Origin of the sequence: Micromonospora haikouensis (assembly GCF_900091595.1) — a bacterium.
Lineage (GTDB): Bacteria > Actinomycetota > Actinomycetes > Mycobacteriales > Micromonosporaceae > Micromonospora > Micromonospora haikouensis.
The window spans coordinates 57,366-170,486 of sequence record NZ_FMCW01000011.1 but is presented as its reverse complement, the minus strand read 5'-3'; the positions used below and the strand labels follow the sequence as shown (position 1 = coordinate 170,486).

The following is a 113,121-nucleotide window of genomic DNA, read 5'->3' as shown; positions in this document are numbered from 1 at the left end:
GCCCGGATGACCCGCGCCTTGTAGAGCATGGCCATCAGGAAGAACACGCCGAAGCTGGCCACCACGGCCTGGAGCACGATGCCGTCGTAGAGCGAGTTGAACGCCTTGCTCACCATGCCGACGAAGACGCCCTCGACGACGGCGTACGCGATGACCAGCGCCGGGTTCGCCATCCGGGAGAACGAGATGATCAGGCCGAGGACCAGGCCCACGACCGCCGCGCCGATCCAGGCCACGCCGAGCAGCGCGTCCGGGACGAGCACCCAGGCCGCCGCGGCGGACGCGCCGAGGATGCCCAGCAACACGACGGTCTTGACCACCACGTCGTCGATCGACATCGGCGTCACGGTGGGCGGCGCGGCCGGGTAGCCCGTCGCGCCCGGGTACTGCTGCGGATAGCCGGGCTGCCCGTAGGGCCCGGTCGGGGCGTACCCGGTGGCCCGTTCCCGCTCGGCCGCCTGGCCGAGTCGGGCGAGCACCGGGTTCGAAGTCTTCACTGTCAGGCCTCCCTCAGGGGGTCGTCGCACGTGAACGTGCCCTTCCAGGGTAGACGCCCCGCTCGACGCCGTGGAGATCACCGACCGGCGCAGGAGCTGTGAAGAAGCTGAGAGACCCGCAGGTGACGCCCTCGCCGCCACCGACGGTCGCATTCACCGGCGCGGTCACCGTGCTGCGCGTGCCCGGGGCGGGGGTCGAACCCGCACGCCTTGCGGCAGCCGCTTTTAAGGCGGCCGTGTCTGCCGTTCCACCACCCGGGCTGGGCGGCCCCGCGCGTCGCCCACGCGCCGGTGCAGTGTCACCGTAGCGGGTCCGCCACGACCCGGCGTACCCCGCCGGCACTCCCGCACTAGGGTCGACCCGTGAGCAGCGCAGCCCCCACGGCCCCCGACGCCGCCCCCGAGCAGGCAGTCCGTTCCGACGTACCGGCCCGGGCCGCGGGCCGGTGGGTCCGGCTGCGGGCCGCCGTCGCCCGGCACCGGGCCGACCTGCTCGTCGGGCTGCTGTTCACGGCCCTGGCGGGCTGGGTCACCCACGGGCTCTGGCCCGACCCGGCCGGCCGGGTGCTGGCGCTCAACCCCGAGGACCAGACGCTGTACGAGTGGTTCCTGGCCGTCGACTCGCGCGCCCTGCTCGGCGACTTCGGGCTGCTCACCGACCGGCTCAACGCCCCGGACGGGGTCAACCTGATGGCCAACACCACGGTCATCGCGCTCGGGGTGGCCTTCGCCCCGGTCACCCTGCTGTTCGGCGCCCCGGTCACCTTCGCCCTGCTCGCCGGGCTCAACCTCGCCGGCACCGCCCTCGCCTGGCACCTGCTCTTCACCCGCGTCCTCGGGGCGCACCGGCTCGCCGCCGCGCTCGGGGCCGGGCTGTGCGGCTTCGGGCCGGGCATCGTCTCGCAGACCAACAGCCACCTGCACATGACCGCCCAGTGGCTGGTGCCGGTGATCGTCTGGCTGGTGGTCCGGCTGCTGCGCGCGGCCGACCCGCAGGGACGCGCGGGCCGCCTAGGCGGCGGCAAGGGCTCGGACGAAGCCTCCGGCGGCGGCCCGGCGCGGGTCGGCCCCGACCGCCGCCGCATGCTCACCTCCGCCGTCGGCCTCGCCGTCGTGGTCAGCGTCCAGGTGTTCGTCGGCGAGGAGGTGCTCTTCCTCTGCGCGCTGACGCTGCTGGTGATGGCCGTCGCGTACGCGCTGGCCGACCGGGCGCTGCTGCGCCGGGCGCTGCCCGGCTTCGCCGGGGGGATGCTGGTCGCCGCCGGGCTGGCCCTGCTCGTGCTGGGATACCCGCTGTGGTTCCAGTTCGCCGGCCCGCAGGGCGTCGCCGACGGCATGTTCAGCCCGCACTACTTCTCGGCCGACCTGGTCAGCTGGTGGACGCTCTCCCCGCTGTCGGCGGCCGGCAGCGACGAGGCGGCCCGGCTCACCACCGGCCCGGCCGAATACAACACCTTCCTCGGCTGGCCCCTGCTCGTGGTCACACTCGGCTGCGCGGTCTGGCTGGGCCGCCGCCCACTGGTGCTCGCCTGCGCGGCCGGGGCGCTGGTCATGGCCGCCCTGTCGCTCGGCCCGGACGTGGTCGTCCGCGGTGACCGGACCAGCATCCCCGGCCCGTACGCCCTGCTGGCGGGCCTGCCCGTGGTGGACGGGGCGCTGCCGATGCGGTTCGCCCTGGCGGTCCTGCCGCTGGCCGGCACCCTGCTGGTGCTGGCCGTGGACCGGGCGCTGCGCGGCACCGGCCGGGCCCGCCGGCTGGTGCCGGCGGCGGTCGGGCTCGCGCTGCTGCCGGTCCTGCCGGCCCCCCTGCCCACGGCCGAGCGGCCGGCGCTGCCGGAGTTCATCTCGGCCGGCCACTGGCGGGAGTGCGTCCGCCCCGGCGGCGTGCTGGTGCCGGTGCCGCTGCCCACGCCGAAGGAGCCGTGGCCGATGCGCTGGGCCACGGCCGCCGACGCCGCGTTCGGCCTGCCCGAGGGCTTCTTCATCGCCCCGTACGGCAAGGGCGGCACGGCCGCCATGGGCACCTGGAAGCGCCCCACGTCGTACCTGCTCAGCGAGGTGGCGAAGCGGGGCGGCCGGCCGGCGATCGGCGACCGGGAGCGGCGGCAGGCCGCCCGGGACGCCGACCGCTGGGGCGCGTCCTGCTTCGCGGTGGCCGACGGCACCCGCCACGCCGACGACCTGCGGGCGACCCTGGACCAGCTCTACGGGCCGGCCGAGCGGGTCGCCGACGCCTGGATCTGGCGGGTCTGAGCCCGCGCCCGCCCAGGTGTTAAGCCCGCCCAGGTGTTAAGAAGGGGCCCCTGCTATACCGAAAGCGTTAACAGGGGGCCCTTCCTTACCGAGGCTGCGACGCCTCGGCGAACTCCTCGCGCGGGTCGTGCAGCTGGCCGAGCGCGACCACCTCACGCTTGAGGAAGAACGCCAGCGACCAGTCGACCACGACCCGGACCTTGCGGTTGAACGACGGGATCCGCGACATGTGGTACGTCCGGTGCATGAACCACGCCGGCCAGCCGGTCATCTTGATGCCGTAGACCTGGGCCACGCCCTTGTGCAGGCCGAGGCTGGCCACGCTGCCCGCGTGCTTGTGCTTGTAGTCCACCGGCTGACGGCCACGGATCACGTTGGCGATGTTGTCGGCCATCCGGGCGGCCTGGCGCACCGCGTGCTGGGCGCTGGGCGAGCAGAAGTTGCCCGGCTCCTTGGTCAGGTCCGGCACCGCCGCGCAGTCGCCGGCGCTCCACGCGCCCTCGACCAGCCGGTCGCCGTCGACGACCTGGAGGGTCGGCAGGCAGGTGACGCGGCGGCGCTCGTCGCGCGGGAAGTCGGTGGCGTCCAGCATCGGCGACGGCTTGACGCCGGCCGTCCAGACGATCGTGTCGGAGCGGAAGCTGTCGCCGTCGGAGAGCTTCACCACCCCGTCGACGCAGGACTCCAGGCGGGTGTCCAGCCGGATGTCCATGTTCCGCTTGAGCAGCTGCTGCACCGTGTACGCGCCCATGTCCCGGTCGACCTCGGGCAGCACCCGCTGGGTCGCCTCGACAAGCACCCAGCGCATGTCCTCCGGCTCCAGCTCCGGGTAGTAGCGCAGCGCGTCGCGGGCCATGTCCTCCATCTCGGCCAGCGCCTCGATGCCCGCGTACCCGCCGCCGACGAAGGTGAACGTCAGGGCGCTGCGGCGCACCTGCGCGTCCTGCGTGGCCGCCGCCACGTCGAGCCGGTCCAGCACGTGGTTGCGCAGGTAGATGGCCTCGCCGATGGTCTTGAAGCCGATGCCGTGCTCGTGCAGGCCGGGGATCGGCAGCGTGCGGGAGACCGAGCCGGGGGCCACCACGACGTGGTCGTAGGGGATCTCCCGGGTCGGGCCGCTGATCGGCTGCACGGTGGCGACCTTGCGGTCGTGCTCGATCCGGGTGACCGTGCCGGCCACCACCTTGCACCGCCGCAACTCCCGCCGCAGCGGCACCACGGAGTGCCGGGGGGAGATGTTGCCGGCCGCCGCCTCCGGAAGGAACGGCTGGTACGTCATGTGCGGCTGCGGGTCGACGACGACGACCTCCGCCTCACGCGAGGAGAGCTTCTTCGACAGGCGAAGGGCGGCGTAGAGACCGACGTGCCCGGCACCGACGACAAGGATCCGCTTCGGATTCACGCCTACCATCTTTCCCCGGCCGGCTCCGCTAACCCCTTTCGAGACCCCCCTTTGTGACGGAGCACAACACCTGTGACCTGCACAACGTGCATTCCCGTTCCGTCATTTGCGACGCAGCAGCCACCCCAGCAACGCGGCCACCGCCACCGCCACCAGCAACCCGGCGACCGTCACGCCGAGGTGCCCCCGGTCGGGCCCGGCGTCGGCGACCTGGACGAGGAGCACCCCCAGCACCGCCGAGGCGAGCAGCACCCCGCCAGCCCGGGTGAGCCAGCGCACGACCAGCTCCGGGTCCACCACCGCGTCGTACGGCAGCAGCGCCGCCAGCGCCGCCAGCGAGTGGGCGAGGTAGAGGGCAGCCGCCACGGCGAGCAGCCGCCACAGCGCGACCGGGCGGTCGTATCCCTCGGTGGCCAGCAGCCAGCCGCCGACCGCGACGAGGGCGGCGAACGTCGGCCAGATCCGGCGCGGCCCGATCGCCGGCAGCAGCGCCACCAGCGCGAGGGCGGCCAGCGGCCGGCCGGTGAGGACCTGCGCCGGGTACGCCAGCAGCAGCCCCGCCAGCGCCGCGCCGAAGATCCCGGCGCGCACCAGCAGCGGGGCCGCGCTGACCCGGTTGACCGCCGAGCGGGCCGCCCGGGCGCGTTCGGTCACCACCTCGACCGGGTTCACCGGCACCGCCTTTCGTCACCCGTCGGCCGGGCTGCCCCGTTCACCGGCCGCCCTGCCCCGCTCACCTGCCGCCCACCCTCGGGGCGGTGGCGAGCCGGGCCACGTCACGCAGCACCTGGTCGAGGCTGCCCGCGCCCGCCCAGCGGACCACCGGCACGCCGTGCTCGCGGAGCTGGCCGATCATCGTGTCCCGGTCGATCCGCCACAGCCGGAACGCCACCTCGGACCAGCCCTGCCGGCCCGGCGGCGGCAGGCCGTCCGGGAGCGTGTCCACCGCCACCACGAACCGCCCGGAACGGGCCATCCGGGCCAGCATCTGCGCGGACCGCTCGTCCAGCAGCGGGGTGAGCACCACCACCAGCGCGTCCGAGGAGAGGATCTGCGGCCCGAAGACCTGGTCGTACGGCTCGTGCGGCGACGCCTCGGCGCGCACGTCGAGCAGCCACTCCAGCAGCGTGAGGTATTGCCGGCGGCCGGTGGCGGGGCGCAGCCGACGGGCCGCCGGACCGTATTCCAGCAGCGCCACCCGGTCGCCCCGGTGCAGGTAGTGCTCACCGATCGCGGCGGCGGCCCGCACGGTGGTGTCCAGCACCGACGCGGCCCCGCCGACGCCACCGGAGCGGCCCGCCTCGGCGAGCACGTCGAGCAGGACGACCACCTCGGCGTCCCGGTCCGACAGGGTGGCGGCCACGTGCAGCTGCCGGGCCCGCAGCGACACCCGCCAGTCGACGCGGCGCAGCCGGTCGCCGGGGCCGAAGACGCGCACCCCGGCCAGCTCGCCGCCCTCGCCGGGCCGGCGGGAGTGGTGCGCGCCGACCAGGCCGGCGGCGCGGGGCATCGCCTCCACCGCCTCGAACGGCTCCGTCTTCGGGTACACCCGGAACCGGACCGGCTCGGTGATCGCCGCCCGGGAGACCAGCATCCCCCCGGCGGCGGCGACCCTCGCCCCGGCCGGGCCGATCGGGTGCCGGCCCCAGCGCCGGGCCTTCCCGGCCAGCTCCAGGTCGACGGCCGTGCCCGTGTCGACGACGGTCACGAAGGGCCGGTCCACGCCGCTGCGGGACAGGTCGACCCGGGCCCCGCCGACGCCGGCCCGCTCCACCAGCAGCCACGGCGAGACGCGGGTGCGCACCACCGCCACGTCGTAGCCGACCGTGTCCGGGTTGCCGACGCTGACCGTGCCGGTGAACTCGCCGCCCTCGACGAGGTGCCCGTCGGCGGCGGTGATCCACAACTGCGGGCCCGCCGTGGGCCGGCGGCGCAGCGCGTACGCGGTGCCGAGCGCGAACGGCGCGGCCAGCACGACCAGGTCGACCCGGCCGAGCAGCACCCCGGCGATCAGAAGCAGGCCCGCCAGCAGCACCGCCCGGCCCAGCGCCCGGGTGGGCGCCCAGCCCGCCGCCTGCGGCCCCTCGGGGGTGGACACGGCCGTCAGCGCCCCGGCCGGCCGGCGGCGTAGCTCGGCAGCGCGCCGCTGGCCGGAGCCGGGGTCTGGTCGAGCACCTCCCCGACCACGAAGGACGGGTCGACGCGGCGCAGCCACATCTCCGGGCGCAGCGTGATCCGGTGCGCCAGGGCCGGCGCGGCCACCTCCTTGACGTCCTCGGGCACCACGTAGTCCCTGCCGGCGAAGACCGCCCGGGCGCGGGCCAGCAGCAGCAGCGCCAGCGAGCCGCGCGGCGACGCCCCGACCAGCACCGACGGGTGCTCCCGGGTGGCCGCGGTGAGCGCCACGATGTAGCGGCCGATGGAGTCCTCCACCACCACGTTCTCCAGGGCGACCTGCATGGCCCGCAGGGTGGCGGCGTCGACGACCGGGGCGATCTCGGCCTCCTCGCGGCGGCGGCCCATCCGCCGGCGCAGCACCTCCCACTCCTCCTCGCCGTCCGGGTAGCCGAACGACACCCGCAGCAGGAACCGGTCGAGCTGCGCCTCCGGCAGCGGGTACGTCCCCTCGTACTCGATCGGGTTGGCGGTGGCCAGGACGTGGAACGGCTCGTCGAGCCGGTACGTCACGCCCTCCACCGAGACCTGCTTCTCCTGCATCGCCTCCAGCAGCGCCGACTGGGTCTTCGGCGGCGTCCGGTTGATCTCGTCGGCGAGCAGCAGGTTCGTGAAGACCGGGCCGGCGCGGAAGGAGAAGTCGCCGCTGCGCTGGTCGTAGAGGAAGGAGCCGGTCACGTCGGCGGGGAGCAGGTCGGGGGTGAACTGGAGCCGGCGGAAGTCCAGCCCGAGCGCCTGGGCGAAGGATCGGGCGGTCAGCGTCTTGCCCAGGCCGGGCAGGTCCTCCAGCAGCACGTGGCCGCCGGCCAGGATGCCGGCGAGGACCAGCTCCAGGGCGTCCCGCTTGCCGACGACGACCGAGCCGACCGCGTCCAGCACCGCCCGGGCCAGGCGGCCGACCTCGGCGGCGGGCATGGTCCGGTCCACGTCCTTCATCAGATCTTCTCCAGTTCGGCGACGATCGCCGCGAGGTCGCGCGGCGACGGGGTGCGGCGGGGCGGGGTGTCCAGGAACGTCGAGAGCCGGTCGCCCAGCAGGGCGCGGGCCCGCGCCGGGTCGGACTCGCGGGTCACGCCGTGCCGCTGACGCAGCCGCTCGTCGGCCAGCTCGCCGAGGCGGGGCAGGATCCGCTCGGCGAACCGCTGCGGGTTGCCCGACGACCAGTCCAGCGGCCGTTCCCAGCCGTTGATCGCGGCGCGCAGCGCGTCCCGGGCGGCCCAGTGGTAGTGGCCGTCCTCCTCGCCCGCCGGGATGCGGGCCCCCGACCGGGGCGGTGGCGGCGGGGCGAGCGCGGCGGTGACCCGACGCACGGCGAGCAGGGCGAGGACCCCGGCGACGACCACCCACAGCGAGAGCTGCAACCCGACGGCCCGCAGCCCGGCCACCACCACGGCGGTCAGCGCCCCGGCGATTGCGAGGGTCTTCAGCGCGCCGCCGACCCGGCCGCCCCGGGCGGCCCGCTCCTGCGCGGGCTCCTCCTCGGCGGAGCCGAGGAGGTCGTCGATGCTGGTGCTCACGCCGGCCCCCCGGCGGCGGTGCCCGCTCCGGCAGCCCCGGCCGCCACAGCGGTCCCGGCCGCTACCGCCGTCAGCTCGCCGCGCAGCCGGCGCAGCGCGGCGCGGGCCTGGTCGCGGGTGCGCTCGTCGACCGGGCGGGTCGCGTACCGAGCCTCCCGGTAGACGTGGGCGAACTCGGCCAGCACGTCGGCGCTGACGATCGCCGGCACCCCGGCGTCGGGGTCGCCGCGCAGCAGGCGGGTCACCAGGTCGGTAGGCGTGTCTCCGGTGTGCCGGGCCACCCCGGCCGCGTCGGCGGCCTCCTCCAGCCGCACCCAGCAGGCGATCACGGCCGTGCGCGGGTCAACGTCGGCGTCGTCCAGCTCGACCAGGCCGGCGTCGAGCGCGGCCACCACCTCGCGGGCGGTGCCCTCGGCGGTGCGCCGCGCCCGGTCGGCCGGCAGCGCCCGGGTGGTGCGGCGGGCCACCCCGCGCAGCAGCGTCCAGCCGACGTAGCCGAGGGCGACGGCGATCGCCAGGCCGAGCAGCACCATCGCGACGGTGCCCAGCCACTCGGGGATGTGCGCGCGGGTGGCCTCCCCGGCGTCGCGCGGCTCCACCGGGATCGACGGCGGCGGCTGCGCCGTCGGGTACTCCGGCACGTACGGGATGTTGTCGGCGGCGGGCGGGATGCGGCTCGCGCCGAGCGACGAGTGTCCGGCGGCCACCGCGGCGGCGGCGAGCAGGGCCGTCACCGCGACGATCGGCCACCACCTGCGCAGCACGCTGAGGTCCATCGGCACCGCCCCACGCCCGTCAGTCCACTCCGGCCAGTTGCTTCGCCCGGGCGAACACGTCGTCCAGCATCCCCGGTGTCAGCCGCCCGGTGAACGTGTTCTGCTGGCTGACGTGGTAACACCCCAGCAGCGCCGGTGCGGCCGTGCCGGACCAGTGTGCCCCATGGCCGAACGCCGGTCGCGGGCTGGGCGGGCGCACGCCGTACACCTCGCGGAGCGCCGGCCACCACGCGGCCCACGCGAACGCGCCCAGCGCGACCACGACGCGCAGGGTGGGTCGGGTCAACGCGACCTCCCGGTGCAGCCACGGCGCGCAGGTGTCCCGCTCCACCGGGGTCGGCTTGTTGTCCGGCGGCGCGCAGCGCACGGCGGCGAAGATCCGGGTGTCGCGCAGCGCGAGGCCGTCGTCGGCGGCGACGCTCGTCGGCTGGTTGGCCAGGCCGGCGCGGTGCAGGGCGGCGAAGAGCACGTCGCCGGAGCGGTCGCCCGTGAAGATGCGCCCGGTGCGGTTGCCGCCGTGCGCGGCGGGGGCCAGGCCGAGGATGCCGATCCGGGCGTCGGCGGTGCCGAAGCCGGGCACCGGCCGCCCCCAGTAGGTCTGGTCGCGGAAGGCCGCCCGCCTCGTGCGGGCGACCTCCTCCCGCCAGGCGACGAGGCGCGGGCAGGCGAAGCAGTCGCTGACCGCGCCGTCGAGGTCGACCAGGTCGGTCGCCCGCGCGGCGCGGGCGACCACCTCGTCGGGGGTACGGGCCTCAGCCAAGCTTCGCCCGGAACAGTTCGAGGGTGCGGGCCCAGGCACTGGCCGAGGCCCGCTGGTCGAACGCCTCCGGCCGGTCGTCGTTGAAGAACGCGTGCCGGCTGCCCGGGTAGTCGTAGAGGGTGCAGGTGCCGCCGGCCGCCTCGATCGCGGCACGGGCCGTCTGCACGCCCGGCGCGGCCGAGGTGCCGTCCTCCTCGGAGCAGTGGATGATCGCCGACTTGCCCGCGTAGTCGGCCCACTCGGGGCGCATCTTCTCCCACGGCAGCATCGGATAGAAGCCGGCCGTGGCGACGATCCGCTCCGACAGCGTCGCCGACCACAGGGCCAGGCTGCCGCCCGCGCAGAAGCCGACGCAGCCGACCTTGCCCGCCACCTCGGGCCGCCCCGCCAGGTATTCCGCCGCGCCGGCGATGTCCTTCGCCGCCTCGTCCATCTGCAGGCCCATCAGCAGCCGCCGGGCCTCGTCCGGCTCGCCGGTCGACTCGCCGTGGTAGAAGTCCGGGGCGAGCGCCACGAAACCGGCCTCGGCGAAGCGGTCCGCCACCGACCGGATGTGGGGCACGAGACCCCACCACTCCTGGATGACGATGACCGCCGGGTTGGCCGCACCGCCGGAGGGTATCGCGAGATACCCCTCGCTCATCCCCCCGTTGCTGGCGAAGCTCACCATCTCGCCCATCGGCCCGTCCTCCTCGCGGTCAGTCATCGTTGGCTGGTCGCAGGGTGTTCCTACGTGCCGTGAGCCTGCCACGCCGCGACCGCCGCCGGAAGACGCCCGAGCAGTGGCGTTCACCTCCTGTTTCGCTGCCGGTGACTCCCGGGTCAGGCCGCCTTGCGGGTGAGGCAGAGCAGGTAGCCGGTGCTGCCCGGCTTGATGTTGTAGAAGAAGTAACCCGCCTGCCCGGGCTGGAGGAACGGCTCGCACGCCTCGCCCGTGCGCGCCTGCGCCTCGGTCTGCCCGTCGAGACGACCGACCACCGTGTACACCGCCTCCGTCGACGTGCAGGCCACCACCTCCGCGCCGCGGGCGTCCTTGCGCTCGCCCTCGGCCACGTCCGGCAGCTCGGCGAGGCAGTCGCCGGCCTTCGCCTTCGCGGTCGCGTCCTCGTCCAGGGCGGCGGCCACGGCACCGCCGAGGCCGAACTTCAGCGCCGCCACCACCCCGACGGCGAGCAGCGCGGCGACCACGCCGACCACCTTGCGGGCCACGGACCGCCTCGGCTCCGACGGCCCGCCCCCGTCCTCGCCCGGACCGTCCTGCTGCTCCGCCACCGCGCCCGAGCCCTGCTCAGCTCCGCTCCCGCCCTGCCCGGTCTCACCCTTGACCTGCGCGGCCTCGGCCGCCGCCGGCCCGTTCCCGGCCTGCTCGGACTCGGGCTGCTCGGACTCGGGCTGCTCGGACTCGGGCTGCTCGGGCTCGGACCGCTCGGGGTCCCGGGCCGCAGGCGGGTCGGCGGGGCGCGGCGCGTCCTCGGGCGGCGCGGCGGGGTGCGGGGCGACCGGCTCTGGCACGGGAGTTCCTTCCGAGGGGATGGACGAGCAGACGACACCGTAGCGACCAAGATCGGAGAACGTGGTCCCGCACGACTCGTCCGTTCAGCCATTTGTAAGGAAGGGCACCCTGTTAACGCTTTCTGTATAGGAAGGGCCCCTTCCTAACGCGTTGGCGGGCGGTCAGCGGGAGGGCGTCGAGGTGGGCGTGGCGGTCGGCAGCGGCCCGAGCGTGGCCTCGCCGGTCGGCGTCGGGGCGGGCGGTGCCGTCGTCCCGTCACCGGTCGGCGTCGGGGCCACCGGCGCGGGCGCAGCGCCGTCGGTCGGCGTCGTGGTCAGCGGCGGGTTGATGGGCGGCGCGGCGGGTGCCGGGCGCGCCCCGACCGGTCCGGCCTGGAACGGGGCGTTCTCCGGGCAGTACGGGTAGACGGGCAGAGCCGGGCCCGACTCCGGCAGCCCCGCGCGCTCGCACTCCGGGTAGCCGATCCGGATCGGGTTGCCGTTCTGGTCGAACAGCCGGGCGTTCTCGACGAGACGGCCCTCGCTGTCGTAGACGAAGACGTCGCCGACGTACGGCGCATCCACCGAGGTGGACTCGTAGCCGGACTCGTTCCAGCCCAGCCGGTCGTCCGCGTCGACGAAGCCGACGAACGCGAAGACGGCCAGGATCGCCGTGCCGGCCCACAGGGCGATCCGGGGCCAGCGGTTCAGCGCGGCGGTGCGCCTGCCCAGCCACACCGAGGCGACCACGCAGACACCGAGCAGCAGCAGCGCCGCGAGCGTGCTCCCGCCCAGCCTGGGCAGCAGCCCGAACGGCACACCCGTCGTGACGACGGTGATCAGCATGGCCGCCAGGTAGCCACGCAGCACCCACCAGGCGGGGCGGAGCAGACGCAGGTACTCGCTCGCCGAGGCGTACCCGAGGATCGGGCCGACCCGGACGTCGGCCGCGCGCAGCCGGGCGCGGACCTGGGCCACGGCGGCGGCCGCCCGCTGGTCCAGGTTGCGCGCGGCGGCCGGACCCCCCGCGCCGGCCGCCGTGCGCAGTTCCATGGCGTACGCCTCGGGCGCGCCCAGCCGGTCGACCAGCGACCCGTCCCCCTCGGCGGCGACCTCGGCGAGGTGCTCCGGAAGGTCCTCGGTCAACTCGTCGCGGACCTGGGGCGGCAGGTCCGCCAGGGCGGCCCGGACCCGGGTCACGTAGTCCGCGATCTCCTGCTCCGTGACAGTCACGCTGCCATCCCCCGATCGTCGAGCAGAGTGTCCATGGTGGTGGCGAACGAGCGCCAGAGCTTGCCGGAGCGGGTCAGCTGGTCCCGGCCGGCGGCGTTGAGCGAGTAGTACTTGCGGTGCGGGCCGGACTCGCTCGGCACGACGTACGTGGTCAGCAGGCCGGCGGCGAAGAGTCGCCGCAGCGTGCCGTAGACGGAGGCGTCGCCGACCTCGTCCAGGCCGGCCTCGCGGAGGCGGCGCAGGATGTCGTAGCCGTAGCCGTCCTCCTCCCGGAGCACGGCGAGGACCGCGAGATCCAGCACGCCTTTCAGGAGCTGCGTGGTATCCACGCATCGCACACTACTGCGCACTGCGAAGTACCGTCAAACGGCACAACGGGCGGTCGCCGACCCGAACCCGGCCAGCCGGGTTTACCAATTACTCTCGAACGGGCCGGCGGCAAGGTCTCCGGCCAGGATGTTGTCGCGCGCTGCGCCGCCACTCTCGCCGGACTCAGTCAGACGTAGAGCTTGCGCAACTCGCGGGCGACGTCCGGAACCTCCGTCATCGCCCCGCTGGCGACCGCCATGACCAGCGACTCGGCCTGATCGACGTCAACGTCTCGCACCGGCACATCGTTGAGAGCGAGGAAGACCCGGGCGGCGGCCCAGGCGAGGCGCTTGTTGCCGTCGATGAGCGCGTGGTTCATGCAGATCGAGTGCAGCAGCGCGGCGGCCTTGCCCCACAGCTCGGGATACGCCTCCTGACCGAACACCACGGTGGCCGGCCGGACGACCGCCGAGAAGAGCAGACCCGGGTCACGAACCTGCGGCACGTCACCGAGCACGACCGAGGCGATCTCCATCAGGTCGTCAACGTCGAGATAGACGATCACTCAGCGAGCCGGCGAAGCAGCTCGGCGTCGCGATCGGCGACCTCCCGGGCGAGGTCCCGGACGCGGGCACGACGGCTGTGCGCCGTGACATACTCCTCGACCGCCACGACGATCGTGGCGTTCATCGAGCGGTGCTCCTGGTCGGCGAGTTGCTTGAGTCGCTCGTGCAATGCGTCCGGCAGATTGACCGTAGTGACCATATGAGAATCATACCGGCTGCGGCCAGCACGAAAGCGTCAGCTGCGCGGGTACGGGTCTACGCAAGGCGGCGGGAGTCGATGCCGGCGCGGCGATGTCGGGCAGCCCCTGAGAAGCGGGCCGGCGCGCGGACTGTCCGACCGTGCGCCGCCCGCGTGGCAGGGGTTACCGGGTGTTCCCGGCGCGCAGCCAGGCGATGTAGTCGGCGGCGGCGGTGGCGGTGTCGTACCGGGGTTCGAACCCGGTGTCCTCGCGCAACCGGGAGATGTCGAGCCAGGTCTGCGGGCGGTCGCCGGCCGAGGGAAGCTCGCACCGGAAGCTGGGCTCGACGGACCGCAGCGCGGCGATGACCTCGGCGTTGCTGGTGGCGTGACCGGAGGCCACGTTGTAGGTCGCGTGCCGCAGCCCGTCGGTGAGCTGCAGGAGCGCGAGCGCGCGGCCGGTGTCCCTGACATAGAGCAGGTCGAGCGCGTCCTCGGCGTGCGGGGGCGCGATGAGCCCGGAGAGGTCGGGCTCGCTGCGGCGAGCTGCGGCGTGGGCGAGTGTCGGCGCGGCGAAGAACGGGTCGGGCAGGTGCCCTCCGGGCCCCCAGGTGCCGGAGATCCGGGCGTTGACGATCTGGACTCCGGTTGCGTCCGACAGGTGGCCGGCGAGCAGCTCGAAGATCTTCTTGAACGTGGGGATGGCGTGGACGTGGCCCATCGGCAGCGGCATGTCCTCGGCGAGCGCGCCCGCCTTCGCGAAGCCGTAGACGCCGATGGTGCTCGCGGCCACGATGCGGTTCACGCCCCAAGCCTGCGCGGCGCGAACGATGTTGAGGTATCCCTCCAGCGACCGCGCCGACGCGTCGATCGGGTCGGCGTCGTCGTCCGACCACGGCAGGGTGACGGCGAGGTGCACGATTCCGGTGATCGGGTGCTGCTTGCCGACTGCGAGCAGGGCGTCGAGGTCGGCGACATCGGCCTGCACGGCGTGCACGGGCAGGTCGGCGAGCGGGGCGGGCACCACGGGAGCCCGGCGCTGCAGCAGGACGCACTCCTGGCCGGCTTCGGCGAGGGCGCGGACGGTGTGGGAGCCGATGAAGCCGGCGCCTCCGGTAACAAGGATCATGACAACTCCGGTCGTTTCTCTGATCGTCAGTATTACTGACGTTCAGACTAGCCGTAACATGGGACGGTGTCCACCGACAACAGCGCCGCCGCGGATCCGCGCGACCTCCTCGGCTATCTCCTCAAGCACGCGCACCTGCGGCTCACCGCGCTGACGGACGCGGCCCTGGAGCACCTCGGGATCGACAGCAAGGACTTCGGGACGCTGCGCGTGCTGGCCCACGGCGAACCAGCGTCGCAACTACAGGTGGCACAGAAGCTCAGCGTCGACCGCACGACGATGGTCGCGGTACTCGACGACCTCGAACGCAAGGGCATCGTCGTACGACGACCGGACCCGACCGACCGACGCCGCAACATCGTCGAGCTCACCGATCAGGGCCGGCGAACCTTCGACGCCGCAGAGGCCGCATACCAGGACGCCGAGAACGCACTCCTCGCGCCCGTCAGCCCCGGTGCGGCCGATCAGCTTCGCCGCACACTTCGGGACCTGCTGGAACACTGAGGCAACGCGGCGGCGGGCAAACCGACCTTCCACCCCCGCGACCCGCATTACGCCCTCGTCGCCCGCACCGGATTCGGCAGCAGGGGTCGAAGTGCCGTCACACGACGCCCCGGGCCTCGGCCGTCCAGGCCATGAAGCGCTCGAACAACTCCTGCGGTGTGGGGGCCGGGTTCGGGTTGAGCCGGACCAGGTCGCCGGTCGCCTCGAACAACTGCCCCGCCAGGTAGACCGACAGCCCGACCCGGTCGCGGCGGTATTCCATGAGCAGCAGCAGCCGGGCCGGCTGGCAGGGCCAGGGCGCGGCACACACCCGGCACAGCCAGAGCGGACGCATCGCCGTGTGCGGCCGGACGGCCCGCCCCTGCCGGTCGTGCACGGGCGAGCGACTGGAAGTCGACATACCCAATACAGTGACCGACTCGTTGACCCGGGTCAAGGAGCCGGGTCACCTCTCTACCGTCCGTTTCATGGAGCTGGTGGGCGCGCATGAGATCCGGATCATGCTGGGCGGCATCAGCAAGCAGCGGGTCTACGTGATCACCAGCCACCGGAACTTCCCCGAACCAGTGGCGGACCTGATGCAGGGCAAGGTGTGGTTGAAGGCCGACGTGCAGGCGTGGATCAAGCAGCACCGGCCCGAGCTCGCGTCGGACTGAACGACCCCGGATCGAGCGCGATCCTGCGCGCCTTTCTTACCTGTCGATTACGCGTCGCGGCCGGGTCGATCGTGAGGAGCCGGTAGGGCCGTACCCCCGGGCGGACGGCACTTCACGGCGAAGTGCCCGGCACGACGGAGGAACCCGATGGCGGGCAGCGGAAAGCGGAGACGGGTCCGGGGCAGCCGGGTGGTGGCGGTGGTGGCGGCCGTCGGGGCGGTCGGCGCGCTCACGGTCACGTTCGTCTCCGGCGGCGGCCGGGGCAGCGCCTCGGCGGAGGCCAACCTCAACGACTTCGTCCCCATCGAGCGGGTCGCCGTCAACGTGCCGACACCGCGGCTGGGCCCGAACGCGTCCAAGGGCGTCTTCACCGTGGACTGCGGGACCAACCGCAACGGCAAGTTCAGCCCGGACAATCCCGTCGCCCAGCCCGGGATCCGCAACGGGGCGGAACACCTGCACGACTTCGTCGGCAACCTGGCGATCGACGCCAACACCCCCGACGCGGTGCTGGCCGCGTCCGGGACCACCTGCCGCAACGGGGACCGCTCGTCGTACTTCTGGCCGGTCGTGCGGATCGACAAGGCGGTGCGGGCCAACCTGGGCACGCAGGCGCTGGGCGCGGTGCAACCGACGGTCTCCTGCCCCCGGGTCGCCGACCGGCTGCCGGCGGTGCCCGCGTCCGCCCGCGACAGCGTACGGCGGGACCTGGCCGCCCTCGACCGGCAACTCGCGTCGGCCAACGCCCGGCTGGCCGCCAGCCGGGGCCGGATCGACCAGCGCCTCAACCAGTCCGTGATCGGCGCCCTGCGCGCCGAACGGGCCGAGACGATCAAGCGGATCTCCCGGACGATGAGCGGGGCCGGCAGCCGTCCCCGTGGCCTGGTGTCGCTCGTGGACTGCGAGGTCAGCTACGACGGCCTGCACGCCACGCACAGCGCGGCACCGGTAACGGCCAGCGGCGCCAGCCCCGGCGTGCGGTGCCCGAGCGTCCGCGACAAGCTGCCCGGGGTGCCGGCGTCGGCCCTCGACGAGGTCAACCGCAACCTCGACCTGCTCGACCAGCAGCTCGCGGAGGCGAACGAACGGCTGGTCACCACGAAGGGTCAGGGCGGCCCGAACTTCGCGCTGAACGCGATCGTCGGACCGTTGCAGTCCAAGCGCGTCGCCACCCTCGACCGGATCGCCATCGCGATCGGCCGCACCGCGCCCCGGCCGCAGGGGCTTGAGGCGCTCGCCCCCTGCACGCTCGACGAACGCCCCGTGGGCGGCCAGCCCGGCGGCAACAACAACGGCAACGGGAACAACGGCGGGAACGGCAACGGCAACAACAACGCCGGGGAGAAGCCGCTGCCGGAGCCGCAGGGGCCCAACCTGGAGCTGCCGAACAACACCGGCCGGATCGTGCAGCCGTCGAAGGTGCTGATCGAGTACCGGGGCAACCCGGGCGCGAAGGTCACGGCGATGCCGAGGTTCCTGCGGGCGCTGACCGGCGACGCCAAGCCCACCAGCCGGGGCCCGGCCAACGCCCGCGCCACCTGGACCTGCTCGGGCTTCGCCGACCGGCTGTCCGACCGCTACCCGATCTGCCCCGACGGCAGCCAGGTCATGCGGGTGCAGGACTTCCCCGGCTGCTGGGACGGCCGGAACACCGACAGCGAGAACCACCGCGCCCACCTGGCCTTCGCCGACCCGACGACCGGGGCCTGCCCGCAGGGCTTCGTGGCGATCCCGCAGCTGCGGATCAGCATCTCCTACGACATCCCGCGCGCCGTGCAGCTCCGGGGCCAGTACGCGCTGGACTCGTTCCCCGAGGAGAACCACAACCCGTTCTCGGACCACAACGACTTCGTCAACGTCAACTCCGAGAAGCAGATGCGCCGGATCGCGGCCTGCCTGAACGAGGGGCGTCGGTGCTCCTGACCGGATGACCGCCCGAGCGGGCCGGGCGTCAGCCCGGCCCGCCGGCCCGTTACTGCAGGCTCCAGGCGATGCCGTCGAGGATGTCGTGCTCGCTCGCCACCACCGTCGACATGCCCGCCCGCTCCATGATCGTGCGCAGCACCAGGGCCCCCGCGCCGATCACGTCGGCCCGGCCCGGGTGCATCACCGGGATCGCCAGCCGCTGCTCGCGGGTCTTCGCCAGCAGGTCGGCGGTCACCTCCGCCACCGCGCCGTACGACACCCGGGCGTGGTGGATGCGCTCCGGCTCGTACTCCGTGAGGCCCTCGGCGATGGCCACGACGGTGGTGACCGACCCGGCGAGCCCGACCAGGGTGGCGGCCTGCCGGCCCGGCACGGCCTCCAGCGCGCGGTCCACCGCGACGGTGATGTCGGCCTGCGCGGCGGCGATCTGGTCGAGGCCGGGCGGGTCGCCGAGCAGGTGCCGCTCGGTCATCCGGACGCAGCCGACGTCCATCGAGATCGCGGCCTCGACGCCGCCGGCCCGGGTGCCGACCACGAACTCGGTGGACCCGCCGCCGATGTCGATGACCAGGTACGGCTCCAGGGCGTCGGCGGGCAGGCCGCGCACCGCGCCGGTGAAGGAGAGCCGGGCCTCCTCGTCGCCGGTGACCACCTCGGGCGCGACGCCGAGGGTGCGCTCCACCATCGCCCGGAAGTCCCCGGCGTTGGAGGCGTCCCGGGACGCCGAGGTGGCGCACATCCGCACCCGGTCGACGCCGAGCGTGTCGATCTCGGCGGCGTACGAGGCCAGGGCCACCCGGGTCCGCTCGATCGCCTCGGGGGCGAGCCGGCCCGTCTTGTCGACGCCCTGACCGAGGCGGACGATCTCCATCCGGCGGCTCAGGTCGACCAGCGGCGCGTCCGGCCCGGCGGACGGGTCGGGCAGGTCGGCGACCAGCAGTCGGATCGAGTTCGTCCCGCAGTCGATGGCGGCCACACGCGTCGTCACGGCAGCAACCCTACGGCAGCGGCCCCGCCGCGCCCGCAGCGACGGGACGACGGGGGTCACCGGCGGGCCGCCCCGGGAGAGAGCCGTGGCGGGAGCGGCGGAACAGCTCGGGCAGCCAGCCGAGCGCGCCGACCAGCAGCAGCGCCGCCAGCAGGGGCAGCCGCCACCACCAGCGCACGGTGGCCGGGGGCGGGTCCGGTTGGTCGGCCACCCAGGGGCGGGCGGTCTTCGACCAGGCGAGGAACGCGTCGCCGACCGGCAGGACGCCGAACGCGTACCGGCGGGTGGTCGGGGTGTCGACGGGCAGGCCGACGAGGTCGCCGTAGTTGGCCAGCGCGCCGGCCAGCGCCGCGTCGCCCTGGGACTGGGCCGCGCCGAGGGTGACCACGGTCGCCGACAGGCTCACCCCGAGCACCAGCGGCCCGGAGTCCACGTCGGCCGGCCCGGCCAGGCCGTCCGGGTATTCGCGCACGGCCGGGCCGAGCCCCAGCGGGGACGCCACGAACCGGTCCCGGAAGGCCAGGTACTGCGCGCGGGCGAACGCCGGGTCGACGTCCACCAGGAACCGTTGGATGACGCTCTGGGAGGTGGCGCGGGCCACCTCGGCCGGCGCCCCGGTCACCGGGTCGACCCGGTGCGGCAGCAGGCCGGTGCGCGGGTCGAGGCGCTGCCGCACGCCGTCCAGCCAGCGGGCCACGGTGCCGGCGAACCGCGGCGGCGGCGGGGCGCCGGGCGGGACCTCGGTGGACGGCGTGCCGGGCGACGGCGAGCCGGGCCGCAACGGATCGGGCGGCAGCGCGCCGGAGGGCAGCAGCGCGTCGTGCAGCCGCAGCGAGGCCACCGCCACGGTCGAGTCGACCGGCCACGCCTGCCCCGGGTACGCGGCCAGGTACGGCGTGCCGGACGCGTCGAACGCCGCCCCGATCGCGGCGGACGCCTCGACGAACCGGGCCACCTCCGCCGGGTCCCGCCGGTCGGCCGGTTGCAGGGCGAGGATGCCGCCGCGCAGCCAGTTCGTCCAGCCCTGCCAGAAGATCCCGTACGCGGGGGTGAGGCCGGGATCGAACGGGGCGGTGCCGGCGGGCGACTCCAGCCGGGCCAGCGCCAAGCGGGCCTCCCGCAGCTCGCCGGCCCGCCGCCCCGCCGGCTTGCGCAGGCCCAGCTCGACGCGGGCCAGCCCGTACAGGGCGTGGGCGAAGAACCAGCCCTCCGGGAACAGCGCCTGGGCGTCCTCGCCCGCGCCGTCGTCGAGGGCGGCGCGCAGGAAGGCGAGCTGCCGGGCCACCCCGGGCGGCTCGCCGTCCGGGCCGGCGGTGGCCGGGACGACGAGGCGGGCGACCCCGAGGAGGGCGGCGGCGGTCAGCAGCACCGCGCACACGCGACGGACGATCCCCATCCCGCCAGCGTGCCCCACGTGATCAAGAGATCAGAGGCGCAGCAGCATGCGGGTGTTGCCGAGGGTGTTGGGCTTGACCCGTTCCAGGTCCAGGAACTCGGCGACACCCTCGTCGTACGAGCGCAGGAGCTGCTCGTACACCGGCTGCGGCACCGGTGCGCCGTCGATCTCGCGGAAGCCGAACGAGGCGAAGAACCGGGTCTCGAAGGTCAACACGAAGATGCGGGCCACCCCGATCTCCCGGGCCGCGTCGATCAGCTCGCCGACGATGCGGTGCCCGATCCGCCGCCCCCGGTACGCCGGGTCGACGGCCACCGTGCGGATCTCGGCCAGGTCCTCCCACATCACGTGCAGCGCGCCGCAGCCAACGACGGTGCCGGCGTCGGCCGCGACCCGGAACTCCTGCACGTCCTCGTAGAGGGTGACCGTGGCCTTGCTGAGCAGCCGCCGGTCGTCGGTGTAGGTGTCGACGAGCCGCCGGATGCCGCGCACGTCGGAGGTGCGGGCGCGGCGGACGAGAACCGTGTCGGTGGTCATCTCACCCCGCCGCCGGGACGTCCACGCACGGCCCGGCCGCCCACCACTTCTCCACCAGCGCGAGGGTCTCGTCGCCGAACGGGTTGACCCCCGGGCCCGCGCCGAGCGCGTGGCCGAGGTGCACGTGCAGGCACTTGACCCGGCCGGGCATGCCGCCGGCCGACACGCCGTCGATCTCCGGCACGTGCCCGATCGCCTCGCGGCGGGCCAGGTAGTCCTCGTGCGCCGCCCGGTAGCGGGCGGCCAGCTCCGGGTCGGCGGCCAGCCGCTCGGCCATCTCCCTCATCACCCCGGCCGACTCCAGCCGGCTGCACGCGGCCGTCGCCCGGGGGCAGGTCAGGTAGAACAACGTCGGGAAGGGCGTGCCGTCGGCCAGGCGCGGGGTCGTCTCCACCACGTCGGGCAGGCCGCAGGGGCAGCGGTGGGCCACCGCCCGGGTGCCGCGCGGCGTGCGCCCGAGCTGGGCGGCCACCGCCGCCAGGTCGGCCTCGGTGGCCGGCTCCCGCTTCGGCGGGGGTACGGAGTCCGCCGCCGGGTCGGGCGGGGGTACGACAGTCACGGTGCCCATCTTTCGTCGGTGCGCGGGAGCGTCTGCGTGCGGGAACGTCTGCGTGCGGGAAGTGGCGCGCTCACTGGCCGGGGCGGTCGGCGTTCGCGGCCCGCACGCTCGACCACAGGGTGTCGTACCAGGGATCGGGGGTCTCCGGCCGGGCGGGGGCCTTCCCGCCGCCCGCGTCCCGGGCCGCGCCCGCCGGGTCGTTGAGCACGATCACCGGGACCTCGCCCGGGTAGACCATGTAGAACCGCTCCCGGGCCTGGATGCGGATGTACTCGTCGTCGCGCCACTTGGCCGCCTCGGCGGCGCGCTCGGCGATGAGCTGCCGCTGGGCGGCCTGGGCCGCCTCCATCCGCTCGATGTCCGCCTGCTGGTCCAGATAGACCCGGACCGGATAGGTGTACGCGAGGGCGAGCGCGATGAGCACCGCGAACAGCACGGTGGCCCGGCCGGTGAAGCGTCGGGGGTGGGGTGCGGAGAGCCGCTTGACCGTGCCACCGGCGGCGGTGCGCCGCGCGGCGGCGGGACGGTTCGCGGAGCGTACCGACTCGGTGGCGCGTGCCGAGCCGGGTGACCGGCCGGCGGCGCGTGCCTCCACGCGGACGCCGTCGCGGACCGACGCCCGGGCGCGGGCCCCGCCCGGCCGGCCGGACTGACCCGGCCGGCGGACGGGACGCTGGCCACCCGGTGTGCGGCGCTGCTGCATCGTCACACCCCTCCCCCGAGGCCCACTGGGTGTCTCAGGCCGAACGGTAACGCGGGAACGCGCCCGCACCGGCGTACCGCGCCGCGTCGGCCAGCTCCTCCTCGATGCGCAGGAGCTGGTTGTACTTGGCCACCCGGTCCGAGCGGGCCGGGGCGCCGGTCTTGATCTGGCCGCAGCCGGTGGCCACCGCCAGGTCGGCGATGGTGGTGTCCTCGGTCTCACCGGAGCGGTGGCTCATCATGCACCGGAAGCCGGCCCGGTGGGCCAGCTCGACCGCGTCGAGGGTCTCGGTCAGCGAGCCGATCTGGTTGACCTTCACCAGCACGGCGTTCGCGGCCTTCTCGGCGATGCCCCGGGCGATGCGCTGCGGGTTGGTGACGAACAGGTCGTCGCCGACGATCTGGACCCGGTCGCCGATCGCCGCGGTCAGGGTGGCCCAGCCGCTCCAGTCGTCCTCGGCCAGCGGGTCCTCGATGGACACGATCGGGTAGTCGCCCGCGAGCTTGGTGTAGTAGTTGCTCATCTCCTCGGCGGACTTCGCCGCGCCCTCGAACGTGTAGGTGCCGTTGTCGAAGAACTCGGTGGCGGCCACGTCCAGGGCGAAGACGATGTCGGTGCCGAGCCGGTAGCCGGCCTTCTCGACCGCCTCGGCGATCAGGTCCAGCGCGGCGGCGTTGGTGGGCAGGTTGGGGGCGAAGCCGCCCTCGTCGCCGAGGCCGGTGGAGAGGCCCTTCTTCTTCAGCACCGACTTGAGCGCGTGGTAGACCTCCGCGCCGGAGCGCAGCGCGTCGCGGAAGGTGGGCGCGCCGATCGGCGCGATCATGAACTCCTGGACGTCGACGTTGGAGTCGGCGTGCGCCCCACCGTTGAGGATGTTCATCATCGGCACCGGGAGCAGGTGCGCGTTGGGGCCGCCCAGGTAGCGGAACAGGCTCAGCTCGGCGCTGCCGGCGGCGGCCTTGGCCACGGCCAGGGACACGCCGAGGATGGCGTTCGCGCCCAGCTCGCCCTTGTTGTCCGAGCCGTCGATGTCGATCATCTTCTGGTCGATCAGCCGCTGCTCGCTGGCCTCGTAGCCGATGAGCTGGTCGACGATCTTGTCCTCGATGTTGGCGACGGCCTTCTCGACACCCTTGCCCAGGTAGCGGTCCTTGTCACCGTCGCGCAGCTCGACCGCCTCGAACGCGCCGGTGGAGGCGCCGGACGGCACCGCGGCGCGGGCGATCGTGCCGTCGTCGAGCCCGACCTCGACCTCGACCGTGGGGTTGCCCCGCGAGTCGAGAATCTCCCGGGCGACGATTCCCTCGATGGTTGCCACTGAGTCGCTCCTCGTTTGTGTGGTTCCGGTCCGGTATGGGCCGCGACGGTGCGGCTGAGGCAGGTGTTGAACGCAGCGTATCGGGCGACAGCGCGGCGCGGCGCGTCGCCCGGCGCTTCCGGCGGGACGGTGCGGGTCGGACATTCCCGGATTCTCGGCCCTCAACCGGCAACGGGTTTGCGCGACGTGGACCCGATCGACAAGGCTGGTGGCCATGCCCGCCGCCTCGACCACGTTCCGCGCGCTCGCTCTGTCGGCCATCGCGTCACTCTCGGTCACCGGCTGTCAGGCCCTCGACGACGCCGGTCAGGCGGTCGGGCGGTCGGACCTGGTCAACGACTTCGCCGCCCGGCTGGACCGGGCGCTCGAACTCACCTACTCGGCCGAGTACCAGCTCCCCGGCGGCCGGACCGCCACCATCGCCCAGGCGCAGGACCCGGCCCGGTCGGCGTACACCTGGCCGGGCGGGAAGTTGACCGTCACCGTCGACGCCACCGCCCGCTGCGAGACCGGCACGGGGAAGGCCGTCTGCACGCTGCTCGCCCCGCCCCCGCCGAACGCCCGGCCGTCGGTCGAGCTGTTCACCGAGGCCAAGCGGCGGGGCCTGGTCACCCCGCCGGTGGTGGTCGGGCTGCTCACCGAGGCCGCGCTCGACCCGCAGGCCGTCATCGAGGAGACCGACACCACCCTCGCCGGGCACCACGCCGCCTGCGTGCAGGTCAAGCGCTCGGCCGGCGACTTCACCGCCTGCATGACCACCGAGGGCGTGCTCGGCAGCTTCACCGGCGAGGTGGACGGCACCCCGATGGAGCTGGCGCTCGACCGCTACACCGACACGGTCGACGGGGCGAGCTTCGAGCTGCCGGCCGGCGCGGGCGTCGTGGACCGCCGCACCGGCTCGTGACGGAACACCCCGCGGGCGCGTTCGTGGCGGGGGCACCGCACGACGGCCCGCCGCAGCCCGGTGACCTCGCCCTGGTGCTCGCTGGGCGGAAGCTGCTGACCGGCCCCGACGGCCACTTCCCCCGCGTCGGCGAGCTGCCCGCCGGCACCGACTGGGTGCCCCTCGGCACGCTCGACGGCGTGCCCGCCTGGGGCGCGGACGCCACCGACGACCAGCCGCCGGAGGGCAGGTGGCGCAGCTGGCGGTCGCTCGCCGCCGCGCTGCCCGCCCCGCTGGCGGACCTGGCCGGCCGGGCGCTGGCCGTGCTCACCTTCCGCCGCACCCACCGCTGGTGCGGGGCGTGCCGGGCCGAGCTGGCCGACGTGCCGGGCGAGCAGTCCCGCCGCTGCCCCGGCTGCGACCTGTACGTGCCGATCCGGCTCTCCGCCGCCGTCCTGGTCGCCATCACCCGCCCCGGGCCGACCGGCGGCCCCGACGAGCTGCTGCTGGTCCGGCACGCGTCCGGGCCGACGGCGCTGTGGGCGCTGGTCGCCGGGTTCGTGGAGGCCGGCGAGTCGCTGGAGGACGCCGCGCGCCGGGAGGTCGGCGAGGAGGTGGGGCTGGGCCTCGGGCGGCTCACCTACTTCGGCAGCCAGCCGTGGGCGCTGTCCGGGCCGGGCGTGCTGCTGGCCGGGTTCACCGCGACCGTCGCCGACACCACCGCCGAGCCGGTCGTCGACGGTCGGGAGCTGACCGAGGCCCGCTGGTTCCCGCTCGACCGGCTGCCGGCGGAGCTGCCGCCCGCGTACTCCATCTCCCGCTGGCTCGTCGACCACGTCGCCGCCCGCCTCGCGGGCTGACCGCCCCGGCGCCGGGGGCCGTCCGGCCCTGACCGCGCCGGCCCGTCCCGACGGATGCTGACCCGGGCGGCCCGCCCACGGTGTGCAATGGCGGGAGGACGAGGTGGGGGCGGTGGCGGTGCACGCGACCGGAGCGGCACAGGACGAGGGGTGGCTCGCGGCGACCGACGCGGCGGCGCTGACCGTCGCCGACGCCCTCGCCGCCCTCGACGCCGACCCGCAGGGCCTGACCCCCGACGAGGTACGCCGACGGCGCGACCGGGTCGGCCCGAACGCGGTACGCACCCACCGGGTGTCCGCGCTCGCCGTGCTGGCCCGCCAGTTCCGCTCGGCGCTGCTCGGCCTGCTGCTGGCCGCCGCGACGGTCTCGTTCTTCGTCGGCGAGCGCACCGACGCCGTGGTGATCGGGGTGATCCTCGCGGTCAGCGTCGGCCTCGGCTTCGCCAACGAGTACCGCGCGGAGCGGGCCGGGGCGGCCCTGCACGACCGGGTCCGGCACGTCGCGTCGGTGGTGCGCGCCGGCCGGGTGGAGACGGTGGACGTCGTCGACCTGGTCCCCGGCGACGTGGTGCGGATCGGGCTGGGCCAGGTCGTCCCGGCCGACCTGCGGCTGATCGAGGCCCACCGGCTGGAGTGCGACGAGTCGGCGCTCACCGGCGAGTCCACCGCCGCCGTCAAGGACACCGCGCCGGTGCCCCCCGGCACGCCGCCCGACGACCTCGCCTCCGGCGCGCTGATGGGCACCGTGGTGCGGGCCGGCTCGGGCGTCGGCCTGGTCGTCGCCACCGGCGGGCACACCGCGTTCGGCCGGATCGCCGTCGGGCTGGGCACCCGGCACGGCGAGACCGAGTTCCAGCAGGGGCTGCGCCGGTTCTCGCTGCTGCTGGCCCGGGTGGCGGGCGTGCTCACCGCGCTCATCTTCGTGATCAACCTGGTGCTGCACCGGCCGGTCATCGACGCCGTGCTGTTCAGCCTGGCCATCGCCGTCGGCATCACCCCGCAACTGCTGCCCGCGATCGTCACCGCCAGCCTGGCCGCCGGCACCCGCGCGCTGGCCGCCCGGCGGGTGCTGGTCAAGCGCCTGGTCTGCGTGGAGGACCTGGGCAACGTCGAGGTGCTGTTCACCGACAAGACCGGCACGCTGACCGACGGGCGGCTCACCCTCGCCGAGGCGCTCGGCCCGGACGGCCAGCCGGTCGGCACCCCGGCACCGCCCGGGGCCGCCGGCCCGCCGGACGCGGCCGACCCGGGCGACGCCACCCACCCGCCCGACGCCGCCGGCCCGCTCGACGCCGCCGGCCCCGGGCCGCTGCTCGCCGGGCTGCTGGCCAACGAGGCCGGGCCGGACGGCGCGGACGGCAACCCGCTGGACCGGGCGCTCTGGCAGGCCCCGGCCGCCGCCGCCCAGCCGGTCGACGCGTACCGGCGGGTGGCGGTGCTCCCCTTCGACCACCAGCGCCGCCGGGTCAGCGTGCTCGTCGACGGGCCGCACGGGCGGCTCCTCGTCACCAAGGGCGCGGCCGAGGAGTTGCTGGCGCTCTGTGTGGACGTACCGCAGCAGGCGCGGGACGCCCTCGACGCGCGACTGGCCGACGGCGGCCGGGTGGTCGCGGTGGCCAGCCGGCCCGCCCCCGACCTGGCCGGGCTCGACCCGGCCGACGAGCGGGACCTGCGCCTCGCCGGACTGCTGGTGCTGCGCGACCCGCCGAAGGCCGACGCGGCGGGCGCCGTGCGCCGGCTCGCCGCCCTCGGCGTCACCGTCAAGGTGATCACCGGCGACCACCCGGCCGTCGCGGTACGGGTCTGCGAGCAGCTCGGGCTCCCCGTGACCGGGGTGCTCACCGGGGCGGACCTGGCCCGGCTGGACGACGCGGCGCTGCCGGCGGCGATCGAACGGGCCAGCGTGTTCGCCCGGGTCTCGCCCGAGGACAAGGCCCGGCTGGTGCGGGCCCAGCGCACGGCCGGCCGGGACGTGGCGTTCCTCGGCGACGGCGTCAACGACGCGCTCGCCCTGCACGCCGCCGACGTCGGCATCTCCGTCGACACCGGCACCGACGTGGCCCGGGACGCCGCCGACGTGCTGCTGCTCGACAAGGACCTCGACGTGCTCGCCGACGGGGTCACCGAGGGCCGGCGGATCTTCGCCAACACCATCAAGTACGTGCTGATAAGCACGTCCAGCAACTTCGGCAACATGTTCAGCGCGGCCGGGGCGTCGGCGTTCCTGCCGTTCCTGCCGATGCTGCCCGGCCAGATCCTGCTCAACAACCTGATCTACGACCTGAGCCAGATCGCCATCCCCACCGACCGGGTGGACGCCGACCAGCTCGCCCGCCCCGCCCACTGGGACCTGCGGGAGATCCGCCGGTTCATGCTGACCTTCGGGCCGCTCAGCTCGCTGTTCGACTTCCTCGCGTTCGCGCTGCTGCTCGGGGTGCTGCACGCCGGACCGACGGAGTTCCGCACCGGCTGGTTCGTCGAGTCGCTGGCCACCCAGACCCTCGTCGTCTTCGCCATCCGCACTCGGGCCAGCCCGTTCTGGCGCAGCCGGCCCAGCCGGCCCAGCCGGCCGCTGCTGGCCGCTGCTGGCCGCCGTGGCGGTCGCCTGGCTCATCCCGTACCTGCCGGTCGCCGGGCCGCTCGGGTTCAGCCCGCTGCCGCCGCTGTTCGTGCCGGTGGTGGCGGCGCTGACCGTGGCGTACCTGGGGCTGGTGGAGCTGGCGAAGCGGACCCTGTTCGCCTCCTCGGACCTGCTCCGCCCGCCCGACCCGCGCCGTTCGCCGGAGGCGACCCGACGGCGACGCACCCACCGGCGGGCCGGTCGCTTCACCACCCGCTGAGCAGGGTGCGGAGGTGGCGTGGGGGCGGGCAGTCGTGGGCGAGCATCGCGTCGTGCCACTCGCGCACCGACACGCCAACCGGACGCAGGGCGGCGATCTCCGCGACCTCGCTGTAGCCCACGAAGTAGGTGGAGAGCTGCGTCGAGGTGAGCAGCGCCCGCCGCCACTTGCCGGCCGCCTCGCCCTCCTCCTGGAAGCCCCGGCCCGTCATCAGCGCCATCGCCTCGGCCTCGGACAGGTCGTCGCAGTGCACGAGCTGGTCGAGCAGGGCGTTGATGGTCATCCGCAGCTGCATCTTGAGCTGCTGCAGCTGCACCGGCAGCCCGCCGTAGCCGAGGCCGGCCATCAGCTCCTCGGTGTAGACCGCCCAGCCCTCGACGAACGGGCCGGACCTGGCCAGCGCCCGGACCCGGGTGGGGCCGACGTGCCGGCGGGCGTGGGCGAGCTGGAGGAAGTGCCCCGGCATCGCCTCGTGCACCGTCAGGTTGCGGATCATGTGGTCGTTGTATTCCCGGTAGAACGACTCGACCCGGGCCGCCGACCAGTCGGCCGGGGTCGGCGCGATGCAGTAGAACGTCGGCACGGGCGCGATCTCCAGCGGGCCGGGCGAGTCGCAGTAGGCCACCGCCACGCCCCGGGCGAACTCCGGCATCTCCTGGATCACGCACGGGTCGTCGACCAACGTCACCAGGTCGTGCGCCCGGACGAAGCCCGTCGCCTCGTCGAGGGTGACCGAGGCCAGATCCACGATCGTCTGGTCGTCGGGGTGCTCGGCGGCCAGCAGGTCGAGCGCCCGGCGCACGGTCTCGTCGTCGGCCGGGCCGCCGACCAGCTCGACGGCCGCCTCGCGCAGCTCGGCGGTGACCCGGTCGAGGTTGGCCCAGGCGCGACGCTGCACCTCGGCGGCGCCCAGCTCGGTGTCGAGGGTGTGCCACAGCCGGGCCTCCCAGCGCCGCCGACCCAGCCTCGGGTCCCGCCCCGGGCCGGCGTCGGCGGCCAGCCCGGCGCGCAGCCACGCCACGAACTCGTCCAGCGCGGCGATCGCGGCCGTGGCGGCAGGCTCCACCCGGTCGTGCAGCCCCGGCTCCTCGGCGAGCAGCCGGGGCACCTCGTCGCGGACCAGGGCCGCCGCACCGGTGAACTGCCCCACCGCCGTCTCGGCGTGCACCCGGGGCACGTCCCGCAGCGTCGCGCGCGCGGTCGCCAGCGCGTCCGGTACGGCGGCGAGCCGCCCCGCCAGGCTGGTCAGCCGCACGTCGGCCGGGGCGAACGGCCGGGCGAGCAGGGCGTGCAGCAGCGGGGCCGGGTTGTGCCGCAGCGGGTCCCACTCGTGGCTGCGGATCTCGTCGGACTCGAACAGCTCCCGGTCGACCAGGGCGGTGAGCAGCGCGTGGTCGACGCCCTCGTCGGTGTCGAGAGAGTCGGGGTCGATCTCGGAGAGCACGTCTGCCGCGTCCCGCAGCATCGCCTGGTCGGCGGCGACCGCCTCGGCGGAGAGGTCGGGCAGGCGGTCGTCGTAGCGGTGGTCCCCGGCGGAGGAGGCCAACCCGGGCCGGCTCTCCAGCAACGCCTCGACGATCCGCTCGGCGAGCGGCACGAACGCTTCCATGGCCCGAACCCTACCGACCACCCCCGACACCCGCTCCCCGACGAGATCTTGGTAGGAAACGGCCCCGCTGGGGGCACTTTCGTACCAAGATCTCGTCGCGCGGGCCGGGCCGGCCGGGCGGGTCCGCGAAGCGGGCCGCCCGGCCGGGACGGCGGCGGGTCAGGGGCGGGGGGTGGTGCGCTCGGCGGCGCGGATCGCGTCGGCGTACGCCAGGGTGGTGCGGCGCAGCGCCGCCTCCGGGTCCAGGTCGGCGGCCCGGGCCGCCGCCACCGCGGCCAGCAGCTCCGCGCCGAGCCGCGCCTCCGGATCGGCCGACGGGTCGGGCCGCGCCTCCGCGTCGACCCGAGGCCCCGAGTCGAGCCGCGCCTCCGCGTCGGCCGACGGGTCGGCCGACGGGTCGGGCCGCGCGTCGGCCGCCGGCAGCGGGACCGTCAGGCCCGCGCGCCCGGCCCGGTCGAGGATCTTGGCGGCCAGGGCGAGGGCGGGCAGGCTCGGCGCGATCCCGTCGAGCACGGAGTCGCGGGCCTTCTCCGCCCGCTTGATCCGCTCCCAGTTGGCGGTGATCTCGTCGAGCGTCGTGGCCCGGTCGTCGGCGAAGACGTGCGGGTTGCGCCGGATCATCTTGTCCACCAGGCCGCCGGCCACGTCGTCGACGGTCCACCGCGCGCCGTCGGGCAGCTCCTCGGCCATCCGCGCGTGCAGCAGCACCTGGAGCAGCACGTCGCCCAGCTCCTCGCGCAGCGCGTCGGTGTCGTCCGCGCCGATCGCGTCGTACGCCTCGTAGCACTCCTCGATCAGGTAGCCGGCGAGGCTGCGGTGCGTCTGCGCCCGCTTCCACGGGTCGCCGCCCGGCGAGGCCAGCCGGTCCATCACCTCGACCGCGTCGAGCAGCCGGGCGCCCGGCGGGTCCCACGAGCCGTACATCAGCTCCAGCTCGGCCAGGCCCGGCTCGCGGGCCAGCCGCAGGCCCAGCTCCCGGGCCAGCGACTCGTCGCCGGCCGGCCCGGCCAGCCAGACCGCCGCGCCGTGCGCCGCCGCCGCGTGCAGCAGCGCCGGCACCGCCGGGCCGTCGGACACGGTCACCTCGGCGCCCGCCGCGCGCACCGCCGCCGTCAGCTCGCTCTCCGCGCCGGCCAGCACCGGGTTGCCGCGTACGACGTCCCAGGCCGCCGCCGTCAGCAGCCCGACCGGGAGGCGGGGCGAGGTGACCAGCAGGACGATCCGGGCGGTCATGCCCCGGGCGCGACCGGGGCGCTCGACTCCGCCGGGGCCTGCGGGGTGGAGATGTCGGTCACCGGGCCGTTCTGGTTGATGTACGGCAGCGAGTAGAAGACCAGCGACTGGCCGGTGCTGACCACCGACGGGACGCCGACCGGCCGGAACCGGGGGTTGATCGACGCGCCGGCCTTCTCGGCCTCCTGCTGGAGGGCGTTGCTGAGCGCGGTGGCGGCCCGCACGAAGCCGCCCTGGCTGCCGGGGCCGCCGCTCTCCCCGAAAGCCTGCCGGACCTGCGCCACGGTCAGGCCGGGCTGGATCGCCCCGGTCTTGGCGATGGCCTCGTAGACGGCCATGACCGCCTCGTCGCTCACCTCGGCCGTAGGCAGCTTCGCGCCGAGCGCGCCGGAGATGTCCACCCACTCGCCCCAGAGCTGGACGTACTCGGTGGAGGCCGGCATCTGGAGCTGCTCCTCCAGCTGCTCCGGCTTGACCTCGTCGGCCACCGTGACGCCCTGCTCGGCCACCACCCGCTTGCCCAGCTCGATGCTGACCAGCAGGTTGAGCACGTCCTGCCGGGTGACCGTGGAGCGCAGCTGCTCCGGCGCCGGGGTGGCCCCGCCCTGCCCGGCCTGCGCCCGGATCGCGTCGGCGTACTTGGCCTGGGCTTCGTCGTAGATGTCGTCCACCCGGTCGACGGAGTACTTCGCGTCGCCGACGTACGCGGCGACGTCCGGCGCGGCCTTCCCGCACGCGGTGAGGGAGAGGACACCGAGGGCCGCGACACTGGCGGCGGCGATGAGACGGCGAGCACGCATGACCGTCACTCTCTCATGCGCCCCCACCGGCCGTGACGCCGCCCACCACGCAGTGCCGCCCCGGACCCGCCGCCCGGCCCTGCCCCCGCCCCCGCTCACCGGGCGCCCGCCCCGGCCGGCTGGGCCACCGGGGCCGGGTCGCCCAGCACGTCCTTCAACAGCTGAGCGCACCACTCCAGCAGCGCCTGGTCGCGCAGCGGCTCGCCGCCGATCCGGCGGGTGCTCGGCCGGGGCACGCTGACCTGGTCGAGCGCCGACTTGTAGACCGAGTCGGGGTGGTAGCGCTTGAGCCGCAGCTGCTTGGAGTCGGGCAGCGGCAGCGGGCCGAACCGGAGGTGCTTGCCCTGCATGCTCACGTCGGTGAGGCCGTAGCGGCGGGCCAGCAGCCGGAACCGGGCGACCGCCACCAGGTTCTGCACCGGGGCGGGCGGCTCGCCGTAGCGGTCCGTCATCTCGGCGACGACCTCGCGCAGCCGGTCGGCGTCGCGGGCCTCGGCGAGCTTGCGGTACATCTCCAGGCGCAGCCGCTCCACGCCGACGTAGTCGTGCGGCAGGTGCGCGTCCACCGGGAGGTCGATCTTGACGTCGGTCTCCTCCTCGGGGCGCTCGCCCTTGAACGCCTGCACCGCCTCGCCGACCATCCGGACGTACAGGTCGAAGCCGACGCCCTCGATGTGGCCGGACTGCTCGCCGCCGAGCAGGTTGCCCGCGCCCCGGATCTCCAGGTCCTTCATCGCCACGTACATGCCCGCGCCCAGCTCGGTGTGCTGGGCGATGGTGGCCAGCCGCTCGTGGGCGTGCTCGGTGAGCGGCTTCTCCGGCGGATAGAGGAAGTACGCGTACGCCCGCTCGCGGCCCCGGCCCACCCGGCCCCGGATCTGGTGCAGCTGGGCCAGGCCGAGCAGGTCGGCCCGCTCCACGATGAGCGTGTTGGCGTTGGGGATGTCGATGCCCGACTCCACGATCGTGGTGCAGACCAGGACGTCGAACTCCTTCTCCCAGAAGCCGACCATGACCTTCTCCAGGGCCTCCTCGCCCAGCTGGCCGTGCGCCACCGCGACCCGGGCCTCCGGCACCAGCTCCCGGATCTTCCGCGCCGCCTTCTCGATCGACTCGACCCGGTTGTGCAGGTAGAACACCTGCCCGTCGCGGAGCAGCTCGCGGTGGATGGACGCGGCCACCTGCCGCTCGTCGTGCGCGCCGACGAAGGTGAGCACCGGGTGCCGCTCCTCCGGCGGAGTGGCGATCGTCGACATCTCCCGGATGCCGGTGATCGCCATCTCCAGGGTGCGCGGGATCGGGGTGGCCGACATGCTCAGCACGTCCACGGAGGCGCGCAGCGTCTTCAGGTGCTCCTTGTGCTCGACGCCGAAGCGCTGCTCCTCGTCGACGATGACCAGGCCGAGGGACTTGAACCGGGTCGCCGTCTGGAGCAGCCGGTGGGTGCCGATGACGATGTCGACGGTGCCGTCGCCGACCATCTCCAGCGTCCGCTCGGACTCCTTCGGGGTCTGGAAGCGGGACAGCTGCCGGATCTGCACGGGGAACTGGCTCATCCGCTCGGCGAACGTGTTGTAGTGCTGCTGCACGAGCAGGGTGGTGGGCACCAGCACGGCCACCTGCTTGCCGTCCTGCACCGCCTTGAACGCCGCCCGCACCGCGATCTCGGTCTTGCCGTACCCGACGTCGCCGCAGATCAGCCGGTCCATCGGGACGGTCTGCTCCATGTCCCGCTTGACCTCCTCGATGGCGGCCAGCTGGTCCGGCGTCTCCTGCCAGGGGAACGCGTCCTCCAGCTCCCGCTGCCACGGGGAGTCCGGGGCGAACGCGTGCCCCTTGGACGCCTTGCGGGCGGCGTAGAGCTGGATGAGCTGGGCGGCGATCTCCTTGACCGCCTTGCGGGCGCGCGCCTTGGACTTCTGCCAGTCCGCGCCGCCCATCTTGTGCAGGGTGGGCTGCTCGCCGCCGACGTACCGGGAGAGCTGGTCGAGCTGGTCGGTGGGGACGAACAGCCGGTCGCCGGGCTGGCCGCGCTTGCTCGCCGCGTACTCGATGACCAGGTATTCCCGGCTCGCGCCGTTGACGGTGCGCTGCACCAGCTCGACGTACCGGCCGATGCCGTGCTGCTCGTGCACCACGTGGTCGCCGGCCTTCAGCTCCAGCGGGTCGATGGTGTTGCGCCGCCGGCTGGGCATCTTGCGCATGTCGCGGGTCGAGGTGCCCCGGCCGCCGGTGACGTCGTTGCCGGTGAGCAGCACGAACTTCGCCGCCTCGGCGACGAAGCCGCCGGTCAGGCCGCCGCAGGTGACCAGCACCTCGCCGGGGGCGGGCGCGGCCGGCACCTGCTCGACGAACCGGGCGCCGAGGCCGGCGTCGCGGATCACCTCGACGGCCCGCTGGGCGGGGCCGTGGCCCTCGAAGACCAGCGCGACCGACCAGCCGTCGCCGGCCCAACGCTTGAGGTCCTCGGCCACCCGGTCGGTCTCGCCGTGATAGAGCGGGGCCGGCTGGGCGGCCAGGGTCACCGCGATCGCGTCGTCGGGCGTGACGTCGACCTCGGCCGGCGCGTCCTCCCAGGGCTGCCGGGCGGGGGCCGCCGCGTCGGCGTCGGCCAGCCCGAACGGGGCGAGGGTCCACCAGGGCCGGCGCAGGGCGCGGGCGTGCGCGCGTACGTCGGCCAGGGTTTTGAAGGCGGCGGCCCCGAGGTCGACCGGGGCCTGGCCCCCGACGGCCGCCGCGGCCCAGCTGGCCTGGAGGAACTCCTCGGAGGTACGCACCAGGTCGTGCGCCCGGGTGCGGATGCGCTCCGGGTCGCAGAGCAGCACGTGGGTGCCGGCCGGCATGCAGTCGAGGAGCAGCTCCAGGCTCTCGCCGCCGAGCAGCGCCGGGGTCAGCGACTCCATCCCCTCCACGGGGATGCCCTCGGCCAGCTTGTCGAGGATCTCGGCCAGCTCGGGGTGCTCGGCCGCCAGGGCGGCGGCCCGCCGCCGCACGGCCGGGGTGAGCAGCAGCTCCCGGCAGGGCGGGGCCCACAGCAGCCCGGCGGCCTCGATGGTGCGCTGGTCGGCCACGGCGAAGGTGCGGATCTCCTCCACCTCGTCGCCCCAGAACTCGACCCGGGACGGGTGCTCGTCGGTAGGCGGGAAGACGTCGAGGATGCCGCCGCGCACCGCGAACTCGCCGCGCTTGGTGACCAGGTCGACCCGGGCGTACGCCATGTCGGTGAGCCGGCGGGCGACCTCCTCCAGGTCGGCCTCGTCGCCGGCTGCCAGCCGCACCGGCTCCAGGTCGCCGAGGCCCTTGAGCTGCGGCTGCAGCAGCGACCGCACCGGCGCGACGACCACCCGCAGCGGCCCGGTGCGCCCGTGCGCGTCGGCGGCGTCGGGGTGGGCGAGCCGGCGCAGCACGGCCAGCCGGCGGCCGACGGTGTCGGAGCGGGGCGAGAGCCGCTCGTGCGGCAGCGTCTCCCAGGACGGGAAGACGGCGACCTGCTCGGGCGGCAGCAGGCTGCCCAGCGCCGAGGCCAGGTCGTCGGCCTCCCGGCTGGTGGCGGTCACCGCCAGCACGGGCCGCCCCGCGCCCCCGGCGGGCTCGGCGGCGGCTCCCCGGTCGGCGGCCCCCGGGTCGGCGGCGACGGCGGCCACGGCGAACGGGCGCAGCGCCGCCGGGGCGGTCAGGTCCAGCCCGTCGACCTGCGCGGCACCGGAACGGGCCAGGTCACGCGCCCGGGCCAGCCCGGGGTCGGCCAGGGCGGCGGCGAAGAGTCCGGTGAGCAATCTGATCACTTCCCAGTGGCACGGTGACGGCACACGGCGGAGCCCCCGCGCCCGGCGGGGACGGGGGGTCGACAGCACCCCAGCCTATCCCCGCTTGACCGGCGACCCGGGCACGTGGTCGAGTCCGGGGCATGACGGGACGGCGACGGCTGGTCGAGTTGAGCCACGTGATCAGCGATGGCATGACCACGCTGCCCGGCTGGCCGGCGCCCCGGGTCACCGAGTGGCTGACCCGGGAGGCGTCCCGGGCGAACTACGCCCCGGGCACGGAGTTCCAGGTCGGGCGGATCGAGATGATCGCCAACACCGGCACGTACGTGGACACGCCCGCGCACCGGTGGGCCGACGGGGCCGACCTCACCGGCGTCGGGCTGGACCGCCTCGCCGACCTGCCGGGGATCGTGATCCGGGTGCCCACCGGCACCCGCGCCGTGGATCGTCCGCTGCTCGCCCCGCACGAGGTGGCGGGGCGGGCGGTGCTGCTGCACACCGGCTGGTCCGCGCACTTCGGCACCGACAGGTACGCCGCCCCCGACGCGCCGTACCTGACCGGGGACGGCGCGGCGTGGCTGGTCGAGGCCGGGGCGACCCTCGTCGGCATCGACTCGATCAACATCGACGACATGAGCCCGGCGGCCCGGGGCGAGCGGCCGGCGCACAGCGGCCTGCTGGCGGCCGGCGTCCCGATCGTGGAGCATCTGACCGGCTTGGACGCGCTGCCGCCGACCGGCTTCCGGTTCACCGCCGCCCCGCCGATGGTGGCGGGAATGGGCACGTTCCCGGTCCGCGCCTTCGCCGTCCTCGCAGAATAGGACGTCGTCGCCGGGCGCAGCGCCGAACGTGGGCCGGGAGATCTTGGTGCCAAACGGCCCCTCCGGGGGCCGAAATCTTCCAAGATCTGCCCGATCTCTCCCCGTCAGCGACGTCGCCACGCCGCCATCTGGCACCAGCGCGTCGCCAACGCAGACCTTGGACACTCACGGCTCCCGGGGAACCGGAACCGTCCAAGATTCACGTGGTTCCCGACGCCGCCGCTGGCAGGGCGCCGGTCAGGCGGCCCGCGTCGCCTCGGAGTCGAGGCCGGCCAGCAGCCGGCCGGACAGGTCGACCAGGGACCGGGACTGGGCCAGGTCGATCGGCCAGCGCTCGACGTCCGCCGCGGCCGAGAGTTCGAGCAGCAGACCGGACGGCGGCGTGGGGCCGGTGTCTATCCGCCACAGGCCGAGCCGCACCTGAAGGACCTCGTCGCCACGAACCGCGGCGTCGACCAGGCCGGACAGGTGCAGGCCGCCCGACACGGCGCAGTCGGGACCGCGCAGACACCAGGACGGATGGGCGGAGTTCGGTAGGTTACGCATGGGCCGGGGTCCTTTCCCGGTCAAGGCCCGGGACTGTGGAGTGCCACCTCCACCCCGGGCCGCTCTTGTCAGCATGCCCACCCGGTTGCGAGCCAGGGCCAGCATCGACAGCCTAGCTGCGATCGTCGACATTGTCGACACTGTCGCCGTTATAGACGCTGTCGATTTTCGGTGATCTACTTGGCCTTGCGAGCCAGGGAGACACCATGAACACACCCAAATACGAGCAGGTCGCCTCGGCGATCCGCGAGCAGATCCGGACCGGCCACCTCAAGCCGGGCGACCAGATTCCGACCACGCAGGGCCTGATCGAGCAGTACTCGGTTTCCTACGGTTCGATCCGGACCGCCCTGCTCATCCTGAAGGCCGAAGGACTCATCGAGGGCCGGCAAGGTGAGGGCGTCTTCGTGCGGGAGCGCGACGGTCAGTAGCGCACGCTGATCCGCTGCTCGACGGCGTCGACGACGACCTCGCCCCCGTACGGGACGATCTGCTGCGGGTCGGTGTGGCCGAGGTCGACGTCGAAGACGACCACCGCGTCCGGGGCGTACTCGGCGAGCGCCCGGGTCACCGCCGCCCGCTGCGCGTCGGCGTACGCCCGGCGCTCCTCAGGCGTGTGCGGGCGGTCGAAGTCCCACGCCTTGGCCCGGCCGACGAGCACCGCCGGGAAGCCGGCGAGCAGCCCCCGCTCCCCCAGGTTGCGCAGGATCCGGTACACCTCGGTGGCCGACGGCAGCTCCTCCGAGGTCTCGACGATCAGCACCTCGCCCGCGTGGTCGGCGACCCGGCCGACCCGGTCGGCGGCCAACAGCCAGTGCAGGATCTCCAGGTTGCCGCCCCAGGTCCGGCCCCGCACGACCCGCGCCGGCCCCTGCCAGTGCCAGCCGCCGCCGGGGAACATGGGCGGCTCGTCGGCGAGGGTGGCCGGGTCGCGCCAGTCGTTCGGCTGGTCGCCCCACTCGGGGGCCGGCGCGAGGTCGTACCAGCCGGGGGTGAACAGGGCGGCGCGCAGCGAGTCGGCGGTCACCGGGTGCAGCGCGCCGGGCCGGCCGAGGTGCACCAGCACGGACCCGCCGTGGTACGCGACGATCCCGAGCCGGTGGAGGTGGTTGAGCAGGTTGGTGTTGTCCGAGTAGCCGAAGTACGGCTTCGGGTTGGCCCGCAGCACGGCGTCGTCCAGGTGCGGGGTGACCGTGATCAGGTCGTCCCGCCGACCGTGGCGAGCACGGCGGTGACCGTCGGGTCGGCGAAGGCGGCGGTGACGTCCCGGGCCCGGTCGCGCGGGTCCGCGCCCAGTGCTCGGGTGGTCGGGTACTCGACCGGTTCCAGGCCGAACTCCTCGCGCAGCCGGCGCAGGCCCAGCTCGTACACGTGGGGGAAGACCGCCGGCAGCCCGGCGGAGGGCGACACGACCGCGACCCGGTCGCCGGGCCGGGGCTTCGGCGGATAGCGCAGCGACTCCATGATCGGACGCTACCGGCCGCCACCACCGCTTTTCGCCTCCGCGACGGCGGGGACGGCGAACCACCGCAATCCGCGCATCTTGCCCCTAGGCTGGCCGTGTGGACGAGGAGCCGGACATCCCGGTGCGCGCGTGGCTGCCCCGCGCCGCCGCGCTGCTGCTCGGCACCCTGGCCCTGGCGACGGGGTTCATCGCCGCCTACGTGGGGGCGCTGCACGACCCGACCCCGCGCGACCTGCCGGTCGGGGTGGTCCTCGGCGACGAGCGCGCCCAGGCGGTCATGGCCGCCGTGCGCCGCGAGACCGACAAGATCGAGCCCGTCGAGTACGACGACCCGGCCGCCGCCGACGACGGGCTCACCGGCCGCGAGGTGTACGGCGTGCTCACCTCCACCCCGCAGGGCGGGCTGCTCCTCACCACCGCCAGCGCCGCCGCGCCGGCCGCCACCGAGGTGGTCGACCAGGTGTTCGCCGAGGCCGCCCGGCGGGGCGACCTGCCGCTGACGGTCACCGACGAGGTGCCGGTGGAGCAGAGCGACCCGCGCGGTCTCGTCCCGTTCTACCTCGCGGTCGGGTACGTCCTCGGCGGCTACCTCGCCGCCACCGCGCTGGGCCTGCGCACCGGCACCGCGCCCCGCAGCCTCGCCCGCGCCGGGCTGCGCATCGCCGCGTTCGCGGCGTACGCGGTGGTGCTCGGCGTGGCGGGCGCGCTCGTCGTCGGCCCAGTGCTGGACGTCTGGCACCACGACGTGCCGGCGGTGGCGGCGGTCGGCGCGCTGGCCGTCTTCGCCGCCGCCATGATCGCCTCCGCCGTGCAGGGCTGGCTGGGGCTGCTCGGCACCGGGCTCGTCATCCTGCTGCTGGTGGTGCTCGGCAACCCGGGCTCCGGCGGCATCTACGCCCCCGAGTTCCTGCCCACCTGGCTGCGCGGGATGCACCGGTGGAACGTGCCCGGGCTCACCACCGACCTGATCAAGTCGGCGGTGTACTTCGACCGCCGGTCGATGGGCTGGCCGCTGGCCGGGCTCGCCCTGTGGGTGGCGGTCGGCGTCGTGGGATTGCTCACGGCCACCCTGGTCCGGGGCCGGCGCGCCGCCGCCCGCCAGCCGGCCGACACGCCTCCCACCAGCGACGATGCGCCCCCCGCCGGGTGAAGGTGTTAGCAGGGGCCCCCTGTAAGACAGAAAGCGATAACAAGGGGCCCTTCCTTCCGAAGGGGGCGGCGCGGATACGATCCAGGGAGTCGGACAGCGCTGTCCTTCGTCCCCGGCGTAAGGAGCGCACCTGTGACCGACCAGCACGACCACGACGGCCCGGACGCCGCACTGCGGGCCGACATCCGCCGCCTCGGCACGCTGCTCGGGCAGACCCTCGCCCGGCAGGAGGGCCGCCCGCTGCTCGACCTGGTCGAGGAGATCCGGGCCCAGGTCCGTTCCGACGCCCCGGCCGCCGCGCAGCGCCTCGGTGGGCTCGACGTGACCACCGGCACGAAGCTCGCCCGTGCCTTCTCCACCTACTTCCACCTGGCCAACATCACCGAGCAGGTGCACCGGGCCCGCGACCTGCGCCGTCGCCGGGCGGTCCAGGGCGGCTGGCTGGACCAGGCGGCCAAGATGATCGCCGAGCGCGGGGTGCCCGCCGAGGAGATCGCGGCGGCGGCCCGCCGGCTCGCCGTACGCCCGGTCTTCACCGCCCACCCGACCGAGGCGGCCCGCCGGTCGATCCTGTCGAAGCTGCGCGCTGTCGCCGACGAGCTGGACGCCGAGACCGCCAACGCGATCCTCTACGGGGCCAGCGACGAGGGGCCGGCCAACCGCCGCCTGGCGGAGCTGTTGGACCTGATGTGGCAGACCGACGAGCTGCGGCTCGACCGGCCGGACCCGACCGACGAGGCCCGCAACGCCATCTACTACCTGCGTGATCTCTACGCCGAGGCCGCCCCGCAGGTGCTCGACGACTTCGCCGACACGCTGCGCACCCTCGGCGTGGAGACGTCCCCGACGGCCCGCCCGCTGACGTTCGGCACCTGGATCGGCGGCGACCGCGACGGCAACCCGTTCGTCACCCCGCAGGTCACCGGCGAGGTGCTGCGCATCCAGCACGAGCACGGCATCGCGGCCACCGAGGCGGCGATGGAGCACCTGATCAACGAGGTGTCCGTGTCCCGCCGGCTGCGCGGGGTGTCGCTGGACCTGTCGGCCAGCCTCGCCGCCGACCTGGACGCGCTGCCCGAGGTGGCCCCCCGGTTCCGCCGGGTCAACGCCGAGGAGCCCTACCGGCTGAAGGCCCGGTGCGTGAAGGCGAAGCTGGCCAACACCCGGGAGCGGCTGCGCCGGGGCACCCCGCACGTGCCGGGGCGCGACTACCAGGGCGCGGCGGAGCTGATCGCCGACCTGGAGCTGCTGCGCGCCTCGCTGGCCCGCAACGCCGGCCAGCTCACTGCCGTGGGCCGGCTCGCCTCCACCATCCGCACGGTGTCGGCGTTCGGCCTGCACCTGGCGACGATGGACGTGCGGGAGCACGCCGAGAAGCACCACGAGGTGCTCACCCAGCTCTACGGGGCCGTCGGCGAGGTGTCCGACTACCCGTCGCTGACCCGCCTGGAGCGCACCAAGCTGCTCGCCGACGAGCTGACCGGCCGCCGGCCCCTGTCGACGCTGGACACGCCGCTGACCGAGAGCGCGCGCAAGACGTTCGACGTGTTCTCCACCATCCGCGAGGCGCAGGACCGGTTCGGCTCCGAGGTCATCGAGTCGTACATCATCTCGATGACCCTCGGCGTCGACGACGTGCTCGCGGCGGTCGTGCTGGCCCGCGAGGCCGGGCTGGTCGACGTGCACAGCGGCCGGGCCCGGATCGGCTTCGTGCCGCTGCTGGAGACCCCCGCCGAGCTGAACGCCGGCGGCGAGCTGCTCGACGAGCTGCTGTCGCTGCCGGCCTACCGGTCGCTGGTGGCGGCCCGGGGCGACGTGCAGGAGGTGATGCTGGGCTACTCCGACTCCAACAAGGAGGCGGGCATCACCACCAGCCAGTGGTCGATCCACCGGGCGCAGCGGGCGCTGCGGGACGTGGCCGCCCGGCACGGCGTGCACCTGCGGCTGTTCCACGGCCGGGGCGGCACCGTCGGGCGCGGCGGCGGCCCCACCCACGAGGCGATCCTGGCCCAGCCGTACGGCACCCTCGACGGCGCGATCAAGGTCACCGAGCAGGGCGAGGTCATCTCCGACAAGTACACGCTGCCGGCGCTGGCCCGGGAGAACCTGGAGCTGACCATGGCCGCCGTGCTCCAGGCGACCCTGCTGCACACCGCGCCCCGGCAGCCGGCCGAACAGCTGGAGCGCTGGGACGCGTCGATGGACGTGATCTCCGACGCGGCGTTCCGGTCGTACCGGTCGCTGGTGGAGGACCCGGACCTGCCGGCGTACTTCTGGGCGTCCACCCCCACCGAGCTGCTCGGCGCGCTGAACATCGGCTCCCGCCCGGCGAAGCGGCCCAACACCGGGGCCGGCCTGTCCGGCCTGCGGGCCATCCCGTGGGTGTTCGGCTGGACGCAGACCCGGCAGATCGTCCCCGGCTGGTTCGGGGTCGGCTCGGGGCTGGCGGCGGCGCGCGAGGCCGGGCTGGAGGACGTGCTGGCCGAGATGCACCGCAACTGGCACTTCTTCCGCACGTTCCTGTCGAACGTCGAGATGATGCTGACCAAGACCGACCTCAGCATCGCCCGCCGGTACGTGGAGACCCTCGTGCCGAAGAAGCTGCACCCGATCTTCGCCAAGATCGAGCAGGAGTACGAGCTGACCAAGCGGGAGGTGCTGGCGGTCACCGCCTCGCCGGCCCTGCTGGAGAACTCGCCGGTGCTCCAGCGCACCCTCGCGGTGCGCGACACCTACCTGGAGCCGCTGCACCACCTCCAGGTGGCGCTGCTTCAGCAGTACCGCGACTCCGGCGCGGCGGGCCGGGCGGTGGCCACGGCCCCGGGCGGGCGGCGGGCCCCGAGCGACGGCACGGCGCTGGAGCGGGCGCTGCTCACCACGGTCAACGGCATCGCCGCCGGCATGCGCAACACCGGCTGAGGTGCAAGGAAGGGCCCCCTGTTAACGCATTCCGCATAGCAGGGGGCCCTTTTTAACGCCCGCCGGCAGGCGGGCCCGACCCCTCGGGAGCGGGCCCTCGGAAGCGGGCCCTCGGGAGCGGCGTCAGAAGTCGCCGCCGCCGAAGTCACCGCCACCGAAATCGCCGCCGCCGAAGTCACCACCGCCGAAGTCGCCGGCGGTGCCGTAGTCCCCGCCGCCGAAGTCGCCCGCGGTGGCGTAGTCGCCGCCGCCGAAGTCACCCCCGAAGTCCGCGCCGTCGCCGAAGCCCTCCTGGTAGCCGGCCTCGTACCCGGGGTCGGCGAACGCCGGGGAGAACAGCGCGTCGGCGATCAGCATGCCGCCGAGCACGCCCGCGCCCGCGCCGAGCGCCGTCTTCCACCACGGGGTGGAGTACCAGCCGGCCGGCACGGGGCGGCCCTGGTAGCGGCCGCCGGGGTAGTAGTAGGGCGTGCCCTGGCCGGGCTGCGGGCCGGCCCGGAACGTCTGCCCCTGCACGTTGACCTCGCGCTCGCGGGTGAGCTGGCCGGTGCCCTCGGCGGAGGCCAGCGGCGGCAGCTCGGGCCCGGGGTCGATGCCGAGCGCGATACGGGCCGCGCGGGCGTACGCCAGCCCTTCGAGGGCGGTCTCCCGGGCCAGCCGGTACTGGTGGACGGTGCGGGCCTGCTCCAGCTGGCTGCCCGCCGCGTTGTACCGCTCACCGGCGTCGACGAGGGCCTGCCGCACGGCCGGGGAGTCGCCGTGCAGGTTCATCACCTGGCCGCCGAGGCGCTCGTACCAGCGCTGGGCGTCGGCGCGCACGTCGGCCAGGCTGCGCGCCTCACGGGCCGCGCTCTCCCGGCGCCACCAGACGAAACCGCCGACGAGCAGCGCCACGAGGATGACCGCGAGCAGAATTTCCATGCCTTGAAAAGTACCCGGGGCGCGCCCGTCGTACGCGTTTGGCAAGCTCTGGTGATGAGCTTCTCGACGCTGGCCGTGGTGGTGCTCTGTCTGGGCGCGGGCGGCGCGCTGGGTTGGTTCGCGGCCCGGTCCCGGTCGGCGGCCGACCTCGCCCGGCTGGAGGCCACCCTGACCGCGACCAGGGAGGGCGAGGGGCGGCTGGAGCAGTCGATGCGGGCGCTGAGCTACGAGGCGACGGCGCAGTCGCAGGAGGCGGTGGCCCGGGCGGTGGCGCCGCTGCACGAGACGCTGCGCCGCTACGAGTCCCGAGTCGCCGAGCTGGAGCACGCGCGGGTCGACGCGTACGCCGAGCTGCGCGAGCAGGTGCGGGCGATGGGCGCGGTCTCCGGCGAGCTGCGCACCGAGACCAAGCAGCTCGTGGCGGCCCTGCGCGCGCCGCAGGTGCGGGGGCGCTGGGGCGAGCACCAGCTCCGCCGCATCGTCGAGGCCGCCGGCCTGCTGGAGCACTGCGACTTCGACGAGCAGGTCACCGCCGCGACGGACCACCAGGGGGTACGCCCCGACCTGGTGGTCCGGCTGCACGGTGGCCGCTCGGTGGTGGTGGACGCGAAGGCGCCCTTCGACGCGTACCTGACGGCGATGGAGGCCCGCGACGAGCGGGGGCGGGACACCCACCTCGACGCGCACGCGCGGCACCTGCGGGCGCACGTCGACGCGTTGGCGGCGAAGACGTACTGGGCGGCGTTCGACCAGACCCCGGAGTTCGTGGTGCTGTTCGTGCCGGCCGACCCGTTCCTCGACGTGGCGTTGCAGCGCGACCCGACGCTGCTGGAGCACGCGTTCGCCCGCAACGTGGTGCTGGCCACCCCGGCGACCCTGGTGGCGCTGCTGCGCACGGTGGCGTACTCGTGGCGGCAGGAGGCGCTGGCCCGCAACGCGGTGGCGGTGCACTCGCTGGCCCGCGAGCTGTACGGGCGGCTGTCCACGCTGGGCGACCACGTGGGCAAGCTGGGGGCGTCGCTGGGCGGGGCGGTGACCGCGTACAACAGGGCGGTCGGCTCGCTGGAGGCGCGGGTGCTGGTCAGCGCCCGCAAGCTCGCCGAGCTGGGCGTGTCGGACCGGGAGCTGGCCGCGCCGCCGCAGGTGGAGGTGGCACCTCGGCAGCCGCAGGCCCCCGAGTTGCTCGGCGAGGCCGATGGGTCTGACCTGCGGCTCGACCGCCTGACCGGGCCGTCCCCAGTGGACCCGTCGACCCGCCCTCGATAGCAGCACACATGTGACAATGCGCGCCTATGCATGTCACGAAGTGGTCACAACGTACCGGCCGGTAGTGACACCAGCCACAGCCAGCACAAAGGATTTCGCTCACGCGCGCCCTGTGACTTCAGGGCCCTGTTCTCTGGAGGAAAAGAGAACGTGAGCAGACCCCGAAACCTGAGCCGGCGCACCTCCGCCGGGCTCTTCGCGTCGGTCGTGGCCGCCGGCGCCATGACCGGCGTCGGCGGCGCCGCAACCGCGAGCGCCGCCCCCGCCACCGACACGGAGGCTCCGCAGGCCACCGCCGTGGAGACGCTGGGCGCACACGACGCCAAGCTGCTGAGCGAGGCCGAGGCGAAGCACGCCAAGACCGTCACCCTGATCGTCGCCACCGACAAGGGCGAGGCGAAGGACGTCGCGGACGCGGTGCGGCAGCTCGGCGGCACGGTGAGCCGGCGCTTCGACTCCATCGGCTACGTCCTGGCGAAGGTCCCCACCGCCAAGGTGCTCAAGGCCGCCACGCTCCCCGGCGTCGCCGCGGTCGACCTCGACGAGACCATCCAGCTCCCCGACCCGGCCCCGGAGGCCGCGCCGGCCGGCGCGAAGGTCGCCGCGCAGGGCCAGACCCTGGCCGGGCCGGGCGTCGACACCGGCGCGGTGAACCCGTACATGCCGACCAACGAGACCGGGGCGGAGGCGTTCAAGGCCGCGCACCCGGCGTGGGACGGCCGCGGCGTCACCATCGGCATCATGGACTCCGGTGTGGACCTCGACCACCCGGCGCTCCAGACCACCACCACCGGCGAGCGCAAGATCGTGGACTGGGTGACCGCCACGGACCCGCTGGAGGACGCCACCTGGCGCGCGATGATCACCGAGGTCGCCGGCCCGAGCTTCACCGCGGGCGGCGCGACGTGGACGGCCCCGGCCGGCAGCTACCGGTTCAACCTCTTCCGCGAGTCGATCACGGCGGGCAGCGACCCGGAGGGCGACGTCAACCGCGACGGCGACACCACCGACACCTTCGGCATCCTCTACGACGCCACGACCCACGACATCCGGGTCGACGCCAACGGCAACCGGGACTTCACCGACGACCCGGTGCTGCGCCCGTACAAGGAGAACTTCCAGGTCGGGCGCTTCGGCACGGACAATCCGGCCACCGCGGTCCGCGAGCAGATCCCGTTCGTCGTCGAATACCGCGAGGACGTCGACACGACGCCGGTCGGCGGGCCCGGCCTGGTCGACTACGTCAACATCGGCATCGTCGAGTCGACCCACGGCACGCACGTCGCCGGCATCACCGCCGCCAACGACATGCTGGGCAACAGCGCGTTCGACGGGGCGGCCCCCGGCGCGAAGCTGGTCTCGGCCCGCGCCTGCTCCTGGGGCGGCGGCTGCACCGCCGCGGCGCTCACCACCGGCATGGCCGACCTGGTGATCAACCGCAGGGTCGACGTGGTCAACATGTCGATCGGCGGCCTGCCGGCGCTCAACGACGGCTCGAACGCCCGCTCCCAGCTCTACAACGAGCTGATCAACACGTACGGCGTGCAGCTGTTCATCTCGGCCGGCAACTCCGGCCCCGGGCTGAACACCGTCGGCGACCCGTCGGTGGCCGACAACGTGGTCAGCGTCGCGGCGAGCATCAGCAAGGACACCTGGCTGGCCAACTACGGCTCGGTCGTGGCCAAGGGCAACGCCCTGTTCAACTTCTCCTCGCGCGGCCCGCGTGAGGACGGCGGCTTCAAGCCGAACATCGCGGCCCCCGGCTCGGCGATCTCCACCGCGCCGACCTGGCAGGCCGGCAACCCCGTCCCCGAGGCCGGCTACCCGCTGCCGCCGGGCTACCAGATGCTCAACGGCACCTCGATGGCGTCCCCGCAGGCCGCCGGTGCCGCCGCGCTGCTGCTGTCGGCCGCCAAGGCGACCGACAAGGGGGTCACCCCGGCCGCGCTGCGCCGGGCCGTCTACACCTCGGCCAAGCCCATCGCGGGCGTCGCGACGTACGCGCAGGGCTACGGCATGTTCGACGTGCCGGGCGCGTGGGCGCTGCTGGCCAAGGGCGTGCAGACCCGGTCGTACGTCTCCGACGCGCCCGTCTGCACCGAGCTGTCGGCGAACCTGACCCGGTACGACAAGGCCACCGGCACCTTCGTGCCGAACCCGCACCGGGGCACCGGCGTCTACAACCGCTGCGCCGTGGCGCAGGGCGGGCAGCCGCTGAAGAAGTCCAAGACGTACGAGGTGAAGGTCACCCGCACCAGCGGCCCGAACAAGAGCCTGCTGCACACCGTGACGCTGCGCGGCAACGACGGCACCTTCAGCGCGCAGAAGCAGGTGTGGCTGCCGCTGAACAAGACCCTCACCATTCCCGTGAAGGCCAAGCCGAAGACCGCCGGGGCGCACGGCGCGCTCCTGGTGATCGACGATCCGGCCACCTCGGTGGTCGACTTCGAGGTCTCCACCGTCGTGGTGGCCGCCACCGACGTGGCGAAGCCGGCGTACTCCTTCTCGGCCGGTGGCTCGGTCGAGCGCAACAGCTCCACCTCGTACTTCGTGACGGTGCCGGCGGGCGCCGGCGCGATCCAGGTCAACCTGTCCGGCATCGCCACCGGCTCGCAGACCCGGTTCATCGCGATCAACCCGTACGGCGTGCCGGTGGAGAGCACCGCGAGCACCGCCTGCTACACCAACTTCTCCGACGCCGCCGCCTGCAAGCCGCAGGAGCGGGACTACCCGAAGCCGATCGCCGGGGTCTGGGAGTTCGAGGTGGAGTCGCGGCGCACCTCGCCCGCGCTGGACAACCCGTACCAGCTCCAGGTGCGGGTGCAGGGCGTCGCGGTCTCGCCGGCCGTGGTCGAGCTGCCGTCGGTCACCGCCGGCGCACCGACCGAGGTCACCTGGTCCCTGGCCAACACCTTCGGCCCGGTCTCGGTGACCGGTCAGGGTGGCCCGCTGGCCAGCGTGCACGCCGAGCGGCCGACGATCGCCGAGGGCGCGCAGCAGGAGTACCTGGTCGAGGTGCCGGCCGGCGCGGCCAGCTTCACGGCCCGCATCGGCAACACCGCCGACCTGGGGGCCGACCTGGACCTGTTCGTCTTCCGGGGCGCCACCGAGGTCGGCCGCTCGGCCGACGGCGACTCGGAGGAGGCGGTGACGCTGACCAACCCGCCGGCCGGCACCTACCGCGTCCTGGTCGACGGGTACGCCGTCGACGGGCCGGGCACCAGCACCGCCTACGACTACCGGGACTCGTTCTCGGCGGCGTCGCTGGGCACGCTGACCGCTCCGGCCACCCCGCTCTCCCTGGCCAACGGCGCCACCGCCACCCTCACCGGCACGGTGACCGCCCAGTCCGCCCCGGCCGCCGGTCGGGCGCTCTACGGCGACCTGGCCGTCACCACCACCGAGGGCGCGGTCGTCGGCCGCGGCTCGGTCGCGATCGGCGCGGTCAACTGATCCGCGCCGCCTGACCACCTTCCGCCTCACCACAGGAGCCCGTCCCCGCCCCGCGGGGGCGGGCTCCTGCCGGCACCGGGCCGGGCCCGGCCGCCGTCAGGACTTGCGGGCGGACTCCACGACGAACGGGATGCCCTGCTGGCAGGTGGTGAGCAGGTCGGGCTTGGCCCGGCCGGTGACCTCCACCTTGGCGCCGGCGGTGAGCACGTCGGCGGGGCCGCCGATGAGCTGGTAGCCGTCCAGCAGGCGGCAGCCGGGCTCCACGCCCGCCTCGACGGTGCCGGTGAGCGTGGTGGCCCCGACGCCCGGCGGGACGCTGGGGTTGCCCGGCTTCGGCGGGAGGCTCGGGCGGCCCGGGGGCACCGAACCGGACGGCGCGGTCAGGTCGACCGGGTCGGCGCTGGGCGCGTCGGTCACCGCGGCTCCTCCGGAGGGGCTGGGGGCGGCGCTGCCGTCACCGGTGCCCTGGCCGCCGCAGGCGCTCAGGGCCGCGCAGGTGACCAGCGCGGCGACGATGGTCCGAGGAGTCTTCATACCGATCAGACGCTTCCCGCCGCCGATCCGTTCCCGCCCTGGCGGCGCGGGCCGGTCAGGCGCGGGCCGAGGCGGCGGCGGCCTTCATGTCGCGCTTGAGCTCCTGTGGCAGCGAGAAGGTCAGCCGCTCGTTGGCGGTGACCACCTCGTCGACGTCGGTGAAGCCCCGCGCGGCGAGGTGCGCAAGGACCTCTTGGACCAGCTCGTCGGGGACGCTGGCCCCGGAGGTCAGGCCCACCGTGCGGGCCCCCTCCAGCCAGGCGTCGTCGATCTCGTGGGCGAAGTCGACGAGGTGGCCGGCGCGGGCCCCGGCGTCCAGGGCGACCTCGACCAGCCGGACCGAGTTCGAGGAGTTGCGCGAGCCGACGACGAGCACCACGTCGCAGTCGGGGGCGATCTCCTTCACCACGTGCTGGCGGTTGGAGGTGGCGTAGCAGATGTCGTCGCTGGGCGGCGACTGGAGCAGCGGCAGCCGGGACTTGAGCCGGGCCACCGTCTCCAGCGTCTCGTCGACCGACAGCGTCGTCTGGGAGAGCCACACCACCTTGCTCGGGTCCCGCACGGTGACCTTGTCGGCGTCGTCCGGGCCGTCGACGAGCTGGATGTGCGCGGGGGCCTCACCGGCGGTGCCGATGACCTCCTCGTGCCCCTCGTGGCCGATCAGCAGGATGTCGTAGTCCTCGGCGGCGAACCGCTTGGCCTCCTGGTGCACCTTCGTCACCAGCGGGCACGTGGCGTCGATCGCCTTCAGCGAGCGGGCCTTCGCCTGCTCGTAGACCTCCGGGGCGACGCCGTGGGCGGAGAAGATCACGGTGGCCCCCTCGGGCACCTCCTCGTTCTCCTCCACGAAGATCGCGCCCTTGGCCTCCAGCGTCTGCACCACGTGCTTGTTGTGCACGATCTGCTTGCGCACGTAGATCGGGGCGCCGTAGAGCTTGAGCGCCTCCTCGACGGTCTGCACCGCCCGGTCGACGCCCGCGCAGTAGCCGCGGGGCTTGGCCAGGAGCACGCGCTTGCCGGTCCGGGGAGTCGTCTCAGCCTGAGTCACCCGCCCATCGTACTGCCGCCCCGACAGGCGGCACCGGCTGCGCGGGCCGCCCTCCCGGCGTCCGTAGGGTGGGGGCGTGAGTGCGGATGAGAGCGGGCGCAGCAGCTCCGACGAGCCGTGGCCGGTGCGGGTCGTCAGCCAGAAGGTGGGCGCGTGGATCGCCCGGCTCGGCTGGGTGTGGGTCGACGGGCAGGTGGCGCAGATCAGCCGCCGCCCCGGGGCGAGCACGGTCTTCCTCACCCTGCGCGACCCGTCGGCCGACCTGAGCCTCACGGTCACCACCAACCGGGACGTCCTCGACGCCGGGGCCCCCGAGCTGCGCGAGGGCGCCCGGGTGGTGCTGCACGCCAAGCCCGAGTTCTACGCCGCCCGGGGCACGCTGAGCCTGCGCGCCGACGAGATCCGCCAGGTGGGCCTCGGCGAGCTGCTGGCCCGGCTGGAGAAGCTCAAGAAGCTGCTGGCCGCCGAGGGGCTGTTCGACCGGGCCCGCAAGCGCCGGCTGCCGTTCCTGCCGGGCCGGATCGGGCTGATCACCGGCCGCGCCTCGGCCGCCGAGCGGGACGTGCTGACCAACGCCCGGCGGCGCTGGCCGGCGGTCGAGTTCCGCACGGTCAACGTGGCCGTGCAGGGGCCGGGCGCGGTGCCGCAGATCGTCGACGCGCTGAAGGTGCTCGACGCCGACCCGACCGTCGACGTGATCGTCATCGCCCGGGGCGGCGGCGGCATCGAGGACCTGCTGCCATTCTCCGACGAGGCGCTGTGCCGGGCGGTCTTCGCCTGCCGTACGCCGGTGGTCAGCGCCATCGGCCACGAGACGGACGCGCCGCTGGTCGACTACGTCGCCGACGTGCGGGCCTCCACCCCGACGGACGCCGCGAAGCGGGTCGTGCCCGACCTGGCCGAGGAGCTGCGCCTGATCCGGCAGGCCCGGCAGCGGGTCGAACGCGCGGTCCGCAACCTGGTCGACCGGGAGGCGCACCGCCTCGACGGGCTGCGGTCCCGGCCGGTGCTGGCCCGGCCGCAGGTGATGGTGGAGCAGCGGGCCGCCGACGTGACCGCGCTGCGCCAGCGGGCGGGGCGCACCCTGCACCACCGGCTCGGCGCCGCCCAGGACGAGCTGCGGCACACCCTGGCCCGGCTGCGCGCCCTGTCCCCCGCCGCGACCCTGGAGCGGGGCTACGCGATCGTCCAGCGCGCCGACGGCCACGTGGTGCGGGCGGCCGGCGAGGTGGGCCGGGGCGATGCGCTGCGCGTCCGCCTCGCCGAGGGCGAGCTGGCCGCCACGGTCGACGGCTGAGCCGCGCGTGACCGCGGGGCGGGATGTGCTGGGATGGGACGGATGACTGACGAGAAGAACGCCGGGCCGGACGAGCGGCTCAGCTACGAGCAGGCCCGCGCCGAGCTGGCCACGGTGGTGGAACGGCTGGAGACGGGCGGCACCTCGCTGGAGGAGTCGCTGGCGTTGTGGGAGCGCGGCGAAAAGCTGGCCGAGGTCTGCCAGCACTGGCTCGACGGCGCGCGGGCCCGCATCGACGCGGCCCGGCGGCAGCCGGACGCCTGAGGCGGACGTGGCTGCGGGGCGGCGCTGCCGCCGCCCCGGCACACCCGTCAGTTGAACAGGTTGTACAGCTCCTTCGGGGCCTCGACGACCTGGTCGGCCGGCGGGCGCTGGGCGGCGGTCGCCGCGCCGTAGTCGGCGTACGTGATCCGGATGTCCTGGGCCTTGTTCTGCCCGGACGCCGGGATCTGCACGACCAGTTCGCTGAGCCGGCCCTGCGGGTCCAGCTTGGCGGTGAACGGCACGGACTGGGCCTGCTGCCCGAGCGCCTTGATCAGCTCGGCGTTCAGCGAGCCGGCCTCGGCGGCCTTCGTCACGTCGATGGTGCCCGCGTACGCGCCCTCACCGGTCTGCCGCACCTCGGTGACGCCCTGGGTCAGCACCTCGCTGCCCGCCGGGTCGACCTTCTCGAAGTCGAAGCCCAGGTTGCGGTTGCCCTTGATCCGGCTCTGGTCGAGGTGCTGGTACTTGCCGAGGTTGAGGCCCTGCACGCCGGGCAGCTTGGCCGCCTGGCCACCGAGGTCGAGCTTGACCCAGCTGTCGGGCTTGAGGTGCACCAGGTCGAGCTTCATCGAGACGTCCGAGGAGGCGTCGCCGATGCTCAGCTTGATCTGGGCGCTCTGGCTGGGCTGGTGCACCTGCCCCTCGGCGGTGGTGCCGACGCCGGTCATGGTGAACCGGAAGTTGCCGTTGCGGATCTCGTTCGTGGAGTTGAGCAGGGCCTGCTTGGCGTCGCCGGTGCCGGGCGAGGCGCTGCCGGGCGAGGCGCTGCCTGCCGCCGCGCTGCCGGAGACCGTGGGGGACGCGGAGGCCCCCGCCTCGCCGGTCCCGGTGCTGTTGCAGGCGGCCAGACCAGGAGTGAGCAGCGTCGCGGCGAAGACCGCCGCGCTGAAGCGTCGAATGGTCACGTGAACCTCTCCAAGTGGGTCGTCCGGCCCGCATGGGCGCCGGAGGGAACGCCTACTTCTGTTCCCTGTTGCCGGGTTCCGCAATCCCCGCGCGGTCCATCCGCCCCACCGTCCGCAGGTGAGAGGGTGGCGGACGCCGCCCTCTCACCTGCCCCGGATCAGTTCTTGAACATCTCGTAGAGCTGGTCGGAGGCCTCGACGACCTTGTCCGCCGGCGGCTGCTGCACAGCGGTGGCCGCACCGTAGTCGGCGTACGTGACCTTCAGTTCCTGCGCCTTGGCGGAGCCGGCGGCCGGCACCTTGACGAGGAACTCCGTGAGCCGCCCCTGCGCGTCGAGCTTCGCGGTGAACGGCACGGCGCTGGCCTTGTCCGCCATGCCCTTGACGATGTCGGCGTCGAGGACGTCCGAGTCGGTGACCTTGGTCGCGTCGAGGGTGCCCTCGTACGTGCCCTCGCCCGTCTTCTTGACGTCGGTGATCGCCTTGGTCAGCGCCTCGCTGCCGGCCGGGTCGACGTCGGCGAAGTCGAACTGGAGGTCCTTGGCGTCCTTGATCTTCGAGCGGTCGAGGTGCTGGTACTTGCCCTTGCGCTCCTTGGCCCCGGGGATCGCGTCGGCCATCGGGCCGGAGATGTCCAGCTTCACCCAGCTGTCGGTGTCGATGAACACGAAGTGCATGTCCATCGAGAAGTCCTCGGTGGCGGCGTCGCCACCGGTCATCTTCATCTCGGCGCTCTTCGACGGCATGTGCACCGTGCCGCTGCCGTTGAACTCGCCGCCGGTGATGGCGAAGGTGAAGTTGCCCTTGCTGAGCTCCTTGGTGGAGGCGAGCAGCGCCTCCTTGGGGTCGGCGGGCGCGGCCGGGGCGGCGGACGCCCCACCGGCAGCCGGCTCGGCGGCCGTCGAGTTGTTGCAGGCGGTCAGGGCGGGGACGAAAAGGGCGGCGGCGAGGACGCCGACGCTCCACCGTCGAATGATCACGTCGTTCTCTTTCCGAAAGGCTGCCCGGCCGTATCGCGCGGCCGGGGTCGAGCCGGGGCAGCCTAACGGAAAGGTCGGACGCTCGCCGTCCCCCGCCGGCCCCGCCCCCCACCCCGAGTTGGCCACTCTCCGTGATGCCTGCGATGTGGCCCGAGGTGAGCGGCCGAGCTGACTCCCCGTAGCGCCCCGCCGCCCCCGCCAGAAGCCGCACACCCCCTTTGCTCTGCACCCACACACGCAACACCTAGGAGAGCTGGCAAAACGCGCGACGGTCGGAACGGGAGCGACGGTACCCGCGTCGCGCTGCGTGCCCGTTGCGTATTCGGGTGCAGAGCAAAGGGGAGCGCGAGGCAGGTGGGTCGCCGAGCGGCGAGGGTCACGTTGTGCGACTCGCGCTCGATGGTGACGCGGACCAGGTCGAGCCGAGAGGGCCGCTGTCGTGGACCGAAGCGGCACGACACGGCGGACCAGGAGGGCCGCAGGCCGCGGGCCGCGGACGGTGCGGCACGGCACGGCGCACGGCGACGCGTGGCGCACGGCGGGCGGTACGGCGCAGCGCAGTCCGACGCAGCGCGGTGCGGCTCGGTGGCGCTGGCTAGCGCACCGCGTCGGCGAGCCGGCGCAGCTCGTTCTCCCGGGCGTCCCCGACGACGATCACCGTGCGGCCCGGTTCGAGCAGCACCAGGGCCTGCTCGTTGCCCCGGGCGGTGTACCGCTGCCAGTTGCGCCCGCCCACCTCGGTGGGGCCCTGGGGCTGCCCCTCGGCCGTCAGCTCGGCCGGGAGCAGCCGCTCCGGCGGCACGTTGCTCTGCACCAGCTGGGCGCCCCGCCCCTCCGGAGTCAGGTAGCCGATCCGCAGGCTGGACCCGCCCTCGACGGTGCGGTAGCTGGCGCTGACCGTCCGCCAGTCGGAGTCGAGCCCGGCCGGCTGGCTCACCGGGAACGCGTTGGCCGCCCGGGCCTGCTCCACGGCGGGGGCCGGGTCGACGGTGCTCGGCTGGTCACCGCCGAGGAAGCCCCGGTAGAAGGCGAGCAGCAGGGCGATCGGGACGAGCAGCACCAGCAGGGAGATCGCCATGTCCTTCGGCGACCGCTCGGACCGGGCCTTCTCCCGACCCGGCGGGCCCGGCGGCAACGGGCTCGGCGTCGACGGCGTAGTCGACGGCGTCGGCTCGGCGGGGCGGTGCTCGGCGGGCTGGGCGGGATCCACCCGGCCATTGTTCCAGCCCCGGGTCGCCCCGCCACGAACCGCCACCGCGCGAGTGACCGGGGTGATACGTCCCACCGCCCGGTTGCCGGGAAGCTGGCCACCAGCGCCCCGGCCCGACGATAGGTTGACCAACGTGTGAGGATCAGCGACAAAGCTGGCGGCGGCGACGGCCGCATGCCGCCGGTCGACCCCGCAACGTCGCGAGGAGGAGGCCGTCATGACGAGCACGAGGACGCGTACCCCCCAGGATCTCGACCGCAACCTCGCCCTCGACCTGGTCCGGGTCACCGAGGCCGCGGCGATGGCCGCCGGCCGGTGGGTCGGGCGGGGCGACAAGGAGGGCGGCGACGGGGCGGCCGTCGACGCCATGCGCAAGCTGATCAACTCGATCCCGATGCGGGGTGTCGTGGTGATCGGCGAGGGCGAGAAGGACAACGCGCCGATGCTCTTCAACGGCGAGGAGGTCGGCGACGGCACGGGCCCCGAGGTCGACGTCGCGGTCGACCCGATCGACGGCACCACCCTGATGAGCAAGGGCATGCCCAACGCGCTGGCCGTCCTCGCGGTGGCCGAGCGGGGGGCGATGTTCGACCCGAGCGCCGTGTTCTACATGGAGAAGCTGGCCGTCGGCCAGGAGTACGCCGACGTGGTCGACATCAACGCCGGGGTCGCCGAGAACCTGCGCCGGATCGCCAAGGTCAAGGGCACCGACGTGTCCGAGGTCACCGTCTGCGTGCTGGACCGGTCCCGCCACGACGACCTGGTCACCCAGATCCGCCGCACGGGGGCGGGCATCCGGTTCATCTCCGACGGTGACATCGCGGGCGCGATCGCCGCCGCCCGGGGCGAGTCGGACGTCGACGTGCTGATGGGCATCGGCGGCACCCCGGAGGGGATCACCGCCGCCTGCGCCCTGAAGTGCATGGGCGGCGTCATGCAGGCCAAGCTCTGGCCGCGCGACGCGCAGGAGCGGGAGAAGGCCCTGGCCGCCGGGCACGACCTGGACCGGGTGCTGTTCACCGACGACCTGGTCACCGGCGACAACTGCTTCTTCGTGGCGACCGGGGTCACCTCCGGCGACCTGCTGCGGGGCGTGAGCTACCGGGCCGGCGGGGCGTACACCCAGTCGATCGTCATGCGCTCGAAGAGCGGCACGATCCGGGTGATCGACTCGTACCACCGGCTGGAGAAGCTGGCGCTGTACTCGGCCGTCGACTTCGACGGCCGCCCTCTCGCCGAGCAGGAGTGATCGCCACCGGGACGCTGTCCCCGCCGACCCTGCCGGTCGCCCGCCGGATCACGGCCGTCGGGCTGGCCACCGCCTCCGGGGTCACCGTGGCCGTGCAGTCCCGGATCAACGGCGAGCTGGGCGTACGCCTGGCCGACGGGATCGCCGCCGCCGTGGTCTCGTTCGGCCTGGGCCTGCTGGTGCTGCTGGTGCTGGTGCCGGCCACCCCGGCCGGGCGGCGGGGCCTGGCCACGCTGCGGGCGGCGCTCGCGGGCGGCTCGCTGCGGCCGTGGGAGTGCCTCGGCGGCGCCTGCGGGGCGCTCTTCGTGGCCGCCCAGGGGCTGACCATCGGCGCGCTCGGCGTGGCGGTGTTCACCGTGGCGGCGGTCGCCGGGCAGTCCGGCAGCAGCCTGCTCGTCGACCGGGCGGGGCTCGGCCCCGCCGGCCGGCAGGCGGTCACGCCGAACCGTCTGGTGGGCGCGGCGCTGACCGTGCTGGCCGTGCTGCTGGCGGTCGGCGACCGGCTCGGCGACCCGGCCACGCTGGGCCTGGCGCTGCTGCCGCTGCTGGCCGGGGTGGGCCTCGCGTGGCAGCAGGCGGTGAACGGGCGGGTCCGGGTGGCCTCCGGCAGCGTCCTGGCCGCGACGCTGGTCAACTTCGCGGTCGGCACCGGGGTGCTGCTCGCCGCGTTCGTGGTGGAGATGGCCGTCCGGGGCCGCCCGGGCGGCGGCCTCCCGACCGAGCCGTGGCTCTACCTGGGCGGCCCGGTCGGCATCGTCTTCATCGCGGTCGCCGCCGCCGTCGTGCGCTTCACCGGGGTGCTGCTGCTCGGCCTCGCCACCATCGCCGGGCAGGTCGTCGGCGCGGCCCTGCTGGACGTGGTGCTGCCGACCACGGCGTCGCACCCGGGGGTGAACACGCTGCTGGGTGCCGCGCTCACCCTGTTCGCCGCGCTGCTTGCCGCCTTCGGGCCCCCGGCCCGCCGTTAAGGAAGGGCCCCCTGTTAACGCCTACGGTAGAGAAGGTCACCCTTCTCACCGCAGCTCCCGCTCAGCGCACCGGGCGACGAGGGCCGGGGGCGGCGCGCAGGGCGGCGACGGTCTGCGCGAGCGCGCTGCCCAGCGGGGTCGGCTCGATGCCGAGGGTCTCGGTGGCCGCGGTCGAGTCCATCAGGAAGGGCCGGTCGAACTGGTACGCCGTCTCGCGTAGCTCCCGCGCGAACGGGTTGGCCAGCCCGCCCAGCCACAGCGCCGGGTACGGCAGCCGGGTGAGCCTCGGGGCGGGGGCGCCGGCCAGGGCGGCGGCCCGCACGGCCAGCTCGCGGGCGGAGACGGCGGGCGGGCTGGGCACGTGCCAGGCCCGGCCCCAGGCGCGTTCGGCGGCGGCGGCCCGCACGAGGGTACGCGCGACGTCGTCGACGTACGTCCAGGTGTGCGGGGCGTCGAAGTCGACGGGCAGCACCGCCCGGCGTCCGTCGAGCACCGGGGGCAGCAGCATCATCGGCAGCGACAGCGCGCCGACGCCGAGGTAGTCGGAGCCGCGCACCTCGGTCACCCTGACCCGCCCCGCCCGGTGGGCGGCGACCGCCTCGGCCCACATCCGGTTGCGGACCTGCCCCTTCGTGCCGCCCGCCACCGTCGGGGTGTCCTCGGTCATCGGCCCGTCGACCGGCCCGTACCCGTAGAGGTTGCCGACCGTGGCGAGCACGGCCCCGGCGCGCCCGGCGGCGGTGAGCAGCGCGGCGGCCAGCGGCGGCCAGTCCGTCGGCCAACGGTGGTAGGCCGGGTTGGCGCAGTTGTAGAGCGCGACCGCGCCGTCGGCGAGGGCGGCGAGCCGGTCCGGGTCGGCGGCGTCGGCGGCGACCCGCTCGACGGCCGGGTGCTCCGGGCCGGTGCCGCGCCGGGTGACCACCCGGACCCGCTCGCCGGCGGCTGCCAGGAGGTGGGCGGTGGCGGCGCCGACGGGTCCGGCGCCGACGATCACATGCAGCGACATCACAGGTCACCCTTCAAATCGGGGGTACGAAACGAGAGCACTGCTCTCGATCTGGTGCACCCAGCATGACGCCGAACAGCCCGCACGTCAAGAGCGCTGCTCTCTAAGTTGATCCGCGCTCTCCCGCGTGGCAGAGTGGGGGCATGCCCGCCCCCTCGATCCGCGCCCGCGTACGCGCCGAGATGCTCGACGAGATCAAGGCCGTCGCCCGCCGCCACCTCGCCACCGACGGCGCCAACCTCAGCCTGCGCGCGGTCGCCCGGGACATGGGCATGGTCTCCTCGGCCCTCTACCGCTACTTCCCGAGCCGCGACGACCTGCTCACCGCGCTGATCGTCGAGGCGTACGACGCGTTGGGGGCGGCCGTGGAGGCGGCCGACGCGGGCGCGGACCGGCTCGACCCGCGCGGGCGCTGGCATGCCGCCTGCCGGGCGGCCCGGGACTGGGCCCTGGCCCGTCCCGCCGAGTACGCCCTGCTCTACGGCAGCCCGGTCCCCGGTTACGCCGCCCCGGCCGACACGCTCGGGCCGGCGATGCGCCCACCGGCCGTGCTGGTCGGCATCGTCCGCGACGGGCTGGCCGCCGGCCGCATCGCCGCCCCCGACCCCGGCGAGTTGCCCGAGCCGCTGCGGGCGGACCTCGCGGAGATCGCCGCCGCCCTCGCCCCGGGGCTGCCCGAGGCGCTGCTCGCCCGCTGCATGGCCGGCTGGACGCAGCTCTTCGGGCTGATCAGCTTCGAGCTGTTCGGCCGGATCGACCGCACCCTGCCGCACCGCGCCGAGTATTTCGCGCACCAGACCGACCTGATGGCCGACCTCCTCGGCCTCCCCCGCTGACGGGGGCGCGGTCAGGGGGCGTCGGAGGAGTGGCCCGGGAAGAGGTGGGCGGACGGGTCGATGGCGACGGCGGCGTTGTTGACCGCCGTCGCGGCCTCCCCGAAGCCCGTGGCGATGAGCCGCACCTTGCCCGGGTATTCGGTGATGTCCCCGGCGGCGAAGACCCGGGGGAGGTTCGTCGCCATCGCGCTGTCCACCAGGATGTGCCGGCGGTCCAGCCGCAGCCCCCACTCGGCGATCGGGCCGAGGTCGGCGGTGAAACCGAGGGCGGCCACCACCGTGTCCACGGGCAACGTCTCGGGCGCCGCCCCCTTCATGGTGATCTCCGCGCCGGTCACCGCGCTGTCGCCGTGCAGCCGGGTTACCTCGGCGTTGACGACGATCCGCACGGACGACCGCTGCACCCGGGCGATGGTGGCGGCGTGGGCGCGGAACCGCTCCCGCCGGTGCACCAGGGTCACCGAGCGGGCCAGCGGCTCCAGCGCCAGCGCCCAGTCGAACGCGGAGTCGCCGCCGCCGACGATCAGCACGTCCCGGTCGGCCAGGGCGGCCGGCTCCGGCACGAAGTAGACGATCCCCGTGCCGGTGAAGCTGTCGGCGACCGGCAGCGGGCGCGGGGTGAAGCTGCCCAGGCCGCCGGTGACGACCACCGCCCCGCAGGTGAGCTGCTCGCCACCGGCGAGGCCGAGCACCGGCTGCCCGTCGGTGTGCGACAGCTTCTCGGCCCGGGTGCCGAGCAGGTATCTCGGCTGGAACGGCGCGGCCTGGGCGACCAGGTTGGCCACCAGGTCCCGCCCCTTGACGGCCGGGAACCCGGCCACGTCGAGGATCAGCTTCTCCGGGTACATGGCGGTGATCTGGCCGCCGGCCTCCGGCAGCGCGTCGACCACGGCCACGGAGAGCCCCCGGAACCCGGCGTAGTACGCGGCGAAGAGCCCCGTCGGCCCCGCACCGATCACTGCGACATCGACCTCGGGCATGGCGTACCGTCGCTTTCCGCTCACGGATCAACGCGTGCTGATGCCGACGGTAGGCGCGCGCCGGGTCCGGATCAAGCACCATCTCACGCCGAGTGCGGCCCGGGCGTGGGCCTCGCGTGGGCCGGGCGTGGGCCGCGTGCGGCCCGGCGGGCGGGTGAGAAGGGTGCCCTTCTCTACCGCAGGCGTTAACAGGGGGCCCTTCCTTACGCCCGCAGCGTCGGGGAGCCCAGGTCGTACGGGTCGTCCTCGACCCGGCGGCGCCGGAAGAGGATCGCGGCGACCACGCCGCCGACCAGCCCGAACAGGTGGCCCTGCCAGGAGATCCGCTCGTCGGTGGGGAGGATGCCGAGCAGCTGCCAGCCGTAGAGCAGGCCGACCAGCAGCACGACGGCGAAGTTCCACCAGCTCCGCTCGACCACGCCGCGGGTGAGCAGGACGCCCAGGTAGCCGAAGATGACGCCGCTGGCCCCGACGACGACCGAGTTGGGTGAGCCGGTGAACCACACGCCCAGCCCGCTGACCAGCACGATGACCAGGGTGGACCACATGAACCGGCGGAAGCCGGCGGCGAGCACGAAGGTGCCGAGCAGGATCAGCGGCACGCTGTTGCTGTAGAGGTGGTTGAAGTCGGCGTGCAGGAACGGCGAGAAGAGCACCCCGTCGAGCCCGTCGATGTGGCGCGGGATGATGCCGCCGGCCAGGTCGAGGTCGATGCCGAGGCCGACGTCGAGGGCCTCCACCAGGAAGAGCACCGGCACGACGGCGCACATGGCGACGAAGGCGCGGCCGATCGAGGCGTAGAAGGCCTCGGTGCCGAAGCGTCGCGGGTCGCCGCCCGGGGGGCCGTCGTGCAGGGTCATGCCCAAACAGCTATCAGCAATCCCGCCCGGCCGCCACCCGGGCGGCGGGCCGTCGGCGGAAACGACGACGGCGGGGTGGGCGTCGGAAACGCGCCCACCCCGCCGTCGCGGTGCTCGGGAATGCGGTGCTCAGCGGATCAGTACCAGCCCTCGCTCTGCGACTGGCTCCACGCCGAGCACGGCGAGCTGTAGCGGCCCTTGATGTAGCCGAGGCCCCACTTGATCTGGGTGGCCGGGTTGGTCTCCCAGTCGTCGCCGACCGAGGCCATCTTGCTGCCCGGCACGGCCTGCGGGATGCCGTGCGCGCCGGACGAGGAGTTGTGGGCCTTGGGGTTCCAGCCGCTCTCCTTCGTCCAGAGCTTGTCCAGGCACGGGAACTGGTCGATGCCGAAGCCGGCGTCGATCATCAGCGCGCAGCCGATCTTGCGGTTGCCGCCGTACTCGCTGCACGAGGCGGGGATCGGGCCGTCGTACGGCTTGCCCGCCTTGGCGGCGGCCGCCTTCTCGGCGGCCTTCTTCGCCGCCGCCTCGCGCTCGCGCTTGCGGGACGCCGCCTCGGCCTCGCGGGCCCGCTCGGCAGCCTCCTTGGCCGCCGCGGCGGCCCGCTTCTCGGCCTGGTACTCGGCGGCCCGCGTCTCGGCGGAGACGATCCGGTGCTGGGCCTGCCGCTCGCGCTGGTAGTCGAACTCGGCCTGGTCCACCTGGAGGCCGACCTGCGCGGTCAGGCCCTGTTGCTGGATTTCGCGGTCTTCGCCCAGATAGAAGCCGCCGGCAACGCCCACGGAGAGCAGTGCGACGGCGGCGGTACGGGCACCGAACCGGCTCCACAGCCGACTCACGAAGTGGTCCCTTCGTCGGGGGCAAGGACACGGCGCGACCCTGGCCCGAGGAGGGACCCGGCCCGCGCCGTGAGCGCCCCGACCCTGCCGGTCGCAGCCGACGCACTCGCCCCCGCCGCTCCTCGCCGTCGGGTGCCCGACGAGAATGGACGATCTTGGCGGTGCGTGGACGCTCGATGGACACCATCGCGCACAGTGAGGCTGATGGGAAACCACCAGCCCCAATTGTGACCTGGGCCACAGGCAGAATCACGCTAAAGGGTGACTAGACAGGCATGATCTCGGTCAGAATGGGATCTCCTCCAACAGATCCGTCACCATCGCCGCGATCGGCGACCGCTCGGACCGGTTCAGCGTGACGTGCGCGAACAGGGGATGCCCCTTCAGGGTCTCGATCACCGCGGTCACGCCGTCGTGCCGGCCCACCCGCAGGTTGTCCCGCTGGGCGACGTCGTGGGTGAGCACCACCCGCGACCCCTGCCCGATCCGGGAGAGCACGGTGAGCAGGACGCCCCGCTCCAGCGACTGGGCCTCGTCCACGATGACGAAGGCGTCGTGCAGGCTGCGGCCCCGGATGTGGGTGAGCGGCAGGACCTCCAGGATCCCCCGCGCCATGACCTCCTCCAGCACGTTCTCGTGCACCACCGCGCCGAGGGTGTCGAAGACGGCCTGCGCCCAGGGCGACATCTTCTCCGTCTCGGAACCGGGGAGGTAACCCAGCTCCTGGCCGCCGACGGCGTACAGCGGGCGGAAGACGACCACCTTCTTGTGCCGGCGGCGCTCCATCACCGCCTCCAGGCCCGCGCACAGCGCCAGCGCCGACTTACCGGTGCCGGCCCGGCCGCCCAGCGAGACGATCCCGATCGACTCGTCCAGCAGCAGGTCGAGGGCGACCCGCTGCTCGGCCGAGCGGCCGTGCACGCCGAACGCCTCCCGGTCGCCCCGGACCAGCCGGACCGTCTTGTCGGGCAGCACCCGGCCGAGCGCGGAGCCGCGCCCGGAGTGCAGCACCAGGCCGGTGTGGCAGGGCAGCCCCGCCGCGCCGTCCAGGTCGAGGGTCTCGCCGGCGTAGAGCGCGGAGATCTCGTCGTCGCCCAGCGCCAGCTCGGCCATCCCCGTCCAGGTCGGGTCGCTGGCCTGGCCGTGCCGGTACTCGTCGGCGCGCAGCCCGACCGAGGCCGCCTTCACCCGCAGCGGCATGTCCTTGCTCACCAGGGTCACGTCCCGCCCCTCGGCGGCCAGGTTGAGCGCCACCGAGAGGATCCGGGCGTCGTTGGACTCGTTGCGGAAGCCGGGCGGCAGCACGCCGTCGTCGGTGTGGTTCAGCTCCACCCGCAGGGTGCCGCCGGCGTCGTTGGCGGGCACCGGCCGGTCCAGCCGGCCGTGGCGCACGCGCAGCTCGTCCAGCATGCGCAGGGACTGCCGGGCGAACCAGCCCAGCTCGGGGTGGTGCCGCTTGCCCTCCAGCTCGGAGATGACCACGAGGGGCAGGACCACCTCGTGCTCGGCGAACCGGTGGAAGGCCGCCGGGTCCGAGAGCAGGACCGACGTGTCCAGGACGAACGCCTGGCCGGCTGGTCGGGGCTCCTCGGGCTCGACCGGGGTCGCCGCGCGGCGGCTCCGGGTGGCACGGCGGGTCGTGGCAGTCGCGGCCGGGGTCTGGTCGGCACCGGCGGGGGTACGGCGAGTCGTCACAGGCCTGCTCCGGCGAATGGGCACCCGGCCATCCGCGTTCCGCCTCGTCCGGTGCCCGGGGACACGGGGTCGGATGCGGGCCCCGTGCGCGAGGTCGCAGATCCGGGCTGGCCGGCTGGCCCGGGGGGAATCCCGCGCCATGACTAGACGCTAGCCGCGCCACGGCGTCCCGGCTAGGGGTTGACCCGTGGATCTCGGGAGTCGGACCGGTGAACAGGCACGGCGGACCGGCCGGGATGCATGCCCCCTGCGCGCATCCCGGCCGGTGGGACCACCGTCACCGGTCTGACGTGGCCCCGGCGGTGCGCGTCCGCCGCGGACGTCGCACCGGGTTCGTCGGCCGGCTCAGTTCTGCCACCGGACCAGGACGGCGGGGTGCCGGCCGCCGACCGCCGCCGTGGTCCCGGCCGTCGCCCGGACGGCGGCGGTCGCCGTGGTGGCGACCGCGACGGCACCGGCCGGGCGCGCCGGCGGGCCGGGGACGGGCGCCGCGGAGACGGCGGGCGCGGCGGAGGCGGCGAAGGCGGAGCCGGTGTACGTGGTGCCCTGCCGCGCGGTCGGGCCACGCCGGACGGCCGGCGGAGGGCCGGCGAGGGCCGAGGCGATGGCGGCCTGGGCCTCCCGGCGGCGGCGGTTCCAGGCGCCCCGGTCGCCGTCGAAGTAGCCCTGCCGGTAGCCGAACCGGTAGCCGATGCGGTAGCTGAGCTGGCCGTGCAGCCGCCCGGCGGCGTAGCTGGCCGAGCCGAGGACGAGGACGAGGACGACCGCGACGAAGGGGCTCACCGCTCCTCCGGTCCGGTGCCGGTAGGGCCGGCCCCGGGGTTGGTGGGGCCGGCTCCAGGGCCGGCGGGGTCGACTCCGGGGTCGGCGGGGTCGGCGGGGTCGGCGACCAGGAGCCGCTCCAGGTCGTCCGTGCTGACCTCCTCGACCAGCTCGACGCTGATCCGGCAGCCGTCGAGCACGAGCTCGGCGACGGAGCAGCGGCGGATCTCGCCGCCGGCGTCGTAGACCCGGACGCTGAGCTCCGGGCAGTTGAGGTGGGTCCGCCAGGCGTCCCACTCCGCCCGGTCGCCCACGTTGAGCGACAGGTAGCGGCAGCCGCGGGCGAGGTAGAGCCGCCAGGGGGCGCTCAGCCCCGCGGCAACTCCCTCCGCGACCAGGCCGAACGCCTGCTCACGGGTGGCGAGTTCGGTCACCGCGCCCCCCTGAGGACGGGGAAGGGACGCAGGCGAGCACCAGTCGTCTCGTGCACGTGACACACGGTAAACTGTCCCATGAACGTGACAGTATCAGCTTTTCGTCCGATTACCCCGCCACTGACGTGCTCCTATCCTGCGCAGGTGATACGCCTTGAAATCGCCCTCACGAAGGGCCGCGAACGGCCAGATACGCGTGTCTCATTCACGTGACATAGGCGTGCCCGGCGTCCCCAGTGGATCCGGCTGGCCGTACCGTCACGGGGTGACCGAGAGCGCTCACGCCAGGAAGATCGCCTTCGCCGCCTTCGTCCGCCGGGCCCTCGACGACGCCCGGGCCATGCGCGCCTGGAGCGGCACCGAGGTCTCCCGGCGCACCGGGGTCTCCCGGCAGACCATCAACCGCTGGGTGCGTGGCGACTGGGCCAGCGACCCCGAGGCCGAACGGGTGGTCGCGTTCTGCGAGGGGCTCGGCCTCAACCCGACGGCCGCCTTCGCGGCCCTGGGCTGGGAGCGCGCCGCCACCCCACGGGCGGCCACCGCACCGCCCCCGATGGACCCGGACGTCGAGGCGCTGCTGCGCCGGCTGGTCGACCCCAACGTCTCCGACGCGGAGAAGTTCCACATCCGAGAAACCATTAGATACCTCGCGTATCGCCCAAGTCTCCCGGTAGATGTCCGAAAAAGGGGTAATCGGGCGGGCTAGTTCCTCAGATGGCGAAAGAACGGCAAGCCGTACCCAATCGTTTCGCTCCGGGGCCGGAACGGGCACGCTAGCGTCCTATCCGTACTGCTTGGGCTCGTCGTCGGCGGGGGGACGGGACAAGGCCGAACCCAGCCCTGCGGGACAGAAGGAGGGGTCTGTCGATGACCCTGAAGTGGTTCGCAGTCGTGGTCGCGGCGGTGGCGCTGACCTCGGCCGTGACCGGCAACGTGGTGATCGGCGTGGTCGGCGACGGGGAGCTTCCCGTGGTCGCCAACCTCCTCGCCCTCACCACCGCCGGCACCGCGGTCGTCCTGGCCGTCGTCGCCGAGCTGCACGAACGGCTCAACGACCGGATCAGCGCGCTCACCGAGTTCCTGGTGGCCCGGCTCACCGAGATCGAGACGCGCACCGGCGACCGCAACGCCGGCTTCGTGGAGGGCTACCTGCTCAGCCACGGCCAGGACGCCGAGGTCCTGCCGTTCGGGCGCCGGGGCCGGGGGGCCGCCGAACGCTGACCTGTTCCTGGCCGTAGCGCCTCGTCTCGACCACGAATGAGTGGCCCGCGCCGGGGTACGCTGTCGCGCGTGCCGCCGTTGAATCTGGGCAACCAGCAGCCGAAGACCCCGCTGGACGCCGACCAGGCCTGGCAGGCAACCGCCGGCCGGGCGTCCGACACCGTCCTCTTCTTCGACTTCGACGGCACACTCGCGCCCGTCGACGACGACCCGACCGCCGTGCAGCCCGCGCCGAAGGTGCTGGCCGCGATCGAGGCCCTCGCGCCGCTGGTGCGCCGGGTCGCCATCGTCTCCGCCCGCCCCGTGGAGTTCCTCCGCGACCACCTCGGCGGGCTGGCCGGCATCGACCTCTACGGCCTCTACGGCCTGGAGCACAGCCACTCCGGCGGCGAGACCGTCACCGAGCCCGCGGCGCTGCCCTGGGTGCCGACGATGCAGGAGCTGGCCGACCTCGCCCGCGCCGAGCTGCCGCCCGGCGCGCTGGTGGAGTTCAAGCGGCTCTCCGTGGCACTGCACTGGCGCACCGCCCCCCAGCTCCGCGAGATCGTGGAGGAGTGGGGGCAGGCCCAGGCCGAGCGGCTCGGGCTGCGCGTGCAGGCCGGCCGGATGGTGCTGGAGATCAAGCCCCCGGTCGACCGCGACAAGGGCATGGTGATCGGCGAGGTGGTCCGGGACGCCGGCGGGGCCTGGTATTTCGGCGACGACGTCTCCGACATCAAGGCGTTCGCGGCGCTGCGCGCCCGCGCCGCGGCGGACCCGGACTTCCTCGGGGTCTGCGTGGCCGTGGCCAACCCGGAGACCGGCCACGAGGTCGCCGAGGCCGCCGACCTGACGATCGACTCCCCCGCCGCCCTCGGCGACTTCCTCACCGAGGCCCTGCCGCGCCTGCGGTGAGCCCGGCCCCGCCCGGCCGCCGCCCGGTCGGGCTCGGGGCCGGGCGGGTCAGACGCCGAAGCGGCGCTGCCGGTTGGCGTACGAGCGCAGGGCGCGCAGGAAGTCGACCCGGCGGAAGTCGGGCCAGTTCAGCTCGCAGAAGTAGAACTCCGAGTGGGCCGACTGCCAGAGCATGAAGCCCGACAGGCGCTGCTCGCCGCTGGTCCGGATGATCAGATCCGGGTCCGGCAGGCCCCGGGTGTAGAGGTGCTCGGAGATGTGGTCGACGTCGAGGGTCTCGGCCAGCTCCTCCAGCGTGCCGCCGGCCGCCGCGTGCTCGTGCAGCAACGAGCGGACCGCGTCGGCGATCTCGCGCCGGCCGCCGTACCCGACGGCGATGTTGACCTGCGCGCCGCCGGTGCGCTGCCGGGTGCGTTCCTCGGCGGCCTTGAGCGCCGCCGCGTGGTGCGCCGGGAGCACGTCGAGCGCGCCGACCATGCGCAGCCGCCAGGGGTTGCCCTCCTCGGCCAGCTCGGTCGACAGATCCTCGATGATCTGCAGCAGCGGGTCCAGCTCCTCCGCCGGGCGGGACAGGTTGTCCGTCGACAGCAGCCACAGCGTCACGTGCCCGACGCCGGCGGCGTCGCACCAGCGCAGCAGCTCCTTGATCCGCTCCGCGCCCATGCGGTGCCCGTCGTTGGGGTCGACGAAGCCCATCTCCCGCGCCCAGCGACGGTTGCCGTCGCACATGACGCCCACGTGCCGGGGCACCGGCTTGCCCGCGAGCGTGGCCGTCAGCCGCCGCTCGTACACGGAGTAGAGGAGATTCCGCAGAGTCATCACTTGCAGAGTAGCGACCCCGCGCGCGCTTCAACCCTTCGGTGGCCGATGCCGCGCCGAGAGACCGACACCGATCATCGCGAGGGTCCGCGCGTCCAGCCGGCCGTCGCCGAGGCCCAACTCGACGACGGTGCCGAAGACCCGCTCGTCGCGCCGGGCCGCCCGCACCGCCGCGTCGACGACCCACCGGCGGCGGGCGAGCCAGGCCGCGGCCGAGCTGTGCCGCAGGTGCACGCCGAGGCGGCGGCGCAGCGCGGCGACGTAGTCGCGGGCGGCGTGGGCGGGGTCGCCGGCCGCCGCCGCGCCGGCCAGCGCGCCGGAGAGCAGCGCGTAGAAGATCCCCTCCCCGGTGAACGGGTTGATCAACGACAGGGCGTCCCCGGCGAGCAGCAGCCGCCCCCGGCCGGGCGGCGGGCGGTGCGTGGACAGCGGCAGGTGGTGGGCGCGCAGCCCGGTCACCGTCGCCGGGTCGACGTCGGGCAGCAGCGCGGCCAGCCGGTCCAGCAGGTGCGCCCGGCTCAGCGGCTCGCCGCGCAGCACCTCCCCGTACCCGACGTTCGCCCGCCCGTCGCCGATCGGGAACGACCAGGCGTACGCCGGCCAGCGTGGGCCGGAGGTGACGATGAGCTGCTCGGGCGGGCCGGGGCGGGCCGGCGCGTACCCCCGGATCGCCAGGGCCAGGTGGCGGTCCGGGTTCACCGGGTGGCCGAGCGCCCGCCGCACGACCGACGACGCGCCGTCCGCCCCGACCACGGCCCGCGCGGCGATCTCGCCGTCGAGCACCACCCGCCCGCCGCGCGGCTCGACCCGCCGCACGGCGTGCCGGCGCAGCTCCGCGCCGGCCGCGACCGCCGCCGCCACCAGCCGGGCGTCGAACACCTCCCGGGGCACCGTGTACGCCGGCCGGGGCAGCGCCCGCGCCACCGCGTCCCCGCCGGGGCCGACCAGCCGGATCCGGGGCAGCGGCGTGTACCCGTCGACCGCCCCGGTGACGCCCAGCCGGGCGAGGACGTCCACCGCGTGCGCGGCGACGCCGTCCCCGCACGCCTTGTCCCGGGGGAAGTCGGCCCGGTCCAGCAGCAGCACCCGGGCACCCGCCCGGCGGGCGGCCAGCGCGGCTGCCGCACCGGCGGGACCCGCCCCGACCACCGCCACGTCGTACTCGTCGCTCATGGCGCCTCCCCTGTCCCCGGGCGGCTCACCCCCGGCGTCGGCGTGGCCTCCGCCCGGCGGGCGCGCCACAACCCGTACAACGCCAGGACGGCGGCGGCGAGCAACGGGGCGCCGTCGCGGACCAGGCCGTCGACGCCGAGCAGCCACCAGCACAGCGGCAGGTCCACGGCGAGCACGCCGAGGGTGACCGCCACCAGCAGGCGGCGGGCCCAGCGCCGGCCGCGCAGCAGGAAGGCGGTGCAGAACAGCACGACGTAGCTGACCGCGATGCCGGCGGCGAACCAGAACAGCACGGCGGGTCCGGCGGCCGGCCGGCCGTCGAACACGACGCCGACGGCCACCAGGGCCGGGACGAGCATCAGCGGGCTGTACGTGAACGCGGCGGCCCGGCTGGTGAGCAGCCAGCCGGTGACCGGGGGCCGCTTCGGGGCGACCTCCCGCCAGGCGATCGTCCCGCCCTCGACGACGAGACCCTTCCGGTGCCGGACGAGGTGGCCGGCGACGGCGTCGGAGCGGTACAGCAGCCAGACCACGGCCACGCAGAGCGCGGTGAGCAGGGCGAAGCCGAGCAGCCCCGGCAACGGCGGCACGCCCTGCCTCGGCACGACCAGCCGGCCGACGGCGAAGACGGTGGTGACGGCGAGGATCAGCCCGAACGGCCGGGCCAGGGCTCGGCCCCGGCGCACGTGCCCGATCAGCAGCAGGAAGCCCAGCGAGCGCAGCATCGCCCAACCGGTGCGCACGGCCAGCCCGAAGCCCTGCTCCGGGGCGTACCACCAGTTGAGCAGCTCGACCACGACGGTGGCCGCCGCCGTGACGGCCAGCAGGGTGGTCAGGGCCCGGACGGCGGACGGCCGCCGGACCTCGGTGGTCGCGGCGGCCGTCCTCATGGCATCCGATGGTGCCCGGTGCGGGCAAGCGTCACACCTACCGGCGGGGCTGTTCCTGGTCGAGCCGGGCGCGCAGCGCGTCGAGCTCGGCCCAGAGGACGCCGGGCAGCTTGTCGCCGAACTTCTCGAACCACTCGGTGATCAGCGGCAGCTCCTCGCGCCACTCGTCCGGGTCGACCTTCAGGGCGATCCGGACGTCCTCCGGGGTCATGTCGAGGCCGTCGACGTCCAGCGCGTCCTGCGCGGGAACCATGCCGATCGGGGTCTCGACGGCGTCGGCGCGGCCCTCGATCCGCTCGATGACCCACTTGAGCACCCGGGAGTTCTCGCCGAAGCCCGGCCAGAGGAAGTTGCCCTCCGCGTCCTTGCGGAACCAGTTGACGTAGTAGACCTTGGGCAGCTTGGCCTCGTCGCCGTCGGTGCCCTTGCCCATCTCGATCCAGTGCCGGAAGTAGTCGCCGGCGTGGTAGCCGATGAACGGCAGCATCGCCATCGGGTCGCGGCGCACCACGCCGACGGCACCGGACGCGGCGGCGGTGGTCTCCGAGGACAGGGTCGCGCCCAGGTAGACGCCGTGCACCCAGTCCCGGGCCTCGGTGACCAGCGGGATGGTGTCCCGCCGCCGGCCGCCGAACAGGATCGCGTCGATCGGCACCCCGTTGGGGTCGTAGTAGTCGTCGGCGAGGATCGGGCACTGCGTGATCGGGGTGCAGAACCGGCTGTTCGCGTGCGAGGACAGGCCCTCGCTCTGCGGCGTCCAGTCGTTGCCCTTCCAGTCGACCAGGTGCGCCGGCGGCTCGCCCATGCCCTCCCACCAGATGTCGCCGTCGTCGGTGAGGGCGACGTTGGTGAAGATGGAGTTGCCCCGGTCGAGCGTGCGCATCGCGTTCGCGTTGGTCTTCCAGTCGGTGCCCGGGGCGACGCCGAACAGGCCGTACTCCGGGTTCACCGCGTAGAGCCGGCCGTCCGGGCCGAAGCGCATCCAGGCAATGTCGTCGCCGATGGTCTCGACCTTCCAGCCGGGGATGGTCGGCTCCAGCATGGCCAGGTTGGTCTTGCCGCAGGCCGACGGGAACGCCCCGGCGACGTGGTAGACCTTCCCCTCCGGGGAAGTGATCTTGAGGATCAGCATGTGCTCGGCGAGCCAGCCCTCGTCCCGGCCCATCACGCTCGCGATCCGCAGCGAGTAGCACTTCTTGCCGAGCAGCGAGTTTCCGCCGTAGCCGGAGCCGTAGGACCAGATCTCCCGGGTCTCCGGGAAGTGCGAGATGTACTTCGTCTCGTTGCACGGCCACGCCACGTCCTGCTGGCCCGGCGCGAGCGGGGCGCCGATCGAGTGCAGGGCGTACACGAAGTCCGCGTCGTCGCCCATCGCCGCCAGGACCTTCGCGCCCATCCGGGTCATGATGCGCATCGAGGCCACCACGTACGGGCTGTCGGTGATCTCGACGCCGAACATGGGGTTCTCGGCCTCGACGGGGCCCATGCAGAACGGGATGACGTACATGGTGCGACCGCGCATGCAGCCGCGGTAGAGCTGCGTCATCGTCCGCTTCATCTCGGCCGGCGCCATCCAGTTGTTGGTGGGGCCGGCGTCCGCCTCGTCCACCGAACAGATGAACGTGCGCTCCTCGACGCGGGCGACGTCCGAGGGGTCGGTGCGGGCGTAGAACGAGTTCGGTTTCTTCTCCGGGTTGAGCCGGATCAGGGTGCCGTTGGCGACGAGTTCGTCGGTGAGGCGACGCCACTCCTCGTCGGACCCGTCCACCCAGACGACCCGGTCGGGAGTGGTCAGTTCCGCTACCTCACGGACCCAGGCGAGCAGTTTGGGGTGGGACGTCGGGGCCTGATCGATCCCCCGAACGGTGGCCGGAGCAACCATGACACATCTCCTTGTGGTCGACGCTGACCGGACTGCGGCATGCACGAGTGGTGACGGCGCGAGGCGTCGCCTTCGTGGAAACCTGGGATTGGCCTCAGCGTAAACCGGGCGACGTCGCGAGTCAGTGGGACTGGTTGTGAAGAACTGCACAAGGTGCGGTCACGCTGCGGCATCGCGATCTGATACCCGCTTTCACGCGCAGTTTCACGCAAATTCTTCCGCGACCTTCGCCGAGGTCCGGGCCCTGCGGGAACCGAAGGGCCGCGCGCGACGGGTGGTGCGGATGAGGGTTGCGGTGACATCGGCGAAGTGCCGACGGAATGCGCGAAGCTGTGCGCGGATGCGCATTCCCGAAACGATCCGCGAATTATCGCCCGGCCGGTTACGCTCCGCCCGGCCCCGGCCCGCCCGGTCACGCCACCGCCCCGCCCGGTCGCTGCTACCCGCCCGCGCAGCGGGCAACCGGTACGCTCAGCGGGTGGCCGCGACGATGACCGGTGACCAACCAGGGTCCCCGCCGACCCGACCCGGCATGGTCCGTGCCCTCATCGACCGCTTCGGTCACCTGATCCGCGAGCTGAGCAAGTTCGCCACCGTCGGCAGCGTCGCGTTCGTCGTCGACATCGCGCTGTTCAACTACCTCGCCAATGCCCGGGGCGTCGAGCAGGTCACCGCGAAGACGATCTCCACGGTGATCGCCGCGAGCGTGGCCTTCGTCGGCAACCGGTTCTGGACGTGGCGGCACCGCCAGCGCTCCAACCCCGCGCGCGAGTACGCGCTGTTCTTCTTCTTCAACGGCGTGGGCATGGGCATCGCGGTGGCCTGCCTCGCCATCAGCCGGTACGGCCTGGGCGCCATCTGGCCCGGGGTCTTCCAGACCGCCCTCGCCGACAACATCGCCAGCTTCGTCGTGGGCACCGGGCTCGGCACGCTGTTCCGGTTCTGGTCGTACCGACGGTTCGTCTTCGCCGAAGCGGGAACCCCGAAGGTCGCGGAAGCGGGAACCCGGACGGCCACGGAGGCGGCGACCGACCGGGATCCTCCGGCGTGACCCGCCGCCCATCTCGTCCGGCCGGACCGGCCCGGCCCGCCCACTCGCCTAAGGTGTTGCGCATGCGTCTTGTCCGTCTGCTGCCTGAGCGCTGGCAGAAGTTCATCCACGAGGCGCTCAAATTCGGCGTCGTCGGCGGCATCAACACCGCCATCAATTACGCGGTGTTCAACGCACTGGCACTCACGGTGTTCCGCGACGGCCAACTCAAGGCGACCGTCATCGCCACCATCGTGGCGACGATCACGTCGTATCTGATGAACAGGCACTGGACGTACCGGGATCGCCCGAAATCGGCATTGCGTCGCGAGTACGCCCTTTTCTTCCTGTTCAACGCGACCGGCCTCCTCATCGAACTCGGCGTCCTGGCGGCGGCCAAGTACGGCCTCGGCATGACCAGCCTGCTCGCCCTCAACGTGGCGAAGACCGGTGGCGTGCTGCTGGCCACCCTGTTCCGCTTCTGGTCCTACCGGACGTTCGTCTTCCAGCCCGCCCCCGCCGAACCGGCGGCCGACACCTGGCACACCATCCCGCGCGACGAGTGGGACACGATGGCCAAGCTGGACCCGGTGGCCGAGCTGGCCGAGTCCGTCACCGAGCTGGAGGAGTCCGAGCCGAAGCCGGGCCCCGCCGGGCGGCCGGCAGTCGGCCCCGACGAGCCCGCCACCGCGTACGGGGTCCCGACACCCGCCCAGGGCCGGCCCGCGCCGGCCGACGCGGGGCTCGGCAACGCGGGGCTCGGCAACGCGCTCGACGGTGAGCTGGCGGCCGAACTCGCCGAGGAGCTGCACGCCGGCACCCGCCGACGCCGGCGCTGAGTGAGGTGGCAGAGGTGACGAGCGTGACCGCAGCTCCCGAACCAATCGCAACTCCCGAGCCGACCGCGCCCGCCGAGGCCGCAGCGGCTCCCGAGCCGACCGCGACTCCGCAGCCGACCGTGGCTTCCGAACCGACCGGCGCGAACGAGGCGGCGGGCCCGGCGCCGGTGACCGGCCCGGCCCGGTCGGGCACCGGCGCGCCGGCCGAGCTGTTCTTCGAGGACCTGACGCCCGGGCGCACCTTCGACCTCGGCGAGGTGCGCGTCGACGGCGCCGAGATGGTCGCCTTCGCCCGCCGGTTCGACCCGCAGTGGTACCACGTCGACGCCGAGCGCGCCGCCGCGAGCCACCACGGCGGGCTGATCGCCAGCGGCTTCTACACGGTCAGCCTCTTCATGCGCGCGTACGTCGATCACGTGCTGGCCCGGGCCGCGGCGGACGCCTCCCCCGGCCTGGAGGAGCTGCGCTGGCTGGCCCCCGTCCGCGCCGGCGACCGCCTGGCGGCCCGCCTCGACGTGATGGGCGCCCGCCCGTCCACCGCCCGCCCCGGGCTCGGCACCGTCAGCCTCAGCGGCACCATGTTCCGCCTCGGCCCCGACGGCCAGCCGGCACAGGAGGTGCTGCGCACCCGCTTCCGCGGCTGGTTCACCCTCCGTCCCGGCTGACCGCCTCCCGCCCTCCGCTCAGCGCGGCGGCGGGCAGAGGGCGGCGGGATCAGGCCGACGGGTCGCGCAGCGGCTTGCCCTCTCGCATGTCCGCGAGGATGTCGCGCATCTCGCCGTCGCCGAGGGAGTGCTTGTCGTGGTGCGCCTCGACCAGCTCGTACAGCTTGGTCTGGACCTTGTCGACGTGCGGGACGTCGGTGAGCACCGACTGCCCCCGCTCGCCGGCCGACTCGATGGTCAGGGTGCCGCAGCCGAGCAGCCGCTCGACGAAACGCTGGCTCATCGCGTGGTCGTTGATCCGGGTGAGCGGGATGTCCCGCCGGTCCCGGGAGAGGACGCCCTCCTGCAGCAGCACCCGCTCGTTGGTGAACAGGTAGTGGGTGCTGCGCCAGACCAGGAACGGCCAGAGCCCGAGCCAGAGCACCAGCAGCACCGCCAGCCCCGCGAGGACGTACAGCGCGATGGTCGCGGCGTCACCGTCCGGGAGCAGGATCCAGCCCGCCACCACCGCCGCGACGGCGAGCACCAGCACCAGGACCGGACGCACCACGGCCTTCCAGTGCGGGTGCAGGTGCAACACGACGTGCTCGTCCTCGGTGAGCACGTCTTCGGGAAACGCCACGCCGAACCTCCTCGCCAGAAACCGGACGAGCTGACCGTAGCGGGTCGACGCCCCCGCGCGGATCACCCGGTGCGGTGGCTTTCACGCGCGCCGCGCCGCGACCGCCTGCGGGCGTGAGAAGGGGACCCTTCTCTACCGTAGGCGTTAACAAGGGGCCCTTCCTTTCACCGCAGATGCAGGACGTCGCCCGCCGCCAGGGTGCGCGGGCCGGCCGGCGTGTCGACCAGCAGCCGGCCGTCGGCGTCCACACCGGTCGCGGTGCCGGTCACCTCCTGCCCGCCGGGCAGCAGCACCCGCACCGACCGGCCGATCGTCGCGCAGGCCGCCACGTACGCCTCGCGCAGCCCGCTGGCCACCGCGTCGCCGCCGGCGCAGCGCCAGCGGTCGTACCAGTCGGCGACGGAGCGCAGCAGGGCGCGCAGCAGCGGATCCCGGTCGGTGGCGGCGGCACCGGCGAGCTGGAGCGAGGTGGCCGGCAGGCCGGTCGGGTTCGCCGGCAGCTCGTCGGCGCGCAGGGTGACGTTGAGGCCGATGCCGAGGACGATCGCCGGGGGCTGCTCCGGTGTCGGGCCGGGCACCGCCTCGGCCAGGATGCCCGCGCACTTGGCGTCGCCGATCAGCAGGTCGTTGGGCCATTTGAGGGCGGCGTCCAGCTCGGCGAGCCGGGTCACCGCCTCGACGAGCGCGACGCCGGCGAGCAGCGGCAGCCAGCCGTACCCGGCGGCGGGGACCGCCTTCCAGCCGCGCTCCGCGACGGCCTCGCCGGGCCGCAGCAGCACGCTGGTCGCGATGCCGGCGCGGGCCGGCGACTGCCAGACCCGGTCGCGGCGCCCCCGGCCGGCGGTCTGCCGCTCGGCGACCACCACGAGGCCCTCCGGCTCGCCGGACCGGGCGGCGTCGGCCACGTCCGCGTTGGTCGATCCGGTCTCGGCGCGCAGCTCCAGCCGGGCCCACGGGCCGTGCGGGGCGGTCAGCGCGCGGCGCAGCCGGGCCGCCGACAGCGGCGGGCGGTCCAGGTCGGTGTACGGCGAGCCGGGCATCCCGCCAGCCTACGGCCCACCCGTGCGCGGCGGCGGGTGCCGGCCGGCCGCCCGGTGGCGGATGCCGGCCGCGTTCGGGTGCGGTGCTGGTCCGGCGCGGTTACTGAGGCGTACTGCACACCGTCGGCCACCTGAACCATCGTTATATTCCGTGGGTGACCAACGAGACCGGGATCAACATCCACAGCACGGCAGGCAAGCTGGCGGACCTGGAGCAACGGGTCGACGAGGCGGTGCACGCCGGGTCGGCGCGCGCGGTCGAAAAGCAGCACGCCCGGGGCAAGAAGACGGCGCGGGAGCGGATCGAGCTGCTGCTCGACGAGGGGTCCTTCGTCGAGCTGGACGAGTTCGCCCGGCACCGGTCCACCAACTTCGGCCTGGAGCGCACCCGCCCGTACGGCGACGGGGTGATCACCGGCTACGGCACGGTCGACGGCCGGCAGGTCTGTGTCTTCGCGCAGGACTTCACGGTCTTCGGCGGCTCCCTCGGTGAGGTCTTCGGCGAGAAAATCGTCAAGGTGATGGACCTCGCCATGAAGATCGGCTGCCCGGTGATCGGCATCAACGACTCGGGCGGGGCCCGCATCCAGGAGGGCGTGGCGTCCCTCGGGCTCTACGGCGAGATCTTCTTCCGCAACGTGCGGGCCAGCGGCGTCATCCCGCAGGTCTCCCTGATCATGGGCCCGTGCGCGGGCGGCGCGGTCTACTCCCCGGCGGTCACCGACTTCACCGTGATGGTCGACCAGACCTCGCACATGTTCATCACCGGCCCCGACGTGATCAAGACGGTCACCGGCGAGGACGTGGGCATGGAGGAGCTGGGCGGCGCGCGGACGCACAACGCGCGCAGCGGCAACGCGCACTACCTCGGCGCGGACGAGGACGACGCGGTCGAGTACGTCAAGGCGCTGCTGTCGTACCTGCCGTCGAACAACCTGGACGAGCCGCCGGTCGTCGACGCCCCGGCCGACCTGGCGGTGAGCGACGCCGACCGGGAGCTGGACACGCTGATCCCCGACTCGGCCAACCAGCCGTACGACATGCACCGGGTCGTCGAGCACGTCCTCGACGACGGGGAGTTCCTGGAGGTCCAACCGCTGTACGCACAGAACATGGTGGTCGGCTTCGGCCGCGTCGAGGGCCGCCCGGTCGGCGTGGTGGCCAACCAGCCGATGCACTTCGCCGGCACCCTCGACATCGCCGCGTCGGAGAAGGCCGCCCGGTTCGTGCGCACCTGCGACGCGTTCAACATCCCCGTGCTGACCTTCGTGGACGTCCCCGGTTTCCTGCCCGGCACCGGCCAGGAGTGGGACGGCATCATCCGCCGGGGCGCGAAGCTCATCTACGCGTACGCCGAGGCGACCGTCCCGAAGGTCACCGTGATCACCCGCAAGGCGTACGGCGGGGCGTACGACGTGATGGGCTCCAAGCACCTCGGCGCGGACCTGAACTTCGCCTGGCCGACCGCGCAGATCGCGGTGATGGGCGCGCAGGGCGCGGTGAACATCCTCTACCGGCAGGAGCTGGCCGCCGCCGAGGACCCGGCCGCCGTGCGCGCCGAGAAGATCGCCGAGTACGAGGACACCCTCGCCAACCCGTACATCGCCGCCGAGCGCGGGTACGTCGACTCGGTGATCGCGCCGCACGAGACGCGTACCCAGATCGTCCGGGCGCTGCGGGTGCTGCGCACCAAGCGCGAGACGCTCCCGCCGAAGAAGCACGGCAACATCCCGCTCTAGGTGCAAGGAAGGGCCCCCTGTTAACGCATTCTGCATAGCAGGGGCCCCTTCCAAACGCCCCGGCACCCGCGGGCCGCGCCACCGCGGGCCAGCGGCGACGGGGGGCGGCGGACGTCAGCAGGCCGGGTTGGCGGCGAGGCACATCCGGCGGGCCGCCGCGCGGCCCAGTTCGAGCAGCTCCGTGTCGCCCGCCCGGCGGTCGGCCGCCGGCAGGTCGAAGCCGAGCCCGCTCGCCGGCACGATCACGGTGACCAGGTCACCGACCCTGACCAGCAGCAGGGTCTCCGTCGACGGCTGCAGATCGAGCGGCTTCCCCGTCGCCACGTCCACGGGAGTCGACGAGGTGCGCTGCAGCACGACGGCCTGGTCGCCGGCGAAGTTGGCCGAGGCGGCCCGCCAGGTGTGCGTCACCGAGACCGTGACCGGCCCGCCGACCCACTGCATCGGCCGCGACTCGTGCCAGGTGTCGCAGGCCGCCATCGTCGCGGCCAGGTCGACGAACAGCCGGGTGGCGGCCCTCGGGGGAAGGCGGTAGACGTCCTGGGTGAGGACCCAGAAGCCGCCCGGCTGGTCCTTGTCGGGCGCGGCCCTCTGGAGCAGGGTCTGCGACCGGGAGTACCGGGACACGGGCGGCTCCGCCGCCAGCCCCCTTTCCCCGGCGCACGACTGGAGCAGCGGGTCGATCCGTACCGGCTCCTGGAGCCCCGAGTCGCCCAGCCGCACGTCGCTCGGCACGCCCACCTCGGTCGGGTCCAGCAGGGCCTCCTGCGGGATCTCGGCCCGGCCGGCCGGCTCCGCGCCGTCCGAGGAGAGCCGCTGGCCCGCCGGTGGCGCGAGGTGCCCGGCCCGGCCGCCGGCCGCCACGGCGAAGCCCGAGAGCACGGCCAGCACGGCGGTCGCCGCCGCCATCGCCATACGCCGGCTGCGGCGGCGGGCCCGGGCGCGGATCTCCGCCGGTTCGAGCCAGCGTACGTCCCGCAGGTCCCGCCGCATCCGTTCGGCGAACGCCAGGTCGGTCGGCTGGTCCACGTCGTGGTCGTCACGCATCGGCGGCCTCCTCGAGGTCAGAGACGGCGAGCAGCCCGGCGAGCGCGGTGCGCCCCCGGGAGAGTCGGGCCTTCACGGTGCCGACCGGGGCAGCGGTCTCCCGGGCCACCTCGGTGACGGGCATGCCGAGCAGGTAGTACAGGGCGAGGGCGGTGCGCTGCTCCTCGGGGAGCTGACGCAGCGCGGCCACCACCGCGACGGTGTCGGTGCTCGGCGCGGGCGTGCTGTCGTCGGCGCCGTGCCGCAGGTACGCCCGCGCGCGGCTGCGCAGGCTGCGCCACCGGCTGACCGCGATGCGGGAGGCGACGACCCGCACCCAAGCCTCCGGGTCGTCGTAGCCGGCCACCGTGGACCAGCGTTGCCACGCCCGGATGTACGCCTCCTGCACGGCGTCCTGCGCCTCGGCGAGGTTGCCGGTGAGCGCGTAGACGAAGCCGAGCAGCCGTTGCCGGCTGCCCCGGTAGAACTCGTCGAACCCGTCGACTTCCGGCATCCGTTGTCTCCCCCGCGTCCTGTCGCAGGGGACACGCGCGGGACGGGCCGGTCGGTTGCCCGGTCAGCCCGCCCGTTCGGCGTCGGCCCGCGTTTGCCGAGGCGCGCCGGGCAGTCAGACGGTCAGGCCGGCGTCGGCGAGGATCGGGCCGGCCAGCAGCGCCGCGCCGACGACCAGGGCCAACAGGTTCACCAGCGCGAACAGCGCGACCCAGAACAGCGGCGGGAACGGGGTGAGCCGGGCGAGCTGGTCGGCGTCGGACTCCGGCATGCGGCCCCGGGAGCGCAGCCGCTGGAGCTCGACGACGGGTCGTACGCCGCCGAGGAGCAGGAACCACACCGACGTCCAGGCGAAGGCGGCCTGGACGTCCGGCGAGGCGTACCAGGAGACGGCGAGCACCACCCCGCCGGTGGCCAGCAGCGACACCACGCCGAAGGCGTTGCGGACCATGACCAGCATGGCCAGCAGCAGCGCCACGGCGATCCAGAGCAGCAGGGTGATCCGGTTGCCGCCGAGCAGCCAGGCGCCGGCGAGGCCGACCAGCGACGGCGCGACGTAGCCGGCGAGCAGGGTGAGGATCATGCCGGGGCCGGTGGGGCGACCGGCGGAGAGGGTCAGCCCGGAGGTGTCCGAGTGCAGCCGGATGCCGTGCAGCCGGCGGCCGGTCAGCAGGGCGGCGAGGGCGTGTCCGCCCTCGTGGGCGATGGTGACGGCGTTGCGGGCGATCCGCCAGGGTAGCCGGGTGGCGACCACGGCCAGCGCCACCGCGGCGGTGACGACGACGAGGAGCGGCGGCGGGTCGGGCTGCGCGGAGAACAGCTTGTCCCAGAGCGTGCCCAGCTCGTCGATCGCCACCATGGGGCGCGAGCCTACCGGCCCCGGCCGGGCTGAGGTCGTACCGCGTCGAGGATGAAAGTTTCCTTTGAACATCTTGTGATCTAGGGCAACTAGCTCCAAAGATGGATGTCAATCGAATGGCGTCCCTCTGGAGGAACCCATGATCCGTACCGGATTCACGCTGCGCCGACTGATCGCGGCGGGGATCACCGCCGTAGCGGCAGCGGCCACCGCCCTCGTCGCCACGACGGGCCCGGCGGCCGCCGCCACCACCGCCGGCGTTGACGTCTCCCACTACCAGGGGTCGATCAACTGGACGAGCGTCCGCAACGCGGGCATCGAGTTCGCGTTCATCAAGGCCACCGAGGGCACGAGCTACAAGGACCCGAACTTCAACGCCAACTACGTCAACTCCTACAACGCCGGGGTGATCCGCGGGGCGTACCACTTCGCCCGGCCGAACATCTCCTCCGGCGCCACCCAGGCCAACTACCTCGCCAGCAACGGCGGCGCGTGGTCGGCGGACAGCCGCACCCTGCCGGCCGCGCTGGACGTCGAGGCCAACCCGTACAGCGGTGGCACCTGCTACGGCCTCAGCACGTCCGGGATGCGCAGCTGGATCCAGGACTTCCTGAACACGTACCGGTCCCGCACCGGCCGGTACGCGGTCATCTACACCACCACGAGCTGGTGGAACCAGTGCACCGGCAGCTGGACCGGGCCGTGGGCGAACCACCCGCTGTGGCTCGCCCGCTGGTCGAGCACCCCCGGCACCCTGCCGGCCGGCGCGCCGGTCTGGAGCTTCTGGCAGTACACGGCGTCCGGCAGCGTCTCCGGCATCAGCGGCAACGTCGACCGCAACTACTGGAACGGCGACCGCAGCCGGCTCATCGCCCTGGCCAACAACACCTGATCCGCGCCTGATCCGCACGCCTGACCGGCACGTCCGTGGCGGTGGTCGGCGGCAGCGGGATCGACTGCGACCGTACGGTCGACGGTCGCTCCGGCTGCCGCCGGCTCGTCACTGCCCGGCCCTCGTCAGCCGGCATTCCCCTACCAGGCCCGGGTGACGGTGCGCGCCGGCAGCGCGTCCTCCCGCACCACCGTGGCCCGTCGCGTCAGGCGCCAGGTGGCCACCCCGGCGACGGTGACCGCCACGACGCCGAACATCGCGAACAGCACCGGAAGGCCCGCGCTGACCAGCAGCAGCACCACGTCACCGAGCGCGACGAGCATCCACAGTGCCAGCCGGGGCCGCGCGTCCCTGCGTCGGTATCCCATGTCGCACCTCCTTGCGTCGTCCGGGATCAGATACCCCGTTCGACGCAAGGTCATGCGAGCCGCTTTCACGGCGGTGGGAATCGCCTGCTCAGCGGGCCGGGTCGCGGGTCGCGGGTCGCGAACCGGCTCCGGCCGGGCGCTCAGTCCTTCCGGCCGGGCGCTCAGTCGACCCGGTCCGGCTCGAAGCCCTTGGCGATCCGGTCGAAGTCGGCCAGCCGCGCCTGCCAGTCCTTGTTCGCCACCTCCCAGCGGAAGGCGTACCCCCGGTTTTTGGCGGTGACGAAGCCCCGGTTGCGGACGTGGATCCGGGTGTTGTCCCGGGTCTCCAGCCACTCCCAGTCCGCACACGTCTTGTAGTAGTCGCAGCGCTCGATGCTGAGATACTGGTAGTTGTTGACGCGGCTCTTCCGGGCCGGTTCCTGCTCTCTCCAGTCGGCGACGGCGTCGGGCTGCGGGGTGTTCGTCCACTGCACCAGCAGCTCGCCCACCCCGTCGCGCTCCTCGAAGATGACCGTGTCCCGGCCGCCGCTGCGCCGCGTCCAGCCCTTCGGCAGGGGCAGCGAGAAGCCCGCCGGGTCCTTGTGCAGGACCCAACCCTCGGGCAGAGCATTCGGGTCGACCGACGGGCTCGCCGACGGCGTCGGGCTGGGCGGTGCGGCGCTGCTGGTGGCCGGCGCGGGCGAGGACGGCGCGGCGGCCGACGGCGTCGCCGAGGACAGGCCCGCCTGCGGGTCGCCGGGCCCCGGGTCGTCGTCGCCCCGGCCGAGCAGCGGCACCGCCACCAGCAGGCCGAGCAGCAGCACCGCGACGAGCACGCCGACCAGCAGGCTGCGGCGGCTGCGCTCGGGCTTCGTACCCGAAACGACCGCGGCCCGGCCCGTCGACGAGGGTGCCGGGCCGGCGGCCGCCGGCAGCACCGACGTCGGCGTGGCCCGCTCGCGGGCCCGGTCGGCCCACTCGCGCGGCGGCCCGGCCTTCCCGCTCGACGGACCGGTCTTCTCGCTGGACGGTCCCGCGTCCTCCTGCGGCCGGTCGGCCTGGTCGCGCGACCGGTCGGTCTGGTCCCCGGAGGCGTCGGCCTGGTCCCCGGCGGGCTCGGCCCGCTCGACAGGCGGAGCGGACGGCGCGGGCGGCGACACCGGCACGGCGGGGCCCGGGTCGACCCGGGTGTCGTCGACCTGCCCGGCCGGGGCGGCGTCGACCCCGTCGACCGCGCCCCCGGTGCCCGTGACCTCGCCGGAACCGGCCTCGTCGGCCTCCTCCGCCGGTGACTCCTCGCCCCCGTCGACCGGTGCCCCCGCGACCCGGTCGGCGCCGGTCGCGGCGACCGGACCGGGAAGCTTCGCCGTGGGGTCGGCCGCCCGTGCGCCGGTGTCCGCGACCTTCGCCGTCGGCGCGGCGTCCGTGCCCGACGCCGGAGGGTCGACCTTCGCCGTCGGCGCGGCGTCCACCCCCGGCGAGGGGACCTTCGCGGTCGGCGCGGCGTCCGTGCTCGGCGGGGAGACCTTCGCGGTCGCGTCGTCACCGGCCGCGCCGGTCACCGCCGCGCCGCCGACGACGAGGCCGCCCCCAGGGGTACGCGGCGCGGGCGGCACGGCCGGCCGGCTCGTGCGCGGCTCGGCCGGGCGCGGCGCGGGCACCACCGGCGGTCGCGGCTCGCGCGGCCCGTTGGGCCCCGGCCGGCGTACGCCGTCGAGCAGCGAAATCGTCTTGGAGCGCCGCCCGGCGGCCTTCCGCAGCAGCCGCTCGGCCACCTCGGCGTCGATCCGCTCGGCCGGATCCTTGCGGAGCAGCCCGTTCAGCACCGGCTTCAGCGGGCCGGCGTTCCTCGGCGGCGGCATCGGCTCGGTGGCCAGCGCCGCCAGGGTGGCGATCGCCGACGGCCGGGCGTACGGCGACTTGCCCTCCACCGCCGCGTAGAGCGTCGCGCCCAGCGACCACAGGTCGGCCTCCGGCCCCGCCGTGCCGTCGCGCGCCCGCTCCGGCGCGATGTACGCCGGGGAACCCAGCACCATGCCGGTGCGCGTCACGTTCGGGTCGCCCGGGATCGTCGCCAGGCCGAAGTCGGTCAGCACCACCCGGCCGTCCGTGCCGATCAGCACGTTGCCCGGCTTGACGTCCCGGTGCATCACGCCGGCCTTGTGCGCCGCCTTCAGCGCGCCCAGCACCCCCAGGCCGATCTCGACCGCCTTCGCCGACGTCACCGGCCCGTCCTCGGCGATGGTGTCCTGAAGGGACTTCGACGCCACGTACTCCATGACGATCCACGGATCGCCGTCGGTGCGCAGCACGTCGAAGATGCGGACCACGTTGACGTGGTTGAGCCGCGCGATCGCGCGGGCCTCCCGCAGCGAGCGCTCCCGCATCTCGCGGCGCTCCTCCGGGGTGAGGCTGGGCGGCGGGACCAGTTCCTTGATCGCCACGTCCCGGTGCAGCACCTCGTCGCGCGCCTTCCACACCCGACCCATGCCGCCCTGGCCGAGCGGCGAAAGGAGCCGGTACCGGTCGGCGACGAGTTGGGGAAGCGCGTTCGACATCGGTGGAGACGGTACCCGGCGGCGGCCCGCCGCACACCGCCGGCACGCCACTGTGCGACGAAGGTCAAGTTCGCGACGCGTACGCTGGAGGGCATGTCTGCCGATGAGCCGCTGTTCCGGGTGACCCGGGGCGTGCCGACCGCCGAGGAACTGGCCGCGCTGGTCGGCGTCATCGTCGCCCGGACCCGCCCCACCGCCGCACCCGAACCCGCCGCACCGTCGGCCTGGGCACGCAGCGGCCGCCCCCTCGGCACGGCGCTCGCCTCCGGCCCGGGAGCCTGGCGCGCCTCCGGCCTGCCCCGCTGATCCTCCGGCCGCCGTCCGGCACGCCCCGCTGCCGTCGGGGGCTCCCGGAGGTCGGCGACACCCGTTAGCCTCACTCAGGGAAACGGTGTCGTGACGGGTCGGGAGGGCCGATGATCCCCGAGGAGGACCGCCCAGCGCCCTGGTTGAGCGGCTACGGCAGCATCGAGGCCGACATCCGCCAGATGCGCGAGTTCGCCGACAAGCTCCAGGCGGAGGTCGAGCGAAACTACGCTCCGCACCTGTCGTACATCGCGGACGACATGAAGGCGCAGATCCCCAACCCCGCCGACGCCTTCGTCGAGCTGGTGCAGTTCCTCAAGGCACACAACGAGACCCAGCAGGCCACCGCCACGATGGTCTGGTCCGTCGGTGGTGCCACCGGCCACCTGGCCGCCGCAGCCGGCCGGATCGCCACGCAGTACGCCGACTCCGACGCCTTCTCGGCCGCCCGCGTCTCCGACGTGGAACGGGCCCTCGCCAACCCCGGCGGGGCCGGGCAGGGGCGGCCCAGGCCAGCCCTGCCCGATCCGACCGGCCCGGACAGCGGGCCGGGGCGGGCGGTGCTGCCATGATCGAGCGGGGCAGCGGCCGGACGTCCGGCCTCACCGACTGGCGGTTGATGGACCTGCTGAGCATGTGGGCCTGCATCCAGGACCACGACACCGCCGGGCACTGGAAGCAGGTCGCCGGCTGGCGCAAGGTCTGCGACCTCGCGCAGGCGCACCTGGGCCGGCTCAAGGAATACCGGCGCGGCCTCGCCGAGGCGTGGCCCCCGGCGACCAACGCCGCCGCCCAGGCGTACCTCGGCGAGCTGGACGACCTGATCGACAAGGTGCAGCGCACCCACGACGCGGCAGCCGCGAACTACGACGCCCTCGCCGCCGCCACCCGAGCGATCAGCAGCGCCCGCGCCGAACTGAAGCCCCTGCACGACGAGTACGTGGAGAAGCTCCAACAGAAGCGGACGTACGAGGCGACCGCCGCCGATCCGAAGGCGGCGATGGGCGCCCGGGTGCCGGACAAGCCGGTGACCGACGCCGACCTGGAGCGACTCAATGTCCAGGCCCGGAACCTGATGTACGGGTTGAGCGGCGAACTACAACAGGCCCAAGTAATGCTCCGCCAACCTCCAAAGGTCAGGCCACCCAAACAAACTGACAACCCAGACGTGTATGGCGCTTCAGCTGCACCCGAGATCCCGCCGATCATCCCCGTCCCTCTAGCCACAACTAACAGCAGTTCGACCCCCAAGTCCACTGGGACGCCAAAAGGCGTAGAGGCAGCATCACCGCCTAGAATCAGTCACGGGCCAATCCTCGGCGGAACGAATGCCACATTTAGTCCCACTTCCGGAATTTCGAGCACGAACCCACCACTTCAATCGACTTCCCCGACCGGGCCCCACCCTGGCCCAATTTCAATCCCTCCCCTCTCAAATACCAACAATGGCCACACCACCCCTCGAATCAGTCCGGAAAGATTGAGTTCGAACTTCAGGCCACCCGGCGACGGGAAGACCGCAACTCCAGGCCCCCCTAACACACCTCGGCCACTTCCATCAGGGGGCATAATTGGCACCCCGCCGAGTATGGGTTCAGGGCATCACGGAAACATGAACGCCTCCCGCCGAATCAACCCAATAGGCGGCGTTATCGGAGGGGGCGCCGGGACCGCACCGAGCGGAGCAGCCGGATCTCGGCCGGGCATCGGCCGCGGCATACAATTCGGCGCAGGCCACTTCACGCCCCCTTTCGGCAACACCCCTGGAACAGGCGGCGCACCCTTCCCTGGAAACACGACGGGGCGGCTACAGGCAGAAGGTGAAGGCGAGTCGCGACACTGGGACCCTGATCATCCCTGGGAAACAGATTCCGGAGTAACGCCAGTAATGCGGCCGCATGATGAGAACGACCCTATTGATCCCGGACCGGCCATTGGCTTCGATCGGTAGTTCCGTCCTGCGTTACGCAGTACGCGCGGCTGCAACCATCACCCAGTCAGCTATTATCGCCGGCTCGGGGATGGTGGCACCGCCCAATGTCGCACCAACACCAGACGGATCGGCCTTAATTCGGACCGACCAGTGGCACTTGCGCTACCTGGATACCATCGACGCCCATCGCATCACCCGGGGGCGAGGAGTAACGATCGCCGTACCCGACACAGGGGTTGATCCCCACCCCGATCTACGTAAAAATTTACTTTCCGGCATAGATATTATTCCCGGCGGGAACGGGAGCGGAAAGAGGGATCTAGATAGCCATGGAACCGCAATGGCCGGCCTTATCGCCGCCCACGGCCAGCACAACGAGGTTGGCGCGCTGGGCATAGCCCCCGAAGCTAAGATTCTACCCATATTCAGCTCTCCACCCAACGGCGACGGCGACCCGGACGCATTAGCCCAGGGCATCGAATTTGCCATCGACACGGGTGTGGACATTATCAGCGTATCAAGCGGAGGGAGTTCAAGCCGTAGACTAATAGAAGCAGTCAAGCGGGCATGCGCATCGAATATTGTAGTTGTTGCAGCTGCGGGCAATTCTCCGGAGGACACAGGAGTCACATATCCTGCTTCAGAGGACGGAGTCATCGCGGTTGGCGGGATAGATCGGAACGGAAATCACGCCACCATCTCAGTAACTGGCACAGGAATCGACCTCACCGCACCGGCGGTCGATATTTACAGCACTAGTTATGGCGGCAAGTACTCCAAAGGGACAGGCACTTCCAGTGCCACTGCGATAGTCGCGGGGGCCGCTGCTCTTGTCCGGTCCAAATACCCCGACCTGCCGGCCTCGGAGGTCGTCCACCGTCTCACTGCCACCGCCATCGACAAGGGGCCTCCCGGCCGTGACGACGAGTACGGCTACGGGGTCTTGGACCTGGTGGCGGCGCTCACGGCAGACGTACCCCCTCTGGGTTTCGAGTCGACGACGGCGGGTGCGCCGGGCGCGGGCGGGCCGACCACGACGGTGGTCGCGGAGCCGGCCGATGATGGTGACGACGGGTCTACGGCTCGTGGCCTGGCCACGTTGGGGGTGATCGTGGCCGCTGCGGGAGCCTGGGCGTTGGTCGCACGGCGCCGACGACTGAGCGACGACCCGCCGCCGCGGATTAGCCGGTGAGCCGCCAGCTGTGACGCCATGTCGGCGACATTGGGGGGTTGGAGCGGGCGGGATACCGCGATGTCGGCGACATGGAGTCGATCAACGGGCAGGCCGGCACCCACCGGCCCGGAGTCGATCAACGGGCAGGGCAGCACCCACCGGCATGGAGTCGATCAAGGCGACAGAGCGGGTCGCGGCCAGGCAGAGGCGGTGCAGGTGGTGGAGGCGGTAGCGTCGGCGGCGTGTCGAACTCGATTGCGCTCCGACTCGTGCTCGCGTCGGCGAGCCCTGCCCGTCGCAAGCTCCTGCATGCCGCCGGCATCGAACCCGATGTGCTGGTCAGCGGGGTCGACGAGTCTCAGGTGGTCAGCGAACGGGCCGAGGACCTGTGCCTGGAGCTGGCCCGGCTGAAGGCGCAGGCGGTCGTCGGCCGGCTGCGGCCCTCCGCCGACGAGCGGACGCTGGTGCTCGGCTGCGACTCGGTACTCGCCTTCGACGGCGAGATCCTCGGCAAGCCCGCCGACGAGGCCGACGCCACGCGGCGGTGGGAGCGGATGCGGGGGCGCAGCGGGGTGCTGCACACCGGGCACTGCCTGATCGACGTCATCCACGAGGCGCGCGCCGAGGCGGTCGCTTCGACCACCGTGCGGTTCGCCGAGGTCAGCGACGAGGAGATCGCGGCGTACGTCGCGACGGGTGAGCCGCTCGCGGTGGCGGGCGCGTTCACCATCGACGGGCTGGGCGGGGCGTTCCTGGAGGGTGTCGACGGCGATCCGGGCACGGTGGTCGGGCTTTCCCTGCCGCTGCTGCGTCGTCTCCTCGGGGAGCTGGACCTGCGGATCATCGACCTGTGGACGAAGGTCGCGCCGGGCGGCCAGGAGGTCGAGGCGCTGGGTACGGTCCGGTCATGACGACGAAGTCGCTACCGCTGACCCCGGAACTGCACGCGTACGTGGTGGCCCACGGATCGGCCCCGGACGAGGTGATGCGGGACCTGGTCGAGGAGACCCTCGCCGCGCTGCCCGCCGAGGCGAGGATGCAGGTGGCCCCGGAGCAGGCCGCGTTCCTGACGTTCCTCACCCGGCTGGTGGGGGCGCGGCAGGCGGTGGAGGTGGGCACCTTCACCGGGCTGTCCTCGCTGGCGATCGCGCGCGGGCTGGCCGAGGGCGGGCGGTTGACCTGCTTCGACATCTCGGCGGAGTACACGGACGTGGCACGGCGGTACTGGGCGCGGGCCGGGGTCGACGACCGGATCGAGCTGCGGATCGGGCCGGCCGGGGACACGCTGCGGGAGCTGCCGTACGAGCGGCGCCTGGACTTCGCGTTCATCGACGCGGACAAGGTCGGCTACCCGGTCTACTGGGCGGAGCTGGTGCCGCGCATGCGCCCGGGCGGGATCGTCGCGGTGGACAACACGCTGCGCGGGGGTCGGGTGCTCGCCCCGAGCAACGCCGACGACCGGGCCGTCGCCGCGTTCAACGACGAGGTGATGGCCGACGTCCGGGTGGAGCCGGTGCTGCTGCCGATCGCCGACGGGCTGACCCTGGCCCGGGTGCGCTGACGACGGCCCCGGGCCGACCGATCGCTCCCGCTCGCCGACGCTCAACGTGCCCCGCCGCACCCCGATCATGCTGGGGTGCGGCGGGGCACGTTGTTTGGAGGGGGCCCTTCCTATACAGAAAGCGTTAACAGGGGGCCCTTCCTTGCACGCGTCGCGCGCGTTGCGCGCGTCGCCGTGCCTCAGCGGACGCTGCGGGCGAACTGGCGGGCGGCCCAGGCGACGCCGGCGGCGGCCAGCACCGCGATGATGCTCAGGCCCTGCCAGACCTTGTCGTTGCCGAGGTCACCGGCGAAGAGGGCCCGGGTGCCGTCCACGGCCCAGGAGAACGGGTTCCACTCGGCGACGCCCTGGAGCCAGCCGGGGGCGAAGGTGAGCGGCAGCAGGATGCCGGAGAGCAGCAGCACCGGCTGGGCGACGGTGTTCATCAGCGGGGCGAGCGCGTCCTCGCTCTTGACCTTGAGCGCGACGCCGTAGGAGACGGCCGAGGTCATCAACGCGATGAGGGCGAGCATCAGGTACGCCAGGAGCAGGTCGCCGATGAACACGCGCAGCTCGAACAGGAGCGCGAGCACGGTGATGATGACGGCCTGGGCGAGCAGCGACACGACGTCGCGCATGGACCGGCCGAGCAGCAGCGCGAGCCGGCTGACCGGGGTGACCCGGGACCGTTCGATGACCCCGGCGCGCAGCTCGGCGATCAGGCCGAAGCCCTGGAAGAGGCCGCCGAAGATGGCCAGCAGCACCAGCAGGCCGGGCACGAAGATCTTGTACGCCTCGGCCTGGGTCGGCGCGTTCAGCGCCGGCTTGAGCAGCGGGGCGAAAAGCAGCAGGTACATCACCGGCTGGAAGACGCCGACGAAGACCCAGACCGGGTTGCGGAGCAGGAGCTGCGTCTGGCGTTGGAAGACGAGCCAGGTGTCGCGGGCGAACTTCATGATCGACTCCGGGGAGGTCAGGACTCGCGCAGCGAGCGGCCGGTCTTGGTGAGGAAGACGTCGTCGAGGCTGGGGCGGTGCAGCTCGATGGAGTTGAGCGCGAGGCCGGCGTGGTCGAGCCGGCGCAGAACCTGCGGGATGGCGGTCGCCCCCTCGTCGACGGTCAGCCGCAGGCCGCCGCCGTCGACGGTCTCCAGCTTGGCGACGTACGGCTCGGTGTCGAGCAGTTGAGCGGCCTGCCCTGTGGTGGCGACGTCGAGCCCGACGAGCAGCACCTCGCCGGAGATCTCGCGCTTGAGCCCGGTCGGGGTGCCCTCAGCGACCACCTCGCCGTGGTCCATGATCGCGATGCGGTCGCAGAGCGCGTCGGCCTCGTCGAGGTAGTGCGTGGTGATGAAGACGGTCATCCCCTCGGCGCGCAGCCGGCGGATCTCGTCCCACATGTGGGCGCGGCTCTGCGGGTCGAGGCCGGTGGTCGGCTCGTCGAGGAAGACGATGCGCGGGTCGTGGATGATGCCGAGGGCGATCTCGACGCGGCGACGCTGACCGCCGGAGTAGGTCTTGCACTTGCGGTCGGCGTACTCGGTGAGCTGGAAGGCGGCGAGGGCGCGTTCGGCGCGGCGGCGGGCGTCGGCCTTGCCGATGCCGTACATCCGGGCGTGCAGGACCAGCTCCTCGCGGGCGGTGGAGTCGTCCCAGGTGCTGCCGCCCTGGGCGACGTAGCCGATGCGGCGGCGCACCTCGGCGGGGTCGCGCAGCAGGTCGGCCCCGGCGATGGTGGCCTGGCCGCCGTCGGGGGCGATGAGGGTGGCCAGCATCCGCAGGGTGGTGGTCTTGCCGGCGCCGTTGGGGCCGAGGAAGCCGAAGATCTCCCCCTCGGCGACGTCCAGGTCGACGCCGCGGACGGCGTCGACGGTCTTGTGCTGTCGACCGGCGCGGGAGCGGAACGACTTCCGCAGCCCTCTGGTCTCGATCATCTTCGCTCCTGGTCGTCCTTGGCCGGACGGGGCCGGCCTTTCCCCCGGGGACGCCACGCGACACGGGTGGCCCCGAAACTCCCGGCGAGGCTAACGCGATATAACTTCTATAGTCAACTTTGATTATTCTGCTCGCGCGCCCCTTCCCCGACGTTCCAGTCGTCCCGCCCGGCCAGCCCTTCCGGCAGGTACGGCACGCCGGCCTCGATCCGGTCGGCGACCCGCTCGCACCAGTCCGCCTCGACCTCGCCCCGGGCGATCCACAGCTCGTACGTCCAGCTCACGCCCACCGGCTTGGAGTCGCGGATCCAGGCGGACGCCATCGAGGCGCGCATGCTCTCCACGCCGGCCCGCAGCACCTGCCCCCGACTGCGCAGCGCGGCCGCCGCCTCCGGCCTGGGCAGCGCCGGCAGGAACGCGAACGCCGCCATGAACGGGTCGTTCGTCTGATGATTGCCCCACCACAGGTCGCGCAGCAGGGTCTCGAACTCGTCGACCCCCTTCGGGGTGATCTCGTACGTCGTCCGGGCCGGCCGGACGCCGACCTGCTCGGTGGCGACCTCGCGCAGCAGCCCCTCCTCGCCGAGCTTGCGCAGCGCGTGGTAGATCGAGCCGGGCTGCACGTTGGCCCACTTGTCGGCGCCCCAACTGAGCAGCTCGCGGCGGACGTCGTAGCCGTGCACCGGCTGCATCCACTTGACCAGGCCGAGAATCATCATCCGAGTGGCAGACACCGGAGAAGCGTATTAGGCAAGTTTGACTATCGGCGGCGGGACAGTGCCACATCCCACACTGAGCGATCGTTAGGGCCGCGACCTCGGCCGATAAACTCCCCGTCAGTAACATCCCGGAAGGAGGCACGAGGTGCGCAAGGTACTCATCGCCAACCGAGGCGAGATCGCCGTCCGCGTCATCCGCGCCTGCCGCGACGCCGGCCTGGGCAGCGTCGCCGTCTACGCCGACTCCGACCGGGACGCGCTGCACGCCACCCTGGCCGACGAGGCGTACGCCCTGGGCGGCGACACCGCCGCCGAGACGTACCTGCGGATCGACAAGCTGATCGCCGTCGCCGCGCAGGCCGGGGCCGACGCCGTCCACCCCGGGTACGGCTTCCTCTCCGAGAACGCCGACTTCGCCCAGGCCGTCCTCGACGCGGGCCTGACCTGGATCGGGCCGACCCCGCAGGCGATCCGCGACCTCGGCGACAAGGTCACCGCCCGGCACATCGCCCAGCGGGCCGGCGCGCCCCTGGTCCCCGGCACCCCGGACCCGGTCGCCGGCCACGACGAGGTGACCGCGTTCGCGGTCGAGCACGGCCTGCCGGTGGCCATCAAGGCCGCCTTCGGCGGCGGCGGGCGCGGCCTCAAGGTGGCCCGCACCCTGGAGGAGATCCCGCACCTGTTCGAGTCGGCCACCCGCGAGGCGGTCGCCGCGTTCGGCCGGGGCGAGTGCTTCGTCGAGCGCTACCTCGACCAGCCCCGGCACGTCGAGGCGCAGGTCCTCGCCGACCGGCACGGCAACGTGGTCGTCGTCGGCACCCGGGACTGCTCGCTGCAACGCCGGCACCAGAAGCTCGTCGAGGAGGCCCCCGCGCCGTTCCTCACCGACGCCCAGCGCGCCCAGATCCACGACAGCGCCAAGGCGATCTGCCGGGAGGCCGGCTACCACGGCGCCGGCACGGTGGAATACCTGGTGGGCGCGGACGGCACGATCTCCTTCCTGGAGGTCAACACCCGCCTCCAGGTCGAGCACCCGGTCACCGAGGAGACCGCCGGCATCGACCTCGTGCGTGAGCAGTTCCGCATCGCCGACGGCGAGCGGCTGCGGCTGACCGAGGACCCGACGCCGCGCGGACACGCCATCGAGTTCCGGATCAACGGCGAGGACCCGGGCCGCAACTTCCTGCCCGCCCCCGGCACGGTCACCGCGCTGCGGCTGCCCACCGGGCCCGGCGTCCGGGTGGACACCGGCATCTCCGCCGGCGACGTGATCGGCGGCAACTTCGACTCGCTGCTGGCCAAGGTGATCGTCACCGGCGAGACCCGCACCGAGGCCCTGGAGCGGGCCCGGCGGGCGCTGGACGAGATGGTCGTCGAGGGCATGGCCACCGCGCTGCCGTTCCACCGCCTGGTGGTGCGCGACCCCGCGTTCACGGCCGCGCCGTTCACCGTGCACACCCGGTGGATCGAGACCGAGTTCGACAACACCGTGCCGCCGTTCACCGCCGTCGCCGGCCCCGCCGAGGGCCCGGCCGAGCGGGAGACCGTCGTGGTCGAGGTGGGCGGCAAGCGGCTGGAGGTGACGCTGCCCGCCGGCCTCGGCGCGGGCACGGCCACCGCCGCGCCCGCCGCGCGGAAGCCGGCCCGCCGGGGCGGCGGGGCCAAGGCCGGCGCGGCGGTCGACGGCGACGCGCTCACCTCGCCGATGCAGGGCACGATCGTGAAGATCGCCGTCGCGGACGGCGACACCGTCGCCGAGGGTGACCTGGTCGTCGTGCTGGAGGCGATGAAGATGGAGCAGCCGCTGCACGCGCACAAGGCGGGCACGGTCAGCGGGCTGTCCGCCGAGGTCGGCGCGGTCATCACCGCCGGCTCCCCCATCTGCACGATCGCCTGAGGCGCAAGGAAGGGCCCCCTGTTAACGCATTCTGTATAGGAAGGGGCCCTTCCTAACGCCCTGCGCCGCCGCCAGGCGGCGGCGGGCCGCCCCGTGCGCCGCCGCCGGGAGCCGGCTGGGAGCCGCCCCGGCCGCAGGACGGCGCGTACCGGCCCGGGGGTGTTTTCCGCAACCACCGCGGGCGGCGAAGCCCAGGTCCGGCAATGATGGCCGGGTGCGGTTCCTTCATGGCGCGGTCCCCGCGCACGACCTGACCTACAACGACGTCTTCATGGCGCCGGCCCGATCCGAGGTCGGCTCCCGGCTGGACGTCGACCTGGCCACCTCGGACGGCACGGGCACCACCATCCCCCTGGTGGTGGCGAACATGACGGCGGTGGCCGGCCGGCGGATGGCCGAGACCGTCGCCCGGCGCGGCGCGATCGCGGTGATCCCGCAGGACATCCCGATCGACGTGGTGGCCAACGTGGTCGGCTGGGTCAAGCGGCGACACCTGGTGCACGACACGGCGATCACCCTCGGCCCCACCGACACCGTCGGCGACGCCATCCACCTGCTGCCGAAGCGGTCGCACGGCGCGGTGATGGTGGTCGACGAGACCGGCCGCCCCCTGGGCGTGGTGACGGAGGCGGACACCCTGGGCGTGGACCGGTTCGCCCAGCTCCGGCACGTGATGTCGACCGAGCTGCACACGGTGCCGGCGGACGCGGACCCGCGTACCGGATTCGACCGGCTCTCGGCGGCCCGGCGGCGGCTCGCGCCGGTGGTGGACGGCGACGGCCGCCTCGTCGGGGTGCTGACCCGCAAGGGCGCGCTGCGCGCGACCCTCTACCGGCCGGCGGTGGACGACCGGGGCCGGCTGCGGATCGCGGCGGCCGTCGGCATCAACGGCGACGTCACCGGCAAGGCCGCCGCGCTGCTGGAGGCCGGGGTCGACACCTTGGTGGTGGACACCGCGCACGGGCACCAGGAGCGGATGATGTCCGCGCTGCGGGCGGTGCGCAAGCTCGACCCGGGCGTCCCGGTCGCGGCCGGCAACGTCGTCACCGCCGACGGGGTACGCGACCTCGTCGAGGCCGGTGCCGACATCGTGAAGGTGGGCGTCGGGCCGGGCGCGATGTGCACCACCCGGATGATGACCGGCGTGGGGCGGCCGCAGTTCTCGGCGGTGCTGGACTGCGCGGCGGCGGCGCGGGAGCTGGGCCGGCACGTCTGGGCCGACGGCGGGGTGCGGCACCCGCGCGACGTGGCGCTGGCGCTGGCCGCCGGCGCGTCGAACGTGATGATCGGGTCCTGGTTCGCCGGCACCTACGAGTCCCCCGGCGACCTGTACACCGACGCGGACGGCCGGCGGTACAAGGAGAGCTTCGGGATGGCCTCGTCGCGGGCGGTCAGCGCGCGTACGGCCGAGGACGGCGCGTTCGACCGGGCGCGCAAGGGGATCTTCGAGGAGGGCATCTCGTCGGCCCGGATGTATCTCGACCCGGACCGTCCGGGCGTCGAGGACCTGATCGACGAGATCATCTCCGGGGTACGTAGCGCGTGCACGTACGCGGGTGCGCGCACGCTGGCGGAGTTCGCGGAGCGGGCGCTGGTCGGGGTGCAGAGCACGGCCGGCTACACCGAGGGGATGCCCCTCCCGACGAGCTGGTGAGCCCGCCGAGGTTCCCCGCACGCCAGGTGAATTACTCGCCTGTCTAACTATTATCGGGTGCTAACTTTTACCCATGGAGCACGTTTCGCCCGCATCACCGGCGCGGGCAGTCGTGCCCGGCGCCCAGGCGAGCCCGGCGGACAGCGGGACGACGCGCAATGGGACGACGGGCAACAGGGCCGCGGACAGCGGGACGACGGGCAACGGGGCCGCGGGCAACGGGGCCGCGGGCCGGCCGGCGGCGGACACCGAGACGGTGGCGGCGCTGCGCGACATGCTCCGGATCGCCGGGGACACCCGCGCCGCGCTGGCCCGGCGGCTGGGCATCGGGGCGACCGACGCCGCCGCGATCGAGCATCTCGTCGCCAGCACGGAGCCGCTCGGCCCCGTCGAGCTGGGCAACCGGCTGGGCATCCGGTCGGCGTCGGCGACCAGCCTGGTCGACCGGCTGGTGCAGGCCGGGCACGTGGCGCGGGCGCCGCACCCGCGCGACCGGCGGCGGCTGTGTCTCCAGGTCACCGACCACGCCGCCGAACAGGTGGTCGAGGCGCTGCGGCCGATGCTCGCCGGGGTGGAGCGGGCGGTCGGTCGGCTCTCTCCGGAGCAGGCGGCGGCGACCGCCGCGTTCCTGCGCGAGATGGCCGAGGTGATGCGCGAGTACATCGACGCGACCCCGGCCGAGCCGGCGCAGCGGCGCGCGCCGCGCTGAGCCGGCGTCAGCCGAAGGCGAGGGCGGGGGCGGGGGCGGGGGCGGGGGCGGGGGCGTCAGCCGACAGCCGGGCCGGCGTCAGCCGAAGCCGGGGGCGTCAGTCGTGGCCGGGGGCGTCAGTCGAAGAGGCGGCGGATGACCTTCCGGGCGGCGGCCTCCGGGTCCGGGCCGGTGCGGGGCGGGAGCGCCCCGGCCAGCCAGAGGGTCGCGAATCCGTGCACGATCGACCAGGCGGCGAGGGCGTCCGCCTCCTCGTCCGGGTCGGTGCCGTCGCGCGGGAGGGCGGCCACTCCGGCCCGCAGCGCCGCGCCGGCCCGCTCGCGGGCGGCCGCCACCTCCGGGTCGTCGCGACGGTAGAGCTCGGGGCGGAACATCACCTCGAAGTGGGCGCGGTGCCCGACCGCGAAGCGGACGTACGCGACACCGGCGTCGAGCAGGTCGCCGGCCTCGCGCAGCGCCCCGGCCAGCAGGTCGAAGCCCTCGACGGCGAGCGCGGTGAGCAGCCCCGCCTTGTCGCCGAAGTGGTGGGCGGGGGCGGCGTGCGAGACCCCGGCGCGGCGGGCCAGGTCGCGCAGGCTCAGGGCCGCCGGCCCGGCCTCGGTGATCGCCTCGACGGCGGAGGCGAGCAGGGCGCGACGCAGGTCACCGTGATGGTAGCCACGCTGTCCGGTCATGGCCGAAGCCTAACTTGCCGTTGACAAGATGGCGAGCCGGGCGCAATCTAGTCAGCGACAAGTTGCCCCTGACCGAGGAGGTTCCCATGGCGCCCCTGATCGCCCTCGTCGCCGGATTCACCCTGGCCCGGCTGGCCGGGCTGCTCGGCGTGGACGCCCTGGACGGCTGGCACCCCGCGCTGCGGGTCGGGCTGGCGGCCCTGTTCGCGCTCACCGCGTACGCCCACTTCACCGGCCGCCGGGCCGACCTGATCGCCATGATGCCGCCCCGGCTGCCCCACCCGGGGCTGTTGGTGACCGTCACCGGCGTGCTGGAGCTGGCCGGCGCGGTGGCGCTGCTCGTGCCGGCCACGGCGGGGTGGGCGGCGGCCGGGCTGGGGCTGCTGCTGCTCGCCATGTTCCCGGCCAACGCCTCGGCCGCCCGGCGCGGGCTGACCCTGGCCGGTCGGCCGGTGACCCCGCTTGCGCCTCGCGCGTTGCTCCAGGTGGTCTTCCTCTCCGCCGCCGCCGCCATTTCGTTTGGGGCCTGACTATCAGGGGGCTAACATGAGCGCATGGACCTGATCGGGCTGCGGGACGTGCCGCTGGGCCGGCTGCTGGTGACCGCCGGTCACATCGTCGGCCAGCGGTGGAACCGTTACCTCGCCGAGGAGCACGGTCTGACCCAGGCGGGCATGGCCACCCTGATGACCCTGGCCCAGCACGGCGATCTGCCCCTCCGGGCGGTCGCCGAGGCCGGCTTCATCCGCCCGGCCACCCTCACCGGCATCGTCGACACGCTGGAGCGGGACGGCCTCGTCGAGCGGCAGCGCGACGACACCGACCGGCGCAGCGTGCGGCTCGTCCTGACCCCCGCCGGCCGGGAGCGGGTCGCCGCACTCATCACCCTCATGCAGTCCGGCCGACCGCTGACCTCGGTCGACGCAGACCCGGCGAAGGCGGCCGTGATCCGGCAGTTCCTGCTCGAGGTCATCGGCAGTGGAGAGGAACCACAGATGACGCCCCACGACACGAGACCGGAGACCTCGGCGTGCTGATCCGGCTACTCCGCGCATACCTGCGCCCCTACCATCGGCCACTGGCGGCGGTGCTGGCGTTCCAGTTCGTCGGCACGATGGCCTCGCTCTACCTGCCGAGCCTCAACGCCGACATCATCGACCAGGGCGTGGCCCGGGGAGACACCGGCTACATCATGCGTACGGGCGGCTGGATGCTGCTGGTCAGCCTGGTGCAGATCGCCTGCTCCACCGCCGCCGTCTACCTCGGCGCGCGCACGGCGATGGGCTTCGGCCGGGACGTCCGCGCCGAGCTGTTCGCCCACGTCAACCGGTTCTCCGCCCGCGAGGTGGCCCGCTTCGGCGCGCCCTCGCTGATCACCCGCAACACCAACGACGTGCAGCAGGTGCAGATGCTCGTGCTGATGAGCTGCACCATCCTGGCCGCCGCGCCGATCATGAGCGTCGGCGGGGTGGTGATGGCGCTGCGGGAGGACATCGGGCTGTCCTGGCTGATGCTGGTCAGCGTCCCGGTGCTGGCGGTCGCGCTCGCGCTGATCATCCGGCGGATGGTGCCCGGGTTCCGGCTGATGCAGACCCGCATCGACGCGGTCAACCGCGTGCTGCGCGAGCAGATCACCGGCATCCGGGTGGTCCGGGCGTTCGTCCGGGAGCCCTACGAGACGGAACGCTTCGGCCACGCGAACGCCGACCTCACGGCGACCGCCCTGCGCACCGGCCGGCTGATGGCCCTGATCTTCCCCATCGTGATGCTGGTGCTCAACGTCTCCAGCATCGCCGTGCTCTGGTTCGGCGCGGAACGCGTCGACGCCGGTCAGATCCAGGTCGGTGCGCTCACCGCCTTCCTGCAATACCTCATGCAGATCCTGATGGCCGTCATGATGGCCACCCTCATGCTGATGATGGTCCCCCGCGCCGCGGTCTGCGCCGAGCGGATCGTCGAGGTGCTGGACACCGACTCGACCGTCGTCCCGCCGGCCGCGCCCGTGACCGAGGTGACCGTCCGGGGCGAGCTGGAGCTGCGCGACGTCCGGTTCCAGTATCCGGGGGCGAGCGCGCCGGTGCTGCACGACATCTCGTTCACGGCGCGCGCCGGGCGCACCACGGCCGTCATCGGCAGCACGGGGGCCGGCAAGACGACCCTGCTGACGCTGGTCCCCCGACTGGTCGACGCCACGGCCGGGGCGGTGCTGGTCGACGGGGTGGACGTGCGCGACCTCGCCCCGGACGAGCTGTGGCGGCGGATCGGGCTGGTGCCGCAGCGGCCATACCTGTTCAGCGGCACGATCGCCAGCAACCTGCGGTACGGCAACCCGGATGCCACCGACGCCGAGCTCTGGGCCGCCCTGGAGGTCGCCCAGGCGCGCGACTTCGTCGCCGAGCTGCCCGAGGGGCTGGACGCCCCGATCGCGCAGGGCGGCACCAACGTCTCCGGCGGGCAGCGGCAGCGCCTCGCGATCGCCCGCGCCCTGGTGCGCAAGCCGGAGATCTACCTCTTCGACGACTCGTTCTCGGCGCTCGACCTCGGCACCGACGCCCGGCTGCGGGCGGCGCTGCGGCCGGTCACCAGGGACGCGGCGGTGGTGATCGTGGCCCAGCGGGTCTCCACGATCGTCGACGCCGACCAGATCATCGTGCTCGAGGACGGGGGCATCGTCGGGATGGGCCGGCACGCCGAACTACTGGAGAACTGCCCGACGTACGCGGAGATCGTCGCGTCCCAGCAGACGGCGGGGGTGCCGGCATGACGGCCGTACCGGACCAGCGGCCCGTCGGGGCGGCGAAGGCGGAGCCGGCCACGCCGAAACGGCTGCCCCCCGGCGGCCAGCGCGGCGGCCCGCCGTGGATGGGCGCCGGCATGCCGGCCGAGAAGTCGATGAACTTCGGGCCGTCGGCCCGGCGGCTGCTGCGCCGGTTGCGGCCCCACCGCCTCCAGCTGATCGTCATCGTCACCCTCGCGCTGGTCAGCGTCGGTTTCAGCGTGTACGGCCCGAAGGTGCTCGGCCACGCCACCGACCTGATCTTCAGCGGGGTGATCGGCCGGCAGCTCCCGGCCGGGACCACCGCCGAGCAGGCGGTCGCGGCGGCCCGCGCGGCCGGCAACGACAACTTCGCCGACATGCTGGCCCGGATGGACGTGGTGCCCGGGGTCGGCATCGACTTCACCGCCCTGGGCCGGGTGCTGCTGCTCGCGCTCGCCCTCTACCTGGCGGCCAGCGTGCTCATGTGGTGGCAGGGCTGGCTGCTCAACGGGGTGGTGCAGCGCACGGTGCTGCGGCTGCGCGCCGACGTCGAGGACAAGCTGAACCGGCTGCCGCTGCCGTACTTCGACCGGCAGCCCCGGGGCGAGCTGCTCAGCCGGGTCACCAACGACATCGACAACATCTCGCAGACCCTCCAGCAGACGCTGAGCCAGCTGCTCACCTCGCTGCTGACCGTGGTCGGCGTACTGGCCATGATGTTCTGGATCTCGCCGTTGCTGGCGCTGGTGGCCCTGGTCGCGGTGCCGCTGTCGGTGGTGGTCACCGGCGCGATCGCGAAGCGTTCGCAGCAGCGGTTCATCGCCCAGTGGACGCACACCGGCGAGCTGAACGGCCAGATCGAGGAGGCGTTCACCGGCCACGAGCTGGTGAAGGTGTTCGGCCGGCAGCGCGAGGTGGAGGCCGCCTTCACCGCCAAGAACGACGAGCTGTTCCGGGCCAGCTTCGGCGCCCAGTTCATCTCCGGGATCATCATGCCGGCGATGATGTTCATCGGGAACCTCAGCTACGTCGCGATCGCCGTGGTCGGCGGGCTGCGGGTGGCGTCGGGCACGATAAGCCTCGGCGACGTGCAGGCGTTCATCCAGTATTCGCGGCAGTTCACGCAGCCCCTGGCCCAGGTCGCCTCGATGGCCAACCTGCTGCAGTCCGGGGTCGCCTCCGCCGAGCGGGTGTTCGCGGTGCTCGACGCCGAGGAGCAGAGCCCCGACCCGGCCGTGCCGGCCCGGGTCGCCGACCCGCACGGCCGCGTCGAGTTCGACCGGGTCTCCTTCCGGTACGAGCCGGACAAGCCGCTGATCACCGACCTGTCGCTGGTCGCCGAACCGGGCCACACGGTGGCCATCGTCGGGCCGACCGGGGCCGGCAAGACCACCCTGGTCAACCTGGTCATGCGCTTCTACGAGCTGGACGCCGGCCGGATCACCCTCGACGGGGTCGACATCACCACCCTGCGCCGCGACGACCTGCGCGGCCGGATCGGCATGGTGCTCCAGGACACCTGGCTCTTCGGCGGCACGATCCGCGACAACATCGCGTACGGCCGGCCGGGCGCGAGCGAGGAGGAGATCGTGGCCGCCGCGCGGGCCACGTTCGTGGACCGCTTCGTGCGCAGCCTCCCCGACGGCTACGACACCGTCATCGACTCCGAGGGCAACAACGTCAGCGCGGGCGAGAAGCAGCTCATCACCATCGCGCGGGCGTTCCTGGCCGAGCCGTCGCTGCTGATCCTCGACGAGGCGACCAGCTCGGTGGACACCCGCACGGAGGTGCTGCTCCAGCGGGCCATGGCGGCGCTGCGCTCCGACCGGACCAGCTTCGTCATCGCCCACCGCCTGTCCACCATCCGCGACGCGGACCTGATCCTGATGATGGAGAACGGCCGCATCGTCGAGCAGGGCACCCACGAGCAGCTGCTGGCCGCCAGGGGCGCGTACCACCGGCTCTACCAGGCCCAGTTCAGCCAGCCGGACCCGGTCGCCGTCGGCGAGCCGGGACCCCTGCCCGCCCCGGTCCAGGGCTGAGCGTCGTGACACGGGCGGGCCGCCGGCACGGGACCTGCCGGCGGCCCTGGCGGCCCGGACGTCGGGAACGAGGGCCCGACGTGCGGGGCCGCGCCCCGACAACGGTACGCCGCTCGTCACGGACGCGCCGACCGCCTCCACCCGTACGCCGAGGTTGCCGGCCCGCCGGCCGTGTCGGCGGTCACCACCGGCCGGGGTGGGCTGCGGTGACGCCGGGCATGCCGGCAGGCTTCGGTGCATCCGATCGGCCGGACCCGGCGAGGGGGTTGTCGTGCCTGAGCTGCTGACCAACGTCGCCTCGCCGCTCTGGGCCTACCTGGTCCTGCTCGGGTTGCTGGCGGTCGACGCCTTCGTGCCGGTCGTACCCACGCAGGTCCTGATGATCACCGGCGGCGCGCTGACCGTGTACGGCGGGCTGAGCCTGCCGGTGACCATCGGCGTCGGCGCCCTCGGCGTCTTCGCCGGCGACCTCGCCTGCTATCTGCTGGGCCGGCGCGCGCCGGACCGCCGGCCGGCACCGACCGCCGCGCCCGGCCGGGCCCGCCGGATCGCCGGCCGGGTGACCCGGGGGCTGCGCCGGCCGGGGCCGCTAGTGATCCTGCTCTGCCGCTTCGTGCCCGGCGGCCGGATGGCCGCCTGCTTCGCCGCCGGCCGCAGCCGGTACCCGTACCGGCTGTTCCTCGCGTACGAGGCGCTGGCGGCGGCCGGCTGGGCCACCTACGGGACGCTGATCGGGCACCTCGGCGGCACGGCGCTGACCGAGTCGGCGTGGCAGCTGCTGGTGATCGCCGGGGCGGCGGCGGCCGGCTTCGCGGCGGCCGGGTGGGCGATGACCGCCTTCGCCTCCCGCCGCGCCCGCCCCGAACCCCCGACCGACTGAGCCGTCGAGGGGTGGCAGGGAGCCGGCTCGGCTACTCCAGCTCGTGGAGCATGAGCTGGCGGGCCGCCTCGGTGATCGAGCCCGACAGACTCGGGTAGATCGTGATGGTCTGGGCCAGCTCGTTGACCGTGAGGTTGTTCTCCACCGCCATCGTGATCGGCAGGATCAGCTCACTGGCCTTCGGGGCCACCACCACGCCGCCGATCACCTGGCCACTGGCCGGGCGGCAGAACAGCTTGACGAAGCCGTCGGCGAGGTCGTCCATCTTCGCCCGCGCGTTGCCCGACAGCGGCAGCATCACCTGGCGGGCCGGGGTCCGACCCGCGTCCACCTCGTCCTGGGAGACGCCCACGGTGGCCAGCTCCGGGTCGGTGAAGACGTTCGCGGCGACCGTACGCAGCCGCAGCGGCCGGACCGCCTCACCGAGGGCGTGCCACATCGCGATCCGGCCCTGCATCGCGGCGACGCTGGCCAGCGGCAGCACCCCCGTGCAGTCGCCGGCCGCGTAGATCCCGGGGACGTTGGTGCGCGACACCCGGTCGACGGTGACGTAGCCGCCCCGGGCCAGCTCCACGCCGTATTCGGCGAGGCCGAGGCCGGCGGTGTTGGGGATCGAGCCGACCGCGATGAGCGCGTGCGAGCCCTGCACCAGCCGGCCGTCGGCCAGCTCCACCTCCACCCCGTCGGCGGTGCGCCGCACGCCCTCGGCGCGGGAGTTGTTGAGGATCGTCATGCCCCGGGAACGGAACACCCGCTCGATCGCCATGGCGGCGTCGGCGTCCTCGTGCGGCATCACCCGGTCCCGGCTGGAGACGAGGGTGACCGGGACCCCCATCGCCAGGTACGCGCTGGCGAACTCGGCGCCGGTGACGCCGGAGCCGACCACGATCAGGTGCTCGGGCAGCTCGGGCAGGTCGTACACCTGCCGCCAGGTCAGGATGCGCTCGCCGTCGGGCACGGCCGTGGGGAGCTGGCGCGGGGTGGCCCCGGTGGCGACCAGCACGGTCGACGCGTCGATCGAGTGCTTTCCGGAGCCGTCGGCCGGGGTGACGACGACGCGGTGGGTGTGGCCCAGCATGTCCTCGCCGAGCCGGGCCGTGCCGGCGACGAAGGTGACGCCGGCCTTGACCAGCTTGGCGTGGATGTCGGCGGACTGGGCCAGCGCGAGCCGCTTGACCCGCTCGTGCACGGTCCGCGCGTCGACCGTGACCGCCTCCAGCCCGTCGGAGTGCACCCCGAACTCCTCGGTGTCCCGGTAGCCGGTGACCACCTCCGAGCTGGCGATGAACGTCTTCGAGGGGACGCAGTCGGACAGCACGCACGCGCCGCCGGCCCCCTCGGCCTCCACCACGGTGACATCGGCGTCCAACTGGGCGGCGACCAGAGCCGCCTCGTACCCGGCCGGCCCACCGCCGATGATCACGATCTGGCTCACAGCTGTCGCCCCTCGTCCATGCTCACAGTGACTTTCTTCTCCCCGACACGTCCGACACGCACCGTCGTATTCTCCCCCACCCGTCCGCCGGGCTATCGTCATCGCCGTGCGTCATTACGCCGCCTACGGCTCAAACCTGGATCCCGCCCGGATGCGCGCCTACTGCCCGCACTCCCCGATGGTCGGCGTCGGCTGGCTGGAGGGCTGGCGGCTCACCTTCGCCGGCGAGGGCGTGATCGGCTGGGAGGGCGCGGTCAGCACCGTCGTCGAGTCCCCCGGTGACCGGGTGTTCGTGGCGCTCTACGACATCCACCCATACGACGCCGCCCAGCTCGACGAGATCGAGGGGGTGACCTCCGGGACGTACCGGAAGCTGCACGTCCGGGTCTCCACCCTCGACGGGGACGTGACCGCCTGGGTCTACGTCTTCGACGGCTACGAGGGCGGCCTGCCGACGGCCTGGTACCTGTCGGAGATCGCCAACGCCGCCGAGAAGGCGGGCGCGCCCGACGACTACGTCAGCGAGCTGCGGTCCCGCCCCACCGGCACCGCGTCGGCATAGCGCGTCTCCCACGCCCCCAGTCTGCTCTTCCCCGGATCGGGGCGCACGGCGGCCCGGGGCGGGGTCGCCTGGCCCACACCGGCGGGCCGCCCGTCACGCAACGGCGGGGTTCCTGTCACGCAATGGCGGGGTTCCTGTCACGCAGCGGCGGGGACGTTGCGCTCGTACATGTCGGCCCAGTGCAGCTCCCGCAGCCCCACCGAGTGGTAGAGCGTCGCCGGGGAGGTCGGGTTGGCGAGGTCCACGCCGAGGCCGGCCTGCCGCCGCCCCTTGGCCGCGTAGACCGCGAAGGCCCGCCGCAGCAGCGCGGCCCCCACCCCGCGCCGCCGGTGCGGCGGCAGCACCGACAGGGTGCGCACCCAGCCCATGTCCTGCTCCAGCGCCTGGTCGGACGACTGCAACGCGCCGGCCGGCTCACCGTCGACCTCGGCGACGAACCACTCGTCCCAGGTCCTGGCGTACGCGGGCAGGTGCTCGCGCCACTGGTCGTACCCGACCGGCTCGTAGTCCGGGGTGTCCCGGAACGCCGTGTCGAAGATCCGGTGGAACAGTCGCAGGTCCGCCTCGTCGCCGGCGCGCAGCGGGCGGACCGTCACCCCCGGCGGCAGCGGCGGCTCGGCGGGCAGGTCGGCCAGCTCCCGGCTCATCCGCAGGTACCGCTTCACCCGGGTGAACCCGGCCTCGGCCAGCTCGCCCGCCCACCGGGTCTCCGGCCCGTACGCCGAGACGCGGGCGGTCAGCGCGGGCAGGCCCCGTTCGGCGGCCCGTTCGGCGACCCGGTCCAGCATCCGGGCGAGCAGCGGCGCACGGACCGCCGCGCCGTGCTCCGGGTCGACGAGGACGTCGACGAACTCCCGGCCCACCCCGGTCGGGTTGTCGACCAGCGACCAGGCGACGAGCCGGCCCTGAGGGCCGCTGACCAGCCAGGAGTCGCGCGCCGGGTCGAAGTGGGGTGCCGTGAGCGCGGCCTCGACGTCCTCGGCGTCGAAGTCCGGGTGGCCGATCGAGAAGGTGTCGGCGGCGTGCACGACCGCGAGGATCGCGGGTACGTCGTCGAGGGTGGGGCGGCGCGCCGCCCAGCCGGCGGGAAGAGTCACGGGGCGATCCTGGCAGCCACCCCTGCGCCCGCGCCCCCCATTTTCCTCCCGCCGCTCCCGCTCCCCCTGGTGCGCTCGGCACCTCGCAGCGCCCCGCAGCGCCCCGCAGCGCCGCTCGGCGCGGGGCGGCGTGGTGAGAAGGGGACCCTTCTCTACCTCAGGCGTTAAGAAGGGGCCCTTCCTTGCACCAGGGTGTGCGCGGTGGTCAGCAGGTCGAGCAGTTCGGTGCCCTCGGCCGGGGTGAGGGCCCGGAAGCCGACCGACGTCAGGCGGTCGGTCACCGCGTCGGCCCACAGCCGCCGGCGCACCAGGGGCCCGGCCGGAGGATACGGCGGCGGCCAGCCGCAGGCGAGCGCGCCGGACTCCCCGTCCGGGCCGGACAGCACCGACTCCAGCGGCGTCAGCCCGCCGGCCCGCGACGCCAGCAGGCACGCCCCGATGACGTGTTCCCGGAGCAGCAGCAGCCCGACGGCGGCGCGGGCGGCCGGTGAGTCGGCCGGCGGCGGCGTGGCCCGCCAGGCGGCGAAGAGCGGCATCGCGCTGGCGTCGGCCGCGTCGGCCACCCGGTGCAGCAGGGTCGCCAGCCGGGTCACCCCAGTCATGGCGGCCAGGTGCTCGATGCCCCACCGGCAGCATTCGGCCAGGTACGCCGCCGCCACCTCGGGCGGCCGGAGCACGCGGGCGGCGGCGTCCCACCCGTCGGCGACGGCGTCGGGGGCGACGAAGCCGACGGCGGCGGTCACCGTGGCGACCCGGACGTCGCCGAGCACCCCGGCCCGGCCGGCGATGTGGAAGGCCCAGCCGGGGATGCCGAGCCGGCCGGCCCGGCGCAGGGTGGCCGGGCAGCGGGTGAACGACGCCCCGAGCCCCAGCACCAACGGCTTGCTCGCGGCGGCGACCTGCTCCGGCGTCATCGGGATCAGTCTGCCCCGCCGGGGCCCTCCGCCGCAGCCCCCTCTTCGGCGTCCACCGCCTCGATCGCGCCCTCGACCTCGCCGGTGCGGCGGCGGGCGGCGGTGACGGCCCGCTCCGCCGCCCGGCGGGCCAGCTTCCGTCGGCTCAACTCCTGTTCGGCCTGGGCGCGCCGCCGTTCCAGCTCGGCCAGCGACCGTTCGATGCCGGCCAGTTCCTCGGCGCCGTCGTGCTCGGCCTCCGCCGCGCCGGCCAGCTCCGCCTCGGCCCGCTCCTGGTCGGTACGCGCCCGCGTCAGTTCCCGCTCCAGCGCCCGGCGCTGCCGGGCCCGCTCGGCCCTCGCGGCGCGCTCCGCCTCCCGGGTGGCACGGGCGGCGTCCCGCTCGGCACGGTCGGCCTTCCGGGCGGCACGCTCGGCGCGGTCGTCCTCCCGGGCGGCGCGGCCCGCCTCGCGGGCGGCGTGATCGGCGCGGCCGGCCTTCCGGTCGGCCTGATCGGCGCGGCCGGCGTGCTCGCCACGACCCGTCCTGCGGTCGGCGGCGCGGTGCCCGGGGCCGGCGGGCGGGACGGCGGGTGGTGTCGGCTCCTCGCCGCCGGTGACCAGGCGGAGCTGGGGGCGGGGCACCTCGCCGAAGCCGGCGTAGCTGGCGGCCCGCAACAGCCGGCCGGAGCGCACCTGCTCGGCCACCCCCGCGTCCGAGAGGGCGGCGTTGAGGGTCGCCTCCACCTCGCCCAGCGGCAGCTTCCCGGCCGGCGGGCCGCCCTCGACGTCGGCGGCCAGCCGGCGCGCCTCGGCGACCAGCGCGGCGACCGCCGCCCGCCGCTGGGCGGACAGCTCCCGCAGCCGGGGGCCGCGCAGGTCGCGCTGGGCGGCGCGCAGCGCCTCGGCGAGCTGGGTCAGATCGGCGAGCAGCTCGGGGCGGCGCAGGGCGAGCAGGTTGACCAGCCAGGCGGCCACGGTGGGCCGGCGCAGCCGGGCGATCTCGCGGGCCGTGGCCGGGTCGCCGGAGCGCCGGGCCTCGGCGACGGCCGCGTCGCGGGTGGCGACGAACCCCTCCGGCGGCTCGGTGTAGAGCCGCCGGAGGAGGTCCTGCGGGAGCGGCACGGCTCAGGCGTCGAGCCGGCTGCCCGGCTCGAGGCGCTGGTAGTCGGTGCCGGACAGGGCGGCGTACTGGCGGTCGAGGACGGCGAGCCCGTTGTCGTTGAGCAGCCCGTCGTGCAGGGCGAAGGCCCGGCGCGGGGCGACGGCGCGGATGAAGTCGACGACCTCGGAGAACTTCGACCAGGGGGCGTGGATCGGCGCGAAGAGCGTGTCCACCTGGACGTCCTCGGGTGCCACCAGCGCGTCGCCGGGGTGGTAGACGACGTCGTCGAGCAGGTATCCGAGGTTGTCCACGACCGGGATGTCGGGGTGGATGACGGCGTGCCGGCCGCCGTAGGCGCGTACCGGCACACCCGCGGCCGTGAACGACTGACCGGGCGCGACCGGCTCCAGGGCCTCGGCCGCGTCGCCGAGGACGCCGGCCAGCGAGGCCGGGCCGTGGATGCGCAGCGGCCGGCGGTCGAGCTGCCGGGTGAGGGCCGCGACGTCCACGTGGTCAGGGTGCTCGTGGGTGATCAGCACCGCGTCCGCCCCGTCCAGCGCGCCCGGGTCGCTGAAGACGCCGGGGTCGACGACCAGCACCCCGCCATCATGCTCGACGCGGAGGCAGGAGTGGGCGTACTTGGTGAGCTGCATCGTGACTCCTCGATTGACCTAATCGTGATGTCTCAGAGCGCAGTCTGCCGGAACCGGCCCGGTGCCGCGCCACGTCTGACGTATCGCCCGACGGGGGGCGCAGACGATCGGAGCTGTTGATGGACGGACACGCGAGACGCAGGTTGTGGACCGCGGTGGGGTTGGTGGCGTTGCTGGCGGTCGGCGGGTGCAGCGCCGACGGCGGCAGCGGCGGCGCGCAGGACTCGGCGGCGGTGGCTCCGCAGCAGGGGGCACCGGCCGGCGGGGCGAAGGCGGAGCAGGGGGCCGACGCCGGTGGGGCGCGCTCGGGCGCGGGCGGCGGGTCACCGGACCTGCGGGTCGACCAGCGCTCGATCATCTACACCGGAACCATGCGGGTACGGGTGGACGATGTGGACGCCGCCGCCCGGTCGGCCGTCACGGCGGTCACCGGCATCGGTGGCTTCGTCGGCGGCGACGAGCGCGCCAGCGGGGGGACCGCCAACGCCCGGGCGGAGCTGCAGCTGCGGGTGCCGGCGGAGCGGTTCACCGCCGTGCTGGAGGAGCTGGCGCGGCTCGGCCGGCAGGAGCAGCGGGCGATCCGCACGGAGGACGTGACCGAGGAGACCGTCGACCTCGACGCGCGGATCGCCACCCAGCGGGCCCGGGTCGAGAGCGGTCGCAAGCTGCTGGCGCGGGCCACCTCGATCGGCGACCTGGTGACGCTGGAGAGCGAGGTGGCCCGCCGGGAGGCCGACCTCGCCTCGCTGGAGGCGAAGAAGCGCCGCCTGGCCGACCTGACGGCGCTCTCCACCATCACCCTCACCCTGGTCGGGCCGGAGGCGGACGTCCGGGACCCGGAGCCCGACACCGGCTTCCTGGTCGGTCTGCGCGGCGGCTGGACGGCGTTCGTCGCCTCGCTGGGCGTGCTGCTCACGGTGCTCGGGGCGCTGCTGCCGTTCGCGGTGGCCATCGGCGTGCCGGTGGCCGTGCTGGTGACGGTGCTGAGCCGGCGCCGGCGCCGGGCGCCGGCGCCGGTCGTCAGCGCGCCGCCGCCAGTGCCCGCAGCGCGGTCTGCACCATGACCCGGACGCCGACCGCGATGGCCCGCTCGTCGACGTCGAACGAGGCCCGGTGCAGGTCGACGTTCGGGCCGGACCGGCCGACGCCGAGCCGGGCCAGCGCGCCGGGGACGTGCTCCAGATACCAGCTGAAGTCCTCGCCGCCCATGCTCTGCGGGGTCTCGGCGACCCCGTCCGGGCCGAGCGCGGCGTGGGTCGCCGCCGTCAGCACCTGGATCGCCCTGGCGTCGTTGGTGACCGGGGGCCGGCCGCGCAGGTATTCCAGGTCGACGGTGGCGCCGGTGGGGGCGATGACGTCCCGCACCACCTGAGCGACGATCTTGGGGGCCTCGTCCCAGGTGTTGCGGTCCATCACCCGCAGGGTGCCGGACGCGGTCGCCTCGGACGGGATCACGTTGTACCGGGTGCCGGCCGAGGCGTGGCCGAACACCAGCAGCAGCCCGCTGTTGGCCGGCACCCGGCGGCTGACCAGGGCGGGCACCTCGGTGACCAGCCGGCCGAGCGCGTCGACCAGGTCGACGGTCAGGTGCGGGCGGGCGGTGTGCCCGCCCGGTCCGGTGAGCCGCACGGTGACGTTGTCGGCGGCGGCGGTGATCGGGCCGACCCGCAGGCCGACCTTGCCGACGGGCTGGCTGGGGTCGCAGTGCAGCGCGAAGATCTGCACGACGTCGTCGAGGCCGCCGGCCTCGATGACCTCCAGCGAGCCGCAGGGCAGGATCTCCTCCGCCGGCTGGAAGATCAGCCGGACCCGGCCGTCCAGTTCGCCGAGGTCGGCGAGCTGGGCCAGCAGCATGCCGACGCCGAGCAGCACGGTGGTGTGCACGTCGTGGCCGCAGGCGTGGCAGACGTCGTCCTTCGTGGACCGGTAGGGCACGTCCTTGACGTCGGTCAGCGGCAGCGCGTCGATGTCGGCGCGCAGCGCGACCACCGGGCCGTCGGGGCGGCCGTCGATGTCGCAGATGACCCCGTTGCCCTTCGGCAGCAGGCGGGGCCGCAGCCCGGCGAGGGACAGCTCGCGGGCGATCAGGGCCGCTGTCTCGAACTCCTCGCCGGAGAGCTCCGGGTGGGAGTGGATGTGCCGGCGGGTGGCGATGAGGCCGGGCACCCGGAGGGCGAGCAGATGGTCGAGCTCGAAGGGCAAAGGCTGCGACCCGGACGGCGACTCCGGCCAGGCCGACGACGCCAGGTGGCTGCCGTTCGGCAGCGTCAACGCACTCGTCACGTCGAAATCTCGATCACTAGGAATGGATGGATCTTCGGGGATGACAGCCGCCAGCCTAGACCTTCGACGGTGACTCTGTGCAACATCATTCCCGTAGTGATCGGACCGCGCAGCGTCACGAAAGCCCTGGTGGGAGGGCTCCATAATCTGCGGGACAGCAGGTAGATCGCGGTTGAACGCCGTCATCTGCCCCACACCTCCTACAACCCGTAACCGACTCGGCGGTCACGAAATCACCCTCGATCCGGGGCCGTCGCTACCGAATTGTCGCATTAGTCGCTTCGGCTAACCGCCGCTCAGACAATTAACCGACCGCACTCGGCGGCCGGACGACTCCCGACGGTGACACGACGGGTCGGCATGCTCCCGCACACGCTGTCCGTCCCGTTCACCCGGACGGGTTACCCACTGCCCCGGGTGGCACACACCGGGCCGCCCCGGCTGGGCTCACACCGGCGACCCTAGCCCCGCCCGGTTACGCTTCGCGACCCCTCAACCGACGGATCAGGGGTGGGTCAGAACCTGTCGCTGGGGCGGTACGTGCCCCAGACCTGGCGCAGGGTGCCGCAGACCTCGCCGACCGTGGCCCGGGACCGCAGCGCCTCCTTCATCGGGTGCAGCACGTTCGCCGTACCCTCGGCGGCGGCGCGCAGCTCGCCCAGCGCCCGCTCGACGGCGGCGTTGTCCCGCTCGACCCGCAGCTTCGCCAGCCGCTCGGCCTGGGCCGCCTCGATCGTCGGGTCCACCCGCAGCGGCTCGTACGGCTCGTCGGCGTCGACCGTGAACCGGTTGAGGCCCACCACGACCCGCTCGCCCGAGTCGATCTCCTGGGCCATCTGGTACGCCGACTGCTCGATCTCCCGCTTCTGGAAGCCCGCCTCGATGGCGTCGACCACCGAACCGTGGTCGGCCACCCGCTCCATCAGCTCCACCACCGCCGCCTCGATCTCGGCGGTCATCGCCTCCACCACGTACGACCCGGCGAACGGGTCGACGGTGGCGGTCAGGTCCGTCTCGTACGCGAGGACCTGCTGGGTGCGCAGCGCCAGCCGGGCGGCCTTCTCGGTGGGCAGCGCGATGGCCTCGTCGAAGCTGTTCGTGTGCAGCGACTGGGTGCCACCGAGCACCGCGCCCAGCCCCTGGATCGCCACCCGGACCAGGTTCACCTCGGGCTGCTGGGCGGTGAGCTGCACGCCCGCCGTCTGGGTGTGGAAGCGCAGCATCATCGACTTCGGGTTCTTCGCGCCGAACTCGTCGCGCATGAGCCGGGCCCAGATCCGTCGGGCGGCGCGGAACTTCGCGACCTCCTCCAGCAGGGTGGTGCGGGCGACGAAGAAGAACGACAGCCGGGGCGCGAAGTCGTCCACGGCCAGCCCGGCGGCGAGCGCCGCCCGGACGTACTCGACGCCGTTGGCCAGGGTGAACGCGATCTCCTGCGCGGGCGTCGCGCCGGCCTCGGCCATGTGGTAGCCGGAGATGGAGATCGTGTTCCACTTCGGCACCTCCGCCCGGCAGTAGGCGAACGTGTCGGCGACCAGCCGCAGCGACGGCTTCGGCGGGAAGATGTACGTCCCCCGGGCGATGTACTCCTTCAGGATGTCGTTCTGGATGGTGCCGTTGAGCGCCGCGCCCGGCACCCCGGCCTCCTCGGCGACGAGCTGGTAGAGCAGGAGCAGCACCGACCCGGGCGCGTTGATCGTCATCGAGGTGGAGACCTTGTCCAGCGGGATGCCGTCGAACAGCAGCCGCATGTCCTCGATCGAGTCGATCGCGACGCCGACCTTGCCGACCTCGCCGTGGGCGATCGGGTCGTCCGAGTCGTACCCCATCTGGGTGGGCAGGTCGAACGCGACGGACAGGCCCATGGTGCCGGCGCGCAGGAGCTGGTGGTAGCGCGCGTTGCTCTCGGTGGCGGTGCCGAAGCCGGCGTACTGTCGCATCGTCCACGGTCGGGAGGTGTACATGGTGGAGTAGACCCCACGGGTGTACGGGAACTCCCCCGGCCCGCCCAGCCGGTCGGGCAGGTCTTCTGGCAGGTCCGCCTGGGTGTAGACACCCTTGATCGGGAAGCCGGACTCGCTCGACCGCGGTTCGCTCATCCCCGGATGGTAGGACGTGCCGCCGCGCCGGAGGGTGAGGGATTCCGCACACCGGACCCCTGTCTTTCCCGGCGCCCCCGAGGGTGAACACCTGGCCACGTAGGGTCCGGTTCGGTAAACGTCCGTCGCGTCGGGTTTCGCATCGGGCGTCGGAACCAGCAAGATAGGGGTGTTGTGTCCCAGCCCCCTCGATTTCCCCCGGTGGCTTTTCTGTGACTCAGATCCCGACGTGGAGCGGCGGACCAGTCAGCCCACCCCACGGACGTGCGGCAGCCGGCACCACCATCGGTGACCGATACTCCCTCCGGTCCGCGGTGGGCAACGGCGGCATGGGCACGGTCTGGCGTGCCACAGACACCCTGTTGCGGCGCGACGTGGCGGTGAAGGAGGTCGTCCTCCCGCCGGGCCTGGCCCCGAGCGACCGCGACGCCATGTACGAACGCACGCTGCGCGAGGCCCGCGCGGCGGCGGCCATCCAGCACCCGGCCGTCGTCCAGGTGTACGACGTGGTCACCGAGGGTGGCCGCCCCTGGATCGTGATGGAGCTGCTGGACGCCCGCAGCCTCGCCGACATGGTGATCGAGGACGGGCCCGTGGCCCCCCGCGCGGTCGCCAAGATCGGCATCGCCCTGCTCGGCGCGCTGGAGGTGGCCCACGCGATCGGGGTGCTGCACCGCGACGTCAAGCCGGCCAACGTGCTGATCTGCACCGACGGCCGGTGCGTGCTCACCGACTTCGGCGTGGCCAAGCTCCCCACCGACGTGCAGCTCACCACGCCGGGGATGGTGCTCGGCTCGCCGCACTTCATCTCGCCCGAGCGGGCCATGGGTCAGGATTTCGGCCCGCCGAGCGACCTGTTCTCCCTCGGCGTGACCCTCTACACGGCGGTGGAGGGCCGGCCCCCGTTCGACAAGGGCGACCCGATCGAGACCATGCACGCCGTGGTCGAGGACCCGCCGGCCACACCGCAGCGCAGCGGCCCGCTGACCCGGGTGCTGATGGGGCTGCTGGAGAAGGACCCGGCCCGCCGCCTCGACGTGCACACCGCCCGCGCGATGCTGCGCGAGCTGCTCGCCGGCCCGCTGACCAGCACCGCCACCGCCGTCAACTCGGTCACCGACCCGTACGCGGTGGTGCCGGTCAAGCCGCGCCCGCCCGTCGTCACGCCGCCGCCCGCCGAGGAGCCGAAGCCCAGCGGGCAGATCGGCGGCCGGGCGATGCTCGCCCCCGGCGAGTCGCTGACCGACCGGCTGGCCGCGCTGCGCCGGGGCGAGAAGGGCAAGAACAAGAAGAAGACCGCCGCCGCCGCGAGCGCCGCCGCGCTGGACGACACCAGCGCCGACGCGCTCGCCGGCCCGCTGCACACCCCCACCGGTGCGATGCCCGCGCCGCCCCCGCCGCCGGCCGGCCGCACGTACGGCGGCCCGCCTGCGGCGACCCAGCGGGTCGACGCGGACGCCGCGCCGGAGGCCACCCAGCGGATGACGTACGGCGGCTCGTCCGACGCCACCCAGCGCGTGCCCCAGGACGGCGGCTCGCCCGACGCCACGCAACGGGTCTCCGGCCTCGGCGCCTCGCCCGACGCGACGCAACGGGTCTCCGGCTTCGGCGGGGGTGCGGCCGACGCGACGCAGCAGGTGCCCGGCTTCCGCGGCGGCTCGCCGGACGCCACCCAGCAGGTGCCGTTCGGGCCCCGACCGGACGCGACGCAGCGGGTCACCTACGGCAGCCAGCCCGACGCCACCCAGCCGGTCCCCGGCTTCGGCGGCTCCCCCGACGCCACCCAGCGCGTCGGCGGCGGCGCGTACGGCGGCGGCCAGTGGTCGGTGCCCGGCACCGGCCAGCCGTGGACCGCCCCGGCCGCCGGCGCGCCCGCCCCGGCCACCGGCGGCGGAGCAGCCGGCCGCCTCGTCGCCACCGTCAAGGGCTGGCCGCGCAGGACGCAGCTCGCCGCGGCCGGCGGCCTCGCCGTGCTGCTGCTGGTCGCCGTGTTCGCCTTCACCGGTGGCGACGACCCGGAGTCGCCGGCCACCCCGCAGGGGCAGCCGAGCGCGGGTGCGCCTGCCGGTCCCGGGGTGGAGATGCAGGAGCAGTCGGCCAAGGGCGTCACCGTGCAGGTGCCGAAGGGCTGGGAGCGCCGCAGCGCCGACGGGGCCGTGTGGGTCGACTACGTCGACCCGGAGGACAACGGCCGCAAGGTGCGCATCCTCTCCGAACGGTGGAGCACCTCGTCGATGCGCTGGGCCGAGTCCGCCGCGAACGGCCTGCGCAGCCGGTCGGCCTCCTGCCAGAAGCCGTACAACCAGGTGTCGATGACCGAGCAGGAGCTCGACGGCAAGGCGGCGGCGGAGTTCGAATACACGTGCGGCGAGGGCGACAGCAAGCGGCACGGGGTGTGGCGCGGGGTGGTGCACGAGGGCAAGGTCTACTCGTTCTACCTCTCCTCGACCGACGCCCGGTTCGCCGAGAGCAAGCCGATCTTCGACCAGATGGT

At 73.7% G+C, this 113,121-nt stretch carries 102 protein-coding genes, 1 tRNA gene and 4 pseudogenes (2 of these 107 running past the window's edge); 43 read left to right on the top strand and 64 right to left on the bottom strand.

Annotation, left to right across the window (positions count from 1 at the left end; translation table 11 throughout):
- Nucleotides 1–497 carry the 5' portion of a Bax inhibitor-1/YccA family protein gene (locus GA0070558_RS13450; RefSeq protein ID WP_043961937.1) on the bottom strand. 319 nt of this gene lie to the left of the window's left edge, so only the first 497 of its 816 coding nucleotides appear in the window; it begins with the start codon at nt 495–497; the stop codon falls past the left edge of the window.
- A gap of 180 nt (nt 498–677) precedes the next feature.
- A tRNA-Leu gene (locus tag GA0070558_RS13445) sits at nt 678–758 on the bottom strand.
- A 102-nt stretch (nt 759–860) separates the two neighbouring features.
- On the opposite strand from GA0070558_RS13445, the gene GA0070558_RS13440 reads away from it, so the two are divergent.
- Complete coding sequence (locus tag GA0070558_RS13440; protein ID WP_091279259.1) at nt 861–2,750, top strand: hypothetical protein; 1,890 nt, start codon at nt 861–863, stop codon at nt 2,748–2,750.
- Nucleotides 2,751–2,835: 85 nt separating this feature from the next.
- Here the strand turns inward: GA0070558_RS13440 and GA0070558_RS13435 are convergent, their stop codons facing one another.
- From GA0070558_RS13435 to GA0070558_RS13370, 14 genes are all read right to left on the bottom strand, one after another.
- A complete protein-coding gene (locus GA0070558_RS13435) occupies nt 2,836–4,152 on the bottom strand; it encodes an NAD(P)/FAD-dependent oxidoreductase (RefSeq protein ID WP_077936186.1) in 1,317 nt (438 codons plus the stop codon).
- A 102-nt stretch (nt 4,153–4,254) separates the two neighbouring features.
- Nucleotides 4,255–4,824 carry a hypothetical protein gene (locus GA0070558_RS13430; RefSeq protein WP_077936227.1) on the bottom strand — a complete coding sequence of 190 codons (570 nt, stop codon included), beginning with the start codon at nt 4,822–4,824 and terminating at the stop codon, nt 4,255–4,257.
- Nucleotides 4,825–4,885: 61 nt separating this feature from the next.
- On the bottom strand, nt 4,886–6,259 hold the full coding sequence (locus tag GA0070558_RS13425) for a DUF58 domain-containing protein (protein ID WP_077936226.1): 1,374 nt from the start codon (nt 6,257–6,259) through the stop codon (nt 4,886–4,888).
- Nucleotides 6,256–7,263 carry an AAA family ATPase gene (locus GA0070558_RS13420; protein WP_077936185.1) on the bottom strand — a complete coding sequence of 336 codons (1,008 nt, stop codon included), beginning with the start codon at nt 7,261–7,263 and terminating at the stop codon, nt 6,256–6,258. The genes GA0070558_RS13425 and GA0070558_RS13420 overlap by 4 nt, the downstream gene beginning before the upstream one ends.
- Entirely contained in the window at nt 7,263–7,844 is a 582-nt protein-coding gene (locus GA0070558_RS13415; RefSeq protein WP_091279256.1) for a hypothetical protein, read from the bottom strand. Before GA0070558_RS13415 ends, GA0070558_RS13420 begins: the two co-directional genes overlap by 1 nt.
- Nucleotides 7,841–8,620 (bottom strand): DUF4129 domain-containing protein, encoded by a 780-nt coding sequence (locus tag GA0070558_RS13410; RefSeq protein ID WP_091279253.1) that lies wholly within the window; start codon nt 8,618–8,620, stop codon nt 7,841–7,843. Before GA0070558_RS13410 ends, GA0070558_RS13415 begins: the two co-directional genes overlap by 4 nt.
- Nucleotides 8,621–8,639: 19 nt before the next feature.
- Nucleotides 8,640–9,353 (bottom strand): uracil-DNA glycosylase, encoded by a 714-nt coding sequence (locus GA0070558_RS13405; RefSeq protein WP_091279250.1) that lies wholly within the window; start codon nt 9,351–9,353, stop codon nt 8,640–8,642.
- Nucleotides 9,354–9,372: 19 nt separating this feature from the next.
- Complete coding sequence (locus tag GA0070558_RS13400) at nt 9,373–10,059, bottom strand: dienelactone hydrolase family protein (RefSeq protein ID WP_091279247.1); 687 nt, start codon at nt 10,057–10,059, stop codon at nt 9,373–9,375.
- A 143-nt stretch (nt 10,060–10,202) separates the two neighbouring features.
- On the bottom strand, nt 10,203–10,892 hold the full coding sequence (locus GA0070558_RS34305) for an LppU/SCO3897 family protein (protein WP_256091915.1): 690 nt from the start codon (nt 10,890–10,892) through the stop codon (nt 10,203–10,205).
- Between the two features lie 162 nt (nt 10,893–11,054).
- Complete coding sequence (locus tag GA0070558_RS13390) at nt 11,055–12,104, bottom strand: HAAS signaling domain-containing protein (protein ID WP_091279244.1); 1,050 nt, start codon at nt 12,102–12,104, stop codon at nt 11,055–11,057.
- Complete coding sequence (locus GA0070558_RS13385) at nt 12,101–12,433, bottom strand: PadR family transcriptional regulator (protein ID WP_036374274.1); 333 nt, start codon at nt 12,431–12,433, stop codon at nt 12,101–12,103. Before GA0070558_RS13385 ends, GA0070558_RS13390 begins: the two co-directional genes overlap by 4 nt.
- A gap of 167 nt (nt 12,434–12,600) precedes the next feature.
- Entirely contained in the window at nt 12,601–12,978 is a 378-nt protein-coding gene (locus tag GA0070558_RS13380) for a type II toxin-antitoxin system death-on-curing family toxin (protein WP_091279241.1), read from the bottom strand.
- Nucleotides 12,975–13,178, bottom strand: coding sequence for a ribbon-helix-helix domain-containing protein (locus GA0070558_RS13375; RefSeq protein ID WP_091279239.1), 204 nt, complete (start codon nt 13,176–13,178; stop codon nt 12,975–12,977). Before GA0070558_RS13375 ends, GA0070558_RS13380 begins: the two co-directional genes overlap by 4 nt.
- 163 nt (nt 13,179–13,341) lie before the next feature.
- Nucleotides 13,342–14,286 carry an NAD-dependent epimerase/dehydratase family protein gene (locus GA0070558_RS13370; RefSeq protein ID WP_091279236.1) on the bottom strand — a complete coding sequence of 315 codons (945 nt, stop codon included), beginning with the start codon at nt 14,284–14,286 and terminating at the stop codon, nt 13,342–13,344.
- Nucleotides 14,287–14,352: 66 nt separating this feature from the next.
- Here GA0070558_RS13370 and GA0070558_RS13365 point away from each other — a divergent pair, with 66 nt between their 5' ends.
- Nucleotides 14,353–14,790 (top strand): MarR family winged helix-turn-helix transcriptional regulator, encoded by a 438-nt coding sequence (locus GA0070558_RS13365; protein ID WP_091279234.1) that lies wholly within the window; start codon nt 14,353–14,355, stop codon nt 14,788–14,790.
- 97 nt (nt 14,791–14,887) lie between these two features.
- On the opposite strand, the gene GA0070558_RS13360 is transcribed toward GA0070558_RS13365, so the two are convergent.
- Nucleotides 14,888–15,190 (bottom strand): hypothetical protein, encoded by a 303-nt coding sequence (locus GA0070558_RS13360; protein WP_091279231.1) that lies wholly within the window; start codon nt 15,188–15,190, stop codon nt 14,888–14,890.
- A gap of 67 nt (nt 15,191–15,257) precedes the next feature.
- Between GA0070558_RS13360 and GA0070558_RS13355 the strand changes: the two genes are divergently transcribed.
- Together GA0070558_RS13355 and GA0070558_RS13350 are read left to right on the top strand one after the other, a co-directional pair.
- Nucleotides 15,258–15,446: a hypothetical protein gene (locus GA0070558_RS13355; RefSeq protein ID WP_091279227.1), complete on the top strand. Its 189-nt coding sequence runs from the start codon at nt 15,258–15,260 to the stop codon at nt 15,444–15,446.
- 147 nt (nt 15,447–15,593) lie between these two features.
- Nucleotides 15,594–17,369 (top strand): DUF1996 domain-containing protein, encoded by a 1,776-nt coding sequence (locus tag GA0070558_RS13350; RefSeq protein WP_091279224.1) that lies wholly within the window; start codon nt 15,594–15,596, stop codon nt 17,367–17,369.
- A 49-nt stretch (nt 17,370–17,418) separates the two neighbouring features.
- Here the strand turns inward: GA0070558_RS13350 and GA0070558_RS13345 are convergent, their stop codons facing one another.
- The 6 genes from GA0070558_RS13345 to eno form a co-directional block, all read right to left on the bottom strand.
- Nucleotides 17,419–18,348, bottom strand: a complete 930-nt coding sequence (locus tag GA0070558_RS13345; protein WP_091279221.1) for a Ppx/GppA phosphatase family protein — start codon at nt 18,346–18,348, stop codon at nt 17,419–17,421.
- Nucleotides 18,349–18,370: 22 nt separating this feature from the next.
- On the bottom strand, nt 18,371–19,756 hold the full coding sequence (locus tag GA0070558_RS13340) for a hypothetical protein (protein WP_091279217.1): 1,386 nt from the start codon (nt 19,754–19,756) through the stop codon (nt 18,371–18,373).
- 30 nt (nt 19,757–19,786) lie between these two features.
- Complete coding sequence (locus tag GA0070558_RS13335) at nt 19,787–20,293, bottom strand: amino-acid N-acetyltransferase (protein WP_091279214.1); 507 nt, start codon at nt 20,291–20,293, stop codon at nt 19,787–19,789.
- Nucleotide 20,294: 1 nt separating this feature from the next.
- Nucleotides 20,295–20,852 carry a DUF501 domain-containing protein gene (locus GA0070558_RS13330; protein ID WP_091279352.1) on the bottom strand — a complete coding sequence of 186 codons (558 nt, stop codon included), beginning with the start codon at nt 20,850–20,852 and terminating at the stop codon, nt 20,295–20,297.
- Between the two features lie 70 nt (nt 20,853–20,922).
- Nucleotides 20,923–21,555 carry an FtsB family cell division protein gene (locus GA0070558_RS13325; RefSeq protein ID WP_077936223.1) on the bottom strand — a complete coding sequence of 211 codons (633 nt, stop codon included), beginning with the start codon at nt 21,553–21,555 and terminating at the stop codon, nt 20,923–20,925.
- A gap of 34 nt (nt 21,556–21,589) precedes the next feature.
- On the bottom strand, nt 21,590–22,873 hold the full coding sequence (gene eno / locus GA0070558_RS13320) for a phosphopyruvate hydratase (RefSeq protein ID WP_077936171.1): 1,284 nt from the start codon (nt 22,871–22,873) through the stop codon (nt 21,590–21,592).
- A gap of 214 nt (nt 22,874–23,087) precedes the next feature.
- Here eno and GA0070558_RS13315 point away from each other — a divergent pair, with 214 nt between their 5' ends.
- The 3 genes and pseudogenes from GA0070558_RS13315 to GA0070558_RS13305 all read left to right on the top strand — a co-directional run.
- Complete coding sequence (locus GA0070558_RS13315) at nt 23,088–23,777, top strand: hypothetical protein (protein WP_091279349.1); 690 nt, start codon at nt 23,088–23,090, stop codon at nt 23,775–23,777.
- Nucleotides 23,774–24,616, top strand: a complete 843-nt coding sequence (locus tag GA0070558_RS13310; RefSeq protein ID WP_256091914.1) for an NAD(+) diphosphatase — start codon at nt 23,774–23,776, stop codon at nt 24,614–24,616. Before GA0070558_RS13315 ends, GA0070558_RS13310 begins: the two co-directional genes overlap by 4 nt.
- Nucleotides 24,617–24,698: 82 nt before the next feature.
- Nucleotides 24,699–27,188 (top strand): annotated as a pseudogene (locus tag GA0070558_RS13305) (cation-translocating P-type ATPase); the annotation flags it as partial.
- Between the two features lie 254 nt (nt 27,189–27,442).
- Here GA0070558_RS13305 and GA0070558_RS34300 read toward each other — a convergent pair.
- The 4 genes from GA0070558_RS34300 to mfd form a co-directional block, all read right to left on the bottom strand.
- Nucleotides 27,443–29,065: a DUF885 domain-containing protein gene (locus tag GA0070558_RS34300; RefSeq protein ID WP_091279211.1), complete on the bottom strand. Its 1,623-nt coding sequence runs from the start codon at nt 29,063–29,065 to the stop codon at nt 27,443–27,445.
- Nucleotides 29,066–29,224: 159 nt separating this feature from the next.
- Nucleotides 29,225–30,298 (bottom strand): nucleoside triphosphate pyrophosphohydrolase, encoded by a 1,074-nt coding sequence (locus tag GA0070558_RS13295; RefSeq protein ID WP_091279208.1) that lies wholly within the window; start codon nt 30,296–30,298, stop codon nt 29,225–29,227.
- Nucleotides 30,295–31,098, bottom strand: coding sequence for a hypothetical protein (locus GA0070558_RS13290; RefSeq protein ID WP_091279205.1), 804 nt, complete (start codon nt 31,096–31,098; stop codon nt 30,295–30,297). The genes GA0070558_RS13295 and GA0070558_RS13290 overlap by 4 nt, the downstream gene beginning before the upstream one ends.
- A gap of 95 nt (nt 31,099–31,193) precedes the next feature.
- Entirely contained in the window at nt 31,194–34,874 is a 3,681-nt protein-coding gene (gene mfd / locus GA0070558_RS13285) for a transcription-repair coupling factor (protein WP_091279202.1), read from the bottom strand.
- Between the two features lie 131 nt (nt 34,875–35,005).
- On the opposite strand from mfd, the gene GA0070558_RS13280 reads away from it, so the two are divergent.
- Nucleotides 35,006–35,686: a cyclase family protein gene (locus GA0070558_RS13280; RefSeq protein WP_091279198.1), complete on the top strand. Its 681-nt coding sequence runs from the start codon at nt 35,006–35,008 to the stop codon at nt 35,684–35,686.
- A 237-nt stretch (nt 35,687–35,923) separates the two neighbouring features.
- Here the strand turns inward: GA0070558_RS13280 and GA0070558_RS13275 are convergent, their stop codons facing one another.
- A complete protein-coding gene (locus tag GA0070558_RS13275; protein ID WP_141722210.1) occupies nt 35,924–36,232 on the bottom strand; it encodes a hypothetical protein in 309 nt (102 codons plus the stop codon).
- A gap of 206 nt (nt 36,233–36,438) precedes the next feature.
- Here GA0070558_RS13275 and GA0070558_RS13270 point away from each other — a divergent pair, with 206 nt between their 5' ends.
- Nucleotides 36,439–36,663: a GntR family transcriptional regulator gene (locus tag GA0070558_RS13270; RefSeq protein ID WP_074476677.1), complete on the top strand. Its 225-nt coding sequence runs from the start codon at nt 36,439–36,441 to the stop codon at nt 36,661–36,663.
- On the opposite strand, the pseudogene GA0070558_RS13265 reads toward GA0070558_RS13270, so the two are convergent.
- Nucleotides 36,657–37,696, bottom strand: a pseudogene (locus GA0070558_RS13265) (S66 family peptidase). The gene GA0070558_RS13270 and the pseudogene GA0070558_RS13265 sit on opposite strands and share 7 nt — an antisense overlap.
- A 98-nt stretch (nt 37,697–37,794) precedes the next feature.
- On the opposite strand from GA0070558_RS13265, the gene GA0070558_RS13260 reads away from it, so the two are divergent.
- Both GA0070558_RS13260 and ppc read left to right on the top strand, forming a co-directional pair.
- Nucleotides 37,795–38,847, top strand: a complete 1,053-nt coding sequence (locus tag GA0070558_RS13260; RefSeq protein ID WP_091279191.1) for a hypothetical protein — start codon at nt 37,795–37,797, stop codon at nt 38,845–38,847.
- 132 nt (nt 38,848–38,979) lie between these two features.
- On the top strand, nt 38,980–41,766 hold the full coding sequence (gene ppc / locus GA0070558_RS13255) for a phosphoenolpyruvate carboxylase (protein ID WP_077936161.1): 2,787 nt from the start codon (nt 38,980–38,982) through the stop codon (nt 41,764–41,766).
- Nucleotides 41,767–41,889: 123 nt separating this feature from the next.
- Here the strand turns inward: ppc and GA0070558_RS13250 are convergent, their stop codons facing one another.
- A complete protein-coding gene (locus GA0070558_RS13250; protein WP_091279187.1) occupies nt 41,890–42,687 on the bottom strand; it encodes a hypothetical protein in 798 nt (265 codons plus the stop codon).
- 54 nt (nt 42,688–42,741) lie between these two features.
- Between GA0070558_RS13250 and GA0070558_RS13245 the strand changes: the two genes are divergently transcribed.
- Together GA0070558_RS13245 and GA0070558_RS13240 are read left to right on the top strand one after the other, a co-directional pair.
- The gene (locus GA0070558_RS13245) at nt 42,742–43,953 is read left to right on the top strand and encodes a DNA recombination protein RmuC (RefSeq protein WP_256091913.1); all 1,212 of its coding nucleotides are present in this window, start codon (nt 42,742–42,744) and stop codon (nt 43,951–43,953) included.
- Nucleotides 43,954–44,103: 150 nt separating this feature from the next.
- Nucleotides 44,104–47,406 carry a S8 family serine peptidase gene (locus GA0070558_RS13240; protein WP_091279183.1) on the top strand — a complete coding sequence of 1,101 codons (3,303 nt, stop codon included), beginning with the start codon at nt 44,104–44,106 and terminating at the stop codon, nt 47,404–47,406.
- A gap of 96 nt (nt 47,407–47,502) precedes the next feature.
- On the opposite strand, the gene GA0070558_RS13235 is transcribed toward GA0070558_RS13240, so the two are convergent.
- Both GA0070558_RS13235 and GA0070558_RS13230 read right to left on the bottom strand, forming a co-directional pair.
- Nucleotides 47,503–47,940: a hypothetical protein gene (locus GA0070558_RS13235; RefSeq protein WP_091279180.1), complete on the bottom strand. Its 438-nt coding sequence runs from the start codon at nt 47,938–47,940 to the stop codon at nt 47,503–47,505.
- Between the two features lie 55 nt (nt 47,941–47,995).
- A complete protein-coding gene (locus GA0070558_RS13230) occupies nt 47,996–48,988 on the bottom strand; it encodes a 4-hydroxy-3-methylbut-2-enyl diphosphate reductase (RefSeq protein WP_043961906.1) in 993 nt (330 codons plus the stop codon).
- Between the two features lie 76 nt (nt 48,989–49,064).
- On the opposite strand from GA0070558_RS13230, the gene xseA reads away from it, so the two are divergent.
- A complete protein-coding gene (xseA, locus tag GA0070558_RS13225; protein ID WP_091279177.1) occupies nt 49,065–50,285 on the top strand; it encodes an exodeoxyribonuclease VII large subunit in 1,221 nt (406 codons plus the stop codon).
- Between the two features lie 42 nt (nt 50,286–50,327).
- Nucleotides 50,328–50,549, top strand: coding sequence for an exodeoxyribonuclease VII small subunit (locus tag GA0070558_RS13220; RefSeq protein ID WP_043961904.1), 222 nt, complete (start codon nt 50,328–50,330; stop codon nt 50,547–50,549).
- A gap of 47 nt (nt 50,550–50,596) precedes the next feature.
- Here the strand turns inward: GA0070558_RS13220 and GA0070558_RS13215 are convergent, their stop codons facing one another.
- The 3 genes from GA0070558_RS13215 to GA0070558_RS13205 form a co-directional block, all read right to left on the bottom strand.
- Entirely contained in the window at nt 50,597–51,454 is an 858-nt protein-coding gene (locus GA0070558_RS13215; protein WP_043961903.1) for a hypothetical protein, read from the bottom strand.
- A 158-nt stretch (nt 51,455–51,612) separates the two neighbouring features.
- Nucleotides 51,613–52,434: a hypothetical protein gene (locus tag GA0070558_RS13210; protein WP_077936155.1), complete on the bottom strand. Its 822-nt coding sequence runs from the start codon at nt 52,432–52,434 to the stop codon at nt 51,613–51,615.
- A 595-nt stretch (nt 52,435–53,029) separates the two neighbouring features.
- The gene (locus GA0070558_RS13205; RefSeq protein ID WP_439709593.1) at nt 53,030–53,689 is read right to left on the bottom strand and encodes a DUF4245 domain-containing protein; all 660 of its coding nucleotides are present in this window, start codon (nt 53,687–53,689) and stop codon (nt 53,030–53,032) included.
- 172 nt (nt 53,690–53,861) lie between these two features.
- On the opposite strand from GA0070558_RS13205, the gene glpX reads away from it, so the two are divergent.
- Nucleotides 53,862–54,893: a class II fructose-bisphosphatase gene (glpX, locus tag GA0070558_RS13200; RefSeq protein WP_043961901.1), complete on the top strand. Its 1,032-nt coding sequence runs from the start codon at nt 53,862–53,864 to the stop codon at nt 54,891–54,893.
- Nucleotides 54,890–55,861, top strand: a complete 972-nt coding sequence (locus tag GA0070558_RS13195; protein ID WP_091279171.1) for a DMT family transporter — start codon at nt 54,890–54,892, stop codon at nt 55,859–55,861. The genes glpX and GA0070558_RS13195 overlap by 4 nt, the downstream gene beginning before the upstream one ends.
- 61 nt (nt 55,862–55,922) lie before the next feature.
- Here the strand turns inward: GA0070558_RS13195 and GA0070558_RS13190 are convergent, their stop codons facing one another.
- Complete coding sequence (locus GA0070558_RS13190; protein ID WP_091279169.1) at nt 55,923–56,867, bottom strand: NAD-dependent epimerase/dehydratase family protein; 945 nt, start codon at nt 56,865–56,867, stop codon at nt 55,923–55,925.
- Between the two features lie 143 nt (nt 56,868–57,010).
- Between GA0070558_RS13190 and GA0070558_RS13185 the strand changes: the two genes are divergently transcribed.
- On the top strand, nt 57,011–57,703 hold the full coding sequence (locus tag GA0070558_RS13185) for a TetR/AcrR family transcriptional regulator (RefSeq protein ID WP_091279166.1): 693 nt from the start codon (nt 57,011–57,013) through the stop codon (nt 57,701–57,703).
- Nucleotides 57,704–57,714: 11 nt separating this feature from the next.
- Here the strand turns inward: GA0070558_RS13185 and GA0070558_RS13180 are convergent, their stop codons facing one another.
- From GA0070558_RS13180 to GA0070558_RS13155, 6 genes and pseudogenes are all read right to left on the bottom strand, one after another.
- Nucleotides 57,715–58,683 (bottom strand): NAD(P)/FAD-dependent oxidoreductase, encoded by a 969-nt coding sequence (locus tag GA0070558_RS13180; protein ID WP_091279162.1) that lies wholly within the window; start codon nt 58,681–58,683, stop codon nt 57,715–57,717.
- 203 nt (nt 58,684–58,886) lie between these two features.
- On the bottom strand, nt 58,887–59,543 hold the full coding sequence (locus tag GA0070558_RS13175; RefSeq protein WP_043961897.1) for a rhomboid family intramembrane serine protease: 657 nt from the start codon (nt 59,541–59,543) through the stop codon (nt 58,887–58,889).
- A 137-nt stretch (nt 59,544–59,680) separates the two neighbouring features.
- Nucleotides 59,681–60,382, bottom strand: a complete 702-nt coding sequence (locus GA0070558_RS13170; protein WP_091279158.1) for an aggregation-promoting factor C-terminal-like domain-containing protein — start codon at nt 60,380–60,382, stop codon at nt 59,681–59,683.
- Between the two features lie 285 nt (nt 60,383–60,667).
- Nucleotides 60,668–62,077: an RNA 5'-3' helicase PhoH2 gene (gene phoH2, locus GA0070558_RS13165; protein ID WP_077936148.1), complete on the bottom strand. Its 1,410-nt coding sequence runs from the start codon at nt 62,075–62,077 to the stop codon at nt 60,668–60,670.
- A 456-nt stretch (nt 62,078–62,533) separates the two neighbouring features.
- Nucleotides 62,534–62,860, bottom strand: a pseudogene (locus tag GA0070558_RS13160) (hypothetical protein); the annotation flags it as partial.
- 80 nt (nt 62,861–62,940) lie between these two features.
- Nucleotides 62,941–63,273: pseudogene (locus tag GA0070558_RS13155) on the bottom strand (hypothetical protein); the annotation flags it as partial.
- Between the two features lie 265 nt (nt 63,274–63,538).
- On the opposite strand from GA0070558_RS13155, the gene GA0070558_RS13150 reads away from it, so the two are divergent.
- From GA0070558_RS13150 to otsB, 3 genes are all read left to right on the top strand, one after another.
- A complete protein-coding gene (locus GA0070558_RS13150) occupies nt 63,539–63,979 on the top strand; it encodes a helix-turn-helix domain-containing protein (protein ID WP_043961893.1) in 441 nt (146 codons plus the stop codon).
- Nucleotides 63,980–64,140: 161 nt separating this feature from the next.
- On the top strand, nt 64,141–64,494 hold the full coding sequence (locus GA0070558_RS13145; protein WP_043961892.1) for a hypothetical protein: 354 nt from the start codon (nt 64,141–64,143) through the stop codon (nt 64,492–64,494).
- Nucleotides 64,495–64,563: 69 nt separating this feature from the next.
- Nucleotides 64,564–65,388, top strand: a complete 825-nt coding sequence (otsB, locus tag GA0070558_RS13140; RefSeq protein WP_091279152.1) for a trehalose-phosphatase — start codon at nt 64,564–64,566, stop codon at nt 65,386–65,388.
- Nucleotides 65,389–65,436: 48 nt separating this feature from the next.
- Here otsB and GA0070558_RS13135 read toward each other — a convergent pair whose 3' ends face one another.
- The 4 genes from GA0070558_RS13135 to GA0070558_RS13120 are packed head-to-tail and all read right to left on the bottom strand — an operon-like array spanning nt 65,437 to nt 70,152.
- Entirely contained in the window at nt 65,437–66,207 is a 771-nt protein-coding gene (locus GA0070558_RS13135; protein ID WP_043961890.1) for an isoprenyl transferase, read from the bottom strand.
- A gap of 30 nt (nt 66,208–66,237) precedes the next feature.
- Nucleotides 66,238–67,380: a geranylgeranyl reductase family protein gene (locus GA0070558_RS13130; protein WP_091279341.1), complete on the bottom strand. Its 1,143-nt coding sequence runs from the start codon at nt 67,378–67,380 to the stop codon at nt 66,238–66,240.
- Nucleotides 67,377–68,270: a hypothetical protein gene (locus tag GA0070558_RS13125; RefSeq protein ID WP_091279149.1), complete on the bottom strand. Its 894-nt coding sequence runs from the start codon at nt 68,268–68,270 to the stop codon at nt 67,377–67,379. Before GA0070558_RS13125 ends, GA0070558_RS13130 begins: the two co-directional genes overlap by 4 nt.
- A gap of 37 nt (nt 68,271–68,307) precedes the next feature.
- Nucleotides 68,308–70,152 carry a phosphoenolpyruvate carboxykinase (GTP) gene (locus tag GA0070558_RS13120; RefSeq protein WP_077936138.1) on the bottom strand — a complete coding sequence of 615 codons (1,845 nt, stop codon included), beginning with the start codon at nt 70,150–70,152 and terminating at the stop codon, nt 68,308–68,310.
- A gap of 436 nt (nt 70,153–70,588) precedes the next feature.
- Here GA0070558_RS13120 and GA0070558_RS34295 point away from each other — a divergent pair, with 436 nt between their 5' ends.
- The 3 genes from GA0070558_RS34295 (at nt 70,589) to GA0070558_RS13105 (ending at nt 72,686) form a co-directional block, all read left to right on the top strand.
- Nucleotides 70,589–71,203, top strand: coding sequence for a GtrA family protein (locus tag GA0070558_RS34295; protein ID WP_377536805.1), 615 nt, complete (start codon nt 70,589–70,591; stop codon nt 71,201–71,203).
- 62 nt (nt 71,204–71,265) lie between these two features.
- Nucleotides 71,266–72,021 (top strand): GtrA family protein, encoded by a 756-nt coding sequence (locus tag GA0070558_RS13110; RefSeq protein WP_091279142.1) that lies wholly within the window; start codon nt 71,266–71,268, stop codon nt 72,019–72,021.
- Nucleotides 72,022–72,140: 119 nt separating this feature from the next.
- Entirely contained in the window at nt 72,141–72,686 is a 546-nt protein-coding gene (locus GA0070558_RS13105; protein ID WP_218106992.1) for a MaoC/PaaZ C-terminal domain-containing protein, read from the top strand.
- A gap of 49 nt (nt 72,687–72,735) precedes the next feature.
- On the opposite strand, the gene GA0070558_RS13100 is transcribed toward GA0070558_RS13105, so the two are convergent.
- Nucleotides 72,736–73,308, bottom strand: coding sequence for a PH domain-containing protein (locus tag GA0070558_RS13100; RefSeq protein WP_091279139.1), 573 nt, complete (start codon nt 73,306–73,308; stop codon nt 72,736–72,738).
- A gap of 164 nt (nt 73,309–73,472) precedes the next feature.
- Nucleotides 73,473–74,348 (bottom strand): biotin--[acetyl-CoA-carboxylase] ligase, encoded by an 876-nt coding sequence (locus GA0070558_RS13095; RefSeq protein WP_091279136.1) that lies wholly within the window; start codon nt 74,346–74,348, stop codon nt 73,473–73,475.
- A 155-nt stretch (nt 74,349–74,503) separates the two neighbouring features.
- On the opposite strand from GA0070558_RS13095, the gene GA0070558_RS13090 reads away from it, so the two are divergent.
- Complete coding sequence (locus GA0070558_RS13090) at nt 74,504–76,087, top strand: acyl-CoA carboxylase subunit beta (protein ID WP_091279133.1); 1,584 nt, start codon at nt 74,504–74,506, stop codon at nt 76,085–76,087.
- A gap of 114 nt (nt 76,088–76,201) precedes the next feature.
- Here GA0070558_RS13090 and GA0070558_RS13085 read toward each other — a convergent pair whose 3' ends face one another.
- From GA0070558_RS13085 to GA0070558_RS13075, 3 genes are all read right to left on the bottom strand, one after another.
- Nucleotides 76,202–77,134: a hypothetical protein gene (locus GA0070558_RS13085; protein WP_091279131.1), complete on the bottom strand. Its 933-nt coding sequence runs from the start codon at nt 77,132–77,134 to the stop codon at nt 76,202–76,204.
- Nucleotides 77,127–77,627 (bottom strand): SigE family RNA polymerase sigma factor, encoded by a 501-nt coding sequence (locus GA0070558_RS13080; protein ID WP_091279128.1) that lies wholly within the window; start codon nt 77,625–77,627, stop codon nt 77,127–77,129. The genes GA0070558_RS13085 and GA0070558_RS13080 overlap by 8 nt, the downstream gene beginning before the upstream one ends.
- 114 nt (nt 77,628–77,741) lie before the next feature.
- The gene (locus tag GA0070558_RS13075; protein WP_091279125.1) at nt 77,742–78,485 is read right to left on the bottom strand and encodes a M50 family metallopeptidase; all 744 of its coding nucleotides are present in this window, start codon (nt 78,483–78,485) and stop codon (nt 77,742–77,744) included.
- Between the two features lie 139 nt (nt 78,486–78,624).
- Here GA0070558_RS13075 and GA0070558_RS13070 point away from each other — a divergent pair, with 139 nt between their 5' ends.
- Complete coding sequence (locus tag GA0070558_RS13070; RefSeq protein ID WP_043961879.1) at nt 78,625–79,377, top strand: GH25 family lysozyme; 753 nt, start codon at nt 78,625–78,627, stop codon at nt 79,375–79,377.
- Between the two features lie 140 nt (nt 79,378–79,517).
- Here the strand turns inward: GA0070558_RS13070 and GA0070558_RS13065 are convergent, their stop codons facing one another.
- Together GA0070558_RS13065 and GA0070558_RS34290 are read right to left on the bottom strand one after the other, a co-directional pair.
- Nucleotides 79,518–79,745 (bottom strand): hypothetical protein, encoded by a 228-nt coding sequence (locus GA0070558_RS13065; RefSeq protein ID WP_091279122.1) that lies wholly within the window; start codon nt 79,743–79,745, stop codon nt 79,518–79,520.
- A 161-nt stretch (nt 79,746–79,906) separates the two neighbouring features.
- Nucleotides 79,907–82,282: a serine/threonine protein kinase gene (locus tag GA0070558_RS34290; protein WP_256091912.1), complete on the bottom strand. Its 2,376-nt coding sequence runs from the start codon at nt 82,280–82,282 to the stop codon at nt 79,907–79,909.
- A gap of 93 nt (nt 82,283–82,375) precedes the next feature.
- On the opposite strand from GA0070558_RS34290, the gene GA0070558_RS13055 reads away from it, so the two are divergent.
- The 6 genes from GA0070558_RS13055 to GA0070558_RS13030 all read left to right on the top strand — a co-directional run bounded on the left by GA0070558_RS13055 (nt 82,376) and on the right by GA0070558_RS13030 (nt 87,256).
- Nucleotides 82,376–82,588, top strand: a complete 213-nt coding sequence (locus GA0070558_RS13055) for an acyl-CoA carboxylase subunit epsilon (RefSeq protein ID WP_091279118.1) — start codon at nt 82,376–82,378, stop codon at nt 82,586–82,588.
- 110 nt (nt 82,589–82,698) lie between these two features.
- Nucleotides 82,699–83,160, top strand: a complete 462-nt coding sequence (locus GA0070558_RS13050; protein ID WP_043961875.1) for a hypothetical protein — start codon at nt 82,699–82,701, stop codon at nt 83,158–83,160.
- Nucleotides 83,157–84,539, top strand: a complete 1,383-nt coding sequence (locus GA0070558_RS13045; RefSeq protein ID WP_091279114.1) for a coiled-coil domain-containing protein — start codon at nt 83,157–83,159, stop codon at nt 84,537–84,539. Before GA0070558_RS13050 ends, GA0070558_RS13045 begins: the two co-directional genes overlap by 4 nt.
- A gap of 37 nt (nt 84,540–84,576) precedes the next feature.
- Nucleotides 84,577–85,713, top strand: coding sequence for a type VII secretion-associated serine protease mycosin (gene mycP / locus GA0070558_RS13040; RefSeq protein ID WP_439709595.1), 1,137 nt, complete (start codon nt 84,577–84,579; stop codon nt 85,711–85,713).
- A 224-nt stretch (nt 85,714–85,937) separates the two neighbouring features.
- Nucleotides 85,938–86,606: a Maf family protein gene (locus GA0070558_RS13035; RefSeq protein WP_091279107.1), complete on the top strand. Its 669-nt coding sequence runs from the start codon at nt 85,938–85,940 to the stop codon at nt 86,604–86,606.
- Nucleotides 86,603–87,256, top strand: coding sequence for an O-methyltransferase (locus GA0070558_RS13030; protein ID WP_091279104.1), 654 nt, complete (start codon nt 86,603–86,605; stop codon nt 87,254–87,256). Before GA0070558_RS13035 ends, GA0070558_RS13030 begins: the two co-directional genes overlap by 4 nt.
- Before the next feature lie 179 nt (nt 87,257–87,435).
- On the opposite strand, the gene GA0070558_RS13025 is transcribed toward GA0070558_RS13030, so the two are convergent.
- From GA0070558_RS13025 to GA0070558_RS13015, 3 genes are all read right to left on the bottom strand, one after another.
- Entirely contained in the window at nt 87,436–88,191 is a 756-nt protein-coding gene (locus GA0070558_RS13025) for an ABC transporter permease (protein WP_091279101.1), read from the bottom strand.
- 17 nt (nt 88,192–88,208) lie between these two features.
- Nucleotides 88,209–89,168, bottom strand: a complete 960-nt coding sequence (locus GA0070558_RS13020; protein WP_077936124.1) for an ATP-binding cassette domain-containing protein — start codon at nt 89,166–89,168, stop codon at nt 88,209–88,211.
- Nucleotides 89,169–89,281: 113 nt separating this feature from the next.
- The gene (locus GA0070558_RS13015) at nt 89,282–89,887 is read right to left on the bottom strand and encodes a PadR family transcriptional regulator (RefSeq protein WP_091279099.1); all 606 of its coding nucleotides are present in this window, start codon (nt 89,885–89,887) and stop codon (nt 89,282–89,284) included.
- Between the two features lie 145 nt (nt 89,888–90,032).
- Here GA0070558_RS13015 and GA0070558_RS13010 point away from each other — a divergent pair, with 145 nt between their 5' ends.
- The 3 genes from GA0070558_RS13010 (at nt 90,033) to GA0070558_RS13000 (ending at nt 94,147) form a co-directional block, all read left to right on the top strand.
- Complete coding sequence (locus GA0070558_RS13010; RefSeq protein WP_091279096.1) at nt 90,033–91,784, top strand: acetyl/propionyl/methylcrotonyl-CoA carboxylase subunit alpha; 1,752 nt, start codon at nt 90,033–90,035, stop codon at nt 91,782–91,784.
- 214 nt (nt 91,785–91,998) lie between these two features.
- A complete protein-coding gene (locus GA0070558_RS13005; protein ID WP_091279092.1) occupies nt 91,999–93,438 on the top strand; it encodes a GuaB1 family IMP dehydrogenase-related protein in 1,440 nt (479 codons plus the stop codon).
- Between the two features lie 274 nt (nt 93,439–93,712).
- Nucleotides 93,713–94,147 (top strand): MarR family winged helix-turn-helix transcriptional regulator, encoded by a 435-nt coding sequence (locus GA0070558_RS13000; RefSeq protein ID WP_091279339.1) that lies wholly within the window; start codon nt 93,713–93,715, stop codon nt 94,145–94,147.
- A 116-nt stretch (nt 94,148–94,263) separates the two neighbouring features.
- On the opposite strand, the gene GA0070558_RS12995 is transcribed toward GA0070558_RS13000, so the two are convergent.
- A complete protein-coding gene (locus GA0070558_RS12995; RefSeq protein WP_091279089.1) occupies nt 94,264–94,821 on the bottom strand; it encodes a TetR/AcrR family transcriptional regulator in 558 nt (185 codons plus the stop codon).
- A gap of 86 nt (nt 94,822–94,907) precedes the next feature.
- Here GA0070558_RS12995 and GA0070558_RS12990 point away from each other — a divergent pair, with 86 nt between their 5' ends.
- The 5 genes from GA0070558_RS12990 (at nt 94,908) to GA0070558_RS12970 (ending at nt 100,501) form a co-directional block, all read left to right on the top strand.
- Complete coding sequence (locus GA0070558_RS12990) at nt 94,908–95,351, top strand: DoxX family protein (protein WP_091279086.1); 444 nt, start codon at nt 94,908–94,910, stop codon at nt 95,349–95,351.
- Nucleotides 95,352–95,375: 24 nt separating this feature from the next.
- Nucleotides 95,376–95,858, top strand: coding sequence for a MarR family winged helix-turn-helix transcriptional regulator (locus GA0070558_RS12985; protein WP_091279083.1), 483 nt, complete (start codon nt 95,376–95,378; stop codon nt 95,856–95,858).
- Nucleotides 95,852–97,585 (top strand): ABC transporter ATP-binding protein, encoded by a 1,734-nt coding sequence (locus tag GA0070558_RS12980; RefSeq protein ID WP_091279079.1) that lies wholly within the window; start codon nt 95,852–95,854, stop codon nt 97,583–97,585. The genes GA0070558_RS12985 and GA0070558_RS12980 overlap by 7 nt, the downstream gene beginning before the upstream one ends.
- Nucleotides 97,582–99,621, top strand: coding sequence for an ABC transporter ATP-binding protein (locus GA0070558_RS12975; RefSeq protein WP_091279075.1), 2,040 nt, complete (start codon nt 97,582–97,584; stop codon nt 99,619–99,621). Before GA0070558_RS12980 ends, GA0070558_RS12975 begins: the two co-directional genes overlap by 4 nt.
- A 271-nt stretch (nt 99,622–99,892) precedes the next feature.
- Nucleotides 99,893–100,501, top strand: coding sequence for a DedA family protein (locus GA0070558_RS12970; RefSeq protein ID WP_091279072.1), 609 nt, complete (start codon nt 99,893–99,895; stop codon nt 100,499–100,501).
- A gap of 31 nt (nt 100,502–100,532) precedes the next feature.
- Here GA0070558_RS12970 and GA0070558_RS12965 read toward each other — a convergent pair whose 3' ends face one another.
- The gene (locus GA0070558_RS12965) at nt 100,533–101,936 is read right to left on the bottom strand and encodes an NAD(P)H-quinone dehydrogenase (RefSeq protein ID WP_077936113.1); all 1,404 of its coding nucleotides are present in this window, start codon (nt 101,934–101,936) and stop codon (nt 100,533–100,535) included.
- Nucleotides 101,937–102,042: 106 nt separating this feature from the next.
- Between GA0070558_RS12965 and GA0070558_RS12960 the strand changes: the two genes are divergently transcribed.
- Nucleotides 102,043–102,498, top strand: coding sequence for a gamma-glutamylcyclotransferase (locus GA0070558_RS12960; RefSeq protein ID WP_043961858.1), 456 nt, complete (start codon nt 102,043–102,045; stop codon nt 102,496–102,498).
- Nucleotides 102,499–102,635: 137 nt separating this feature from the next.
- Here GA0070558_RS12960 and GA0070558_RS12955 read toward each other — a convergent pair whose 3' ends face one another.
- The 4 genes from GA0070558_RS12955 to GA0070558_RS12940 form a co-directional block, all read right to left on the bottom strand.
- Entirely contained in the window at nt 102,636–103,595 is a 960-nt protein-coding gene (locus GA0070558_RS12955; RefSeq protein ID WP_091279069.1) for a GNAT family N-acetyltransferase, read from the bottom strand.
- Between the two features lie 164 nt (nt 103,596–103,759).
- On the bottom strand, nt 103,760–104,509 hold the full coding sequence (locus GA0070558_RS12950) for an SCO6745 family protein (RefSeq protein ID WP_091279065.1): 750 nt from the start codon (nt 104,507–104,509) through the stop codon (nt 103,760–103,762).
- Nucleotides 104,510–104,514: 5 nt separating this feature from the next.
- Entirely contained in the window at nt 104,515–105,612 is a 1,098-nt protein-coding gene (locus GA0070558_RS12945; RefSeq protein ID WP_091279060.1) for a hypothetical protein, read from the bottom strand.
- A gap of 3 nt (nt 105,613–105,615) precedes the next feature.
- Nucleotides 105,616–106,245 (bottom strand): MBL fold metallo-hydrolase, encoded by a 630-nt coding sequence (locus tag GA0070558_RS12940; RefSeq protein WP_077936108.1) that lies wholly within the window; start codon nt 106,243–106,245, stop codon nt 105,616–105,618.
- 119 nt (nt 106,246–106,364) lie between these two features.
- Between GA0070558_RS12940 and GA0070558_RS12935 the strand changes: the two genes are divergently transcribed.
- Nucleotides 106,365–107,309, top strand: coding sequence for a DUF4349 domain-containing protein (locus GA0070558_RS12935; protein ID WP_091279057.1), 945 nt, complete (start codon nt 106,365–106,367; stop codon nt 107,307–107,309).
- On the opposite strand, the gene GA0070558_RS12930 is transcribed toward GA0070558_RS12935, so the two are convergent.
- On the bottom strand, nt 107,266–108,528 hold the full coding sequence (locus tag GA0070558_RS12930) for an amidohydrolase (RefSeq protein WP_091279054.1): 1,263 nt from the start codon (nt 108,526–108,528) through the stop codon (nt 107,266–107,268). The two genes, GA0070558_RS12935 and GA0070558_RS12930, sit on opposite strands and share 44 nt — an antisense overlap.
- Before the next feature lie 515 nt (nt 108,529–109,043).
- Nucleotides 109,044–110,627: an acyl-CoA mutase large subunit family protein gene (locus tag GA0070558_RS12925; RefSeq protein WP_091279051.1), complete on the bottom strand. Its 1,584-nt coding sequence runs from the start codon at nt 110,625–110,627 to the stop codon at nt 109,044–109,046.
- 212 nt (nt 110,628–110,839) lie between these two features.
- Between GA0070558_RS12925 and GA0070558_RS12920 the strand changes: the two genes are divergently transcribed.
- Nucleotides 110,840–113,121, top strand: partial view of a serine/threonine-protein kinase gene (locus GA0070558_RS12920; protein ID WP_256091909.1) — the 5' portion only. 34 nt of this gene lie beyond the right edge of the window; the window shows 2,282 of its 2,316 coding nt (coding positions 1–2,282); the start codon lies at nt 110,840–110,842; its stop codon lies beyond the right edge, outside the window.

Excerpts from the sequence above, each read along its gene's own strand:
- GA0070558_RS13125 (WP_091279149.1), bottom strand. The coding sequence starts at position 68,270 with ATGAGGACGGCCGCCGCGACCACCGAGGTCCGGCGGCCGTCCGCCGTC.
- GA0070558_RS13270 (WP_074476677.1), top strand. The coding sequence starts at position 36,439 with ATGAACACACCCAAATACGAGCAGGTCGCCTCGGCGATCCGCGAGCAG.
- GA0070558_RS13095 (WP_091279136.1), bottom strand. The coding sequence starts at position 74,348 with ATGCCCGGCTCGCCGTACACCGACCTGGACCGCCCGCCGCTGTCGGCG.
- GA0070558_RS13070 (WP_043961879.1), top strand. The coding sequence starts at position 78,625 with ATGATCCGTACCGGATTCACGCTGCGCCGACTGATCGCGGCGGGGATC.
- GA0070558_RS13280 (WP_091279198.1), top strand. The coding sequence starts at position 35,006 with ATGACGGGACGGCGACGGCTGGTCGAGTTGAGCCACGTGATCAGCGAT.
- GA0070558_RS13030 (WP_091279104.1), top strand. The coding sequence starts at position 86,603 with ATGACGACGAAGTCGCTACCGCTGACCCCGGAACTGCACGCGTACGTG.
- GA0070558_RS13370 (WP_091279236.1), bottom strand. The coding sequence starts at position 14,286 with ATGATCCTTGTTACCGGAGGCGCCGGCTTCATCGGCTCCCACACCGTC.
- GA0070558_RS13180 (WP_091279162.1), bottom strand. The coding sequence starts at position 58,683 with ATGCCCGAGGTCGATGTCGCAGTGATCGGTGCGGGGCCGACGGGGCTC.
- GA0070558_RS34290 (WP_256091912.1), bottom strand. The coding sequence starts at position 82,282 with ATGTCGAACGCGCTTCCCCAACTCGTCGCCGACCGGTACCGGCTCCTT.
- GA0070558_RS13130 (WP_091279341.1), bottom strand. The coding sequence starts at position 67,380 with ATGAGCGACGAGTACGACGTGGCGGTGGTCGGGGCGGGTCCCGCCGGT.
- GA0070558_RS13080 (WP_091279128.1), bottom strand. The coding sequence starts at position 77,627 with ATGCCGGAAGTCGACGGGTTCGACGAGTTCTACCGGGGCAGCCGGCAA.
- GA0070558_RS13050 (WP_043961875.1), top strand. The coding sequence starts at position 82,699 with ATGATCCCCGAGGAGGACCGCCCAGCGCCCTGGTTGAGCGGCTACGGC.
- GA0070558_RS12990 (WP_091279086.1), top strand. The coding sequence starts at position 94,908 with ATGGCGCCCCTGATCGCCCTCGTCGCCGGATTCACCCTGGCCCGGCTG.
- GA0070558_RS12940 (WP_077936108.1), bottom strand. The coding sequence starts at position 106,245 with ATGCAGCTCACCAAGTACGCCCACTCCTGCCTCCGCGTCGAGCATGAT.
- GA0070558_RS13295 (WP_091279208.1), bottom strand. The coding sequence starts at position 30,298 with ATGACCGCCCGGATCGTCCTGCTGGTCACCTCGCCCCGCCTCCCGGTC.
- GA0070558_RS13275 (WP_141722210.1), bottom strand. The coding sequence starts at position 36,232 with ATGCGTAACCTACCGAACTCCGCCCATCCGTCCTGGTGTCTGCGCGGT.
- GA0070558_RS13235 (WP_091279180.1), bottom strand. The coding sequence starts at position 47,940 with ATGAAGACTCCTCGGACCATCGTCGCCGCGCTGGTCACCTGCGCGGCC.
- GA0070558_RS13135 (WP_043961890.1), bottom strand. The coding sequence starts at position 66,207 with ATGACTCTGCGGAATCTCCTCTACTCCGTGTACGAGCGGCGGCTGACG.
- GA0070558_RS13355 (WP_091279227.1), top strand. The coding sequence starts at position 15,258 with ATGGAGCTGGTGGGCGCGCATGAGATCCGGATCATGCTGGGCGGCATC.
- GA0070558_RS13120 (WP_077936138.1), bottom strand. The coding sequence starts at position 70,152 with ATGGTTGCTCCGGCCACCGTTCGGGGGATCGATCAGGCCCCGACGTCC.
- GA0070558_RS13250 (WP_091279187.1), bottom strand. The coding sequence starts at position 42,687 with ATGGAAATTCTGCTCGCGGTCATCCTCGTGGCGCTGCTCGTCGGCGGT.
- GA0070558_RS13340 (WP_091279217.1), bottom strand. The coding sequence starts at position 19,756 with ATGGGGATCGTCCGTCGCGTGTGCGCGGTGCTGCTGACCGCCGCCGCC.
- GA0070558_RS12950 (WP_091279065.1), bottom strand. The coding sequence starts at position 104,509 with ATGACGCCGGAGCAGGTCGCCGCCGCGAGCAAGCCGTTGGTGCTGGGG.
- GA0070558_RS13325 (WP_077936223.1), bottom strand. The coding sequence starts at position 21,555 with ATGCAGCAGCGCCGCACACCGGGTGGCCAGCGTCCCGTCCGCCGGCCG.
- GA0070558_RS13245 (WP_256091913.1), top strand. The coding sequence starts at position 42,742 with ATGAGCTTCTCGACGCTGGCCGTGGTGGTGCTCTGTCTGGGCGCGGGC.
- GA0070558_RS13000 (WP_091279339.1), top strand. The coding sequence starts at position 93,713 with ATGCTCCGGATCGCCGGGGACACCCGCGCCGCGCTGGCCCGGCGGCTG.
- GA0070558_RS13420 (WP_077936185.1), bottom strand. The coding sequence starts at position 7,263 with ATGAAGGACGTGGACCGGACCATGCCCGCCGCCGAGGTCGGCCGCCTG.
- GA0070558_RS13175 (WP_043961897.1), bottom strand. The coding sequence starts at position 59,543 with ATGACCCTGCACGACGGCCCCCCGGGCGGCGACCCGCGACGCTTCGGC.
- GA0070558_RS13350 (WP_091279224.1), top strand. The coding sequence starts at position 15,594 with ATGGCGGGCAGCGGAAAGCGGAGACGGGTCCGGGGCAGCCGGGTGGTG.
- GA0070558_RS13110 (WP_091279142.1), top strand. The coding sequence starts at position 71,266 with ATGCGTCTTGTCCGTCTGCTGCCTGAGCGCTGGCAGAAGTTCATCCAC.
- GA0070558_RS13190 (WP_091279169.1), bottom strand. The coding sequence starts at position 56,867 with ATGTCGCTGCATGTGATCGTCGGCGCCGGACCCGTCGGCGCCGCCACC.
- GA0070558_RS13015 (WP_091279099.1), bottom strand. The coding sequence starts at position 89,887 with ATGATGATTCTCGGCCTGGTCAAGTGGATGCAGCCGGTGCACGGCTAC.
- GA0070558_RS13075 (WP_091279125.1), bottom strand. The coding sequence starts at position 78,485 with ATGGTGGCGATCGACGAGCTGGGCACGCTCTGGGACAAGCTGTTCTCC.
- GA0070558_RS13085 (WP_091279131.1), bottom strand. The coding sequence starts at position 77,134 with ATGCGTGACGACCACGACGTGGACCAGCCGACCGACCTGGCGTTCGCC.
- GA0070558_RS12985 (WP_091279083.1), top strand. The coding sequence starts at position 95,376 with ATGGACCTGATCGGGCTGCGGGACGTGCCGCTGGGCCGGCTGCTGGTG.
- GA0070558_RS13055 (WP_091279118.1), top strand. The coding sequence starts at position 82,376 with ATGTCTGCCGATGAGCCGCTGTTCCGGGTGACCCGGGGCGTGCCGACC.
- GA0070558_RS12925 (WP_091279051.1), bottom strand. The coding sequence starts at position 110,627 with ATGAGCGAACCGCGGTCGAGCGAGTCCGGCTTCCCGATCAAGGGTGTC.
- GA0070558_RS12975 (WP_091279075.1), top strand. The coding sequence starts at position 97,582 with ATGACGGCCGTACCGGACCAGCGGCCCGTCGGGGCGGCGAAGGCGGAG.
- GA0070558_RS13185 (WP_091279166.1), top strand. The coding sequence starts at position 57,011 with ATGCCCGCCCCCTCGATCCGCGCCCGCGTACGCGCCGAGATGCTCGAC.
- GA0070558_RS34300 (WP_091279211.1), bottom strand. The coding sequence starts at position 29,065 with ATGGAAGCGTTCGTGCCGCTCGCCGAGCGGATCGTCGAGGCGTTGCTG.
- GA0070558_RS13360 (WP_091279231.1), bottom strand. The coding sequence starts at position 15,190 with ATGTCGACTTCCAGTCGCTCGCCCGTGCACGACCGGCAGGGGCGGGCC.
- GA0070558_RS13145 (WP_043961892.1), top strand. The coding sequence starts at position 64,141 with ATGACCCTGAAGTGGTTCGCAGTCGTGGTCGCGGCGGTGGCGCTGACC.
- GA0070558_RS13045 (WP_091279114.1), top strand. The coding sequence starts at position 83,157 with ATGATCGAGCGGGGCAGCGGCCGGACGTCCGGCCTCACCGACTGGCGG.
- glpX (WP_043961901.1), top strand. The coding sequence starts at position 53,862 with ATGACGAGCACGAGGACGCGTACCCCCCAGGATCTCGACCGCAACCTC.
- GA0070558_RS13315 (WP_091279349.1), top strand. The coding sequence starts at position 23,088 with ATGCCCGCCGCCTCGACCACGTTCCGCGCGCTCGCTCTGTCGGCCATC.
- GA0070558_RS13410 (WP_091279253.1), bottom strand. The coding sequence starts at position 8,620 with ATGGACCTCAGCGTGCTGCGCAGGTGGTGGCCGATCGTCGCGGTGACG.
- GA0070558_RS13400 (WP_091279247.1), bottom strand. The coding sequence starts at position 10,059 with ATGGGCGAGATGGTGAGCTTCGCCAGCAACGGGGGGATGAGCGAGGGG.
- GA0070558_RS12995 (WP_091279089.1), bottom strand. The coding sequence starts at position 94,821 with ATGACCGGACAGCGTGGCTACCATCACGGTGACCTGCGTCGCGCCCTG.
- GA0070558_RS13290 (WP_091279205.1), bottom strand. The coding sequence starts at position 31,098 with ATGCGTGCTCGCCGTCTCATCGCCGCCGCCAGTGTCGCGGCCCTCGGT.
- GA0070558_RS13065 (WP_091279122.1), bottom strand. The coding sequence starts at position 79,745 with ATGGGATACCGACGCAGGGACGCGCGGCCCCGGCTGGCACTGTGGATG.
- GA0070558_RS13025 (WP_091279101.1), bottom strand. The coding sequence starts at position 88,191 with ATGAAGTTCGCCCGCGACACCTGGCTCGTCTTCCAACGCCAGACGCAG.
- GA0070558_RS13335 (WP_091279214.1), bottom strand. The coding sequence starts at position 20,293 with ATGACCACCGACACGGTTCTCGTCCGCCGCGCCCGCACCTCCGACGTG.
- GA0070558_RS12935 (WP_091279057.1), top strand. The coding sequence starts at position 106,365 with ATGGACGGACACGCGAGACGCAGGTTGTGGACCGCGGTGGGGTTGGTG.
- GA0070558_RS13375 (WP_091279239.1), bottom strand. The coding sequence starts at position 13,178 with ATGGTCACTACGGTCAATCTGCCGGACGCATTGCACGAGCGACTCAAG.
- GA0070558_RS13020 (WP_077936124.1), bottom strand. The coding sequence starts at position 89,168 with ATGATCGAGACCAGAGGGCTGCGGAAGTCGTTCCGCTCCCGCGCCGGT.
- GA0070558_RS13220 (WP_043961904.1), top strand. The coding sequence starts at position 50,328 with ATGACTGACGAGAAGAACGCCGGGCCGGACGAGCGGCTCAGCTACGAG.